The 83,300-nt window shown below is 73.2% G+C and carries 60 protein-coding genes; 26 read left to right on the forward strand and 34 right to left on the reverse strand.

What is annotated here, in order from left to right; translation table 11 throughout:
* From AB0N63_RS31545 to AB0N63_RS31595, 11 genes are all read right to left on the reverse strand, one after another.
* The coding region (locus tag AB0N63_RS31545; protein WP_365534398.1) for a condensation domain-containing protein at positions 1-3,466 on the reverse strand (3,466 nt) is incomplete at its 3' end.
* Positions 3,467-3,617: 151 nt separating this feature from the next.
* Positions 3,618-4,670, reverse strand: coding sequence for a methyltransferase (locus AB0N63_RS31550; RefSeq protein WP_365534401.1), 1,053 nt, complete (start codon positions 4,668-4,670; stop codon positions 3,618-3,620).
* Between the two features lie 216 nt (positions 4,671-4,886).
* Positions 4,887-6,149, reverse strand: coding sequence for a methyltransferase domain-containing protein (locus AB0N63_RS31555; protein WP_365534403.1), 1,263 nt, complete (start codon positions 6,147-6,149; stop codon positions 4,887-4,889).
* Positions 6,146-6,643 (reverse strand): pyridoxamine 5'-phosphate oxidase family protein, encoded by a 498-nt coding sequence (locus AB0N63_RS31560; RefSeq protein ID WP_365534405.1) that lies wholly within the window; start codon positions 6,641-6,643, stop codon positions 6,146-6,148. The genes AB0N63_RS31555 and AB0N63_RS31560 overlap by 4 nt, the downstream gene beginning before the upstream one ends.
* 106 nt (positions 6,644-6,749) lie before the next feature.
* Positions 6,750-7,220 (reverse strand): ester cyclase, encoded by a 471-nt coding sequence (locus tag AB0N63_RS31565; RefSeq protein WP_365534407.1) that lies wholly within the window; start codon positions 7,218-7,220, stop codon positions 6,750-6,752.
* Positions 7,221-7,334: 114 nt separating this feature from the next.
* Positions 7,335-7,787, reverse strand: coding sequence for a pyridoxamine 5'-phosphate oxidase family protein (locus AB0N63_RS31570; RefSeq protein ID WP_365534410.1), 453 nt, complete (start codon positions 7,785-7,787; stop codon positions 7,335-7,337).
* Positions 7,788-7,816: 29 nt separating this feature from the next.
* Positions 7,817-9,256 carry an FAD-binding oxidoreductase gene (locus AB0N63_RS31575; protein ID WP_365534412.1) on the reverse strand — a complete coding sequence of 480 codons (1,440 nt, stop codon included), beginning with the start codon at positions 9,254-9,256 and terminating at the stop codon, positions 7,817-7,819.
* A 175-nt stretch (positions 9,257-9,431) separates the two neighbouring features.
* Positions 9,432-10,904, reverse strand: coding sequence for an MFS transporter (locus tag AB0N63_RS31580; protein WP_365534415.1), 1,473 nt, complete (start codon positions 10,902-10,904; stop codon positions 9,432-9,434).
* Positions 10,905-10,911: 7 nt separating this feature from the next.
* Positions 10,912-12,441: an FAD-binding oxidoreductase gene (locus AB0N63_RS31585; RefSeq protein WP_365534418.1), complete on the reverse strand. Its 1,530-nt coding sequence runs from the start codon at positions 12,439-12,441 to the stop codon at positions 10,912-10,914.
* Positions 12,438-13,991 (reverse strand): FAD-dependent monooxygenase, encoded by a 1,554-nt coding sequence (locus AB0N63_RS31590; RefSeq protein WP_365534420.1) that lies wholly within the window; start codon positions 13,989-13,991, stop codon positions 12,438-12,440. Before AB0N63_RS31590 ends, AB0N63_RS31585 begins: the two co-directional genes overlap by 4 nt.
* Positions 13,988-15,397: a cytochrome P450 gene (locus AB0N63_RS31595; protein WP_365534423.1), complete on the reverse strand. Its 1,410-nt coding sequence runs from the start codon at positions 15,395-15,397 to the stop codon at positions 13,988-13,990. Before AB0N63_RS31595 ends, AB0N63_RS31590 begins: the two co-directional genes overlap by 4 nt.
* A 264-nt stretch (positions 15,398-15,661) precedes the next feature.
* On the opposite strand from AB0N63_RS31595, the gene AB0N63_RS31600 reads away from it, so the two are divergent.
* Positions 15,662-16,990, forward strand: coding sequence for an FAD-binding oxidoreductase (locus AB0N63_RS31600; protein WP_365534425.1), 1,329 nt, complete (start codon positions 15,662-15,664; stop codon positions 16,988-16,990).
* A 110-nt stretch (positions 16,991-17,100) separates the two neighbouring features.
* Here the strand turns inward: AB0N63_RS31600 and AB0N63_RS31605 are convergent, their stop codons facing one another.
* On the reverse strand, positions 17,101-20,322 hold the full coding sequence (locus AB0N63_RS31605) for a BTAD domain-containing putative transcriptional regulator (RefSeq protein ID WP_365534427.1): 3,222 nt from the start codon (positions 20,320-20,322) through the stop codon (positions 17,101-17,103).
* Between the two features lie 197 nt (positions 20,323-20,519).
* Between AB0N63_RS31605 and AB0N63_RS31610 the strand changes: the two genes are divergently transcribed.
* The 5 genes from AB0N63_RS31610 to AB0N63_RS31630 all read left to right on the forward strand — a co-directional run bounded on the left by AB0N63_RS31610 (position 20,520) and on the right by AB0N63_RS31630 (position 26,935).
* Positions 20,520-22,241, forward strand: a complete 1,722-nt coding sequence (locus AB0N63_RS31610) for an asparagine synthase-related protein (protein WP_365534429.1) — start codon at positions 20,520-20,522, stop codon at positions 22,239-22,241.
* A 105-nt stretch (positions 22,242-22,346) separates the two neighbouring features.
* Positions 22,347-22,913: a helix-turn-helix domain-containing protein gene (locus tag AB0N63_RS31615; protein ID WP_365534431.1), complete on the forward strand. Its 567-nt coding sequence runs from the start codon at positions 22,347-22,349 to the stop codon at positions 22,911-22,913.
* A 192-nt stretch (positions 22,914-23,105) separates the two neighbouring features.
* A complete protein-coding gene (locus AB0N63_RS31620; RefSeq protein WP_365534434.1) occupies positions 23,106-25,007 on the forward strand; it encodes an alkyl sulfatase dimerization domain-containing protein in 1,902 nt (633 codons plus the stop codon).
* A 319-nt stretch (positions 25,008-25,326) separates the two neighbouring features.
* Positions 25,327-26,466: a ferritin-like domain-containing protein gene (locus AB0N63_RS31625; RefSeq protein WP_365534436.1), complete on the forward strand. Its 1,140-nt coding sequence runs from the start codon at positions 25,327-25,329 to the stop codon at positions 26,464-26,466.
* Positions 26,467-26,554: 88 nt separating this feature from the next.
* On the forward strand, positions 26,555-26,935 hold the full coding sequence (locus AB0N63_RS31630; RefSeq protein WP_353605190.1) for a VOC family protein: 381 nt from the start codon (positions 26,555-26,557) through the stop codon (positions 26,933-26,935).
* Positions 26,936-27,009: 74 nt separating this feature from the next.
* Here AB0N63_RS31630 and AB0N63_RS31635 read toward each other — a convergent pair whose 3' ends face one another.
* On the reverse strand, positions 27,010-28,206 hold the full coding sequence (locus AB0N63_RS31635; RefSeq protein ID WP_365534438.1) for an NAD(P)/FAD-dependent oxidoreductase: 1,197 nt from the start codon (positions 28,204-28,206) through the stop codon (positions 27,010-27,012).
* A 444-nt stretch (positions 28,207-28,650) separates the two neighbouring features.
* Here AB0N63_RS31635 and AB0N63_RS31640 point away from each other — a divergent pair, with 444 nt between their 5' ends.
* Positions 28,651-29,160 (forward strand): helix-turn-helix domain-containing protein, encoded by a 510-nt coding sequence (locus AB0N63_RS31640; RefSeq protein WP_365534441.1) that lies wholly within the window; start codon positions 28,651-28,653, stop codon positions 29,158-29,160.
* A 55-nt stretch (positions 29,161-29,215) separates the two neighbouring features.
* Here AB0N63_RS31640 and AB0N63_RS31645 read toward each other — a convergent pair whose 3' ends face one another.
* The 4 genes from AB0N63_RS31645 to AB0N63_RS31660 all read right to left on the reverse strand — a co-directional run bounded on the left by AB0N63_RS31645 (position 29,216) and on the right by AB0N63_RS31660 (position 32,787).
* The gene (locus tag AB0N63_RS31645; RefSeq protein ID WP_365534444.1) at positions 29,216-29,935 is read right to left on the reverse strand and encodes a tryptophan 2,3-dioxygenase family protein; all 720 of its coding nucleotides are present in this window, start codon (positions 29,933-29,935) and stop codon (positions 29,216-29,218) included.
* Complete coding sequence (locus AB0N63_RS31650) at positions 29,932-31,173, reverse strand: pyridoxal phosphate-dependent aminotransferase (protein ID WP_365534446.1); 1,242 nt, start codon at positions 31,171-31,173, stop codon at positions 29,932-29,934. Before AB0N63_RS31650 ends, AB0N63_RS31645 begins: the two co-directional genes overlap by 4 nt.
* 73 nt (positions 31,174-31,246) lie before the next feature.
* Positions 31,247-32,005 carry an SDR family oxidoreductase gene (locus AB0N63_RS31655; RefSeq protein WP_365534448.1) on the reverse strand — a complete coding sequence of 253 codons (759 nt, stop codon included), beginning with the start codon at positions 32,003-32,005 and terminating at the stop codon, positions 31,247-31,249.
* Positions 32,002-32,787 (reverse strand): alpha/beta fold hydrolase, encoded by a 786-nt coding sequence (locus AB0N63_RS31660; RefSeq protein ID WP_365534450.1) that lies wholly within the window; start codon positions 32,785-32,787, stop codon positions 32,002-32,004. Before AB0N63_RS31660 ends, AB0N63_RS31655 begins: the two co-directional genes overlap by 4 nt.
* Before the next feature lie 208 nt (positions 32,788-32,995).
* Between AB0N63_RS31660 and AB0N63_RS31665 the strand changes: the two genes are divergently transcribed.
* The gene (locus AB0N63_RS31665; protein WP_365534453.1) at positions 32,996-34,237 is read left to right on the forward strand and encodes a cytochrome P450; all 1,242 of its coding nucleotides are present in this window, start codon (positions 32,996-32,998) and stop codon (positions 34,235-34,237) included.
* A 109-nt stretch (positions 34,238-34,346) separates the two neighbouring features.
* Here the strand turns inward: AB0N63_RS31665 and AB0N63_RS31670 are convergent, their stop codons facing one another.
* Positions 34,347-36,320 (reverse strand): amino acid adenylation domain-containing protein, encoded by a 1,974-nt coding sequence (locus AB0N63_RS31670; RefSeq protein WP_365534454.1) that lies wholly within the window; start codon positions 36,318-36,320, stop codon positions 34,347-34,349.
* Between the two features lie 192 nt (positions 36,321-36,512).
* Between AB0N63_RS31670 and AB0N63_RS31675 the strand changes: the two genes are divergently transcribed.
* Genes AB0N63_RS31675 through AB0N63_RS31705 form a run of 7 tightly spaced genes read left to right on the forward strand, consistent with a single transcriptional unit; the run spans position 36,513 to position 53,434 of the window.
* The gene (locus tag AB0N63_RS31675) at positions 36,513-37,817 is read left to right on the forward strand and encodes a condensation domain-containing protein (protein WP_365534457.1); all 1,305 of its coding nucleotides are present in this window, start codon (positions 36,513-36,515) and stop codon (positions 37,815-37,817) included.
* Positions 37,807-44,406, forward strand: coding sequence for an amino acid adenylation domain-containing protein (locus AB0N63_RS31680; RefSeq protein WP_365534459.1), 6,600 nt, complete (start codon positions 37,807-37,809; stop codon positions 44,404-44,406). Before AB0N63_RS31675 ends, AB0N63_RS31680 begins: the two co-directional genes overlap by 11 nt.
* Positions 44,403-49,799 (forward strand): amino acid adenylation domain-containing protein, encoded by a 5,397-nt coding sequence (locus AB0N63_RS31685; protein ID WP_365534462.1) that lies wholly within the window; start codon positions 44,403-44,405, stop codon positions 49,797-49,799. The genes AB0N63_RS31680 and AB0N63_RS31685 overlap by 4 nt, the downstream gene beginning before the upstream one ends.
* Positions 49,796-50,938 (forward strand): saccharopine dehydrogenase NADP-binding domain-containing protein, encoded by a 1,143-nt coding sequence (locus AB0N63_RS31690; protein WP_365534463.1) that lies wholly within the window; start codon positions 49,796-49,798, stop codon positions 50,936-50,938. The genes AB0N63_RS31685 and AB0N63_RS31690 overlap by 4 nt, the downstream gene beginning before the upstream one ends.
* Positions 50,935-52,011, forward strand: coding sequence for a Gfo/Idh/MocA family oxidoreductase (locus tag AB0N63_RS31695; protein ID WP_365534465.1), 1,077 nt, complete (start codon positions 50,935-50,937; stop codon positions 52,009-52,011). Before AB0N63_RS31690 ends, AB0N63_RS31695 begins: the two co-directional genes overlap by 4 nt.
* Positions 52,008-52,799, forward strand: a complete 792-nt coding sequence (locus AB0N63_RS31700) for an alpha/beta fold hydrolase (protein ID WP_365534468.1) — start codon at positions 52,008-52,010, stop codon at positions 52,797-52,799. The genes AB0N63_RS31695 and AB0N63_RS31700 overlap by 4 nt, the downstream gene beginning before the upstream one ends.
* Positions 52,796-53,434, forward strand: coding sequence for an O-methyltransferase (locus AB0N63_RS31705; protein WP_365534470.1), 639 nt, complete (start codon positions 52,796-52,798; stop codon positions 53,432-53,434). The genes AB0N63_RS31700 and AB0N63_RS31705 overlap by 4 nt, the downstream gene beginning before the upstream one ends.
* A 101-nt stretch (positions 53,435-53,535) precedes the next feature.
* Here AB0N63_RS31705 and AB0N63_RS31710 read toward each other — a convergent pair whose 3' ends face one another.
* Positions 53,536-54,915 (reverse strand): FAD-binding oxidoreductase, encoded by a 1,380-nt coding sequence (locus tag AB0N63_RS31710; protein ID WP_365534472.1) that lies wholly within the window; start codon positions 54,913-54,915, stop codon positions 53,536-53,538.
* 160 nt (positions 54,916-55,075) lie between these two features.
* Between AB0N63_RS31710 and AB0N63_RS31715 the strand changes: the two genes are divergently transcribed.
* Positions 55,076-55,426 (forward strand): VOC family protein, encoded by a 351-nt coding sequence (locus AB0N63_RS31715; RefSeq protein WP_365534475.1) that lies wholly within the window; start codon positions 55,076-55,078, stop codon positions 55,424-55,426.
* A gap of 5 nt (positions 55,427-55,431) precedes the next feature.
* Positions 55,432-56,604 carry a methyltransferase domain-containing protein gene (locus AB0N63_RS31720; protein ID WP_365534477.1) on the forward strand — a complete coding sequence of 391 codons (1,173 nt, stop codon included), beginning with the start codon at positions 55,432-55,434 and terminating at the stop codon, positions 56,602-56,604.
* Positions 56,605-56,666: 62 nt separating this feature from the next.
* Here the strand turns inward: AB0N63_RS31720 and AB0N63_RS31725 are convergent, their stop codons facing one another.
* The 7 genes from AB0N63_RS31725 to AB0N63_RS31755 are packed head-to-tail and all read right to left on the reverse strand — an operon-like array spanning position 56,667 to position 63,535.
* Positions 56,667-57,551: an alpha/beta hydrolase gene (locus AB0N63_RS31725; protein WP_365534479.1), complete on the reverse strand. Its 885-nt coding sequence runs from the start codon at positions 57,549-57,551 to the stop codon at positions 56,667-56,669.
* A gap of 21 nt (positions 57,552-57,572) precedes the next feature.
* Entirely contained in the window at positions 57,573-58,937 is a 1,365-nt protein-coding gene (locus AB0N63_RS31730; protein ID WP_365534481.1) for an FAD-dependent oxidoreductase, read from the reverse strand.
* A gap of 2 nt (positions 58,938-58,939) precedes the next feature.
* Complete coding sequence (locus tag AB0N63_RS31735; RefSeq protein WP_365534483.1) at positions 58,940-59,767, reverse strand: ABC transporter permease; 828 nt, start codon at positions 59,765-59,767, stop codon at positions 58,940-58,942.
* Positions 59,764-60,564, reverse strand: a complete 801-nt coding sequence (locus AB0N63_RS31740; RefSeq protein WP_365534485.1) for an ABC transporter permease — start codon at positions 60,562-60,564, stop codon at positions 59,764-59,766. Before AB0N63_RS31740 ends, AB0N63_RS31735 begins: the two co-directional genes overlap by 4 nt.
* The gene (locus AB0N63_RS31745; protein ID WP_365534488.1) at positions 60,561-61,499 is read right to left on the reverse strand and encodes an ATP-binding cassette domain-containing protein; all 939 of its coding nucleotides are present in this window, start codon (positions 61,497-61,499) and stop codon (positions 60,561-60,563) included. The genes AB0N63_RS31740 and AB0N63_RS31745 overlap by 4 nt, the downstream gene beginning before the upstream one ends.
* Positions 61,500-61,552: 53 nt before the next feature.
* On the reverse strand, positions 61,553-61,822 hold the full coding sequence (locus tag AB0N63_RS31750) for a hypothetical protein (protein WP_365534490.1): 270 nt from the start codon (positions 61,820-61,822) through the stop codon (positions 61,553-61,555).
* A 48-nt stretch (positions 61,823-61,870) separates the two neighbouring features.
* Positions 61,871-63,535, reverse strand: coding sequence for an AMP-binding protein (locus AB0N63_RS31755; protein ID WP_365534493.1), 1,665 nt, complete (start codon positions 63,533-63,535; stop codon positions 61,871-61,873).
* Between the two features lie 149 nt (positions 63,536-63,684).
* Here AB0N63_RS31755 and AB0N63_RS31760 point away from each other — a divergent pair, with 149 nt between their 5' ends.
* A complete protein-coding gene (locus AB0N63_RS31760) occupies positions 63,685-65,292 on the forward strand; it encodes an AMP-binding protein (RefSeq protein WP_365534496.1) in 1,608 nt (535 codons plus the stop codon).
* Positions 65,293-65,342: 50 nt separating this feature from the next.
* Positions 65,343-66,098 carry a 4'-phosphopantetheinyl transferase superfamily protein gene (locus tag AB0N63_RS31765; RefSeq protein WP_365534498.1) on the forward strand — a complete coding sequence of 252 codons (756 nt, stop codon included), beginning with the start codon at positions 65,343-65,345 and terminating at the stop codon, positions 66,096-66,098.
* Here AB0N63_RS31765 and AB0N63_RS31770 read toward each other — a convergent pair.
* Positions 66,053-67,267 (reverse strand): cytochrome P450, encoded by a 1,215-nt coding sequence (locus AB0N63_RS31770; protein WP_365534528.1) that lies wholly within the window; start codon positions 67,265-67,267, stop codon positions 66,053-66,055. The genes AB0N63_RS31765 and AB0N63_RS31770 overlap by 46 nt on opposite strands.
* Positions 67,268-67,468: 201 nt before the next feature.
* Here AB0N63_RS31770 and AB0N63_RS31775 point away from each other — a divergent pair, with 201 nt between their 5' ends.
* Positions 67,469-68,707 carry a cytochrome P450 gene (locus AB0N63_RS31775; RefSeq protein WP_365534500.1) on the forward strand — a complete coding sequence of 413 codons (1,239 nt, stop codon included), beginning with the start codon at positions 67,469-67,471 and terminating at the stop codon, positions 68,705-68,707.
* A gap of 298 nt (positions 68,708-69,005) precedes the next feature.
* Here the strand turns inward: AB0N63_RS31775 and AB0N63_RS31780 are convergent, their stop codons facing one another.
* Together AB0N63_RS31780 and AB0N63_RS31785 are read right to left on the reverse strand one after the other, a co-directional pair.
* The gene (locus AB0N63_RS31780; protein WP_365534502.1) at positions 69,006-71,270 is read right to left on the reverse strand and encodes a BTAD domain-containing putative transcriptional regulator; all 2,265 of its coding nucleotides are present in this window, start codon (positions 71,268-71,270) and stop codon (positions 69,006-69,008) included.
* A 1,022-nt stretch (positions 71,271-72,292) separates the two neighbouring features.
* On the reverse strand, positions 72,293-73,258 hold the full coding sequence (locus AB0N63_RS31785) for a pirin family protein (protein ID WP_365534504.1): 966 nt from the start codon (positions 73,256-73,258) through the stop codon (positions 72,293-72,295).
* A gap of 203 nt (positions 73,259-73,461) precedes the next feature.
* Between AB0N63_RS31785 and AB0N63_RS31790 the strand changes: the two genes are divergently transcribed.
* Positions 73,462-73,788 (forward strand): tetratricopeptide repeat protein, encoded by a 327-nt coding sequence (locus AB0N63_RS31790; RefSeq protein ID WP_365534530.1) that lies wholly within the window; start codon positions 73,462-73,464, stop codon positions 73,786-73,788.
* An 87-nt stretch (positions 73,789-73,875) separates the two neighbouring features.
* On the opposite strand, the gene AB0N63_RS31795 is transcribed toward AB0N63_RS31790, so the two are convergent.
* Both AB0N63_RS31795 and AB0N63_RS31800 read right to left on the reverse strand, forming a co-directional pair.
* On the reverse strand, positions 73,876-74,805 hold the full coding sequence (locus AB0N63_RS31795) for a M56 family metallopeptidase (RefSeq protein ID WP_365534507.1): 930 nt from the start codon (positions 74,803-74,805) through the stop codon (positions 73,876-73,878).
* 194 nt (positions 74,806-74,999) lie between these two features.
* A complete protein-coding gene (locus AB0N63_RS31800) occupies positions 75,000-75,509 on the reverse strand; it encodes a BlaI/MecI/CopY family transcriptional regulator (protein ID WP_365534509.1) in 510 nt (169 codons plus the stop codon).
* A 120-nt stretch (positions 75,510-75,629) separates the two neighbouring features.
* On the opposite strand from AB0N63_RS31800, the gene AB0N63_RS31805 reads away from it, so the two are divergent.
* The gene (locus tag AB0N63_RS31805; protein ID WP_365534511.1) at positions 75,630-76,331 is read left to right on the forward strand and encodes a peptide deformylase; all 702 of its coding nucleotides are present in this window, start codon (positions 75,630-75,632) and stop codon (positions 76,329-76,331) included.
* Here AB0N63_RS31805 and AB0N63_RS31810 read toward each other — a convergent pair.
* Complete coding sequence (locus AB0N63_RS31810) at positions 76,288-77,715, reverse strand: NAD(P)/FAD-dependent oxidoreductase (RefSeq protein ID WP_365534514.1); 1,428 nt, start codon at positions 77,713-77,715, stop codon at positions 76,288-76,290. The two genes, AB0N63_RS31805 and AB0N63_RS31810, sit on opposite strands and share 44 nt — an antisense overlap.
* 138 nt (positions 77,716-77,853) lie before the next feature.
* Between AB0N63_RS31810 and trxA the strand changes: the two genes are divergently transcribed.
* Positions 77,854-78,243 (forward strand): thioredoxin, encoded by a 390-nt coding sequence (gene trxA / locus AB0N63_RS31815; RefSeq protein ID WP_009191787.1) that lies wholly within the window; start codon positions 77,854-77,856, stop codon positions 78,241-78,243.
* Between the two features lie 165 nt (positions 78,244-78,408).
* Here the strand turns inward: trxA and AB0N63_RS31820 are convergent, their stop codons facing one another.
* Positions 78,409-79,443, reverse strand: coding sequence for a LacI family DNA-binding transcriptional regulator (locus AB0N63_RS31820; protein ID WP_365534516.1), 1,035 nt, complete (start codon positions 79,441-79,443; stop codon positions 78,409-78,411).
* Between the two features lie 219 nt (positions 79,444-79,662).
* On the opposite strand from AB0N63_RS31820, the gene AB0N63_RS31825 reads away from it, so the two are divergent.
* Both AB0N63_RS31825 and AB0N63_RS31830 read left to right on the forward strand, forming a co-directional pair.
* Entirely contained in the window at positions 79,663-80,352 is a 690-nt protein-coding gene (locus AB0N63_RS31825; protein ID WP_365534518.1) for a TetR/AcrR family transcriptional regulator, read from the forward strand.
* Positions 80,353-80,487: 135 nt separating this feature from the next.
* Positions 80,488-81,627: an NAD(P)/FAD-dependent oxidoreductase gene (locus AB0N63_RS31830; protein ID WP_365534520.1), complete on the forward strand. Its 1,140-nt coding sequence runs from the start codon at positions 80,488-80,490 to the stop codon at positions 81,625-81,627.
* Between the two features lie 109 nt (positions 81,628-81,736).
* Here the strand turns inward: AB0N63_RS31830 and AB0N63_RS31835 are convergent, their stop codons facing one another.
* The gene (locus tag AB0N63_RS31835) at positions 81,737-82,417 is read right to left on the reverse strand and encodes a helix-turn-helix domain-containing protein (protein WP_365534522.1); all 681 of its coding nucleotides are present in this window, start codon (positions 82,415-82,417) and stop codon (positions 81,737-81,739) included.
* A 140-nt stretch (positions 82,418-82,557) separates the two neighbouring features.
* Between AB0N63_RS31835 and AB0N63_RS31840 the strand changes: the two genes are divergently transcribed.
* Positions 82,558-83,121 carry an NAD(P)H-dependent oxidoreductase gene (locus AB0N63_RS31840; RefSeq protein WP_365534525.1) on the forward strand — a complete coding sequence of 188 codons (564 nt, stop codon included), beginning with the start codon at positions 82,558-82,560 and terminating at the stop codon, positions 83,119-83,121.
* Positions 83,122-83,300 lie beyond the last annotated feature (179 nt).

Consider the following 83,300-nt stretch of genomic DNA (forward strand, 5'->3'; position numbering starts at 1 on the left):
CCCCATGCACCGACACCCCACCCACCGGCACCACCACACCCCGACCACCAGCCACCACCACACCACTCTCCCCCCCACCCAGAAGGGACAGGTCGGATGTGCTGGAGTCGGGGGCGGCCACGGCGTGCCGGAGCAGGTGGGTGAACTGTTCGGCGAGGCGCGCCACGGTCGTGCGGGTCACCTGGGTGTGGTCGTAGGCGAACGTGCCGCGCAGGCGGTCGCCGACCTTGGCCATGGTGAGGGAGAGTCCGAACGGCGCCGGCGCGGGCGTCACGGGTACCGTCTCGGCGTCGTGATCCGCCCACGGGGTCAGCGGGCCGGGGACGTTGAGGGCTGCCGGGGCCAGGTCGGCGCCGGCGCGGCTGCCGCCGCGGTACATCCCGAAGGAGACCTGGACCAGCGGTGTGCGGCCCGGCCTGCGCTCGGGGGCGAGGCGTCCGACCATCAGGCCGAAGGGGAAGCGGTGGTGTTCCAGCGCCTCGGTCACCACGCCCGCGGTGCGCCGGAGCAGGGTGCGGAAGGAGGGGTCGTCCGCGAGGCCGACGCGCAGCGGGACGGTGTTGAGGCTGTAGCCGACGGCCGTGTCGGCGCCCGGCCAGGTGCGGTCGGCGACATGGGTGCCGACGACGAGGTCGTCCATGCCGGTGGTGCGGTGCAGGAGCGCGCAGAAGGCGGCGAGCAGGGTGGCGAAGACGGTCGCTCCGTGGTCGCGGGCGCATCGCTCGATGTCGGCGGTGAGGCGCGCGGGCAGCTCCACCTCGTGCACCGGGCCGGTGTCCGCCCTGCCGTCGGCGTCCGCGCGGTCCTCGGGCGCGGCTTCGGCCGGGAAGCGCAGTTCCGGCAGGGTGCCGGCCAGCTGCCGCCGCCAGTAGCCCCAGTCGTCCTCGGCGGCGGGGCTGTCGAGGTAGTCCCGCTCGTGCGCGGTGTGGCGGCTGTGCGGGGTGGCGGGGGCGAGGGCGGGTTCCCGGCCGTGGCGGGCGGCGGCCAGGAGTTCCGCCAGTTCGTCGGTGAGCAGGCTCAGCGACCAGTGGTCGGCGACGATGTGGTGCACCGCGATCAGCAGGACGCGGCTGTCGGGCGTCTCCTCGAACAGGGCGGCGCGCAGCAGCGGTCCGCGGGCCAGGTCGAAGGGGGCCGTGGTCTGCCGCTGCAGGAACCGGGCCTGTTCCCCGGGTCCGCCGGCAGCGGTCGTCCAGGCCAGGTCCTGGTGCGGGCGGACGACGCGTACCGGTTCGCCGTCGACCGTGTCGAACACGGTGCGCAGGGCCTCGTGGCGGTCGGTCAGCCGCTGGAGGGCGTGCCGTACGGCCTCCGGGTCGAGCGGACCGCGCAGCCGGACGGCGCGGGCGATGGTGTGGGCGGGGTCGCCGGGGTGGAGCCGGTCGAGCAGCCAGAGCGCGCGCTCGCCGTGGGTGACGGCGGCGGACGGGGGCCGCCCGGCCTCGGTGGCGTCGCCGGGGCGCGGCGCGCTGTCCGTCGCGGGTGTGCGTTCGGCGTTCTCCACCCGGTCCGCGAGGGTCTTGAGGCTGGTGCAGGCCATCAGGTCGCCGAGCGGGACGCGTACGCCGAGGTCGCTCTCCAGCCGTTGCCGGAAGGCGACGACGGCCAGCGAGTCGAGCCCGTGCTCGACCAGTCCGCCGTCCGCGTCCCCGGCGGGTGCGACCCCGCCGAGTTCGGTGATCAGCGCCGTCAGCCGGCCCCGCACGCCGTCCTCGGCGGGGCGGGGGCGGTCGGCCGCGGGCAGGAGCCGGGGCAGCGTGCCTTGCTCGTAGGCCTCCCGGGTGGCGCTGCGCTGGATCTTTCCGCTGGAGGTCTTGGGCACCGAGCCGCGCTCCACCAGGGCGACCTCGTCCAGGGCGAGTCCGCAGGCGGCGGTGACGGCCGCGCGGACGGCGTCGACGAGCGCCGGGGCGTCTGCGGGGGTGACCGCCGGGCGGACCTCGGCGACCAGGACGACACGGCCGTCCGCGGTCTGGACGGCGGCGCTGCAACCGGGACGCAGCCCGGGGTGGGCGGACTCGGCGCTCTGTTCGACCTCCTGCGGGAAGTGGTTGCGCCCGCGCACGATCAGGACGTCCTTGCGGCGGCCGGAGACGAACAGCTCCCCGTCCGAGCGGAAGCCCAGGTCGCCGGTGCGCAGCCAGCGCACACCCGGCCGGTCGGGCAGCGCGGCGCCGAAGGTGCGTTCGGTTGCCTCGGGGGCGTTCCAGTAGCCGCGGGCGACGCTGTCGCCGCTCACCCAGATCTCGCCCACCCGTCCGTCCGGCAGTGCGGCACCGGTCCCGGGGTCCACGACGGCCACGTCGAGTCCCGGCACCGGGGCGCCGACGCCGACCAGTTCGAGCGGTCCGGGGCCGCTCGCCGCCATCGGTTCCGGCTGAACCCTGACCGCCTCGTTCCCGGTCAGGGCGGCGCGGTCGAAGAGGGCCGGGGAGCGCTTCGCGCCCTGGGCGGGGCCCGCCACGATCAGGGTGCTCTCGGCCAGTCCGTAGCAGGGGTAGAAGGCGCTGCGGCGCAGGCCGGACGGTTCGAAGGCGCGGAGGAAGGCGTCGATGGTGCCGGGGCGGATGGGTTCGGCGCCGCAGAAGGCGAGTTCCCAGGTGCTGAGGTCCAGGTGCGCGCGCTGTTCGGGGGTGGTGCGGCGGACGCACAGCTCGTAGGCGAAGTTCGGACCGCCGCTGCACGTGGCCTGGGTGTCGGAGATCAGCTTCAGCCAGCTGACGGGGTCCTGGAGGAAGTCCTGCGGGGACATGAGGCCGACGGGGAAACCGCAGCGGACGGGAGCGAGGATGCCGCCGATGAGTCCCATGTCGTGGTACGGCGGCAGCCAGATCGCTCCGCGGCTGCCCGCGTGCAGGGCGAAGGCGTCGGCGATGGCGGCGGTGTTGTGGAGCAGGTTGGCGTGGGTCAGGACGACGCCCTTGGGGTCCGCGGTGGAGCCCGAGGTGTACTGGAGGAACGCCGGCTCGTCCGGCCGTACGTCCACCGGGGTCCAGGAGAGGTCCGGGGAGTTTTCGGCCTCGTCGGCGTCGGCGGTGCCCAGCCAGGACAGTTCCCGCAGCTCGGGGAAGTCCCGGCTGAGCGTGCGGACGTCGGCGACGAGGTCCCGGGTGGTCAGCGCCAGCCGGGCCCCGGAGTCCCGGGCGATGGCGCGGATCCGGCCGAGCGACCGCTCCCAGCGGGCGAGGTCCGGCGGGTAGACGGGCACCGCGAGCACCCCGGCGTACAGGCAGCCGAAGAAGGCGGCGACGTACTCGGGGCCGGGCGGGTAGAGGAGCAGGGCCCGTTCCCCGCGGGCGTCCCCGAGCTGCTGTGCGACCGCGCGCGCCGCCCGGTCGAGTCCGGCGTAGTCCGTCCGGTGTGCGTCCGGCTCGCCGGTGGCGCCGGCGGCCCGGTGGAAGGTGAACGCCTCGTCGGCCGGGCGGGTGCGCGCCCGCTCCTGCAGCAGTTCGGAGAACGTCAGCACGTCAACCTCTCAGGAACGTTCCAGTCGTTGTCCGTCACGGAGGACGGCGCGGCTCACCTGCCGGACGAGCGCGCCGGGCCGGATCAGCGGGAGCAGTCCCGGATGGCGGCTCGCGTACCGGAGGACCCGGCCGGCGAGCCGCGCCGCGGTCTCACGCCTGGTGGCCACGGCCGGCAGCGGAGTACCGGATCAGGTACATGTGGGAGTAGCCGGTGGGCGTGGTGGCGGTCAGGTCCAGGCCCGCCGCGCGCCCGAGCTCGCGGAACTCCTCGAGGGTGCGCTCCTTGCCGCCGAGCAGCAGCAGGATGCGCAGGTTGGCGTCGGCGACGTGGATCTGGTGCTGGTCCTCGGCGGAGAGGATGCGTTCGAGGACGAGGACGTCGCCGTCGGGGCCGGCGGCCTCGGCGCACCGGCGCAGGATGCGGATCGCGTCCTGCTGGTTCCAGTTGCGCAGGATGTTGGTGAGGACGTAGACGTCGCCGCCCTGCGGCATGGGGTCGAACAGGCTCTGCTGGACGAGGGTGCAGCGGTCGCCGATGGGGCCGAGGGAGCCGGCGGCCGAGATCGCGGTCTCGCGCGGGTCCTCGACCAGGATGCCGCGCATGTCGGGGACGTGCGTGAGGAGTTCGTGCAGCAGGGTGCCGGCTCCGGTGCCGCCGCCGACGTCCACGATGAGCTTGTGCGCGCCCCAGTCGAAGGAGTCGCGGATGTCGGGGCCGAACCAGCGGGTGTGGTCCGCCATGAGCGTGTTGAAGGACAGCTCGGGGTCGGGGTAGTCGTCCTGGTCCTCCCAGAACCGCCGGCCGAACACGTCCTCGTAGACGGTCCTCCCGGTGCGCACGCCCTGTTCCAGGCGGGCGGTGACGGCGTCCAGCTTGGCTCCGAAGCCGTTCTGGTCGAGGAAGCGACGCAGCTTCATGGGGTGGTCGTCGCGGAAGAACTCGCCCAGCTCGGTCACCTGGTACTCGCCGGGGGCCTCCTCGCGGAAGACGCCGAGCACGGAGAGGTAGCGCAGCAGGCGGCCGAGGACGTCGGGGTCGCTGCCGGTGAGCTGGGCGAGTTCGGACACCTTGGTGGTGCCGGCGGCGATGTGGTCCGGCAGCCGGAGGGTCGAGGCGACCCGGACGGCCCACGGCCCCATCAGGCTGGAGATCTTGGCGACCTCATTGGCCAGATCCTGGTCCACAGACTGCTGTTCCGTCATCCGCTGCCTCCAAATGTCGGGCCGTTCCCGAAGGGGCCGTTGCCTTTCTCCTGGAATGGTGGCGGGCAAAGCGGCGCCCGCGGGGAGCGCGGACAGAAAGGCGACCGATAATCCGCGGGAAATGGAAAGGAGGGCCCGTCACGGAAGTGACGGGCCCTCCCGGGGCAGCCGGCGAGAAAGCCGGCACGCCCGGCAGAACATCAACTGCGCGCCGGATCAGCGGGCTTTGCGGCCGGATATCAGCAGGAATCCCATCTCCTGGAGATCGTCGGCCTGTTCGGTGACCGCGATGACCTCGTCGAGTTCCTTCTCGCCCATGACGGGGGCGAGGGCGTCCCGCGACGCCCTGAGCAGCCGGGCGTAACGGGCCCGGGTGGGCCAGACGTGGGGGCTGATGTCCTCGGTGCCGGCCGGTTCGATGCCGGCCGCCCTCAGTTCCGCCAGGTAGGCGTCGAGGTCGGTGAGGGTCTCCACCAGGGCGATGCGGCGCAGGTCGGCCAGGATCGGTTCCTTGTGCCGGGGCACCGGCTCACGGAGATAGAAGTCGGAGCCCTCGAAGCGTCCGCCGGGTTTCAGCACCCGGCTGATCTCGCGCAGCGCGAGCGGCCGGTCCGGTATCTGGTAGAGGAACTCCATCGAGCAGACCGCGTCGAAGGAGTCGTCGGGGAAGGGCAGCGCCATGACGTTGCCGTAGCGGAAGGAGACCCGGTCGGCGAGGCCTTCGGCGGCCGCGGCGGCGTTGGCGAGCTCGATCTCCGACTCGGTGATGGACACCCCGACCACGGCCGCCCCGCTCGCCTTGGCCAGCCGGATGCCGGGGGCGCCGATCCCGCACCCGAGGTCGAGCACCCGCTCCCTGGGCCGGGCGCCGATCCGGCCGATGAGCAGGTCGGTCATCCGGTCGGCCGCCTCGGTGATCGGGGCGTTCGGCGGGAGGTCCTTCCAGTAGCCGTGGTGGAGGGTCGATTCCAGGGCCCGGGACACCTCGGTGTAGGAGCCGGCCCAGTCCTCGTCGCCGCCCTCGTCGCCGTCGCCGGTCCGCCTGCCGCCGGACAGGTCCCGTCGGACCTTGCGCGCGATGGGTTCGAGCGCGGGCCAGGGGAAGACGTCGGGCACGCTCAGGCCCCGGTCGGCGAGGTAGCGTGCGGCCGCCCGCTCCACCTCGGTCACGTCCCCGTGCATCCGGGAGATCACGCGGGCGGGGCGGAAAGCCCAGCCGTCGTCCTCGCTCACCAGGTCGCCGCTGACGGCCAGGGTGTGCTGGACGTCGAAGTTGTCGTCGTGGGTGTGCCAGAGCAGCCAGGCCGGTCCGGCGACGGCGGGCACGCCGTCGGGCATCCGGACGTGGAAGAGGTCGCGGGCGCGCTCCTGGCGGGCGTACGTCCGGATGCTGAAGGGGAATCCGTCCGGGTCCCGGAAGCTCAGCACCGGGCGGGCGAAGAGGTGCAGGTGTCCGTCGATCTCGTCCCACAGGTTCACCGGACTCGCTCCAGTCGCTGGTCGCCGTTCGGGTCGTGCCGCAGGGTGAAGACGCGTTCGGGGGTCACCGTGATCCGCACGCGCCACATGAAGGCCGGCGAGATCGACGCGTGGGCGTCAGGGCTGAGCGCCAGGGCTTCGATGGCGTAGGGCTTGCGCCGGAAGAACTCCTCCCAGAAGTCCTCCAGTCCGCTCACCCCCAGGACTTCCTCGCCGACCGTCGCGCGGCCCTGCACGAGGACCTCCGGGGGCGCGTGCAGTCCGCTGCCGGCGAATTCGGAGAAGAGCAGGGAGACCCGCTCGTCCCGCCGCATGTTGTAGATCTTCTTCGGCAGTCCGATCCCGGTGACGAGGTGGAACTCGGTGTTCTCCGGCCGCCACATGGCCATCACCGGGAAGGTGACCGGCCCGCCGTTCTTTCCGATGGTGGACAGTTCACAGGACAACGCTTTCTCGAATACGCGGGTGACTTCCTCGGGAAGACTGGCGGGCATGCGCTCTCCCAGGGCTGCGGACGGGCACGGGCGGTGGAGCGGGTGGGAGCCGGGGGGGGACCGGAAGGCGGCGCGGGAACGCCACCGCCGGCCCCGGAAGCCCGGATCAGGACCCGGCCGCGTTCTCCTGGAGGAACCACTGGCAGCCGTTGTAGCCGGCGGCCTCCAGCTGCTTGAGGCCCTCGACCTGGTCGGAGTTGGCCCACAGTTCGGCGACCTTGCCGTCCCGCAGGCGCAGGATGTCGGTGTGGTAGACCCGTATGAGCTTGCCGAGGGGAGCGCCGACGTCGGGCAGACCGCCGGCGTAGCGGCCGCTCATGAGCCAGCGCGCCGCGATCAGGTCGCCGTCGATGACGGGCCCCAGGACGAGGGTCGCCGTCAGGTCGTCGAAGAACGAGACGCCCTTGGTCCACCATTCGGTGAGTTCCTCGGCGCCGTTCACCTCGCGCTCGGGCCAGTGCCCGACGAAATCAGGGGTGACGAGTTCCTCGATCGATTTCCTGATGGTCGGGGCGTCCCCGCCCCACACGTCCTGGAGCCAGCGAAGGTAGAGCTCCTGTGCGACTTCCCGCGACATGCAGGATCCTCCTCGGGAACAGCAGGCAAGGGGGTTGCCCGATTCAAATCCAATCTAGCCAGCGGTAATTGCCGCTCCAAGGAATCGGTCGGAATTCTGTCGGTCTTTTCCGTATCACCTTCGGCGGCGGCGCAGTCCGCGGTCCGGGTGCCAGGTCTCCAGGACGAGATGGTCCTCGGTGGGGGCGATCGTGAGATACGTGATCTCGGTGACGGCGATACGGAACCGGTGACTTCCGCCGGGCCGGCCGGGGTCGGTGAACTCGTGGGCGACACCGGCGAGTTTGGCGTCACCGACCCATGCGCCCTGGTGGGTTTCGGGGATGTCGATGGTGCCGCAGTGCAGGGCCAGTCGCGGATCGCGGCGCAGGTCCTCGGCTTTCACGGAGCCGGCGATGCAGCCGAGCCAGAGTTCGTCCTCGGCGAAATCCAGCTCGGTGGCGCTGATCCGCGGGGCGCCGCTCTTTCTGATCGTCGCGAGCGTGCACTGCTTGGTCTTCTGGAAACGCTGACGGACCCGTGCCGCGAACTCCGGTTCCCGGGCCCTCACTTCGTGCCACCACATCATGCCGGGATCATGCCACAGCCGGGCGGGCGTCAGTCGCCGATGCTCTGCGGATACCGGAAGAAACGTTCCGGGTCGTAGCGGCGTCGCACGTCGCGCAGCCGCGGGTAATTCGAGCCGTAGTAGCTCCGGTGCGGGTCGGGCAGGTCCGGGTCGGGGAAATTCACATACGAATGGCCGTTTGAATGCGGGTCGATGACGGCGAATCCGCGGTGCACCCAGGCGAGTGCGGCGGCCGTCGTCTCGGCGGGGCTCGCGGAGTCGAGGAAGCCCGCCGCGTACCCGGCGTGGAAGAGGGCGTCGCGGTGCGGGTAGGCGGTGTCCTCGGGTGCGGGGACGTTGGCGGCGCCGCCCAGCGCCCGGAAGGTGAGGGCCCGGAAGAACCCCGGCGGGCTGTCCTCCTCCAGGACTTCCAGCGCCTCGCTCACCGCGCCGCCGGTCAGCGGGGCGACGAGCATCCGGCTGCGGTCCCGCGCGAAGGCGTGCCGGGGTATGGCCGCCTCCGGGTTGTGGCCGGTCAGATGGGCCTGTGCGGTCGTCCAGCCCTCGCAGCCGAACTGCCGCATCATCGCCGCCCGGTACGGCAGTTCCTCGTACGCCGTCGAGGCGGGCGGCCGTCCGGCCGCGGAGATCAGCGCGGCCAGCTCCCGCTCGAACTCCCCGACCGGCCCCAGATACCCGCCCTGCACCAGGAGTTGCGGCGGCCCGCCCTCCCCCGCGTCCAGTGACAGGGCCACCAGCGTGGACGCCAGCCGGTCCGGTCCGTGCACGGTCCACCGCTGCCAGGCCTCGACCACCCCGGCGGCATGCTCCCACGGCCAGGACAGCTCGTAACAGACGACGCGGGGAACCGGGTTGGGGCGTATCTCGAGTTCGGTGACGATCCCGAAGTTGCCCCCGCCGCCACCGCGCAGCGCCCAGAACAGGTCCGGGTGGGTGTCCGCGTCGCAGCGCAGCATCCGGCCGTCGGCGAGCACCACCTCGGCCGAGACCATCCGGTCGCTGCCGAGACCGAACGCGCGGGTCTGCCAGCCGGTCCCGCCGCCGAGGCAGTAGCCGGCCAGGCCGACCGAGGCGTCGGAGCCGGCCGCGATCTGGAGTCCGTGCGGGGCGAGTGCGGCGATGGCGTCGACGGCCTGGAGGCCCGGGCCGACGCGCACCGTGTCCGGGCCGATCCGCACGTGGTCGATCCGCGAGACGTCGACCACCAGTCCTTCGGTGGTCGACCAGCCCGCCAGGCTGTGGCCGCCGCTGCGCGGGGTGGCGTGGATGCCGTGCTCACGGGCGAACAGCAGGCAGGTGCGCACGTCGTCCACCGTCGCGCAGTGGGCGACGGCCGCCGGGCGGATGTGGTCGTACTGACCGAGGGCGACGCGGGCGGCCTGCCGGTAGCCCTCGTCGTGCGGCAGGACGAGACGGCCGGACAGATGCGAGCGCAGCCCCGTCCAAGCCCGCGACATCGTGGTGCGCACCCTGTTCCCCGCCCTTCGTCCGGCGCTCGCGGCGGCCGTTCCTCCGGCCGTCCTCGTACGGCACCCTAGGAACGGGCGGTGCGCCGCGGCGCGACTCCGACAGAAGACCGACAGGCGCCCGGGCGTGAAGGAACCGCCGGACCGGGTCCGGCGGTTGCCTGGAGGACGCCTCGGGTCAGGAGGAGGCCCCCTGCGCCTCGCCGATGTCCTCGGGCTCGGCCGGTGCGGTCTCGGCCGGCTTCCGGATGCGGACCGCCAGCGCCGCGACGGCGACGGACACCAGCGGCATGACGACCGCGCCCCGGTATCCGGCGTGGTAGCCGGACAGGAGGTCGGCACCCCCGGTGTGGCCGTCGCCGGTGACGGTGGCCGCGACCGTGACGAACGCCGCGAGTCCGAGGGTGATGCCCACCTGCTGGGAGGTGCTCACCAGACCGGAGGCCAGGCCCTGTTCGGACGGGTCGACCCCCGAGGTCGACACGATCATGGACGGGGCGAAGGCGGTGACCGAGCCGAGGCTGGTGAGGATGATGCCGGGCAGCACGTCGACGGCGTAACTGCCGTCCAGCGGCGCGCGGCTGAGCCACAGGGCGCCGATCGACGCGCTGATCCCGCCCGCGACCAGCAGGGCCTTCGGCCCGACCTTGTTCATCAACGGGCCGGTCTGCCGGGCCAGTACGGCGCTGAGCACGGTCACCGGCGCGAAGGACAGACCGGCCTGCCACGGGCTCAGCTCCAGGATGTTCTGGAGGTAGAGCGAGGTGAAGAAGATGACCGCCGCGGGCGAGGCCGCGTTGATGACGCTGATCACGTTGCCGGCGACGACGTTGCGGTTGCGGAAGATGCCGAGCCGGACGAGCGGGGCGCTCTGGCGGCGTTCCACGACCGTGAAGACGATCAGCAGGATCACACCCGCCGCCGCGACGAGCAGCGCCGGCCCGGTGCCGTTGGCTTTCGCCGAGGTGACGGCCAGGATGAGGAGGATCATGCCGGCGGTGAGGGTGACCGCGCCCGCGAGGTCCAGTCGCTGCCGCTCCGGCGGCCGCTGTTCCGGCGCCAGTCGGCGGGTCAGCACCAGGCAGACCACGCCGATCGGCACGTTCAGCAGGAAGGCCCAGCGCCAGCCGAGTGTGTCAGTGACGACTCCGCCGAGGGCGTAGCCGGTGACGGCGCCCAGTGAGGCGACCGACCCCCAGATCGCCATCGCGCGGTTGCGTTCGCGGCCCTCTGCGAAGGTGGTGGTGAGCAGGGCGAGCGAGGACGGGACGACCAGTGCCGCGCCGAGGCCCTGGAGGCCGCGCGCGGCGAACAGCTGCCAGCCGCTCTGCCCGGCCGCGCACAGCGCCGACGCCAGGGTGAACAGGGTGAGGCCGGCCAGGAAGATCCGCCGCTTGCCGAGGAGGTCCGCGGCGCGTCCGGCGAGCAGCAGGAAGCCGCCGAAGGCGACGGTGTAGGCGGTGGTCACCCATTGGAGCTGGACGGGGTCGATGTCCAGGCTGGCCTGGATGTGCGGGTAGGCGATGGTCACGACGGTGACGTCGACGGTCACCATCAGCTGGGTGATGCTCAGGACTAAGAGGGTCGCGCGCTGCCCGAGTCGTGCGGGTCCCGGCGCCTTCGTTGACACAGTGTTCTCCTTTCGGGTCACCGGTCTCTCACAGTTCGATGCTCTGCGGCCGGTGGAAGAAGGCATCGGGATCATAGTGGCGCTTGACCCTGCGCAGGCGCGGGTAGTTCGCGCCGTAGTAGGACGTCTGCCAGTTCGGCAGCTTCAGGTCGGGGAAGTTGATGTAGGCCGGCCCGCTGCGGTGCGGGTCGATGACGAGCATGCCGTCGTCGACCCAGCGCTCCGCCGCGGCACGGCCGGCCTGGAAGTCCTCGGCGTGCAGGAACCCGGCCGAGTATCCGGTGAAGAACCGGGCCGACCGGTGCACGAAGGCGGTCTCGTCGGGGCGCACCCGGCCAGCGGCGCCGCCGAGCGCGTACATGGACAGGTTGTGGAACTGGCCCGCGTGCCTGCCGCCCTCCAGCGCGGCGAGGGCTGCGTCGGTGTCGGTGGCGCCGAGGGGGTCCGCCAGCAGGCGGCCGGTGGCGACGATCACCTCGTGCCGTGGCACGGTGGCGGCGGGGTTGTCACCCTCCAGGTGGCATTCCGCGGCCGTGCCCGAGCAGCCCCACAGGCTCATCATCTCGGCCTGGTAGCTCTGTTCGCGGGTCTCGCGGGAGGTGGGGGCGGACCCGACGAGGGAGCAGAGCTGGTCCAGCAGGGTCTCCAGCTCGGTGCGCGGACCGGCCAGGAAGCCGCCGACGAGGGCGAGCGGCCGGACGCCCTCGGCGGCGTCGGTCAGGAGCAGGTCCAGGGTGCCGCCGAGGGCGTCCGGACCGTTCGCCGTCCACTCCTGCCAGGCGCGGGTGACGTCGGCGGCACGGTCCCAGGGCCAGGCGAGGTTGTACCCGGCGACCCGCTGGATGCGGGTGGGGCGCATCTCGAACTCGCTGACGATGCCGAAGTTCCCGCCGCCGCCTCCGCGCAGCGCCCAGAACAGTTCGCTGTGGCGGTCCTTCGAGCAGTGCACGACCGTCCCGTCGGCGAGCACGACCCGCGCGGACACCAGCCGGTCGGCGCCGAGTCCGCCCGCCCGTGTGGTCATGCCGATGCCGCCGCCGGTGACGAACCCGCCGGGGCAGACGGTGGCGCACAGTCCGGCCGGGATCTGCATGCCGTGCGGGGCGAGCGCTGCCAGGATGTCCACGGCCTGCGCGCCGGGTCCGACGCGGACGGTGTCGGCGCCGGGTGTCACATGGGCGATCCGGGAGAGGTCGATGACGAGGCCGGTGGTGGTCGACCAGCCCGCCAGGTTGTGGCCGCCGCTGCGCGGGGTCACCGGAAGGGCGTACCGGCGGGCGAAGAGGACGCACTCGCGGATGTCGTTCTCGGTCGCGCAGTAGGCGATGGCCTGCGGGCTGACCGCGTCGAACTGGAGCAGGGCCAGGTGTCTGGCCCGCGGGTAGTCGGGATCGGTGGGCAGCACCAGAGTGCCGCGCAGTCTGCACTCCAGCCGGTTCCACGGCACCCGGGCCACCCGGCCCGTCTCGGCCGCCCAGGACGGCGCGAGGGACAGTCCGACGGCCCCCGCGGACATCAGTCCCGCTCCGGCCCGGAGCACATTCCGCCGGCTGATCATGCTGTTTCCTCCATCGCGTCGTCCATGGTCCGTTCGGGAAGTCGGGGCGCGGGCCGCTGTGGCGCCTTCCCCACCCAGGTGTGCAGCGCGTCGCGCAGGCCTTCGGGGCGGGCGCCGTCGCCGGACCAGGCCACGTGGCCGTCCGGGCGCAGGAGCAGTGCGGTGGGCCAGCGGCGCCGTCCGCCGGCCAGGGCGCGTACCGCGCGGACGGGACCGGCCCAGTGTTCGGCGACGGCCGCGGCCCGGCCGTCGGGGCTCTGGTCGACCAGGAGGAAGCGCTGGTCGCGCAGTTGCTCGTACAGACGGGTGACGGAGGGCCCGGCGCCGTACAGGGGTGTGTCCGGCAGACGCCGTCCGGTCAGCCGGCCGGCCGGGGCCCCGGGTGCGGGCCGGTAGCGCAGGGTCAGTCCGGCGAGGTCGTCGATCAGGGGGCGTTGCAGGGGGCGGACGCGCATCAGGCGCATGCCGGCCCAGCGGGCGGCGTTGGCGAGGGCCGAGCGCGACGTCTCGAAGCGGAAGGCGCGGTCCGTCTGGCGCAGCACGCGCCGGGCGACGGGGGCGCGTTCGGCCTCGTAGGTGTCCAGCAGTCCGGCCGGGGCGCGGCCCTGGATCTCGGCGGCGAGTTTCCAGCCGAGGTTGAAGGCGTCCTGGATGCCCATCTGGAGGCCCTGACCGCCGGAGGGCAGATGGGTATGGGCGGCGTCTCCGGCGAGCAGGACGCGGCCCGCGCGGTAGCGGTCGGCGAGGCGCTGGTCGCTGCGGAAGCGGGAGGCCCACACCACCTCGCCGACGCCCAGGTCCTCCCCGAGGACGGCGAGCACACTGCCCGTCAGTTCATCGGGAGTGACCGGCTGTTCGAGCGGCAGCCGCATCCGGTCGCGGTCGAGGACGACCAGCCGGAAGACGCCGTCGTCCAGTGGGAAGACCGCGACCAGGCCGCGGGGGGCGATCCGCGCGTCCACCAGGCGGGCGGGCGGTGCGGTGAGGCGTACGTCGGCCACCACCAGCGACTCGCGGTAGGAGCGGCCGGTGAAGCCGATGCCGCTCAGCTCGCGGACGCCGCTGCGCACGCCGTCGCAGCCCACCACGTAGGCGGCCCGTTCGGTCCGGCGACCGCCGGGTGCCTGTACCTCCAGGGTGACGCCGGTGTCGTCCTGGGTGAGGCCGGTGAGTTCGGCGTCGCGGACGATCTGCGCGCCGAGTTCGACGGCCCGCTTCTCCAGGAGTTCCTCGGTGTGGTGCTGGGAGAGGATCAGCACGTAGGGGAAGGAGGTGTCGAGCAGTGCGTAGTCGAGGTGGTGTGTGCGGTCGCCGAGCGGCTGGAGCCGCCAGGGGCGGCCGCGGTCCACGAAGGCCTCCGCCATGCCGCGCATGTCGAACATCTCCAGGGTGCGCGGCTCCAGGCCCATCGCCCGCGACCAGGCGACGCGCCGGGGGCGTTTCTCCAGCACCCGGCAGTGGACGCCGGCGGCGGCCAGTTCGCAGGCCAGGGCGAGTCCGGTCGGCCCGGCGCCGATCACGGTGACGGTCGCGGCGGCGTCGGCGCTCATGCGAGCGTCACCGACTCGGTGATGTTCCCGCGTACGGGGACGGGCTCGGGGCGCGCGCCGACGGGGTGGAGCACCATGGGCATGCCGTGCTTGGGCACGAACGAGATCCGCATGGCGCGGTCGACACGTGTGCCGGGGGCGAGCGCGGGGCGGAACCGCTGGAGCAGGAGGGCGAGCACGGTCTTGATCTCCAGGAGGGCGAAGTGCTTGCCGAGGCAGTGGTGGGCGCCGGCGCCGAACGGCAGGTACTCGTAGACGGTCGGCTTCAGGTCCCGCCACCGGTCGGGGTCGAAGCGCAGCGGGTCGTCGTAGAGTCCGGGCAGCCGGTGCGTGACGTAGGGGCTGTAGAAGAGCAGGGCGCCGGAGGGCAGGCGGTAGGGGCCGAGGTCCGCCTCGCGGGCGGTGTACCTGAGGAGCATGGGGGCCGGGGGCAGCAGCCGCAGGACCTCCTTGACCACGGCGTCGAGGTAGTCGAGCCGGTCGAGGTCGTCGGCGGTCGGCGCGGCGCCGCCGAGGGTGTCGCTCAGTTCCGCGGTGAGCCGGTCCAGCACGTCGGGGTGGCGGTCGAGCAGGAAGAGGGTCCACGTCAGGGTGGAGATGTTGCTGTCGTGGCAGAAGGACGTGTAGGCCTCGGCGACCAGTTCCTCGTCCGACAGGGCCGTGCCGTTCTCGTCGCGGGCCGCGATCATCTCGGAGAGGACGTCGGAGCCGGCCGCGGTGCGCCTCTCGGCGATGAGCGCGCGCAGGCTCTCCTCGATCCGCTCGGACACGCGCAGCGCGGTGCGGAAGGTGGTGCCGGGCAGGTCGTGAGGGAACAGCAGGGTGGCGGGCGAGGCGGCGACGGCGAGGAGCCGGTCGATGAGGCCCTGGAGGCGGTCCGCCTCGGCGGGCGCGTCCACCCCGAGGATCGTGCGCATCGCCGTCCGGGTGACCAGCCGTCCCATGTCCTGGTCGATCCGGCGCGTCTGACCGGTGCGCCAGCCGGCGAGCAGCTGCTCGGTCAGCTCCGCCATGGTGTCCCGGTAGCGCACGACCCGGCGGGCGTGCAGGCCGTGCTGGACGACCCGGCGATGGCTGCGGTGCGCGTCCCCGTTGAGCCGCAGCAGGCCGTTGCTCAGCCGCAGGAAAGAGGAGTCGGCCGGCATGCGGACTTCCCGGAAGGCGTCCACGACGAACACCTCCGGTTCGGCGAAGAGCAGCCGGAGGTATTCCGGGGAGAAGACGAAGACGTGTCGGGGTCTGGTGGCGTCCCAGGCGCTTATCCCGCCGAATCTCCGGTACTGCCGCAGAAAGTATTCGGTCGGGTCCTGGAGCATCCGGAGCCCGCGGGCCTGCCACCCTCCCACCAGCGGGACGCGCGGTGGGGCGGGGAGGCGCTGTCCTGCTCCCACGCCGACTGCGGACATGGCCCCTCCCCTGGCACGAAATCGGTGAACCCGTCGCACGCTAAGGCCGGCCGACGGCCGGTGGCGCGGCTCTGACAGATCCCTGACCGCGTGCTTTCCAAGCCCTTCGGACGCTGCCATGTTGGAGACACTTCGACGGACGTCCGACGAGCGAGGGGTGGGGCCGTGCATTCGGCACATGTCGATTGGGACGCACTGCGACGCGGAATGGAAGGCGAAATCCTTCTCCCCGGCGATCACGGATACGACGGGGCCCGTGGTCTCGTGCTCAAGCAGTTCGACGACATCCGCCCCCGGGCGGTGGTGCGCTGCCGGAGTGTCGAGGACGTCGCCGGGGCCGTCGGCTTCGCGCGGTCCCACGGCATCCGGTGCGTGATCCGCAGCGGCGGCCACAGCTTCGCCGGCTACTCGACCGGCGCCGGCATGGTGATCGACGTGTCGGGACTGCACCGGATCGAGGTCGCCGGTGACGTGGTGCGCGCGGGGGCGGGTGTGCAGCTCGTGGACCTGTACGACGCGACACTGCGGCACGGGCTCGCGGTGCCGACCGGCTGGTGCCCGACGGTGGCGCTGGGCGGTCTGGCTCTCGGCGGCGGTATCGGGCTGGAGACCCGCAAGCACGGCTTCACCGTCGACCACGTGCTCTCCGCGACGCTGGTCCTGGCCGACGGCCGGACGGTGACCTGCGACGAGCACCATCACCCGGACCTGTACTGGGCGGTGCGCGGAGGCGGCGGCGGCAACTTCGGGATCGCCGTGGCGTTCGCCTTCCGGCCGGTTCCCGTGGGCGATCTGCTGGACTACCGGCTGACCTGGCCGTGGGAGGACGCGACAGCCGTGGTGGACGCGTGGCAGCGGTGGGCCCCGGATGCGCCCGACGACCTGGCCTCGGTGATCAACATCGGGGTCGAGGACGCTGGCGGCGGATCGGCGCCGGAGCTCACGGTGGCGGGCGTCTGGCACGGCGAACCGGACGCTGGCGAGCGGCTGTTGCGGGAACTGACGGACCGGGTGGGCCGTGAGCCCGCGTCGTGGTCGTCGGCCGTGCGCGACTACCGCGGCACGATCATGGACTGGTTCGACTGCGACGGATTCACCCCGGCCGAGGCCCATCTGGTGGGTCACAACCCGGCTGCGAAGATCGAGCGGTACGCCTTCTCGGTCAGCCGCGGAGGGTTCTTCGACTCCGTGGTGCCCGCGGCGGGGCTGAAGGAACTGCTGGCGGCGGTGACGGACCGTCCGTTCGCGGGCCAGCGGCGGGATTTGAACTTCATCGCGCTGGGCGGCGCGGGCAACCGGGTGGCCCCGGACGCGACGGCGTTCGTGCACCGCGGGTCCCGCTTCTACGCCGGGTACTCGGCGGACATGGACCCGGTCGTCCCCGAGCACGGACCGCAGGCGGCCCGTGCCTGGATCGACGGGGCGTTCGGCACCCTGTCCCGCTGGTGGTCGGGACGCAGCTACCAGAACTTCATGGACTCCCGGCTGGCCGACTGGAGGCAGGCGTACTACGGGGAGAACCTGGCGCGGCTCCAGCGGGTCAAGCAGCGGTACGACGCGGAGCGCTTCTTCGATTTCCCGCAGGCGATCTGACGCCCGACCTGCCCCCTTACCGTGCCGGGCGGTGCGCGGGAACGCGGCGGAACAGCCTCGGGAACACCCTTGGCCAGCATCGAACGCGTCGGTTCCGTTCACCGTTTCCGTCAGGAAGGCACCCCATGGTCAGGTTCACCGCCTTGGCGTTCGCTCTCGCCGGTCTCTTCCTCGCCGCGCCCCTCGCCGCCGGCCACGGTCTCGCCCCGCACCCCTCCGGCGGCGCCGCCGGTCACCGGGTGGTCGCCGGCGACCAGGGGCCCGGGCTGGTGGGGCACTGAGCCGCCGGGTTCCGCGCGCCGGGTCCCGTCCGGCGTGAGGCCCATCAGGGTGAACAGTTCCTCCGCCTGACGACGCCGCCGCGCCGCCCGCACGGGATCGCCCAGGGCCTCCTCGGCCTCGGCCATCCCGTGCAGGGCGCGGGCGGCCTCCATCCGGTACTCGATGGAGAGGGCGCGCTCACAGGCCCTTTCGTGCAGTTCCCGGGCACGCCGGTGGTCGCCGCGGTGGTGGTGGAACCGGCCCACGATGTTCTCCACGGCGGCCTGCCGCAGCACCGTCGCCTTGCACCCGACCAGCGACAGCGCCCGTTCGGCGTCCTGGCGGGCGCGTTCCCCGTCCCCGCAGCGCTGGCGGACGGCGGCCGAGAGGGCCAGCACCAGCGCGACGTTCTCCGGCATCCGGGATCCGTCGAGCAGCTCCTGCGCGCGCCGCAGGCAGTCCAGCGCGCCCGCCAGGTCGTCCAGGCCCATCCGGGCCACGGCCAGGTCGGTGTACGCGACGGCCTCGTGCTCCGGGATGTCCAGCTTCCGGTTGAGCCGGATCGCCTCCTCGGCCGACGCCGCCGCCTCCTCGTGGCAGCCCTGCCAGGACTGGACCGTGCTGAGGTTGCTCAGCGCCTCCGCCAACTGACGGTCGTAGCCGGTCGAGCGGTGCAGCCGGATACCCTGCTCGAGGTTCCGGCGCGCCTGCGCGAGATGGCCGAGCGCGCTGTGCAGCAACCCGAGCAGATCGAGGCAGAACCCCTCGCCGGCCGGGTCCCCGATCCGCCGCGCGATCTCCAGCCCCTCCTGCGCCATCCGGATGCCCTCGCCGAACCTGCCGAGTTTCCAGTCGGCGACGGCGAGGTTGCTCAGGCTGATCCGCAGGCCCCTCGGGTCCGCCAGGACGCGCGCCGAGGCGAGCGCGAGCGCCCCCATCCGGTGGAAGTCCGCGAAGTTGCCGCGCAGGTTGAGGTAGAAGCTGGTGTTGCGCGCCAGGTGGACGGTCTGGGGGTGGGCGCCGAGCCGGTGGCTGACGGCGACCGTCTCCAGGAGGGCGTGGTGCTCCTGGTCGAACCACGCCAGGGCGCGGTCGCAGTTCAGCAGCGCCGGCGTGCGGGCGTCCGTCCCCTCCCACGGGCCCGCGGGCAACGGGACCCGCCCGGGGAACAGCACTTCGCAGGCCTGGTCCGTGGCCACGCAGTAGTAGCCGACCAGACGCCGCAGCGCGGCGTGCCGCTCGTCCGGGGCCATGCCGCCCGGGGCGCCGGCCATCCGGCGGGCGAAGCTGCGCACCAGGTCGTGGAAGGCGTAGAAGCCGCAGTCGTGCGGCTGGAGCAGACGGGCGTCCACCAGCTGTTCCAGCACGGCCTCGGCCTGCCTGGGGCCCGTCCCGAGCAGCGCGGCGGCCGAGTGGACGTCGAAGTCGCGCGCCGGGTGCAGCCCCAGGGTCTGGAAGGCGAGCCGGGTGCCGGGAGCCAGGGCCCGGAAGGACAGGCTGAGCACCACCGCCACGCTGCGGTCGCCCGCGGTCAGCTCGTCCAGCCGGGCGTCCTCGTCCCGCAGCCGCTCGACCAGATCCCGCACCGCCCACAGCGGTCTTCGCCGCAGCCGCGCCCCGGCGATGCGCAGCGCCAGCGGAAGCCGCCCGCACAACTCGGCCAGCGCGGCCGTGGCCTCGGGTTCGGCGGTGGTGCGGCCCTTGCCGACGGTCTCGGCGAGCAGGGCGACGCCGTCCTCCAGGGACATCTCGCCGACGGCGGTCCACTCGGCGCCGTCGAGGTGGATCAGGACCCGGCTGGTGACCAGGGCCAGACAGCCCTGCGACGCGGGCAGCAGCGGGCGCACCTGGGCGGCGTCGGCGGCGTTGTCGAGGACGAGGAGCACCTCGCGCCCGGCGAGCAGCATCCGCCACAGGGCGACCCGTTCGTCCAGGCCGTCCGGTATCCGCTCGCCGGGGACGCCGAGGATGCGCAGCAGGGAGTCGAGCACCGTGCCGGGGCTGGACGGCTCTTCCTCGCAGCTGAAGCCGCGCAGGTCGACGTAGAGCTGGCCGTCGGGGTAGCGGTCGGCCAGGGCGTGCGCGGCGCGGACGGCCAGCGCCGTCTTGCCGGAACCGCCCATGCCCTCGATGGCCAGGACCGCGGCGGCCGTCCGGCCCACGGCCGCGCCCCGCTCCAGCAGCCAGGCGAGTTCGGCGTCGCGGCCGGTGAAGTCGGTCAGGTCGTTGGGCAGGGTGCACAGCGTCCCCCAGGCGGGGGCCGGGCCGCGGACGGCGGGCGCGGCGGCCGGGACGGGGCCGGACGCCGCGAGTTCGGCGCCGCCGCCCCGCAGGATGTTCTCGTACAGCCCGGTCAGGCGCGGCCCGGGATCGACGCCGAGTTCCTCGGCCAGCAGGGCGCGCGCGTGCGCGTACTCCTCCAGCGCCTCGGCCTGCCGGCCCGACTGGTGGAGGGCGAGCATCAGCAGGCCGCGCAGCGTCTCGCGCAGCGGATGGGCGGCGACGAGTTCCCTGAGGTCGCCGATGAGTTGGCCCGCCCGGCCGAGGCGCAGGCGGATCTCCAGGAGCTGTTCGGTGGCGGTGAGCCGGCGTTCCTCCAGGACCGCCGAGGCGGCCGCGACGGCCCGGCCGCCGTCGCCTCCCATGACCGGGCCGCGCCACAGGGCCAGGGCCGCGGTCAGCTCCTCGGCGGCCTGCTCGGCTCGCCCGTCGGCCAGGGCGGCCTGGGCGCGGCGCAGGCCCTGGAGGAAGAGTCCCAGGTCGGTCTGGGAGGGGCGGACGACGGCCCGGTACCCCGTCCCCTCGGTGACGATGAGCCGGTCGCCGCCCGGCAGGCAGCGGCGCAGCGCGGCCACGGACTTGCGGATCTGGTGCGCGGCGGTGGCCGGCGGGTCGTCGTGCCAGGCGGCGTCCACCAGCCGGGACACGGAGACCACGCTGTTCGCCTCGAGCAGCAGCATGACCAGGACCCGCTCCTGGATGGCACCGCCGAGCCGGATCCGCTTCCCGTCGTACCAGCATTCAAGAGAGCCGATCAGTCGTACGGAGACATGACTGGCATCGTCTTCCACGGTTACCCCCTCTTCCGCGCTGTGCTCCAGGTCACTTGGCGTGACATACGAGCACACGTTCCCGGGAACGCACCAGATGGCGTACCGGTCGTCGTGGAACGGCGCGCGGCGCCCGCCGGGAGCGGCGCGGGAACGGTTCGGGAACGCGTCGTGCCAGAGTGACGGGCGTTGGTACGAGCCACCTTCCCGGAGCATCGATGAGCCAGCTCGGCATCGCGGGGGGCGATCGCCTCCGAGGATCCTTCAGCACCCACGCCGACGGCCGGCCCGACCCCGCGGCGGACGACGTCGCCGTGTGGGTCGAGGGGCGGATCCACAACAGCGCGGAGCTGCGGGCGAGGCTCGCCGGGCGTGGTGGGGACGGCCGTCCCTCCTCCGGGCTGCGCTGTCTGCTGCGGTCGCTGTACCTCGCCTTCGGCGCGGACTTCGCGCGGGGGCTGGACGGCGACTTCGCGGTCGTCGTCGCCGACCGCCGGGGGCCGCGCAGGCTGGTGGCCTGTACCGACCGGTCCGGCGTACGGCGCCTCTACTACACCTGGCGGCCGGACGAGCGACGCGTCCGGTTCGCCACGGAGTTGCCCACGCTGCTCGGCATGGCCGGGGTGGACGTCGTGGAGCACGAGGACGCGCTGGACGCCTACCTCGCGGCGGGCGCGCAGCTCGGCGAGCACACCATGTTCCGGGGTGTGAAGGTCCTGCCGCCGGGGGCCGCCCTGCTGGTCTCGCCGGACGGGCCGCGGCTGCGGACGCGGACCGAGGAGGACACCGAGCCGGCCCGCGCCGACCTGACGCGGCGGCCGGCCGCCCGGCTGCGGGCCCTGCTGCACGAGCAGTTGCTCAGCCTGCCCGCCGCGGACCCGGTCGCCGTGATCACCTCCGGCCGGCCCGGCGCCGACCTGCTGGCGAGGGTCGCGGCGTCCTCGGGGCGGCCGTTCCACGTCTTCCACGGCGGATGGCCGTCCGCCACGAGGGGACCCGCCGGGGTGCCCCGGCCCGGCCGGACGCCCCGGACCACCCACCACTGGGTGGAGGTGCGGCCGGACACCGTCCCCGACCGGCTGTGGCGGCCGCTGGGGCAGCTCGGCCAGCCGCACGCCGACCCGGAGCTGCTGCTCACGCACGCCCTGTGCAGCGCGGCCCAGGAGGCGGGCAGCCGCACCATCGTCGCCGGCAGCGGGGGCGACGAGCTGTTCGCCGGACATCCGCGCGTGGTGGACGCGCTGAGCGCTCCGGCGGGCCTGTCCTGGGTGCCCCGCTATCTGGACCAGCTGGCCGCCGTACCGCGCGCGCTGCGGAGCCGGCTCTACACCGCCGAGTACGCGTCGTCCCTGCGCCGCCACGGGGCCGGCCTGCCCGCCGGCCTGACGGAGCTGCTCAACGACGGGGAGCACGGCCGGGGCCGCCGGGTCCTCGCCGCCGAACTGCGGTACGTGCTGCCCGCGCAGGGGCTGCGTGCCCTGCCCCCGCTCGCCCGTTCGGCCCCGCAGCTGCCGTACTGCCGCCCCTCTGTGGTCCGGCTGGCGACCGCGCTCGCGGACCGGGGCGCGACACCGCCGCGGCCCGCCCAGGTGCTCGCGGAGGCCGCGCGCGGCCTGCCGCTCCTCGGGCCGCCGCGCCCCGCGCCGGAGGTCTTCAGCCCGGAACTCACCCGCGCGCTGGTCCCCGGCCGGCCCCTCGGCGACCTGGCCCGCGACGTCCTGTCGGACGCGGACCTCAGGGCGGACGGCCGGCTCCGCCCGGACCGGGTCGCCGCCCTCTTCAGCAGGCAGCGCATGCAGCCGACCGCCCTGGTGGCGCGCACCCTGTGGGCCCTTCTGGTGCACCGGCTGTGGCGGCACCGCTTCTTCGGCCCGGCCCGCTACCCCCAGGACGCCGGTGAGGCGTCCGCCTCCGCCTCACCGCTCGCCCCCGGGTCCTAGAACCTCTCGCCCGTCGGAGCCGGGCTCGCGGGCCCCGACCCGGCCCGAACCGAACGGCACTCCCCGTCCCGCCCGATCCGCCCCGCGCAGAGAGGACGTACCGCCATGACCGCTGCTCCCAGCAGCGCGCCCGCCGAGACACAGCACCCCTCCCTGAAGAAGGACGTCAACATCCTGAGGTGGCCGGCCGAGAGGCAACTGCGCGAGCAGTGCCGCAGGCTCGGTCTGCTGCGCCTCCTCGTGGTCGAGCGCAACCACGAGCCGCCCACCTGTTCGGACGTGCGCGAGGACTGGATCCGGATGCCGGCCACCTCCAAGGACTTCCAGGCCCGCATCACCGCCCTCCAACTGCGCGGTGTGTCCCACACCGTCCCCCATCTCGACCAGGACGGCATCCTGCGCATGGGAACGGCCGCCGTCGCGGTCTCGCCCCGGGAGGCGCAGCTGCTCCAGGTGCTGATCCAGCGCTTCGGCCGGACCGCCGCCCGCGAGGAGTTGCGCGCCCATCTGTCCGAGGACGGCAAGGAGGCCAGCCGCAACGCCCTCGACCTGCACATCAAACGCCTCCGCCGCCGGGTGCGCCCGCTCGGCCTGGCCATCCGCACGGCCTGGGGGCGCGGGTACGTCCTGGAGTACGACACGCCGAACCAGGCACGCGGCGCGGACATCTGAGCCATCGCCCACCGGCGCTTCACCTCCGCGCTCCACCGGCTGCGGCCCGTGGCGCCGGCAGCGCCACGAAGGGGCGGCCGAGGCCCGGGAGCCGTCCCCTGAACGGTCGGGTGCGGTCGCTCGCGTCGCGGCCTTCGGGAAGGGTGGCAGGTGCCGAGATCCGTGCGTCCGCCACAGTGAGGGAGATCCACCATGGCCGAGACCGGCGGCCCGGGAGCCGCGGAACCCAGCATCGCGGCGGGCCACGCCGAGGTCCACGAGCGGTGTCCCTTCGACGACACACGGGACTTCGAGGACGCGGAGCGCGGGTTCCTCGGCACGGCCGAGGAACCCGTGGTGCGCGGCGGCGACGGCGCGGCCGTGTGGGACCTGGCCGCCTACGCGTTCCTCGACCAGGACTGCCCCGACACCGCCAGCCCGAGCCTGTGGCGGCAGAGCCGGCTGGTGGCCCGGCACGGCCTGTTCGAGGTGGCCGGGGGCGTCTACCAGGTCCGCGGCTTCGACCTGTCGAACATGACGATCGTCGAGGGCGACCGCGGCGTCCTCGTGATCGATCCCCTCATCAGCGCGGAGACGGCCGCGGCGGCCCTCGCGCTGTACCGGCGGCACCGGGGGGACCGGCCGGTGTCCGGCGTGCTGTACACGCACAGCCACGTCGACCACTTCGGCGGCGTCAAAGGCGTGATCGGGCAGGAGGACGCCGACGGCGGGGTGCCGGTCATCGCCCCCGACGGCTTCCTCGCCCACGCGGTCAGCGAGAACGTCTACGCCGGTACGGCCATGGGCCGCCGTGCCGCCTACATGTACGGGGCCGCCCTGCCCGCCGGCGCACGCGGCCGGATCGGCGCCGGGCTCGGCCAGACCACGTCCACCGGCACCACCGGCCTGATCCCGCCCACCCTGGACGTGACGCGCACCGGGCAGAGCGAGACGGTCGACGGCATCCGCATGGTCTTCCAGCTCACCCCCGGCACCGAGGCGCCGGCCGAACTCAACATCCACTTCCCCGACCGCGCGGCGCTGTGCATGGCCGAGAACGCCACGCACACCCTCCACAACCTGCTCACCCTGCGCGGCGCCCAGGTCCGCGACCCGCATGTGTGGGCCCACCACCTCACCGAGGCCATCCAGCTGTTCGGCGACGCCACCGACGTGGTCTTCGCCTCCCACCACTGGCCGACGTGGGGCCGCGAACGCGTCCTCGCCTTCCTCGCCGAGCAGCGGGACCTGTACGCCTACCTGCACGACCAGACCCTGCGCATGCTGAACGAGGGGATGACGTCCCTGGAGATCGCCGAGGCCCTGCTGATGCCGCCGGCCCTGGAACGCGCCTGGCACACCCACGGCTACTACGGCTCGGTCAACCACGACGTCAAGGCGGTCTACCAGCACTACCTCGGCTGGTTCGACGGCAACCCCGCCCACCTCTGGGAGCACCCGCCGGCCGAAGCCGCCGCCCGCTACGTCGAGTTCATGGGCGGCGCCGACGCCGTCCTGCGCCGCGCCCGCGACTCCTACGCGGCCGGCGACTTCCGCTGGGTCGCCCAGGTCGTCAACCACGTGGTCTTCGCCGACCCCGGCAACGCGGAGGCGCGGACCCTGCAAGCCGACGCCCTCGAACAGCTCGGCTACGGCAGCGAGAACGGCACCTGGCGCAACTTCTACCTCACCGGCGCCCTGGAACTGCGCGACGGCCCGGTCGGCACCCCGACCGTGGCGGCCTCCCCGGACATCATGCGCGCCCTCACCCTCGACCAGCTCCTCGACGCCCTCGCCATCCGCGTCGACGGTCCCCGCAGCTGGGACGCCGACCTCGCGATCCGCTTCCGGGTGCGTGACGCGGAACCGATCGACCTGCGGCTGCGCAACGGCGTCCTGATCCACACCACCGGGACGACACCGGGCACACGCGCCCCCGACACGGAGATCGCCCTGGCGGAGGCCGATCTGAGGGCCGTTCTCCTCGGCGACGCCGACCTCGCCGACCTGGCAGCCCAGGGCCGCGCCGAGATCTCCGGCGCCCCCGACACCTTCGCGACCCTCCTCGGCCATCTCACCACCCCCGACCCGGACTTCACCATCGTCACCCCGTGACCCACCGCAGCCTGCCGAACGGGAGGCTCACGAGAGCAGGTCCGAGGGCTCGCCGGCCTTCACGCTGACTTGACGGGCGCGGAGTACGCCTCAGCCGGCTGCGCCGCTACGGGGCCTGGCAGGACGGGCTGGCGGATGCGCTGCGCCTGTCGGAGGCCATGAGGTACAAGGCCGCGGTGGCCGGTCCGGACTTCGGCGGCGGCAAGAGCGTGATCGCCCTCGGCAAGGACACCGAACACGGTCCACCGCGCCCGCTGGGCCGCCCGGTCTCAGGTCAGGGGGTGACCACGCGGTGCCTGTGTGTGAGAGTCTGCCGGGTATGCCGACCTTCGACATGTACGCCGACGGCCCGGACGCCCCGCACTGGGAAGTGCCCGCCTCCGGCGCCGCCCGGTTCAGCTGGGAGTACGACGACGGACGCGAACGGCTCCTCGCCCTCTACCAGAAGGGCAAGGACAAGCAGTGGGACGGGGCCAGGCGCATCGACTGGGGCCTGGAGGTCGATCCGTACGACGCGCTCGGTACGCCGGACGAGGCCATGTCCGTGTACGGCAGCCGCTACTGGGCGATGATGTCCGAGCGCGACCGGGCCGAGCTGCGCCGGCACTACGCCTCCTGGCAGTTCAGCCAGTTCCTGCACGGCGAGCAGGGCGCCATGGTCTGCGCGGCACGGATCGTGGAGTCGGCGCCGGACCTGGACGCGAAGTTCTTCTCCGCCACCCAGACCATGGACGAGGCCCGGCACGCCGAGATCTACGGCCGCTTCCTGCACGAGAAGATCGGGCTGGTCTACCCGGTCGACGACACCTTGCAGGCGCTTCTGGGCGACACGCTGCGCGACAGTCGGTGGGACATGCCGTACCTGGGGATGCAGGTGCTCGTCGAAGGGCTCGCGCTGGCCGCCTTCGGTCTGATCCGGGACACCACGGACAAGCCGCTGCCCCGGCAGATACTCGCGTACGTGATGCAGGACGAGGCGCGGCACGTCGCCTTCGGGCGGATGGCACTGCGCGACTACTACCGGCAGCTCACCGACGCCGAACTGCGCGAGCGCGAGGAGTTCGTCGTCGAGGGCTGCCATCTGATGCGCGACCGGCTGCGCGGGACCCAGGTGCTGGAGAACTTCGGCATCCCGAGGGCCGAGACGGAACGGCTCAGTGAGGAGTCCGGGGGGCTGCGGCTGTTCCGCAAGCTGCTGTTCAGCCGGATCGTGCCGTGCGTGAAGGACATCGGGCTGTGGGGCAGACGACTGCAGCAAGCGTATGTCGACCTGGGCGTGCTGGAGTTGGGGGACTCCGACCTGGACCTGCTCATGAACCAGGACGAGGAGATCGCCGAACGCCTCGACGCCGAGCGGTTCGCGGCGGAGGAGCGGGAACGGATGGCCGAGATACACGCGACCGTGCGGGAGGGAGCAGCCGGAGACGTCCAGGCGGACGGGGAGGACCGGGCGCGGTAGCCGGAGGCGGCCAGGGGCCGCGGGACGTGGCGTGAACTGTTCGCGTCGGATCCTGCGGGTCTCCACAGGGGGCATATAGGGTCAACGCATGAGTCTGACGCCACGGTTGATCGTCCCTGACCCCGACACCGCCGCGACCTACTACCAGAAGGCCATGGGCGCCAAGGAGGTCTTCCGCGCCGAGGACGACAGCGGCCGCGTGATGGTCGTCGTCCTGCAGATCGGCGGTTCCCCGCTCTCCCTGTCCCCCGCCGTGTCCGAGTGGGGCTGGCTCTCGCCCGACGACGTCGGCGGCTCCCCGGTCCTCCTGGAGGCGGAATTCACGGATCAGGACGCCGTCGCCGAGCGGATGGTCGCCGGCGGCGGCACCGTGGTCGTACCGGTGGAGAACCGGCCGTACGGCAAGCGGGAGGGACGCCTGCGCGACCCGTTCGGTCACCTGTGGATCGTCACCGGTCCCCTGCGCTGAGACACCGGCCCCTCCTCGCGGGGTCGATACCCGCGAGGAGCCGGCAGCAGGAGGTCTCGTGATCCGCGATCGTCTCAGACGGCTCGCACGGGCCACGGCGAAGGCCGGTAGGAATAGGCCTCGGTGCCCTTGCGCACCCCTTGCCTGACGGCCATAGGCAGCATCAGGTCGCGTATCACGCGGGTGATCCACCGGTCGGGGGTCATCACCGCCCCCGTCTGCCGGGCCTGCTTCGCCATCGCGGCGACCCGCTCCCGCCGGGGCTTCTCGAACGCGGCGAACGCACGCGGCGCGGACGAGTGTTCGTGCAGTGCCAGGGCGAGTTCGTAGGCGTCCTCCAGGCCGAGCGCGGCGCCGGCCCCCAGGTGCGGGGCCACCGCGTGCGCCGCGTCCCCCAGCACCGCGGCGCTCCCCCGGTGCCAGGTGTCCAGGGGCGGCACCTCGTGAACCGGCCACCGGCCGACCGGTCCGGCGGCGGCCTTCAGGACGCGCCGGATCACGGCGGGGTCGGGGCGGTGTCGGTCGGCCAGCCCCGCCACCCACCGCGCGTCGTCGATCTCGGCGAGTTCGGCGAAGGTGCGTTCACGGGACTCCTGGTGGTTCTCGAACCACCACACGACGCCGGGCGACACCACCTGGTACCCGAAGAATCCGCGCAGACCGAAGACCATGTGGAACCGGCCGTCCACGGGCAGTTCCGCGGCGTCGATCTCGGACCTGCCCCCTGAGCCGACCACCTCGGTATAGGTGGGCCGGGGCGCGTCGGGGAGCAGCAGCCGGCGCGTGGCGGAGTTCACGCCGTCGCAGCCCAGCACGATGTCGGCCTCGGCGTGCGTGCCGTCCTCAAAGCCGATGCGCCAGCGGCCGTCGCCGTTCTCGTCCAGTGCGACGAGGCGCTTGGCGGTATGCAGCTTCGCCCCGTTGTCGGTGGCCGCCTCGCGCAGGGCGCCGCTGAGTTCGCCACGCATGATGTTGGTGGTGCGTTCCGGGTTCCAGGAGAGTTCCCGGCCTCTGTGGTTGGTGAAGTCGATGGACGTCGCCACGACGCCCTGGTCGAGGATCCGGTCGGCCAGCCCCAGACGCTCCAGTACGGCCCGCCCGTTCGGGGCGAGGTTGAGGAACGAGCCGACGTCCTGCGCCCGGCGCACGTGTGCCTCGTACAGGTTCACCTCGAAACCCAGCCTGGCCAGGCACAGGGACAGCAGTGGCCCGGTGATGCCGGCGCCGACGACGGCGACCCGGTGGCTCGGTGTGGTGTTCTCGTTCGTCATCGTGTGCTCCTGATCGTGACCGTGGTCAGTGGCCGGGGCGGCCGCTTCCACTCCGGCATGCCTTGCCGATCACCGGGCGGCCCCACACGAACGTGTCGCGGTTCTTTCGGCGTCCCCGCCGCGTTCGTCGCGGTGGAGCACGCGCCACGCCCAGAGCCGGAATCCGGTCCCCGCCGAGGCGGAATCCACCCGGCATCGGCCTGGAATCGAGACGCGGCAGGATCGGGCACACGGGGGCCGGTGACGAAGTCACACGGGAATCCGGCGTCGGAGCCAGCCAGTCGAACCTCACGCACGCGTCCAAGCGTCCTCCCGGACCGGTTCCGGGAGCACCGTCGGCCGTCCTTCCGGCGGCGGTGCCGCGGGGACGCGCGCATGCCCCGACGCCGCCGCCGGACCTCGGCCACGAGTTGTCGCTCGTCACGGGAGAACGGGGGCAGGACCATGGCCACGCTGACTCACAAGAAGGAAGTCAGGTTCCTTCGCTGGCCGGTGCAGAGCCACGAACGCGACCAGCTGCGCGAGGCGGGACTGCCGTGCCTGCTGGTCCTGGAGGGTCAGACGGCGCCGCCGAGCGACATCTCCCCCATCGAGGACTGGGTGCGCCCGCCGGTGGACCGGCTCGACCTGGCGGCTCGCGTCCACACGCTTCAGCGGCGCACCGGAACCGAATTCGTACCGGCGCTGGATCCCACCGGGATTCTCTACTACGGCAGTCAGTCGGTGCCCATGTCCGAGGCGCAGAGCGAGATGATGCGGTGCTTCCTGGCCGACTTCGGCCATCTCGTCCGCCGGGACACGCTGAAGGACGCCTTGGGCCGGATCAGGAACGAGACGGTCACCAGCAACGCGGTGGACCTGCACATCATGCGGCTGCGTCAGCGGCTGGACGGCGTACGGCTGAGTCTGCGCACCGTGTGGGGGCGGGGCTACATCCTCGAGACCGCCACCTGATCCGGCCGGGCCCCGGAACGCGCGCCTGCACGTTCCGGGGTGCTGCTCGGCGCGGTCAGCCCGCCTGAGGGCGCCAGCGCTCGTGCACTTTGCCACGCAGTTCGTGGAGTTCGGTGAACGGCATCGTGGCGCGGCCCATGAGGTGCGCTGCCCCTGAGGTGCCGGCGGTGCCTGGCTGTTCGCCGAGCATCTTCATGACCAGGCCCACATGACCGATCTTCCACTGGAAGAAGCCGTTGCCGACCCTGAGCATCGCCTCGACGACCCGGTGGAGCGAGCCCGCCTCGACCCCCGCGGTGACGATCTCCTCCAGGTCGGCGCCGATCCGCTCCAGCCCGGAGCGGAAGGCGAGGAACAGGGAACCGGACCGGGTGGCGCTGCCGAGAACCCTCTCCAGTTGGTGGGACTGGCTGGACTGGGCGCCGCTGGCCCTGCCGAGGTACTTACGGAACTGGGCGAAGTCCTCCGCCGGCAGTCGTTCGAGCGCCATGAGCTGCTCGTGCAGCAGGCGCAGCAGCTCGCTGCACCGGTAGAGCAGGTCGACGGACCGCTCCAGGTCCACGGTGGTCATCGTCAGGAAGTGGCCCTCTACGGCGGCGAGGTCGCCCAGGATCTGCTTCAGCCACAGCTCGCAGGTCTGGTGGCTGACGATGAAGAACTGTTCGGAGAGCAGCGTGGCGAGGTCCGCGTCGTCCTGCGGGGTGCGGGGCTGCTGGAGCGTCAGCAGCTCGTCGAGCTTCAGGTAGGAGGCGTAGGTCACCTCGGTGGGCGTCACCGCTGCCTCTTCTCACGGACGAGGGCGACCAGGCGTTCCACTCCGGTGATGAGCTGTTCCCGCTCGACGCAGAACGCGATCCGGACCAGGCCGGATGCGACACCGCCGGGCTTCAGCGGTCGCATCGTGCCGTCCGCGGCGAATTCGGGCCGTGCGGAGAACCCGCTGCCGGGGACCACCACGACGTCGTGGCGGAGCATGAGTTCGGCGCTGAACTCCTCGCCGGTCAGACCGGTGCAGGAGATGTCGGCCATGGCGTACCAGCCGCCGCCGGGCAGTGCGGGCAGCAGTCCTTCCTCGACCAGCGGGGCGAGCGCGGCGTCCCGGTTCCCTCGGACGAAGTCGTGGTTGTGGGCGAGGGCTCCAGAGGCGTCCAGGGCGGCCAGTCCGGCGTACTGGACGGGCGCGTTGGGGGCGATGATGCAGGATTCCTGGACGCTGCGCATGGCGGCGGCCGTCTCCGGCCGCGACACCGCGACGTAGCCGAGCCGGTAGCCGGTCATCGCCGGCCCCTTGGAGAAGGTGAAGACGCTGTTGACGATGCGCTGCGTCGCGGGACGGTCGCGCTCCAGGGCGGCGATGGACAGGTGGGGGCCGGAGAACGCGAAGTCCTCGTAGGCCTCGTCGCTGATGATCTGCCAGCCCCGCTCGTCGGCGATCTCGTACAGGGTCTGTTGCAGCGGGAGGCCGGCGACCGCACCGGTGGGATTGGCGGGGGTGTTGAGCAGCAGCGCCCGGGTCGCGGAAGTGGCCGCCTGCCGGATCGACTCGGGGTCGGGCGCGAAGTGCTCGTCGAGCTTGTAGAACACCGGACGGAATCCGGCGAGGAGGGCCTGTTGCAGGTGCACGGGCCAGTGGATCTCCGGCATCAGGATCTCCGCGCCCGAGTCGGCGAGGCAGCGCATCAGGGCGCTGAGCCCCTGACACGACCCGGGGGTGAGGAAGAGCCGGGCGGGTTCGGTGTCGACGCGGTTGACGGTGTCGAGCTTGTCCGCGAGACGCTCACGGAGTTCCGGGAGCCCCTGTACGTCTATGTAGCGGGCCCGGCCCTCCTGGGCGGCGGCGGCGAACTCCTTGGCGACGGAGTCCGGCGGGCCGAAAGCCGGCTCGCCCACGTGCAGCTTGATCTGGCCGGGGTGCTCCCGCTCGCGCTCGTTGGCGATCCGGAAGGACTCGTACAGCCAGGAGGAGGGGATCGCCGAGGCCGGGGCGAAATACGGTGAAACGGTCTGCGTCATCTGAGTCTTGCCTTTCCGCTGAGTGCAGGGCCGGCCGGATCAGGCAGGCCGGGTGGTACTGCTGAGCCGTGGCTCAGGCCGTGCGCCCGCCGTCCACGGACACCAGGGAACCGGTGACCCAGGACGAGGTCTCGGGGTCGACCAGGTGGCACACCCAAGCCGCCACCTCCGGCGCCAGGCCGAAACGCCTCAAGGGGGTGCCGGCCACGATGCTCTCGCGCAGGGTGTCGGCGTCCCCGCCCGCCGCCAGGTCCCACAGACCCGTGTCGACCGGGCCGGGCAGTACGGCGTTCACCCGGACCTCGGGCGCCAGCTCCACGGCGAGCGACCTGGTCAGGGAGTTCAGGGCGGCCTTGCTCGCCCCGTAGAACGACCGGTTCGGCATCGCGAGAACGCCGCCGACGGAGGACACGTTGACCACACAGCCCCGGCTGGCGCGCAGCAGGGGCAGCAGCGCCCGGATCAGCAGGGCGGGAGCCACCAGGTTGGTGTCGATCATCTCCCGCAGGTCCGCCTCGGCGGCGTCCTCCAGGCGGTCGAAGACCGCGTGCCCGGCGTTGTTGACCAGGGCGTCGACGCCGCCGAGCACCTCCACGGCGCGTTCCGCGATCCGCGCGGCGGCGTCGGGGGCGGTGATGTCCACGGCGTACGGCACCGCGGTGCCCGCGCCTTCGGCCCGTGCCTTCGCCGTCACCTCCGTGAGCCGGTCGGCCCGTCGTCCGACCGCCAGGACGTCGGCGCCCAGCCCGGCCGCGCGCGTGACCACGGCGGCGCCGATGCCCGAACCGCCGCCGGTGACGACCAGCCGAAGGCCTGCCCAGGGACTGCTCATGTGCCGAACCGCCTCCTTCTCGTATGGACGGGAATCCGCCGCGCCAGGTCCTCCAGCACCGGCGCGGGATCGTCGAAGACGTGGAAGTGGCCTCCGTGTCCGATGGCGAGGCTCGTGTTCCCGGTGGTGAGCCGGCCCCAGTGGCGGCCGGCCAGGACGGGTACGAGGGGGTCTCCCCGGGCGATGCAGACGTGCACGTCGCAGTGGAGCCGCACCGGGTCCTGGCAGGAGAGGTAGCGCTCGTGCGCGGCGATGTCCGCCCGCATCGCGGGGAGCAGCAGGTCGCGCAGCTCGGTCTGCGACGCGATGTCGGGGTCGATGCCCCCGAGGGCGACGAGGTGTTCCCACAACTCCTCGTCGGGTAGGAGGTGTTCGTCGCGAGGGGGCCGGGCCGGGTCCCCGGGGGCCCAGGCGCCGGACGCGACGAGAAGGGCCACGTCGAGGCCTGCCCCGGGGCACCTGCGGGCCACCTCGCAGGCGACGGCCGAACCGAAGCTGTGGCCGAAGAGCAGCAGGTCCGCCGGTGGAAGCCGGGTCAGGTCGGCGACGATCTCCTCGGCGATCGCGCCGATGTCCTCCGCCGGCGGCTCCCCCAGCCGGTCGCCGTGCCCGGGGTACTGCGCGGCGCACAGCTCGACGCTACCGGGGAACGCGGCGGGGAGCGCGGCTCGCCAGCCGGCGAAGTTCTCCGCGCGGCCGCCGGAGTGCGGCAGCCCGAGCAGCCGGAGCCCGGGGCGTTCCGAGTGCGCCACCCTGCGCACGGATCCGCGGTGCACGCCCATGGCCGATTCCCCCTTCGCCGTCTCGGATGTGAGAGTCGCACGCACGCCCGGGACCGCCGCGGAAACCTTCATCATTCATTCAGCGCGGCCCGGGGCGCGGGCGCGAAGGGTGAGGATCGAGACCGGAAACGAGCACCCCCGTAGTGGCCCGGTGTCCACGCCGAGCCCTTCGCGAAGGCCCGGTGTCCGGGCCGAAAGGAGTCTCCTGGTGGTCTCCTCCCCCAGCGGCGCCGTTGGCGACGGCCCGGACGACGACACCTCCGGGGCGGATCTCGACCTCACCGACCCGACGGCGTTCGTCGAGCACGACCCGTACGCGTACTGGGACCGGATGCGGCGCAGTGATCCGGTGCGCTGGCATCCCCCCGCGGACGGCCGCCCCGGGTTCTGGGCGGTGGCCCGGCACCGTGACGTCCAGACCTGTTACAAGGACGCGGCCCGGCTGAGCTCGGCCCGGGGGACGGTGCTGGACGTCCTGCTGGGCGGCGGCGACTCGGCCGGCGGGCGGATGCTGGCGGTGATGGACCAGCCCCGCCACCGCGAGCTGCGCCAGGCGATGCTGCGCGCCTTCTCGCCACGGGTGCTCCGGCGCGTCGAGCAGGCGGTGCGGCAGCGGGCCGACACCCTGGTGGCCGCCGTGGTCGGTACGGGCGAGGCCGACGCCGCTCGGGACGTCGCGGAGCATCTGCCGCTCAACACCATCTGCGACCTGCTGGAACTGCCCGCCGCCGACCGGCCCTCGCTGCTGGCCTGGAACAAGCGCGCGCTGTCGTCGGAGAGCGCCGAGGACGACCCCTTCGACGCGCTGGAGGCCCGCAACGAGATCCTGTCGTACTTCGTGGACGTGGTCCGCGAGCGTCGACGGCGCCCCGGCGAGGACGTGATCAGCATGCTCGCCGGCGCCCGGGTGGAGGGCGAGCCGATGGCGGAGGACGATCTCGCCCTCAACTGCTACAGCCTCATCCTGGGCGGCGACGAGTCCACGCGGGTGACCACGATCGGGGCCCTGCACGCGCTGGGCGCCCACGAGGAGCAGTGGCACCGGCTGCGCGCCGGAGAGGTGGCGGTGCGGTCGGCGGTGGAGGAGGTGCTGCGCTGGGTGACCCCGGCCATGCATTTCGCCCGTACGGCCACCGTCGACCTGCGGATCGGGGCTGCCGAGGTGTCGGCGGGCGACATCGTCACCCTGTGGAACACCTCGGCCAACAACGATCCCGAGGTCTTCGCCTGGCCCCGCGTCTTCGACGTCGGCAGGGCTCACAACCCGCACCTCGCCCTCGGGCACGGCCCTCACTTCTGCCTGGGCGCCTTCCTCGGCCGGCTGGAGCTGTCCGCCGTACTGGACTCGCTGGTGCGCCGGGTGAAGCGGATCGAGATCCTGGCGGAACCGCCGCGTGTCTACTCCACCTTCCTGTTCGGCCACAGCGCCCTGCGTCTGCGGCTCGACTGAGCCGCGTCCGCCTTGCGTTCGGACGTCCCCCGGGGCCGGCGTGGGCCACGCGGGCCCGTCCCCGTCTGGACCGCGGCCCGCGCCGTTTGCGAGCCGTGCTCCGCCGGGTTCAGTCCGCGGTCAGCAGGGCGGCCAGCTCCACCATGGTGGACCGCTCGAAGACGGCCCGCACCGGCAGGGTCATCCCCCATTCGTCCCGCACCGCCTTGGCGAGCCGCACCGCCAGCACCGAATGTCCGCCCCGGTCGAAGAAGTTGTCGTCCGGCGCGACCACGGACACCCCGAGCACCCGGGAGGTCAGCGCGCACAGCGCGGCCACCCGGTCAAAGGGGGCGACGGTGACGGCCGGCCCACCGGGCGGCGTGGCGGCACTGACGGCCGCCCGTCGCTGCAGGTCGCGCCGGTCGATCTTGCCGTTGCTGGTCATCGGCAGGGATCCCGCCACCTCGACGCGAGAGGGCACCATGTGCGCGGGCAACCGTGCCGCGAGCCGCCCGCGCAGGTCCTCCGCGAGGTCGTCGGCCGGGTCCGCGCCGGGCACCACGAAGGCGACGAGGCGCGCCGAGTCCACCTCGCCGACCACGACCACCGCGGCGAGCCGGACTCCGTCGCAGGTTTCCAACGCCGCCTCGACCTCGCCCAGTTCAACCCGGAAGCCGCGCAGCTTGACCTGGCGGTCGGCGCGGCCCGTGAAGTAGAGCGTGCCGTCCTTGTCCCGGTGGCCGAGGTCGCCGGAGCGGTACATCCGGCTCCCGGGGCGGCCGTACGGGTCCGCGACGAAGCGCTCCGCGGTCAGGGCGGGCCGGTTGAGGTAGCCGAGGGCCTCACCCTCGCCCACCAGGTAGAGCTCGCCGTCCTCGCCGGGCTGGCAGGGCTTGAGGTCGACGTCGAGCACCCGGACCTCGTTGCCCGGCCACGGCTCGCCGATGCTGACCGGTTCGCCCGGCCGCACCGGGCCCGCCATGGTCACTCCGACGGTCATCTCGGTGGGCCCGTACCCGTTGAACATGCGCCTGCCGGGCGCCCACCTGGCCACCAGCGCCCGAGTGCAGGAGTCGCCGGTGGAGAGCACCACCCCGCCGGGCAGGACACCGTCCGGGTCGGTGGCGGTCAGCGCGACCGGAGGCAGCACCGCGTGGCTGATCCGCCGGTCGATCAGGGTGCGGCGCAGCTCCTCTCCGGGCAGCACCGCGCGATCGTCGGTGAGCACCAGGGTCGCCCCCGACAGCAGGGCCAGCGTGAGGTCCCAGAAGCCGGCGTCGAAGTTGAACGAGGCCCACTGGAGCACCCGGTCTCCGGGGCCGGGGCCTATCCAGCGCCGCTGCGTCTCGGCGAGCGCCGCCATGCCCGCGTGGGGGATCACCACGCCCTTGGGCGTCCCGGTGGAGCCAGAGGTGTAGATGACATACGCGGTGTCCTCGGCCTGCAGCGGCCGCCGCCGCTCGTCGTCGGTGACCGGCCGGTCCGGACAGGGAGCAGGGTCGGGGGCGGCCAGGTCGAGGGTTTCCAGTCCGGTGACGCGTACCGGCGGGTGGCCGGTGTGCAGCAGGGTCCGCAGCCCCGAGTCGGCGAACATGTGGTGCAGCAGCGCGGCGGGATAACCGGGGTCCAGGGGGACGTAGCCCGCCCCGGCGGTCGTCACGGCGAGGGCCGCCGTCACCTGGTCGATGCCGCGGGGTACACAGATCCCGACGAGGTCACCGGGGCCGAGGCCGTTCGCGATCAGCCGCCGGGCCAGCCGGTTCACCCGGGCCGCGAGTTCGCCGTACGTCAGCGTGGTGCTCTCGCTCTCGACCGCCGGCCGGTCGCGGTGCTCGGCCACCACCCGTTCGAAGAGCACGGGAAGGGTTTCGGCCGCGCAGGTGCCGGGGGCGGTGGACACGTCCGCCGCGGACGGGTGGAGGCGCACGTCCGGCCAGACGCGTTCGACGTGGGCGCGGGCGCGGTCCAGGGAGGTCGCGGGCAGTTCCACCCGCCAGCCGGCGGGGGCCGGCAGCCGGGCGGGCCACAGGGACCGCTGGCCGCGCCGGTTGCACAGGACCAGGTAGCTCTCGTCACGGTCTTCGAAAGGGTTGGCTGGCATCGAGCGACCTCCTGTGTGACGGTGCCGCCGGATGGGTCCGGCGCCCCACGAGGGCGCCGCGCGCGACACAGGTACCCCACCCTGACGCGGGCGGGCGGCGGGGCCCGCGCGGCCGGAAAGGAACCTGAAGGTCCTCTCAGCTTTCTTTCAGCGGCGGCCGCGCGGGCGACGACCGTCGTTACGTTGCCGGACGTGACAGCCACCGAGATCCGCCCGTCCGTGGGCCAGACGCTGCTGTGGTTCCTCGACCGCTACCGGGGCGAGGAGGGCGCTCTCAACTGCCCAGTGCTGTGCCGGCTGCGCGGTCCGCTCGACCGCGACCGGCTCCGGGAGGCGATCGGTCACGTGATCTCCCGGCACGAGGCGCTGCGCAGCACCTTCACCGGCGGGGGCCGCCGCCTCAGGGCGTTGGTGCACCCGGAGGTGTCACCACGGATCCGCGAGGTGGACCTGACCGGCGAGCCGGATCCCGGGGCGTGCGCCGACCGGGAGGCGGCCAGGGAACTGGGCACCCGGATCGACGCCACCGAAAGCGCCGTGCGCATCACCCTGTGGCGGCTCGCCGAGGACCATCACGTGCTCTGCTTCAACATGCACCACATGGTGACCGACTCGTGGTCCTGCAACGTGATCTTCGAGGACCTGTGCGCCGCGCTGGAGGGCAGGCCCTGCGGCGACGCCCCCGCGTACTCACGGTTCGCCGAGGAGCAGCGCGAGACCCTGGCAGGTCCTTCCGGGCAGCGGCTGAAGGCCTTCTGGAGCGAGCGCCTGAAGGACGTGACGCTGCCCCCGCTGCCGATCCGCCCGGCCACCGCGGGCGCGCCGCGCGACACCAGGCTCGTGCAGCACGTCCTGGACGCGCCGACGGTGGCCGCGCTGGACGCGTTGGCCAAGCGGGAGCGGTCGACGTTGTTCGTGGCCCTGCTCACCGCCTACTACCGGGCCCTGCAGTCGGTCAGCGGCGCCGAGGACCTGGCGGTGGCGACCCTGTTCGCCAATCGCAGCGCCGAACACCGGCGCACCGTGGGGTTCCTGGCCAACATGGTGCTGCTGCGGACCCGGCTGACCGGCGGCGACTTCACCGCGCACCTGCGGGCCACACACGGCACGGTGATGGAGGCGTTCGTCCACCAGGCGCTGCCGTTCCAGATGCTGCCGATCAATCCGGGCGGCACCGACCGCCGGCTCGACGACGTGGTGTTCCAGATGATGGCGGACCCGGTGTACTCGACCCGGGCCGGCGGGCTCGACATCGAGGTCCTGGTGCCCGACGGCGTCGCCACCCGATTCGAGCTGGAGCTGGTCGCCGTGCCCGACCGGGACACGGTGCGGGTGCTGCTGTTCTACAACCCCGACCGTTTCGACCCGGAGTTCGCCGAGTCGCTGCTCGCCGTGTACGTCGACATCTGCACGACCGCCGCCCGCAGCGCGGCGCCCCACACCGACCAGGCCGGGGCGCGCCCCCGGCAGCGCACGGGAGGCCACGATGACCAGTGAGGTGACGGCGGGACGCGCGCTGTCCGCCGGGGAGATCCGCGACACCGTCGCCGCGCGGCTGGAGCTCCCGGCCACGGAGATCGGCTTGGACGAGGACCTCGTCACGCTCGGCCTGGACTCCCTCGGGATGATGGACCTGGCGGCCTCCTGGCAGGAGGCCGGTGTGCGCGTGTCCTTCGGCGACCTGGTGGAGGAACCCACCGTGCGCGCCTGGGCCGCGCTGCTGTCCGGGACCGACGACGGCACTGGCCCGCGCCCGGAGGCGGAGCGGGACACGGCCGCCGGGACGGACGAGTTCCCGCTGGCCCCGATGCAGCACGCCTACTGGTCGGGCCGTCAGCCGGGCATGCCGCTGAACACCGGGTCGCACTTCTATTTCGAGTTCGACGTCACCGCCGACGTCGCGCGCTGGGACGGCGCGGTGGCCGCGGTGCGGCGCAGGCACCCCATGCTGCGGGCGGCCCTCAGCGAGGGGGGCCAGCGGATCCTGCCGCGGTGCCGGGGGCTGGACGAGGTCGTCGACCTGCGGGGTCTGGAGCACCCCGAACGCGAACAGCGTCTCGCGCGGCTGCGCGGGACCCTGTCGCACCAGACGCTGCCGCTCGACGAGGGGGGCGGGCTCGACGTGCGGCTGGCGCTGCTGCCGGCCGGGAAGGGCCGGCTCTTCCTCGACATCGACATGGCCGTCTGCGACGCGTCGAGCTTCCGGATCGTCGTCGGCGACCTGGCCCGCTCCTACGAGGACCCGGCCGGCGCGCCCGCGCAGCCCGCCCTGACCTTCCCCGAATACCGCCGCCTGGTCGCCGAGCACGGCCGGGAGCCCCGCCCGGAGGACGTCTCCTACTGGCGCGACCGTGCCGAGGACCTGCCCGAGGCGCCCCGGCTGCCGCTGGCCGCGCCGCCGGAGCGGATCGAGCGGGTGGACACGGTCCGGCGGCACGCCTGGCTGGCCCCGGAGACGTACGAACGGTTCTCCCAGCACGCGCGCAGCAACGGCCTGACGGTGTCCATGGCCGTCGCCGCCGCCTACGCGGACGTCCTCGCGACCTGGAGCGAGGAGTCGGAGTTCCTGCTCAACCTTCCGGTGCTGAACCGGATCCCGGTGCACCCGGAGGTCGGCCGGATCGTCGGGGACTTCACCGACCTGCTGCTGCTCCAGGTGGCGCCCGACATGCGCCGCACCTTCGTCGAGCGCGCCCACACGCTGCAGGAGCAGTACCGGCACGATGCCGCGCACACGGCGTACGGCGGCACTTCGGTACTGCGCGACCTCGCCAGGACCACCGCCGGGGCGAACCGGCGGGCGGGCGTCGTGTTCACCAGCGCGCTCAGCCTCGGTGAGCTGTTCGACGGGGCGACCCGTGCGGTGCTCGGCACCCCGGTGTGGATGAGTTCGCAGACGTCGGGCGTGTGGATCGACCTCCAGTTGATCGAGCACGACAGCGGCATGCTGATCAACTGGGAGACCGCCGAGAACCTCTTCGAGGCCGGTGTTCCCGAGGCGATGTTCGAGGCCTTCGTCAACCGGGTGCGGCTGCTCGCCTCGCAGCCCAGCGCCTGGTGGGAGAGCCTGCCGGTGCGACCGCCCGCACCGCAGCTCCAGGCCCGCCGCAGCGCCAACGACACCCGCGCGGACCTGCCCCGTCGGGCGCTGCACGAGGAGTTCTTCCGGCAGGCGGCCGAGCGTGGTGGGGCACCGGCGGCGCTCTGGGGCGACGGCCGGATGCTGACCTACGGGGAACTCGCCCAGCGGGCCCTGCGGCTGGCCCACGTCCTGCGCACCGCCGGTGTCGCCGCAGGCGACCGGGTCGTGATCACCCTGCCCAAGGGCGTCGAACAGGTGGTCGCGGTGCTGGCGGTGCACGCGCTGGGCGCGGCGTACGTGCCGGTGGGGACGGAACAGCCGGAGGCACGGCGGCGCGCCGTGGAGTCGCTGTCCGGCGCCCGCTGCGCGGTGACCGCGGGCCCGGCCCGGGACGCGGCCGACGGCCGGATCCCGCACATCGACGTACGGTGCGGCACCGACCGTGAACTGCCGCCGCTCGAGCGTCGGGCGGACGTTTCGCCGGACGCCCCCGCCTACGTGATCTTCACGTCCGGCTCGACCGGGGAACCCAAGGGCGTGGAGCTGACCCATGCGGCGGCCCACAACACCGTGGCCGCCCTGAACGAGCGCTACCGGATGGGCCCCGCCGACCGCACCCTGTGCCTGTCGGCGCTCGACTTCGACCTCTCCGTCTACGACATCTTCGGCCCCCTCACCTGCGGCGGCGCGCTGGTCCTGGTCGACGACGAGGAGCGGCGTTCCCCCGAGACGTGGCTGCGCAGGGCGGCCCAGCACCGGGCCACCGTCCTCAACTGCGTGCCCGCGCTGCTCGACATGGCGCTGGCCACGGCCTCGTCGCGGCCGGAGCCGGGCGGCTGGCCGTTCCGGCTCCAGCTCCTCGGCGGTGACTGGGCGGGGCTCGACCTGCCGGGCCGGGTGCACGCGCTGCGCCCGGACAGCGTGTTCGTGGTCCTGGGCGGCACCACGGAGACCGCGATCCACTCGACCGTCCAGGAGGTCACGGAGGTGGATCCCTCCTGGACCTCGATCCCGTACAACGTGCCGCTGCCGAATCAGTGCTGCCGGATCGTCGACGAGCACGGCGGCGACCGCCCCGACTGGGTGGCCGGGGAGCTGTGGATCGGCGGGGCCGGGGTGGCCCGGGGGTACGTGGGCGCACCGGAGCTGACCGCCGCGAAGTTCGTGGAGGCGGACGGCGCGCGCTGGTACCGCACCGGCGACCGGGCCCGCTACCGGCCCGGGGCCGTGATCGAGTTCCTCGGCCGCGCCGACCTCCAGGTCAAGGTGAACGGCTACCGCATCGAACCCGGCGAGGTCGAACGGGCGTTGAGCCTGCATCCCGGGGTGCGCGACGCCGTGGTGACGCCGGTCGCCGGGCACGGCGGCGCGCTGTACGCCCTGGTCGCCCCGGGCACGGCCGACGCCGAGGGAGCGCTGGTCACTGCCGCCCGGCAGGTGCCCCCGTACATGGTCCCCGCCCGCGCGGTGGCCGTCGACGAGCTGCCGCTGAGCCGCAACGGCAAGGTCGATCGCGCCGAGGCGGGGCGGCTGCTGGCCGCGATGGTGAGCGAGCGGATGTCCGGCGAAGCGTCGCACGCCCCGCGCGGTGCGGCGGAGGAGACGGTCGCCGCGCTGTGGGCGGACCTGCTCGGGTGCGGGCCCCTCGGCCGGAACACCAACTTCTTCCACATCGGCGGCGACAGCCTGCAGGCCGCCCGCCTGCTCGCCGCCCTGCGCCGGCAAGGGTACGAGGCCAGGCTCGGCGACCTGTTCACCCGTCCCACGGTGGGTGGTTTCGCCCAGACGCTGACGCGCACCGAGGCGCAGGCCCCCGGCACGGTCCCGGCCGACCCGGAGCACCGGTACGAGCCCTTCCCGCTCACCGACGTGCAGCGCGCCTACTGGCTCGGCCGCGACCCCGACTTCGTCCTCGGGGGCGTCGCCTCGTACTGGTACTGGGAGTTCGAGAGCGACCGGGTCGACCTGGACCGGCTGGAAGCCGCCTGGAACACGCTGGTGCGGCGGCACGAGATGCTGCGCGCCGTGCTGGACGGCGAGGGCGGCCAGCGCATCCTGCCCGAGGTGCCGCACTACCGGTTCGCGGTCACCCGCACCACCGCATCCGACCACGAGGAGGCGGTCGCCGCGCTGGGGGACATGGCGCAGCAGGTGCTCGACGTGACCTCATGGCCGCTGTTCGACGTGCGCGCCGTGCAACGGGACGACGGGCGCACGGTGTTCGGCGTGGGCTTCGACTACGTGGTGCTCGACGCGCTGTCGATCATGACCATCTTCACCGAGCTGAACGCGCTCTACGCCGACCCCCGCCGGGAACTCCCGGCACTGGAGCTGTCCTTCCGCGACTATCTGCTCGCCCGGCGCACCGATCCCGCCACGAAGGCGCGGGACGAGGAGTACTGGCTGAAGGCGATCGAGGAGCTGCCCCCGGCTCCGGCACTGCCCACGGCCCTGGACCCCGAGCGCGTCGACCGGCCGCGGTTCGTGCGGGACGAGTTCCGCATCGACTCGGCGACCTGGGCGAACCTCCGCCGGCGCACGGCCGACGAGGGGCTGACCGCGTCGACGGTCGTGGCGGCCGCCTTCGCCGAGGTGCTGGCGATGTGGAGCGCCGAGACCTCGCTGACGCTCAACCTGACGGTCTTCGACCGGCAGGACGTGCATCCCCAGGTGAACCAGGTGGTCGGCGACTTCACCTCGCTGCTGCTGCTCGGTCACCACAGCCGTCCCGGGGGTTCCTGGGCCGATACCGTGCGCCGGTTGCAGGAGCAGGTCTGGAAGGGCATCGAGCACCGCAACGTCTCCACCACCTGGGTGCTCCAGCAACTCGCCCGGCGCTCCGGGGGCGGGCAGATGCTGATGCCGGTGGTGTTCACCTCCACCCTCGGGGTGAGCGCGGACTTCAAGGACCTCTCCTTCGGGTTCGGTGAGCTGCGCCGCGGACTCTCCCAGAGCCCGCAGGTCGCCCTGGACTGCCAGGTGGTGGAGCGCGACGGCGGACTCGCCGTCAACTGGGACCATGTCGAGGGCCTCTACAGTCCCGGGGTGGTCCCGGCGGCCCTGGAGGCGATGCGCCGTCTGCTGGTGGCGCTCGCCGACAGCGACTGGTCCCGCCCGGCTCCGCCGATCGCCCTTCCCGAGGCGCAGGCGAAGGTCCGCGCCGAGGCGAACGCCACCGCCGTGGCCCGCCCCGCCCGTACGCTGCACGAGCCGGTCCTCGACGTCGCCCGCCGCACCCCCCTTGCCGTCGCCGTACGCACCCCGGCCGGCGGGACCCTGACCTACGCCGAGCTGGCCGGCCGGGTGCTCGGCGTCGCCGGACACCTGGTGTCGCTCGGGGCGCGGCCCGGCGAGACCGTGGTCGTCTCGCTGCCGAAGGGGCCCGACCAGGTGGTCGCGGTGCTCGGCGTGCTGGCCGCGGGCTGCGCGTACGTACCGGTGGGACTGGGCCAGCCGGCCGCGCGCCGCAACCGGATCGTGCGGTCCTCCGGGGCGCGCCTGGCCCTGGTCGCGGACGGCCCGGAGTCCGGCGGGGACTGGGACGAGGCGGTGCGGCTGGTGCCGGTGGCCGAGGCCTCGGCGGCCGCACCGCTCGCGGAGCCGGTGCCGGTCGACCCGGGACAGCTCGCGTACGTCATCTACACCTCGGGCTCCACCGGCGAGCCCAAGGGGGTGGAGATCACCCACGCGGCCGCCGCCAACACCATCGACGACGTCAACGCCCGCTACGGCGTGGGGCCCGCCGACGTGGTCCTCCAGGTCTCGGCGCTCGACTTCGACCTGTCCGTCTACGACCTGTTCGGACTGCTCGCGGTGGGCGGCACCGTGGTGACCCTCACCGAGGACGTCCGGCGGGAGGCGGTCGTCTGGGCCCGTCTCGCCGCCGAACACGGGGTCACCGTCTGGAACACGGTGCCCACCCTGCTCGACATGCTGCTGGTGGCCTGCGAGTCGGGCGCGAGCCTGCCGGGGCTGCGCGTGGCGATCGTCTCCGGCGACTGGATCGGGCTGGACCTCTGCGACCGGCTGCGGGCGAGCGCCCCGAACGCCCTGCTCGTCGCCATGGGCGGTGCCACCGAGGCGTCGATCTGGTCGAACGCCCACGAGGTGACCGCCGTCGATCCCGCGTGGGTGTCGATCCCGTACGGGCGTCCACTGGCCAACCAGCGCTTCCGCGTGGTCGACGCACACGGCCGGGACCGGCCCGACTTCGTGCCCGGCGAGCTGTGGATCGGGGGCTCCGGTGTGGCGCTCGGCTACCGCGCGGACCCGGACCGCACAGCGGCCTCGTTCGTCGCGGCCGGGGGCGAGAGGTGGTACCGCACCGGCGACCTGGGCCGCTACCACCCCTCGGGGATCCTGGAGTTCCTGGGCCGGCGCGACCACCAGGTGAAGGTGCGCGGGCACCGGATCGAACTCGGCGAGATCGAGACCGGGCTGCGCGAACTGCCCGGTGTGGCCGGCGCGGTGGCATGGGTCGACGTCAGCGCCGGGGTGCGCCGCCTGGCCGCGGTCGTCACCCCGGAGCAGGGCGCGGATCCCGCACCGTCGGCGGCGAAGGTGCTGGCGGCGCTGGCCGCGCACCTGCCCGCCCACATGCTTCCCGAACACCTCACCGTCGTCGAGCGACTGCCCCTGAACGCGAACGCCAAGGTCGACCGCGCCGCCGTCGCGCGGACCTACGGGCTGCGGCACACGGCGCAGGAGCCCGCGGCGGACGACCGTCCGCGGGGGGACACCGAACGCGCCGTGGCCGAGGTGTGGGCCGATCTGCTGGAGGCCCCGAGGGTGGGCCGCAGCGCCAACTTCTTCGGCCTCGGCGGTGACAGCCTCGTCGCCACCCGGATCATCCAGCAGTTCGCCAAGCGCTTCGGCGTGGAGCTCTCGCTGCGCCAGCTCTTCAACCACCCGACCATCGCCGGGATCGCCGCCGTCCTCGACGCCGAGATCTCCGGCAGCCACCCGCGCCAAGCCTCCGTCCGACTGGAAGAAGGTGTCCTGTGACCGCCGCCGACATCATCAGCGAACTCGAACAGGCTGGACTGCACCTGTGGGAGGACGAGGGCAGACTCCGGTTCCGGGGCCCCGAGGGGACCATGACCCCCGAGCGCCGGGCCCTGCTTTCCGGCTGCCGGGAGGACGTGCTCCGGGCGCTGCGCGAGCGCGGCCCGCAGCAGGTGCGGCCCGATCCCGACGCCGCCCATGAGCCGTTCCCGCTCACCGAGGTCCAGTCGGCCTACCTGCTGGGCCGCCGGGGCGCCTTCGAGTACGGCTCGGTGCCCTGTCACGCCTACGGGGAGCTGGAGTTCCCCGCGCTGGAGCGGGACCGGCTGCTGCGGGCCTGGCAGCAGGTGGTCGACCGGCACGAGATGCTGCGCGTGGTCATCGACTACGACGGCTACCAGCGGGTGCTGAAGGATCCGCCCGCCCCCGTCATCGGCTGGCACGACGCGACCGCGCTGCCCGCGGCGGCGGGCGAGGAGATCCTCCGCGAGGTCCGCGGCCGGCTCTCCGCGGAGTCCAAGGACGTCACCACGTGCCCGCTGTACTCACTGGAGGTCACCGAGTTCGCCGACCGGGCCGTCCTGCACTTCTCCATCGACTTCCTGATCGCCGACTACGTGAGCATCTACCGGCTGCTGGACGAGTTCGGCACGTTCTACGAGGACCCCGACGCCGCTCTCGCGGCCCCCGGGATCTCGTTCCGTGACTATCTGCGGGCGGAACGGGCCGTGCGCCAGGGGCCCGCGTACGAGCGCGACCGCGACTACTGGACAACGCGCCTGGACAGGCTGCCGCCCGCCCCCGAACTGCCGTTGGCCGACCGGCCCAGCCGACAGGGTGCGGCCGGTTTCACCCGGCGCGAGCTGCGACTCGAGCCCGCGCAGTGGTCGGCGCTCAAGACGCGTGCCGGGAAACAGCAGGTCTCCGCCTCGACGGCCGTCATGGCCGCGTACGCCGAGGTGATCGGCCGCTGGAGCCGCAGCCCCCGGTTCACGCTCGACGTGACGGTGCTCAGCCGACTGCCGCTGCACCCGGACGTGGGCGCCGTCGTGGGCGACTTCACCTCCGTCGAGCTGCTGGCCATCGACGGCGGCTGCGCCGACACCTTCGCCGGACGTGCCCGCAGGGCGGGCGAGCAGCTCTTCGAGGATCTCGACCACCGGCTGTTCTCGGGCGTGGAGGTGCTGCGCGAGCTGACCCGCCGCCGGGGCCAGCAGGGTTCGATGATGCCGGTGGTGTTCACCAGCGCCATCGGACTCTCCGACGGTCTCGCCCCCCAGGGCATGATGCGCTCCCAGATCCGCAACGGCATCAGTCAGACGCCGCAGGTCTGGGTGGACTGCCAGGCGATGGAGGCCGCGGGGGCGCTGCTCGTCAACTGGGACGTGCGCGACGACACCGTGCCCCAGCCGGTCCTCGATGACATGTTCGCCGCGTTCCGGGACCTCCTGCACCGGCTCGCCGACGGGGACGAGGCGTGGGAGGGCGACCCGCTCACCCTGCCCGCCCACCAGGCGCGGCGACGCGCGGCGGTCAACGCCACGGCCCGGCCCGTGAGCGACGCGCTGCTGCACCGGGCGCTGCTCGACACGGCACGCCGGTGCCCGGACGCGACGGCGGTGATCGACCACCGCGGAAGGGTCGACTACGCGACGCTGACCGGCCGGGCCGCCGCCGTGGCCGCCGCGCTCACCGCGCGGGGCCACCGGCCGCACCAGCGGGTCGCGGTGGTGATGGAGAAGGGCTGGGAGCAGGTCGCCGGGGCGCTCGGGGTGCTGCTGGCCGGGGGCACGTACGTGCCGGTCGAGGCGGGCCAGCCCGACGCCCGGCGGGACAGGATCATCGAGTCCGCCGGGATCGGCCTGGTGATCGCGCACAGCACGGTCGGCGGCGAACTGCCCGCAGGGGTCGGACGTGTCGACGTGGACCGCCTGTCCACGGCCGCTCTCGACGAGGTCGCGGTCTCCCCGGACGACTCGGCGTACGTCATCTTCACCTCCGGCTCGACCGGCGAGCCGAAGGGCGTGGAGATCAGTCACCGTGCTGCCGTCAACACCCTGGACGACGTGTGCCGAAGGTTCGGGATCGGCCGTGACGACGTCGCGCTGGGGCTGTCGGGCCTGGGCTTCGACCTGTCGGTCTTCGACGTCTTCGGAGTCCTCGGCCGGGGTGGCACCCTGGTGCTTCCCGACGCGGAGCGGCGCAGCGACCCCTCGCACTGGGCCGAGCTGATCACCGGGCACGGCGTGACGGTGCTGAACACGGTGCCCGCCCAGATGATGCTGCTGGAGGAGTACCTGCGCGGCGACGGCCGCGACTGCGCAAGCGTGCGCCTCGGCATGATGTCGGGCGACTGGATACCCGTGACGCTCCCTGACGCCGTACGCGCACGGCTCCCGCAGGTGGAGCTGTACAGCCTCGGCGGCGCCACCGAAGCGTCGATCTGGTCGGTCTTCCACCCGATCGGCGAGGTCGACACGGCCGCTCCGAGCATCCCGTACGGCACTCCGCTGGAGAACCAGCGCTTCCACGTGCTCGACGCGTTCCTGCGGCCCTGCCCCGACCTCGTCGTGGGCGACCTGTACATCGCCGGCACCGGCCTCGCCAAGGGCTACCTGGGCGACCCGGAGAAGACCGCGGCGAGCTTCTTCGCGCTGCCGGACGGCGAGCGGGTGTACCGCACCGGCGACCTCGCCCGCTATCTGCCCGACGGCACCCTGGAGTTCATCGGCCGCGACGACCGGCAGGTCAAGATCCGCGGCCACCGCATCGAACTGGCCGAGGTGGAGGCGGCCCTGGCCGCCGACCCGCAGGTCGACGCGGTGGCGGTGACCACGCAGGGGGAGCGCAACGACCGCAGACTGGTCGCCTTCGTCTCGCCCTCGCCCGCCGACCCGGCCGACCACGCCGTGGACGCGGCCCTCGTGCCCGAGGTGCTCGCGGCGGCCGAGGAGATCCGCGACGGGGTGGACGTCGCGAAGGTGGTCGAGTTCGCTGCCGTGCTCGACGACGCGGCGCTGCGCCGCATGGTCGACGTCCTGCGTCAGGAAGGCATGTGGCCGAACGCCGCCACGCGTCACAGCACCTCCGAGATCATGCGGCTGGCCAGGGTGGCCCCCCGGCACGAGCGGCTGGTGCGTCGCTGGCTGGCCGCCTGCGTGGAGAACGGCTACCTGGACCGGGCCGCGGACGGCACGATCGGCTGTCTGCGCCCGGTCACCCCCGAGGACGTCGAGCAGGCGTGGGCCGAGGTCGACCGGCTGCTGCCCAAGGCCAACGACCGTCCCGAGCTGGTGAACTACTTCAAGCTCGCCGCCACCCACCTGCCGGAGCTGATGCGCGACGAGCGGGACCCGTTGCGCATGCTGTTCCCCGAGGGCGACCTGGGCATCCACGAGGCCGCCTACATGGAGGGCTTCCTCTCCCGCTACCTCAACCGGCTGGCCACCTCCACCGTGCTGGGCGTGGCCCGGCGCAACACCTCCGGCCGTCCGCTGCGGGTGCTGGAGGTCGGCGCGGGCGTAGGCGGCACCAGTGCCGACACCATTCCGGCGCTCGACGGCGAGAACGTCCGTTACACCTTCAGCGACGTGTCGCAGTTCTTCCTGAACAAGGCCGGTGAGAGGTTCGCCGAACACCCCTGGGTGGACTACGCGCTGTTCGACTTCAACGAGCCGTACCGCGAACAGGGCGTCAGACCGAACTCGGTGGACGTGATCCTGTGCGGCAACGTCATGCACTACGCGAAGGACGCCCGCGCCGTCCTGCGCCGGATGCGCGAGGCGCTGGTGCCCGGCGGATGGCTGGTCTTCATCGAGACCACCCGCGACAACTACCAGATCCTCACCTCGATGGAGTTCCTCTTCGACGCCACCGCAGGGGACTTCCAGGACGTGCGCCACGGCAAGGACCAGACTTTCATCGGTCGCGGACAGTGGTTCGACCTGCTGGCCGAGGCCGGGGCCGACCTGGAGCTGTGCGTCCCGGCACCGGAGGACGAGCTGGCCCGCATCGGGATGCACGTCTTCGCGGCCCGGTTCAAGACCGACCGCGAGCCGCTCGACACCGAGGAGCTGACCCGGCGGCTCGCCGAGCGGCTCCCGGCGGAGATGATCCCGTCGCGCTTCGAGGTGCTGGACGCGCTGCCGCTGACCGACAACGGCAAGGTCGACCGCGCCACCCTGGCCCGGTGGGCCGAAGAGCAGCGCGCGGCGGGCGCCGCGGTCGCCGGGGAGAGCGTGCGCGAGGCCGGCGAACTGGAGTTGGCTGTCGCCGCGGTCTACGCGGAGGTCCTGCGCGCGCCGGAGGTGCCGCTCGACACCAACTTCTACGCGCTGGGCGGGGATTCGCTGCTCGCCGCGCAGCTCGTCACGGCGCTGCGCGAGCAGGTGCCGGCTGCGGCCGAGGTCTTCTTCGACGAGTTGCTGCGCGAACTGCTGGGCGGCGCGTCGGTGCGCGAGCTGTCCGCGTTCCTCCAGCAGGGGCAGGACGTGTCCGAGGAGAGCGGGGCCGGCGACGAGCTGGTGCTGACCGGAACGGCGGACGCTCTCGGCAACCCGGTGCACGTCCTGGTCGGCGACGGTCTGGGCGGCCAGGTGGAGCGGCTCGCCGCCGGCCTCGGGACGCTCGACCCGGTGGTGGTGGTGCCGCCGGTGCGGGTGGCCGAGGGGCAGAGCCTGGACGACGTGGCGCAGGAGATCGTAGCGCGGGTACGGGCGTTGAGCCCGGGTCCGTTCCACTTGGTCGGCGCGCACAGCGGGGGCGTGCTGGCGCTCGCCGTCGCCCGGCAACTGGCCGAGCTCGGCAGCCCGGTGTGCGGGCTGACCGTGCTGAGCAGCTACCCGCTGCCCGCCACCGTCCGCGACGACGTCCTGGAAGAGGCGCTGTTCTGCCTGGACCGCGGGCAGGACCCGGCCGCCCTGGGCTACCCCGGGGTCCCCGCGCTCGGGTCGGCGCTCGCCGCGCTCGCCCCCGCCGGTGACATTCCGCCCGGTGCGCTGGCCGCACTGGCGGGCCGGAGCGAGCCGGAGCTGCGAACCGTGGGCGAGACGGCCGCCGCACTCGGCGCGCTCTCGCGCGAGGACCGGCTGGCCGCGCTCGCCGGGGCGCTGGGGCTCGGCGCGGACGAACTCGCCGAACGCCTCGCACGCGGACGGGCGCTGGCGGGCTGCGTCGTCGCCCACGACCCCGGTCTGTACACCGGGGAGGCCCGGCTGCTGGTGCACGAAGAGGAGTCCCCGCTCTGGCCCACGATGGCCGCCGACATGACCGCGCTGTGGGAGTCGGTCTGCGTGGGCGGACTCCTGCGACAGAGCGTCCCGGGCGACCATTTCACCTGCCGTGAGCTGGTCACCTCCGATGTGATCGACCTGCCCGACGAGGAGAACGCGTGAGCGAGCACAGCACCCCGTCGGTCGCGGTGGTCGGCGCCTACGGCGCCGTCGGCGCGGCCGCCGTACGGGCCATCGCCGACCGCCGTCCCGACGCCGTCGTACGGCTCGGCGGGCGCGACCGCAGCCAGGCCGAGACCCTGCTGGCCAAGTCGGGTCTGCGCGGCGAGGCGGTCGAGGTGGACCTGTACGACGGCCGGTCGCTGGCCCGGTTCTGCCGCGGCGCGCGTGTCGTCCTCAACTGCGCGGGCCCGTCCTACCAGGTCCTCGACCGGGTGGCCTGGGCCGCGGCCGCGGCCGGCGCCGACTATGTCGACCCGGGCGGTGACGAACCGCTGCTGGAAGCACTGACCCGGCCGGGCACCTTCACCGGTACCGCCGTCATCACGGCGGGCATGCAGCCCGGCCTGACCGGTCTGCTCCCCCGCCACCTGTGCTCCACCATGAGCCGGCCGCGACGGCTGACGGCCTACGTCGGCACGATGGACCGGCTCACCCCGGCCGGAGCCGCCGACTACCTGCTGTCCATGGGCGGCGCGTACGGTGAGGCCCGCAGCGCGATCAGGGGCGGCATCCGCGTGGAGCGCGAGCTGGAGCCCCGGACCGGCGTCGAGCTGCCCTACGCGCACAACCGGGTGGACGTCTACCCGTACCTGAGTTTCGAGTCCGCGCGGCTCCCCGAAATCACCGGGCTCACGGAGATCGACTGGTACAACGTCTTCGACGGCGGCGCGCACATGATGAACTGCCTCAGCAGACTCCAGGGAGCGATGCGCGGCGAGTCCGCTCTCGCCGAGGCGGCCGAGGACCTCACTCGTGCCGCGGCACTCGACCTGTTCGGCAGGGATCCGTTCCAGCTCATGCTGTTCGAGGTCACCGGCACCGACGACACCGGACGCCCGGCCACCCGCAGCCTGGCCCTGCGCGCCGGCGACACCTACGCCCTGACCGGCCTCGCCAGTGCGCTGGCCGTGCTGGCGGTGCTCGACGGCAGGACAGGCCCGGGGGTGCACTTCGGCTCCGACGTGCTCGACGCCGAGACCGTGCTCGCCGCTCTGCGGGCGGAGCCCGCGGTCGGGCTGCTGGAGGTCGTCGGCCGGCCGATCCTGGCGGCCCGCGCCATGGAAGAGGGCGAACTGTGACCCGCCCGCGTGTCCTGGTGGCCGGTACCGGCTTCGGCCGCGCCTACCTGGCGGCGTTCGAGCGGGCCGACTTCGGCTTCGAGCTGGCCGGGATCCTCGCGTCCGGCAGCGCCCGCAGCCGCGCCTGCGCCGCGCACCACGGTGTACCGCTGTGGTCCACGGTCGAGGAGGTGCCCGACGACGTCGACCTGGCCTGTGTGGTCGTCGGCGGGGTGATGAACGGCGGCCCCGGGCCCCGGCTCTCCCAGGCGCTGATGCGCCGCGGCGTGCACGTCCTGCAGGAACACCCCCTGCATCCGGATGAGTTGGTGGCGTGCCTGCGCGCCGCCACCGAGTCCGGGGTGGTGTTCCGGCTGAACACCCACTATCCGCACGTGGAGCCGGTGCGCCGGTTCATCGGCGCCGCCCGCGACCTGGTGGCCCGGCAGCAGCCGCTGTTCCTCGACGTGACCTGTGCGTTCCAGGTGCTCTACACGGTCTTCGACATCCTGGGCCAAGCGCTGGGGTCGATCCGCCCGCACAGCGTCGACGGGGCGCTCGCGGAGGCGCCGGAGGCGCCGTACCGGAGTCTCACCGGCCGCTTCGCCGGTGTCCCGATGTCCTTCCGGCTCCAGAACGAGCTGGTGCCCTCCGACCCGGACAACTACAGCCATCTCTTCCACCGCATCAGCCTGGGCACGGACGGGGGGCACCTCACCCTGGTCAACACACACGGTCCGGTGCAGTGGAGCATGCGTCCCCACATGCCGGACGACATGAGGGAACTGGTGCGCCTCGGCGACTCCGCCGCCCCCCACCTCATGGTGCCGAGCGTGGAGCACCTGGGTCCGCCGCAGGGCGCCTCGTACAGCGAGGTGCTGCGCGAACTGTGGCCGCAGGCCACGGCACGGGCCATCACCGCAACCTGGGACGAGGTCCGGTCGGGCGCCGACAGCCGGGGGCACGTCCAGTACCACGTGGCCCTGGCGAAGCTGGCGATGCGCCTGAGCGAGGCCTGCGGGCCGGTACGGCTGCGCCACCCGAAGGCGCCGCCGGAACTCCTCGCCGCCGCCGACCTGCTGGACGTCCCATGAGCACCGATGTCCCGAGCCCGTGGCTGCGCTGCTACTTTCCCCGGCCCGGGGCCGTGCGGCGCCTCGTGTTCTTCCCGCACGGCGGCGGGGCCGCGAGCTTCTACCGCCCGCTGGTGCGCGACCTGCCCGAGGGCGTCGAGGGCATGGTGGTGCAGTACCCCGGCCGGGAGGACCGCCTCGGCGAGCCCTGCTGCACCGACATGCCCGGCCTCGTGGAGCCGCTGGCCAAGGCACTGACCCGACTGGACGACAAGCCCGTGTGGTTCTTCGGGCACAGCATGGGCGCCTCCGTCGCGCACGAGGTCACCCGGCTCCTCGGCACGGCGGGCGAGGCGCTCCCGGAGCGGCTGATCGTCTCCGGCCGTCCGGGACCGGCTTGGCAGCGCCCGGACGACAAGCACCTGGACGACGAGCAGCTGTGGGCCGACGTGTGCCGGCTCGGCGGCACCGACGGACGGCTGCTCCGGCTGCCGGGCCTGCGCGAGATGACGCTGCCGATGCTCCGCGCGGACTACCGGCTGGTGGGCACCTACCGTCCCGGGACCGGACGCGACCTGTCGGTGCCGGTGAGCGTCTGTTACGGCACCGAGGACCCCGAGGTCGACGCGGCGGACGCGGCGGCCTGGGCGGAGGCCAGTTCGGCGCAGACGGAGCTGGCCTCGTTCCCGGGCGGCCATTTCTATCTGCGGGGGCCCGCCCGCGAGGAGTTGACGCACTGGCTGGCCCAACGGCTGGCCGGCCACCCCCGGCACTCCCACACCGACCCCGCGGGAAGGAACCGAGGATGATCGTACGACCCGTCGTGGAGAAGTACGCCGAGGAGGTCTCCTCCCCCGCGCCGCCCTGGCTGGCCGCCCTGGTCGCCGACACCGAGGCCGAGACGGACCTGCCGGCCATGATGGTGGGGAGTCTGGAGGGGGAGTTCCTGGCTTCTCTGGTGTTCGCCCTGCGGCCCCGCCGCATCCTGGAGATCGGCACCTTCACCGGCTACTCCGCGCTCTGCATGGCCCAGGCGATGCCGGAGGGCGCCGAGCTCCACACCTGTGAACTGAATCCGCTGCACGCCTCGATCGCGCGCAAGCACTTCGCGGCCTCACCCTGGGCGGAGCGCATACACCTCTGGGAGGGCCCGGCCCTCACGTCGGTCGGGGACCTGCCCGGCCCCTTCGACCTGGTCTTCGTCGACGCCGACAAGCCCGGGTACATCGACTACTACGAGGCCGTGCTGCCGAAGCTGTCCCCGCACGGTCTGCTCCTGGCCGACAACGTCCTCCAGTTCGGCGGCGTCGCCAACGAGCGGGACCAGCAGCCCGACACCGTCGCGATGCGCGCGTTCAACGCGCATGTCGCGGCCGACGCCCGGGTGCGGCAGAGCGTGCTCACCGTGCGTGAGGGCGTGAGTGTCATCCGGCGGGTCGGCTGACCGGACCCGCGTGCACGTGACGGCGCCCGGACCTCGCGCGGGGTCCGGGCGCCGTGGTGCGCACCGGGCCCGCCCGCGGTCCGCGGGCGGGCCCGCCGGGCTCAGCTCGCCGGCTTGATGTTGTTGTTCGTGTGGAAGAAGTTCTCGGGGTCGTAGACCGCCTTGATCCGGGTCAGCCGCTCGTAGTTGGAGCCGTAGGCGTCCTCGATGCGCTCGGCGGAGTCCGCGCCCAGGTGGTTGGCGTAGACCGCGCCGGTGGTGTACGGCAGGAGTTCGGCGTACACCTTCTCGGTCCACTCGACGGCCTCCTCGTCCTTGGCCGGGTCGGTCCAGGAGGTGAGGATGCTGGTCAGGTAACCCTCGCGGTGCAGGAAGGGGGTCTCGGACGCCGGTACGTTCGACATGACACCGCCCATCAGGCCGCCGCCCACCAGGCTCCGTTCGGACGGGGCGTTGACGAACCCGTCGGCGAGGATCTGCAGCGGCTCGTCCCGCAGTTCGGGCAGCAGGAACGAGCGCGGGTAGTACCGGTGCCCGGCGACGGTGTTCTCGTCGAGCATCCGCTGCACGGCCACGTACGGCATCAGGCCGCAGTGGTCGAGGAGCGCGCCGGTGCCGAGGCCGCGCATCCGGCCGATCAGGTCCTCGGTGGAGTCGTCGGGGGCCGCGTGCACGAAGCCCAGGCCGATCGCCGGTGCACCGCCAGGGGCGGTGAGGAAGGCGAAGGAGGTGGTCAGCTCGTCGGGGGCGGTCCGGTTGAACTCGTCGAGCCGCCGGGCCACGTCCACCGTCTGGTCGATGGGAAAGGCGAGCAGCCCCGCCATGCAGTCGCCCTGCGGGTGCAGGTCGAACTCGAAGCGGGTGGCCACGCCGAAGTTCCCGCCGCCACCCCGGATCGCCCAGAACAGGTCGGGGTGGTCCTGCGCGGTGGTGGTCACCAGCTCGCCGCCGGCCAGCACGATGTCGGCGGAGACCAGGTTGTCCACGAGCAGACCCCGGTAGCGGGCGAGCCAGCCGAGGCCGCCGCCCAGGGTGAGGCCGCCGATGCCGATGTACGACTCCTGGGAACCGGTGACGGCGAGCCCGAAGCTGGTGGTCTCGGCGTCGACGTCGCCCTGCTCCAGGCCGGGCTGGACGACCAGACGGCGCTTGGCCGGGTCGACCCGTATGCCGCGCAGCCGGGAGGTGTCGAGGAGCAGTCCGCCCTCGACGGTGCCGGTGCCGGCGAAGCAGTGGCCGCCGCCCTTGACGGCCAGCTCGATGTCGTTCTCACGCGCGAAGTTGACGACCTTGACGACGTCGGATGCGCCGTCCGCCTGGACGATCGCCCCGGGGCTTTTCTGGAAGTAGCCGTTCCAGATCTGCCTGCGCTCGTCGTAGTCGGCGTCCTGCGCGGTGATGATCCGGCCCCTGATCGCCTCACCCAGCTCCGCGAGCCTGGATTCCGGGATGGCCGTACCGGTCGCGGTGACGAGTCCCACGTCAGTCCTCCTTCGGGATTGGCGAGTTCGGCCCGCGCGCCCTCGCGCAAGGAGGCCGATGCGAGGAGAACGTATGGCCGCCGCAGGGCCCGCGACACGGGGGTGAAAGAGGGTGGAAAGGCCCCCGGGGCGGCGGGGTGCGCTGGTTACGCTGGCGCACATGTCTGCACTCCGCGCGATGCCGCTGCTCACGGTGAGCGATCTCGATTCCGCAGTGGAAGCCCACATCCGGGTCACCGGGATGGAAGTGATCATGAATCACGGCTGGATCGTCACCCTCGCTCCGCCGACCGACCACTCCGTGCAGGTCAGCCTGATCACCAAGGACCCCACCGGGCCGGTGAACCCGTCGGCCTCCGTCGAGGTGGAGGACCTCGACGCGGCTCTCGCGGGGGCCCGCGCCGCCGGCCTGGAGATCCTTTACGGACCCGAGAACGAGGAATGGGGCGTACGGCGCTTCTTCTACCGGGACCACGACGGCAACGTCGTCAACGTCCTCGCCCACCTCTGACCGCCATGGCGCCCGCCTTCCGCGACCCCTCCCCCGCCCGTCCCGGCCGCGGCGTGCCGCCCGCCCGGCGGGGGAAGCCGCCCGCGCCCGCGGCGGACTCCGCGCAGGCCTTCTCCTTGCGGCTCTTCGGAGCCGGGCTGGCCTCGGCCGAACTGATGACCTGTTACCTGGGCCTGGAACTGGGCCTGTACGAAGCCCTGCGCCGCACCGGCCCCGCCACCGCCGCACAGGTGGCGAAGGAGAGGGACCTCGACGCCCGAATGGTGCGGGAGTGGCTGGAACAGCAGACCTGTGCCGGTGTGCTGACCGTCGACGCACCGGAAGCGCTGCCGGAGAACCGGCGTTTCACGCTGCCGCCCGCCCACGCGGAAGCGCTGCTCGACGCCGGCAGCCCGAACTGGATCGCCCCGCTGGTCGTGATGCCCATCGGCGGCATGGCGGCCGTGCTGCCGCAGCTGATGGACGCCTACCGCGGTCGCCGGGGCCTTCCGTACGCGGCCTACGGCGAGGCCCTGCGCGGGGGGCAGGCGGGCCTGAACCGCGGTGTATTCGAGCACCACCTTTCCGGCTGGATCAGCCGTCACCTGCCCGACATCGACGCCCGGCTGCGGGTACCGGGGAGCAGCATCGCCGACGTGGCGTGCGGTTCCGGCCTCTCCACGCTGGCGCTGGCCCGGATGTTTCCCGACGCCGAGGTGCACGGGCTGGACCTGGACGATGCGTCGATCAGGGACGCCGAGGCGAACCTCGCCGCCGCCGATCCTGCGGAGGGGCTGAGCGAACGGGTCCGCTTCCGCGCCGCCGACGCCGGGGACGCCGGGTCGGCGGGACACACCCTGGTCTGCGTGTTCGACGCCCTGCACGACATGTCGGCGCCGGTGGAGGTGCTCCGGGCCTGCCGCCGGCTGATGGCGCCCGGGGGTGCGGTGCTGCTGATGGAGCCGTCCGTCGGCGAGCGGTTCACCCCGGCGGCGCCGGACAGCGAGCGCTTCCACTACGCGGTCAGCGTGCTGCACTGTCTGCCGGTCGGCATGAGCCGGACGCCGAGCGCGGCCACGGGCACGGTGATGCGCCCGGAGACCGTGCGCCGGTACGCCGCCGAGGCGGGCCTGGACACCCGGGTGATCGACGTGGGGCACCCCTTCCACCGGCTGTACCGGCTCACGGCCCGGCCCTAGGGTGGTACGACAACGGCTCCCGGTCTCTCGCGGAGGCCGGGAGCCGTCGCGTTGCGGGAGCGTCAGCTCTCTTCCGTACGGGTCTCCTGCGTACGGTCCTCGGAGCGCCGGCGCGAGCCGCGCGGGGTGCCGACCTTGCCCGAGCGCAGGTAGTCGGCGACCAGCGCGTTGACCTCGGTGGGCTTCTCCAGCAGTGAGGCGTGCCCGCAGTTGCGTATCTCGGTGTACTCGGCGGTGGGGATCAGGTCCGCCAGCTCCCGCGACAGGTGCCGGGGCGCGACGATGTCGTGCTCCATGCCCACGACGAGCAGCGGCACCCGCACCGCGGCCACCTCCTCGTCGCTGGGGCGGAAGGCGGTGCTCGCCTCGGCGTGTCCGATGGCGCCGTGCCCGCCCGACTCCGCGAGGCCCGCCAGCCCGTCCAGGTAGGGCGCGATGAACTGGTCGCGGTTGAGCGCCCGCGGCCCGAACAGGTACATCGCCCGGAAGGCTCCCTCCAGCAGGGCAGGCACCTTGTGCCCGTTCTTGAGCCGGTCCACCGCCTCGGCCTGAATGGCCTGCTGCAGCTTGCCGGGCTTCCACGGGACCCCGATGAGCGCGGCGCGCTCGATCAGCTCGGGGCGCTTCATCGCCAGTTCCAGCAGGATCATCGCGCCCACCGAGTAGCCGATGTAGGTGCAGGGGCCCAGCTCCAACGCCTCGTTGAGTGCGGCCAGGTCCTGCCCGAGCAGTTCCACCGTGTACGGCGGAGGGGTCTCCTCCGAGGGGTGCACCCCGCGCAGGTCGAAGGTGACGACGCGGTATCCGGCCTTCGTGAGCTGCGGCACCTGCATGGTCTCGAACAGGGACGCCTGGTGCTGTCCGGGCACGAGTACGACCACGGGGCCGTCCTCGGGGCCGTAGATGTCGTAGCTCAGCGTGACGTCCGTGGGCAGGGTGACTTTCATGGTGTTCCCTTCTGAGGGCGCTCAGCCGGTGACCAGGCGCTCGAAGTCCTGACGGTTGGGTCCGACGTGTTCGCGCCGGAGATCGGGGTGCTCGCGCAGGAACGCGAGCACCCGGCGGGCCACCTTGCGGTCCCGCATCAGCTCGGCCGGGGTGAGCAGCATGTGGTAGACGCGTTCGGCGGCGACGCGTACGTGCGCGTCCTCCTCGCGCAGAACGGCGAGGGCGGTGAGGACGCGGGCGGCCAGCGAGTCGTCGTGCGCCGCGCCCGCGAGTTCGGCGAGCCGGGCGGCGTCGGTGGCGACCTGCTGCTCGAACCACGGCCCCAGGCACTGTTCGGTGGCCTCGTGCGTCTCCACGGCCCAGTCGTGCGGGTCCTGGTCGAGACGGCCGATCTTGTCCGCGACGGTCCTCGCGTGCGCCAGGGCGAGGGACACACCGCGTCCGAAGGTGGGGTTGGTCTGCACGCAGGCGTCGCCCACCAGCGCGTAACCGGTGACCAGCGGCGCCCCGTCCACGACCAGTGACCGGCGGCGGTTCTCCAGACCGGCCATCGGCATCGGGTCGCCGACCGGCGTCGCCCCGTCGAGCCAGTCGCGCACCCGGGCCACACTGGCCAGGAACCGCAGGTAGACCGGGCGTTCCAGCAGCCGGGTCCGTACGGGGTCGTGGGAGGAAATGGTGGTCGACAGGTGGAAGCGGCCGTTGTCGCCGGGGAAGGCCAGCACCGTGGCGAAGTCGAGTTCGTGCACCACCGGCGCCCGCAGGGACGGGAACCGGCCGCCCGGGTCCAGCGCGAACTCCTGGGCGATGTAGGAGAACCCGCACGACTGAGCCGTCTCCCGGGGCGGGGCGCCGCCGATCGCGGTGAGCCAGGCGGCCACCGCGGACCTGCGGCCGGTGGCGTCCAGCACCACGTCGGCGGCCAGGTCGCCGCCCTCCGCGAGGCGCACCCCGTGCACATGGGGACCACCGTGCGGCGTCCCGGCGCTCAGCAGGCCGGCGACCCTGTCGTGCAGCAGTGTGACCGAGGGGTCGGCGGCGGCACGGCGGCGCAGCGCGGCCTCGAAGACCAGCCGACGGCTGAGCAGGCCGAGGTCGTCACCGCCCGTCTCCAGGGGCACGGCGACCGCGCCCCGGCCGGTCAGCTCCGCCAGCACCTCGGGGCACTCCTCGCGCAGCACCGCGATGCCCAGCCCCAGCAGGGCGTGCCCCTGGCGGGCGTGCGGCACGCCGCGCCGTTCCCAGTCGGCCACCTCGGTGTGGGCCCCGCCCTCGGGGGGCGGGCCGTCCCGTTCGACGAGCGTCACCCGGTGTCCGCGGCCGGCGGCGAAGGCCGCGAGCCCGAGACCGGCCACTCCCGCGCCCAGTACGACGATGTCCGCCACGGTCAGCCGCGTTTCACGAGCAGCGCGAAGCGGCGCGTGGCGACGGCCGTGCACACCGCCGTGACGCCCACGGTCCAGGCGGCGGTCCCGAGCACCGGTGCGGTCAGCGCGCCCTGCTGGGAGAGCCCGGCCAGCGCGTCGGCCGCCAGGGAGACGGGGTTGACGCTCACCGCCGGCCGGATCCAGCCCGGGAACGCCTCCAGTGGTACGTAACCGCTGGACATCAGCGTCAGCACGAGCGTGGGCATCTGCACGTAGCGCACGATGATGCCGGGGTGCTGGGCGACGAGGGCGACGGCGACGGCCAGCGCGCTGCACATCATTCCGAACAGCGCCACGATCCCGAAGAAGCCGAGCACCGCCAGCGGTCCCCGGGAGAACCGGAAGCCGACCGTGTGGGCGACGAGCGTGACCAGGACGGCCACCCCCATGATCCGTACGAAGTCGCCGCCGATCCGCCCGATGACGTACGCCCGCATGTCCAGCGGCATCGCCCGCAGCCGGTTGAACACCCCGCTGCGGATGTCGCTCCACAGGGCGATCGCCGTGGTGAGGACCGAGGAGAAAGCCGTGGTGAGCACGATCAGCGGGGCGAGCCGCCGCACGTAGTCGACGTCCTGCGTGTCGCGCACCAGCACGTTGAAGGCGGCCAGCAGCATGAAGAGCTGAAGCAGCGGAAAGGCGATGGTGACGATGATCATCATCCGGTTCCGGACGAACTGGCGCAGCACCCGTCCGGCGATGACGACGGAGGCTCCGGCCAGAGTGGCCGGGTCGGGCGAGGAGGACGGCACCGACGGCGCTGCCGTCCCCGGCGACTGCACGGTCATCGGATGGCCACCTTCCTGAAGGCGACGGTCGTGGTCCACGAGAACAGGGCGAGGAGGCCCACCACCCACGCAAGGCCGGGCAGCGTCGCGCCCCAGGTGAGTTCGGTGGTCGACAGGGCGCGCAGCGCGTCGATCACCCCGGACACCGGGGAGGCCGTGACGGCCGGCCGGAGCCAGCCGGGGAAGAGGTCCGCCTCGACGAAGCCGGTGGAGAGCACCAGCAGCGGCAGGTACGGCAGGTGGAGCACCGCGCTGAGCGCCTCCAGGTTGCGAAGGCGCAGCGCGATGGTGGCCGTGGCCAGCGACAGGGCCACGGCGAACGCCACGGCGAACAGCACGAAGCCCAGTGCGGCGAGCACTCCGTGGTCGAAGCGGAAGCCCGCCAGATGCCCGGCGAGCACGATGGCGACACTGGACAGGAGACCTTGCAGCGCCACCACTGCCAGATGCGCCAGGCTCATCGCGCGCATGTCGACCGGGCTGGTCAGCAGGCGGGAGAAGACGCCGCTGGAGCGGTCGGCGGCCAGGTCGGTGGCGCTGCCGATGGCCACGAACATCAGGGCCTGGACCAGGACGGTGGGAGTGACGAAGCGGCCGAAGTCGATGCCGCGATCGTCCAGCATTCCGGCGAAGGTGCAGTAGAAGATGGCGAAGAAGAGCAGCGGCTGCACCACGGTGGCCACCAGGCCGCCCCGGGAGAACGAGCGAACCCGCAACCGGTCGAAGAGCACCTGGAAGTCGTGCCGCCAGCCGGCCGGGCGGCCCAAGGGAGCCGCGGCGCCGGGCGTGGCGCTCATCGGGTGGCCTCCTTCTCCATCGGCTCGGTGAGGGCGAAGAAGACCTCGTCGAGCGTCGGCTTGGTCACCTCGATGTCGGTGATCCGCAGCCCCTTGCCGTCCAGCCGGCCGAGCACCGCGCCGACGTCCTCGGGACGCGCCACGGGCACGGCGACCTTGTCGTCCTCGGCCGTCACGCCGGGGAGGTCGCCGAGGGCCTGACGGGCCGCCGCGGTGTCGGCGGCGCCGGTCAGGGTGAGGCGGCACATGAGGCCGCCCACGTCGAGCTTGAGCTCGTCCGAGGAGCCGTCCGCGAGGACCCGGCCCTTGTCGATGACGACGATGCGGTCGGCGAGCTGGTCGGCCTCCTCCAGGTACTGCGTGGTGAGCAGGACGGCCACGCCCCGCGCGGCCTCGGCCCTGACCATGTCCCACAGGAGTTTGCGGCTGCGCGGGTCCAGGCCGGTGGTCGGTTCGTCCAGCACCAGCACCGGCCGCGGAACCACCAGGCTCACCGCGAGGTCGAGGCGGCGGCGCATGCCGCCGGAGAGGTACCCGACGGGAGTGTACGCCGCTTCGCCGAGCTCGAACCGCTCCAGCATCTCCCCCGCCCGCCGCCGGGCCTCGCCCTTGCCGAGGCCGAGGAGCCTGCCGAAGAACACCAGGTTCTCGCGCGGGCTGATCTGTTCGTCGAGGGCGGCGAACTGCCCGGTGACGGCGATGTTGGCGCGCACCAGGGACGGGTCGGTCCCCGGGTCGTGGCCCAGGACGCGGATGGTGCCGCCGTCGGGCTGCAGCAGCGTGGTCAGGCAGTTGATGAGGGTGGTCTTGCCCGCTCCGTTGGGACCGAGCAGGCCCACCACGGTTCCGGCCGGTATCCGCAGCGACACCCGGTCGAGTGCGGTCTGCTCGCCGAATCGCTTGGTGAGGTCCGAGAGGAGGATCGCCTCGGTCATCGTGGCTCCTTCAGTTCTTCATGACGTCGTCGTGCCCGGGTCGTCGGTGGCGATCACGACGACGTCCCGACCTCGACCTGGCCCAGGACGTAGCTGACGACCTGTTCGGTGGTCCGGATGGCACGTCCGGTCTGCTCGTCGATCGGCGGCAGATCGAAGTCGTCCTCGATGGCGAACGCCATCTCCAGCAGGGCCAGGGAGTGGAAGCCCAGGTCCTCGACCAGACGCATGTCTTTGCCCGCCTCGAAACGCTCCCGCTCGGGGGCGAGCTGCTCGATGATCGCGAGCACGGTCTCACGCACCTCTGCGCTGGAGTAGGACATGTGGTCTCCTGTTCTGGGGCCGGTCGGGCGGTGGTGTGCGGGGGCCGGTCAGGCGGGGCCTTCGGTCGCGGCGGGCACCACGTCGAAGACGTGCTCGTGGCTGAGCCGCTCCCACAGCTGACGGCGGCGGCTCTTGCCGCTGCTGGTACGGGGGATCGCGCCGCGCGGCACCCGGGCCACGTGCCGGCGGGTGCCGGGGCAGGCCGTGGCGAGCACGTCCTCCGCCACCTCGGCGGCCCGGGTGTCGAGTCCCTCCAGCACGGCCACGGCGTGCGGGCGTCCGTCCGCCTCGCCGAGCACGACGCAGACCCTGCTCAGGTTGAGTCCCGCCCTGCCCAGCATCAGCTCGACGTCCTCGGCGAAGAGCGAGCGGGCATGGACCTTGACACTGTCGCCGAGCCTGCCCAGCACGTAGAACTCACCGGCCTGCTGGAAGGCGACGTCACGGGTGAGGAGCCGCCCGTCCGCGAAGACGGTGCCCTCGGCGGAGCCTTCCGAGAGGTAGCCGTCGGCCAACGAGGAGCCGGAGACGGCCAGTTCGCCGACGTGGCCCTCGGGCAGCGGCTCTCCGTCCTCGCCGACGACCTGTACCGTCAGGCCGTCCAGTGCGCGGCCGCAGCTCATCACCTGGGCCGTCGCCCGGTCCGTGGGCCCGTCCGCCAGGCTCACCTTCGCTCCGACCCGCAGCTCGTCGCGGTGCACGAGGACGGCGCGCGGAACCTCCTCGACGGGCACTCCGGTGACGGCGAGGGTGCTCTCGGCCAGCCCGTAGGCCGGGGTGAGAGTGTGCGGGGACAGGCCGTGCGGGCGCATCAGCTCCGTGAAGCGGGTCACCAGGGCGGGGTCGATGCGTTCGGCCCCCACGATCACCGCCCGGGTGCGGGAGAGGTCGGCGCCCTCCAGGTCGGCGTGGCCGACCTTGTCCACGATGCGTTGCAGGCCGAACGCCGGGGTGGCGGTGATCGTGGCGGGCTGCTCGACCCGGTTGGCGTCGAAGCGGATGACGTACGACAGCGGATGGCGCAGGAAGGTCTCGGGCCTGCACACCGCCAGCCGGTTGTTGCCCGAGACGGGCACCACCAGGCAGCCGATGAGCCCCATGTCGTGGTGCATCGGAAGCCAGGAGCACCAGGAGTCGTCGCGCCCCGCACGCTCCCAGGCGCGGATCGCGGCGGTGTTGGCGTCGAGTGCGGCGTGGCTGATCCGCACTCCCCGCGGGCGGCCCGAGCTGCCCGACGTGAACTGGACAAGGGCCTGTTCGGCGGGGTCCCGCCGGCCGGGATCGCCCGCGACGAGCTCCTCCAGGGGCAGGACGCGGGTATCCCGCCCGGTCTCGGCGAGGACCTCCACGGCGTAGTCGTGGTGGGCGGCGTCGACCAGCACGGCGCCGGCGTCCACCGCGGTGACGACGGCGCGGACGTGGGCGCGGGCCGCCTCGCCCGACATCCGGGTGGGGGGCGCCAGCACGCTCACCACGCACCCGGCGGCCTGCACCCCGTAGAAGGCGGCGACGAGGTCGGGTCCGGTCGAGCACAGCAGCGGCACGACCGCCCCGCCCGGCACACCCCGAGCGATCAGCCCGCCCGCGATCCGGAGCGCCGCGTCGGCGAGTTCGGTGTAGGGCCGGTAGGTGTGGGAGGCCTCGTCGAACATCTCCACACCGCTGTCGTCGCGAGGTGCGTCGAGCCAGTTCAGCGTACGGGGGCGACTCATCCATCACTCCTAGGCGGGGTGTCCCGGGGGCCGGGGTCTCGTCGGCGACGCTGGTGACGATAGGAGCGATCGCGGTGGCGCCCTTCGTCTCTTTCACGGCTCTGTTCGTCCCGGTCGGCGCGGCCTGGCGGCCCGGAACACTGGCTGTCATGGATGAGTTCACGCCGTGGAGCGACGAGGACGCCGCCCGCTACCGGGCAGCCGGGATCTGGCGAGGGGTGCCGCTGGGCGAGGCGCTGACGAAGACGGCACTGGCCTTCCCCGACCGGACAGCGGCCGTGGACCGCGAGCGCCGCATCACGCACGGCGAGGTGCGCGCGGAGGCCGACGACATCGCGCGCGGTCTGCTGGCCCGGGGGGTGAACCCCGGGGACCGGGTCATGGTCCAGCTGCCGAACGTCGTCGAGTTCCTCACCGTCACGGTGGGCCTGTTCCGGGCCGGAGTCATCCCGGTGTACGCGCTGCCGGGACACCGGGAGAGCGAGGTACGGCACCTGATCGAGTCCTCCGGGGCGGTCGGTTACGTCACCACCGGCCGTTTCCAGGGCTTCGACTACCGCACCCTCGCCCGGTACGCCGCGTCCCTCCCCGGCGTCCGCACGGTGATCGTGGCGGGCGACAGCGAGGACCTCACTCCGTTGTCCCGGGTCCGCGCCCAGGGCGCCGGCGGCGGGCCGCTGCCCGAGGTCGATCCCTCAGGTGTGGCGTTGCTGCTGCTCAGCGGCGGCAGCACCGGCAGGCCCAAGCTGATACCCCGGACGCACGACGACTACCTCTACAACATCGCCGCGTGCGCACAGGCCCTGGAGTTCGACGCGGAGAGCGTGTACCTGGCGGCGAACCCGGCGGCGCACAACGCCGCCCTGGGATGCCCGGGAGTGCTCGGCGCGCTGCTGGTGGGCGGCAAGGCGGTACTGGCCGCGAGCCCCTCCCCTGACGAGGTGTTCCCGCTGATCGAACGGGAGGGCGTCACCCATACCACCGTCGTGCCCGCACTCGCGGCGCTGTGGTCCAAGGTCGCCGCGAAGCGACCGGTGGACATGAAGGGGGTCGTACTCCAGGTAGGCAGCTCCAAGTTCGACGAGCAGGCCGCCGGGCGCACGCAGTCCGCGCTCGGCTGCCGCATCACGAACTGGTTCGGCATCGGCGAGGGCCTGCTCACGTACACGCGCCTGGACGACCCGGAGGAGGTGGTGCACGGAACCGAGGGCCGCCCGCTGTCCGAGTTCGACGAACTGCGCCTTGTCGACGAGGAGTTGCGCGAGGTCCCGACGGGCGCTGTGGGCGAGCTGGTCACCCGCGGCCCGTACACGATCAACGGCTACTGGAACGCGCCGGAGGCGAACCGCACCTCGTTCACCCCCGACGGCTTCTTCCGCACCGGCGACCTCGCCCGGCTCACCCCCGAGGGCAACCTGGTGATCGTCGGCCGTGCCAAGGACGTGATCAACCGGGGCGGCGAGAAGGTGTCGGCCGACGAGATCGAGGGCCACCTGCGCGGCCACGAGGCCGTCGACGACGCCGCCGTGGTGGCCAAGCCGGACGCCGGGCTCGGCGAGGCCGTCCTCGCGTTCGTGGTTCCGAGCGGGGGGCCGGGGCAGGCGCCTTCGCTGAGGGAGATCAAGCGGTACCTGGCGGGCAGGGGACTGGCCGCGTTCAAGCTGCCCGACGAGGTGCGCGAGCTGCCGGTGCTGCCGCGCACCCCGGTCGGCAAGATCGACAAGGTGGCGCTGCGGGCGACGGCGGCATCCGGTTGACCAGCGGGACGCCGCACTTCGGTACGGCCCGGACGACTGCCGTCCCTGGTGTGATCCGGACGCTGCTGCCCGCGTATGCGGCGGCCCTGGAGAGCACCCGGGAGCTGACCGGCCCCGCGCTCTTCGAAGCGGAACGGCGGCAGGTGGCCGACGTGCTGCCCGCGCGCCGCGCGGAGTACGCCACCGTCCGGCGGGTGGCGCGCGCCTGTCTGGCAGAACTGGGCGTCTCGCCGGCCGCCCTGGTGCGCGGCACCGAGGGAGCGCCCCGGTGGCCGGCCGGGACGGTCGGCTCCCTGACGCACTGCCGGGGCTACCGGGCGGCGGCGGTGGCGCGGACCCGGGACGCCGACGGTGTGGGCATCGACGCCGAGCCGTGCACGCCGCTGCCCTCCCGGGTGCTGCCTCAGGTGACCTCGGCGGCCGAGCGGGCCCACCTCGCCGAACTGGGCGCCGCCTGGCCCGGCGTGCCGTGGTGCCGGGTCCTCTTCAGCGCCAAGGAGGCGTACTACAAGGTCTGGTATCCCGCGACGGGATGCTGGCTGGGCTTCGACGACGCCGAAGTCGTCCTCGGACCCGGTCGCGACCACGGCACGTTCACGGTGCGGCCGGTATCGGGCGGCGCCCGCCGGGCCCGCCGCGCGGACGCCGCCTTCGACCCCGTCGCCACCGGCTTCCCGGCCCTGCGCGGACGGTGGGCCGCCGGTGCGCGCCTCGTCGTGACCGCGATCACCGCACCAGCGGGCTCCCTCCCGGGCCGGGCTCAGGCGGGCCGGACCGCCACCGGCACGCTGCGGTGCGCCCAGTAGGGGAACCGGAAGCCGCCCGTGCTGGGCTCCCACTCGCCCTCGCCCGCCGACTCGATGTCCGCGAACCGGGCGACCAGCCGCTCGAAGACCACCGCCCCCTCCACCCTGGCCAGCGCCGCGCCGAGACAGTGGTGCACTCCCCCGCCGAAACTCAGGTGCGGGTTGGGCGACCTGGTCAGGTCGGCCCGGTCCGGGTCGTGGAACACCCGCTCGTCGTGGTTGGCGGAGGCGAGCAGCAGCACCACCACGCGTCCTTTGCGGACCGTCAGTCCCGCGATCTCGATCGGCTCCAGGGCCATCCGGGTGGTGGCGTGGATGGGCGCGTCGTAGCGCATGAACTCCTCCAGCGCGCTGCCGACGATGCCCGGGTCCCCCCGCAACTGCCGCTGGGTGTGCGGCTGCCGCACGAGGAGGTCGCCGCCGGTGGCGATGGCGTTGGTGGTCGTCTCGAAGCCCGCGTAGTAGACGAACAGCGCGTTGTCGATGATCTCCTCGTCGCTCAGCGGCTCCTCGCCGTCCTTGACCGCGGCGAGCATCCGCGACAGCAGGTCCTCGCCGGGGCGGCGTCTGCGCTCGCGGACCAGCTGGGCCATGTAGTCGCGCAGCTCGACCACGGCCCCGTGCGCCTCGCGTTGCTTCTCCGGCGGGATGAACACCGCGAAGGCCTGGGCGAGCGAGTTGGAGAGGCGCGCGATGTCGGCCCGGTCGGGGTGGGGGACGTCCAGCAGCTCGCTCATCACCGTCATCGGTACGGGCACGGCCAGGTCGGTGACGAGGTCGAGGCGGCGCTCGTCGGCGAACCGGTCCAGCATGCCGTCGACGAGCCGGGCGATGGGTTCGCGCAGCCCGCGCACCATCGCCGGACTGAGCGACTTCACGAGCAGCCGGCGCAGCCGGGTGTGGCCGGGCGGATCCCGGTCGACGATGATGCGCCGCAGGTAGTCGTTGGCCGGCCCCTCGCCCACCGACACCGCCTGGTACTCCTCGGGGAACTCCCGGCCCAGCCGAGGGTCGCGGAGCAGCGCTGAGACCTCCTCGTGCCGCGGGAAGACCCACTGTCCCGGGCCTCCCCGGCAGACCGGGCCGTACCCGCGCAGGCGGCGGTAGACCGGGTAGGGGTCACGCATGGCGCGCGCGTCGTCCAGCAGGAAGCGCGGCATGTTCAGCACGGTGTTCAACGCTGCGTCACCTCCCGGCACCCTCGGGTGCGCGGCTCGGGTCCGGTGGTTGCCTCACCCGCCCAGTCTGCGAGCCCGGTGCGGGGCGCCGTACGGCGGTGAAGGACTGACGACAGGTTCCCCCGCCCCCGCCCCCGGGCTGTCAGGCTCCTCACCGGACACCACGCGTAAGTCACAGGAGGTGCCGGCCGTATGCGAGAGCTGCCCGTCAGGTTCGACTCCCGGGATCCCGCCGTGGTCGCGGACCCCTACCCGGTGTACGCCGCTCTGCGTGCGGCCGGACGCCTGGCCCGCGGCGCGGCCGGCCAGTGGGTGGTGTCGCACCACCAGGACGTCAGCCGGCTGCTCAAGGACCGTCGGCTCGGGCACGAGTACCCGCCGGAGTACCACGAGTTCTCCACCGGGGCCGGGCCCGCGAACGAGTTCCTGAAGCGGATCGTGCTGGACCAGGACGCGCCCGCGCACACCTTCCTGCGGGGCATCATGCAGCGTTCGTTCAGCCCGGGGCTGATGCGCAGGCTGGAGGACTACGTCGCCGCCCAGGTGGACCGGCTGATGGCCGAGGCCCAGGACCGGGCGGGCCGGGGCGGGGTGCTGGACGCGGTCGGCGACCTGGCCTTCCCGTTGCCGGTCACCGTGGTCTGCGAGCTGATCGGCATTCCGGACGTGGACCGGGACGCGGTTCGGCCGCACGCGGTGGAGCTGGCCAAGGCGTTCGCCCTGTACGTGCCCGTGGGGGAGCGGGCGGCGGCGCACGCCGCAGTGACCTGGTTGCGCGACTATGTCTCGGCGCTGGTCGACGAACGGGCGAAGCGGCCCGCCGACGACCTGATCAGCAACCTGCTGGCAGCGCGGCGCACGCATGCCGGCTTCGACCGGGAGACACTGGTCGACAACGTGGTGTTCCTGTTCTTCGCGGGCTTCGAGACCACCACCAACCTGATCTCCACGATCTTCTCCGGGCTGCTGCGACACCCGGGACAGTTGGCCCTGTTGCGGGAGCGGCCCGAGCTGGCGGTCCCCGCCGTCGAGGAGTTCCTGCGCTACGACGCGCCGATCCAGGCCACCGCGCGCTATGTGAGGGAGGCGGTGGAGATCGAGGGCCGCACCGTGCGCGCCGGCCGCATCCTGGTGCTGCTGCTGGGGTCCGCCAACCATGACCCGGCCCGGTTCGCCGACCCCGAGCGGCTCGACATCACACGTGACCCCAATCCGCACGTGAGTTTCGGTGGCGGTGCACATCACTGCCTGGGCGCGGCACTGGCCCAGGTGGAGGGACGGGCCGTGCTGCGGTGGCTGGCGCACGCACCGGCCACACCGGCCACGGCGGGCCCCGTGGAGCGGCGGCCCAGCGTCACCTTCCGGGCCTACCGGAGCATCCCGGTGAGGCTGGAGGCCGCCGAACGGCCACGGCCGGCGCCCGCGCCCTGACCCCGCCCGCCCCGCGGCGGCGCAGTGCCCCGGCCCGTCCCCCTCCGTGGCGGGGGCGACGCATCGGGCTCCACCGGACCTGCGGCCACGGGACGCGGCGAAGCGCTGGCCCCGCCCCTCCTGCCGCGGCCGCGGGCGGTGACGCACCGGACCCCGGCCGCTTTCGGGCTCTGCCGCCTCCGACCGCGCCGCCCCTGCAGCCGCACCATGCCTTCACGGGGCCGGCCTCGGAGGTGCCCGGCCCCCGCACAGGCCCGGAAGACGCCGCGCCGCTCCCGCGCGGACCCGACGGGCCCGGCTACGGCACGCGCTCCGCGGGACGGGCGCACCGGGTCTCGGCCGAACGCGTCGCCGCGGCGGTCAGCCGCGTGCCCTGCTCCAGCAGACCGACGCCCCGGCAGGCGGCCGCCAGCCCGAGCAGCGCCCCGCGGTACGCCTCGATCTCCCTGGAACCGGCGCCCCCGCTCTCGTCCTCCGCGCTACCGGCCGCCTCCCGGCCTCCGCCCTCCGGGGCCAGGACGAAGCGCAGGTTGTGTGCGAGCTGCGCGGCCGCGACGAAGAACTCCTCCTGTCCGGAGGCGCACAGCGTCTCCACCACCGCGGGCAGCCCCCGCTCGCAGAGCTCCGTCGCCTCTTTGCGGCTGTTGATCTCGGGGAGGTGGGGAAGCGCGTCGGCACCGGCGCCGGCCCCGTCGTCCGGCCGCCCGTGCAGGAGGCAGCTTCGTGAGGTGACCGCCAGGTGGTGGGCGAGCAGCCGGCGGAGCGCGGAGCGCCGGCCGCCGCCGCGCAGGAGCCGCTCGAACTCGTCCGTGCCCGTCGTGACACCGGCCATGAGCCCGTGCAGGGTGTAGCGGCCGATGTGGGGCTGTTCGAGGAGGTTCACGTCGAGCAGGCTTTCCAACAGCAGCTCGGCTTCGGCTGGATCGGTGTCGAGCAGGGCCGCCGCCTCGTACACGCCCATGCCCGCGTCGGGCACCATGGCCAGCACGCACAAGGCATGGCGCTGCGCGCCGGTCAGCGCGTCGAAGGAGAGCTGGAGCACCGACCGGACGCTCCGGTCGCCCACCTGGAGTTCGGCAAGCCGACGCCGCATGTCGCCCAGGCGCTCCACCAGATGGGGCAGTGTCCAGGCGGGGCGGCTGCGCAGCTTGGCGGCGGCCAGGCGCAGTGCCAGCGGGAGTCCCCCGCAGTACGCGACGAGCAGTTCCGCTGCCTGGGGCTCCAGTCCGCCCCCGAGCAGCCGCTCAAGCAGTTCTCGGGAGTCGCCCGCACTCATCCGGGAGGCCGGGCAGGGCTCGGTGCCGTCGAGGCCGTAGAGGCGGCGGCGGCTGGTGATCAGAACCAGGGAACCGTTGCCCGGCGGCAGCAGCGGCACGATCTGCGCCTCGCTCGCGGCGTTGTCGAGCAGCAGCATCATCTTGGAGTCGGCCAGCCGGGCGCGCCACATGGCCACCTGGCTGTCGAGGTCCGCCGGGATGCGCTGCGCCTTGATCCCCAGTGAGCGGAGGAGCACCTGAAGGACCTCGGCGGGTTCGCGGGGTCGCCCGCAGGGGCTGAAGGCGTGCAGGTCGACGTAGAACTGACCGTCCGGAAAGTCCTGCGCCAGCCGATGGGCCGTGTGCAGGGCGAGCGCCGTCTTGCCGACGCCGCCCATGCCGTCGACGCAGATGAGCAGCGGCCCCGGGCCCCGGGAGCCCGCCCTGGCGGTCCGCAGCAGGGTGTCCACCTCCTCCCGGCGGCCGACGAAGTCGGTCGGCCCGTGGGGCAGGGTGCAGGTGGCCCGGTCGGGCGTCTTGCGGACCCGTGGTGCCATGTGCTGTCTACCCGCGTCGAGTTCGGTGGTCACGGGCTGTTCGTAGTCGCGGGGCGAGGCCCCGCGCAGGTAGGTGTGCGCGTCACCGCACAGCACCGCTTCATGCACCTGGGCCAGCGAGTGGTCGGGGTCGATGCCCAGTTCGTCGCGGAGCAGGGTGCGGATCTCGGCGTACTCGGCGAGCGCGTCGGCCTGCCTGCCGGAGAGGGACAGCGCGAGCATGAGCTGTGCGCGCAGGTCCTCCGCGAGCGGGTGCTGCGCCACGAGGTCCCGCAGGTCCTCTATCACCAGCGCCGGTGGCGACGAGCGCAGCCGCAGCGAGATCAGTTCCTTCTGGACGGCGAGCCGCCGCTCCTCCACCACCCGGGCGGCGGCGCGGATCGGGCCGCTCTCCACATCGTCGCCGTCGACGATGCCGGCCGCCACCTGTCCACGGAAGAGGGACAGGGCCATCTGCAGTTCCTGGATGCGCTGCGCCTCGCCCACTCCGCTCTGCGCGAGTTTGCGGACCCGCAGGCGGCGCTGGTTGAACTCCACCAGGTCGGACTCGACCGCGCTGACGTTCAGCCGGTAGTTCGGGCCGTCGGTGAGCAGGTGCGCGCCCGCGCCCGGTATGGAGTGGCGGAGTTGGGCCACCGCCTTGCGCACCTGGTTGGAAGCGGTCGCCGGGCAGCACGAGCCCCAGACCGCCTTGGCGAGACGAGGGGTGCTGAGCACTTCGCCGGGGGACAGCATCAGCAAGGTGAGCACGCGGCGTGCCACGGTGCCGGGCAGACGGACCGGTGCGTCCCCGCACCGCACGGCGACCGACCCCAGCACCTGAAAGCGCAGCCCCGCTTCCCGCGCGGTCATACGGCCGGCTCGCGGTGCGCGGGCCGTGCCGTCGGGCGTGCCTCCTCAGGGGTGACGGACCTCGGACATCGATGACGAGCGAGCGGCGCCCGACCGCAGTGCCGCAGCCGCGAACCCCCCGCCGCGCCCACGTGCTCGTGGCGACACCCATCTTGTTCCAGCACCACGCCATCCCCTAAACCGGCTGAGCTACGAACGAAGAACTGCCCCGCCTTCTGGTCGAAAGGAGGGGAAACCAAGGGAAGACAGACAAGTGACCCACTGTGGCCACTAAGATTTCGCAATCTGACACGATGAACACATAGTGGCGCAGGCGCTACCCACGAACACCCATCGCAAACGCACCCGAATCAGTCCCGTCACATCCCAGGGACAAAAATGACTATAATCGCGCGATTCGCAGGTCTCGGCGTCCGGAATATTGCATTCTGCCACGCGTCGTCGATGTCAAATCGACCGAAAGTGCGCAGCTCGCCAAGCACCACAGCCACTGACCCGCGGTGCCCGGTGCCGACCCGTACGAGTAGCTGATCCGAGCCGCGATCCTGCCTGCTGCGGCCCGCCGCCCGTCAGGGAATGAGCCCGGCCGTCCCGGGGCCGTCGAGCAGCAGAACGCGCCTTTCACGCCCGGAGGGCTGGACGGACCCACCCGGAGAGGACCATGTCCCTTCGGTGGCGCCAGCCCGCGGCGGCAGAGCGCAAGGGTCTCTCCATCACGACTGACGGCACGTCAGCGAAGTCGGCATCGGGTCGGCAAGTGTCCTGCCACAGCTGCCCGCAGACAGCCACACCGCGGCATCGCCCATCACCGCGGACTGAGGCCGGCGAGCGTCCGGCCGTTTTCCGGCAGGCGGGCGGGAGGCAGTGAAAATCACTGACCGCCTGCGCCCAGCGGTCGGCAACCGCCGCACTACCGCAGGTCAGCGCACCCTCCCCCGCGGTTTCAGCGGCGCCGTCGGCAGCGTCGGCGCAGGCAGCGGAGCCCCGTCGTACCCCTTCACCTCGCCGAACCGCGTCCCCTCCGTCCAGTCCCGACGGGCCTGCGCGATCTCCTCCTGGGAGCGCCCGATCCAGTTCCAGAACATGATCAGTTCCTCCTCGAACGGCTCGCCGCCCAGGAGCATCACGGACGCGTCCGCGTCGGCGCGCAGGGGGAGTTCGGTGCGGCCGCAGCCGAGGTAGAGCATCGAGCCGGGCAGGACCGGGACACCGTCGACGTGGGCCTCGCCGGACATGGACAGGACGGCGTACTCGAAGTCCGGGTCCAGGGGCAGGCGTACGTCCGCGCCCCGGGACAGCGCGAGGTCGGCGCCCACGATCGGGGTGTACGCCGTGCCCGGCGACCTCGCGCCGTCGAGGTCGCCGAGGATCAGCGTGGCCCTCAGGCCCGGCGCCGTGACGGTCGGCAGGTCGGCGTGGTGTTCGAAGTTCGGGTCGGTGTGCCGGTCGGCGTCCGGCAAGGCGACCCACAGTTGCGCGCCGTGCAGGAAACGGGCGTGCGGCCGGGGACTCTCCTCGGAGTGGCTGATGGCCCGGCCGGAGGTCATCAGGCCCAGTTCGCCGGGGCGGATCGTCTGGAGGCTGCCGGTCGAGTCGCGGTGCAGCACCTCGCCCTCCTTCAGCCAGCTCACCGTCTGCAGACCCATGTGCGGATGCGGGGGCACCTGCATGCCCGGCTCGTCGGCGACGTCGTCGGGACCGTAGTGGTCGACGAAGCACCAGGCGCCGATCATGCGGCGGCCCAGGTTGGGCAGCAGCCTGCGGACCTCGGTGGACTCGCCGAGCCGGACCCGGCGCGGGCTGAGGAGCTCGCGTACGGGCTCCGCCACCACGAACCCACGGCCGCCGCACACCGCCGGCACCGCCTGGCGATCAAGGTTGCTCATGGGGCCCAACCTAGACCCGCGCGAGCCGTCGCGTCAGCGCGCCGGGCGCGCCGAGGAACGGCGTCCGGGCCGCCGCCCCCGCTCCAGAGGTAGTGGAATATTCAACTAAAGGGCCCGGTTGTGGGCGTCGAAGGAGGTCGGAAGTGAAGACGACGACGTACTACGACCACGGAACCGCGGCCGAGCGCTGGGAGCGGGCCCGGATGTTCTTCGACGCCCGGGACTACGCCGGTGCGGCGAGGGTCCTGGACGGGCTGGTCGAGGAGGTGCCCGAGCAGACCGGGCCCCGGCTGCTGCTGGCGCGCGCCTACTACCACTCCGCCCAACTGCACCGCGCTGAGGCCGAGTTGCGCATCATCGTGGAGCGCGACCCGGTGGAGGCCTATGCCCGGCTGATGCTCGGCCGCACACTCCAGCGGCAGGGGCGGCACGAGGAGGCCGCCACCCATCTGCGGATCGCCTCCGCACTCGCGGGCGAGTTCGAGGAGGGGCAGGTCCCGGGAGCGCGCGCACGTCGCGGGCGCGGGTAGGTCCGCGGGGACGCGCAGGGCGCTCCGGGGGCTCCTCGGTCGCGTAGGCGCACGTAGGTTCTGGGGGTGGGTGAGCCCCCGGGAGCGTCACAGGGGCGTCGCGGCGTACAGGGTGAGGAACAGGGTGACCGCGGAGTTCGCCGAGGACATCGCGGAGACCGCCGCACCGGCCGCGGCGCCCCACGCGGCGGCGCCGACCGCCGTGCACACCGGTGGCCAGCGCCGTACGACGGGCGCGGGCGCCAGCAGGGCCGCGACGCGGCGCGGGACCGGTCCGGCGGCGGCCAGCGCGGGGAGGGTGGGCGCGGGCGCGGCGGGTGTCAGCAGCGCCGCCTTGCCGATCGCCCGGGCCACCGCGCGCCGGTCGCCGGTCGCCTGCGCGGCCGCCTCGTCGGCCCAGCGCTCGGCGGTGTAGAGGACGGCGGAGCGCAGCGGGCGCAGGAACGGGTTGGCGCGGGCCGCCAGGTGCACGGCGAGCAGGTGGCGGTGGTGCCGGGCGGCCAGGTGCGCGCGTTCGTGCGCGAACAGGGCGCGCCGTTCGGCGGGCCGGAGGCCCGCGAGCAGGGCGGCGGTGACGACGATCCTGCCCGGGCCGCCGGGCAGCGCGTACGCGTACGGCGTGTCGTCGGGCAGTACGACGACACGCCGGCCGGGAAGCCCGCTCAGCGCTCGCCGGGCGCGCCGGGTGACCCGCCGGTGCCGCCACAGGGTGCGGCCGCAGACCGCCGCGACCGCGGCCAGGGCGGGGATCGCCGCGCGGCCGGCGATCCCGTCGCAGGGGACGGCCGCCCGCACCTCGGGGTCGGACCAGCCGTCCGGCAGCGGGTTGCCCGGAAGTTGCGCGGTGCCGACGACCATGAGCAGCGCGAGGCACAGCGTGCTGCACACGGACATGACCACCGCCACCGCGGTCAGCAGCCGGGTGGCGGTGCGCGGATGCAGATGCAGCTCGGCAAGCCGGGCCACCGGCCAGGCGGTCAGCGGCAGCACCAGCGGCAGGAAGACGAAGATCCCCATACCGCCTCAGGCCTCCGGGGTGCCGCCTGCGGCGGGGGCGGCCCGCACGAGCGGGCTGCCCGGCGCGGGGGTGGTGGCCGATGCGGAGGTGGCGCTCGCCGCGGGGCAGTCGGTGGGCGCGGGAGCGGCATCCGGTGCGGCCGCAGTCCCCGGCGTGGCCGCCGCCCCCGCCGCTCGCCGGGCCGACCCGCCGGTCACCGGCGCTCCTCACCGCGGCCGCCCGGCCCGGCCCGGCGGGCCGCACCGGCACTCGCCTGGCCCGCCGCCCCGCTGCTCCCCTGGTCCTCCGGTGCGGGCAGCGGCACCGGCAGCACCTCCGCCGTCGGTTCGGTCGCCGTGTCGAGCAGGGCACGCAGTACCTGTTCGTCACCCGGGGGCAGGGCGGTGACGAAGCTGGCGAGGACGGCCTCGCGGTCGCGTTCGCCGTCCAGCAGGCGGCGCATCCGCAGCGCCGCGAGCCGGGCGACGTCCGCGGTCGGCGTCCATACGAAGGAGCGGCCCCGGCGCTCGCGGGAGACCACGTCCTTGGCGAGCAGCCGGGTGAGGATGGTGACGACGGTGGTGTAGGCGAGGTCGCCGCCCAGACGTTGCTGCACCCAGGCCGCGGTGACCGGGCCGTCCGCCTCGCGCAGCGCGCCGAGGACCTGGCCCTCCAGCTGGCCCTGGCCGCGCCGGGCGGCTCCCCGCCGGTGCTGCGCCACCATGTCCGTGTCTCCCTCCGGCGTCGGCGTATCGCACCACGCTACTGCACGCCGCCGGGCACGCCGCCGGGCGTTCACGCGGGCGTCGGCGGGCCGGGCGGCGGTCCGTGGCATGCTGGCGCGATGGCTTCCCCGAGTGCGCGTACGCCCCTTGCCGAGCAGGTCGAGGAACTCCTCGCCGCAGACGGCCCGTTGCCCATCGTCTCCGCCGGCGACCCCGTGCTGCGCCGCCCCGCCGAGCCGTACGACGGGCAGTTGGCGCCTGAGCTGCTGGCCCGGTTCGTGCAGGCGCTGCGGGTCACCATGCGCTCGGCGCCGGGTGTGGGCCTGGCCGCCGTGCAGGTGGGCGTGGGGCTGCGGATCGCGGTGATCGAGGACCCGGCGCCGGTGCCCGAGGAGGTGCGGGTCGCCCGCGAGCGGGTGCCGCAGCCGTTCCGGGTGCTGGTCAACCCGTCGTACGAAGCGGTCGGCACGCGCCGGGCCGCGTTCTTCGAGGGCTGTCTGAGCGTGCCGGGCTGGCAGGCGGTGGTCGCGCGCCACGCCGAGGTGCGGTTGCGCGCGCGGGACGAGCACGGCCGTGCGGTGGACGAGGTGTTCACCGGCTGGCCGGCCCGTATCGTGCAGCACGAGACCGACCACCTCGACGGCGTCCTCTACGTCGACCGCGCCGAGCCGCGCTCGCTCGCCTCGAACGAGGCCATGGCCGCCCGCTGGGCGCAGCCGACCCCGGAGGCGGCCGCCCGCGCCCTCGGCTTCGAACTCCCGGGCCGAGCAGGCGGGTTCAGCCCCGGTACGCCTCCAGCAGGCGCAGCCACACCTCGCTGATGGTCGGATAGGACGGGACCGCGTGCCACAGCCGGTCGACCGGGATCTGCCCGGCGACGGCTACGGACGCCGAGTGCAGCAGTTCGCCGACGCCGGGGCCGACGAACGTCACGCCGCGCAGGATTCCCTCGTCCAGGTCCACGACCATGCGGGCGCGGCCGCGGTAGCCCTCGCCGTACAGCCCCGCCCCGGCGACCGAGGACATCTCCACGTCGACGGCGCGGACCCGGTGGCCGGCCTGTTCCGCCTCGGCCAGCGACAGGCCGACGGCGGCGGCCTCCGGGTCGGTGAAGACGACCTGCGGGACGGCGTGGTGGTCGGCGGTGGCCGCGTGGGCGCCCCACGGGTCCGTCCTCAGCGGGGCGCCGGCGGCGCGGGCGCCGATGGCGTCGCCCGCGATCCGGGCCTGGTACTTGCCCTGGTGGGTGAGGAGCGCCCGGTGGTTGACGTCGCCGCACGCGTACAGCCAGTCGGTGTCCTCGACGCGCAGCGTGTCGTCCACGGGCAGCCAGGAGCCGGGCTCCAGGCCGACGGTGTCCAGGCCGATGTCGTCGGTGCGCGGGGCGCGTCCGGTGGCGAAGAGGATCTCGTCGGCCTCGATCCGGTCGCCGGAGCCGGTGACGGCCACGACGGCGCCGTTCTCACGGCCGACCGACTCCACGGACGTGCCGGTGCGGATGTCGGCGCCCGCCTCGCCGAGGGCGTCGGCGACCAGTTCCCCGGCGAAGGGCTCCATGCGCGCCAGCAGTCCCTTGCCCCGGACCAGGACGGTGACTCGCGAGCCGAGGCCCTGGAAGACGGTGGCCATCTCGGCGGCCACCACGCCGCCCCCGACCACGATCAGCCGTCCCGGCACTTCCTCGGCGCTGGTCGCCTCGCGGCTGGTCCACGGCTGGACGTCCTCGATGCCGGGCAGGTCGGGCAGCAGGGCGCGGGTGCCGGTGCACACGGCGACGGCGTGCCGGGCGGTCAGCGTGCGGACCGTGCCGTCCGGCGCGGTGACCGTGACCACGCGGGGGCCGGCCAGTCGGCCGTGCCCGCGGTACAGGTCGGCGCCGATGCCCTCCAGCCAGCCGACCTGGCCGTCGTCGTGCCAGTGGGAGGTGTACTCGTCGCGGCGGGCGAGGACGGCCGCGGTGTCCAGGGGGCCGCGCACCGCCTCGCTCAGGCCGGGCAGGCGGCGGGCGTCGGCGCGGGCGATGATGGGCCGTAGCAGTGCCTTGCTGGGCATGCACGCCCAGTACGAGCATTCGCCGCCCACCAGTTCGCTCTCCACGATGGCCGTGGACAGGCCGGCCGCGCGGGTGCGGTCGGCGACGTTCTCCCCCACGGGTCCGGCGCCGAGCACCACCACGTCGTAGGCGATGTTTTCCGTTTCCGTCATGGGGTCAGTCTGGAGGGTGGTGTGCGCGGTGGCCACACGGGTACGCGCGCGGGACAGCGCTTTGCGCGCACGGAATAGTCCGTGGGGTCGGCCGTGTTGTGCCGACGGCTCACCCGACATCAGGAAGAGGATCACGCCATGAGCAGCACCGTGGAGCTCACCAAGGAGAACTTCGACCAGACGGTCACGGACAACGAGTTCGTGCTCATCGACTTCTGGGCGTCCTGGTGCGGGCCGTGCCGTTCGTTCGCCCCGGTCTACGAGAAGGCCGCCGCGGACAACCCGGACCTGGTGTTCGGCAAGGTGGACACCGAGGCGCAGCCGGAGCTGGCGGCGGCCTTCGGCATCCAGTCCATTCCGACGCTGATGATCGTCCGGGACCAGGTGGCCGTGTTCGCGCAGCCGGGCGCGCTGCCCGAGGCCGCCCTGGCGGATGTGATCGGGCAGGCCCGCAAGCTGGACATGGACGAGGTCCGCAAGGCGGTCGCCGAGCAGCAGGCGCAGGCGGGGCAGCAGGGCGGCGAGTGAGCCGCACCGGCCGTCCGGCACGCTGAACGGGCGCGTCGTGGTGAACGAACGGGCGCGTCGTGGTGAACGGGGCCCCTCCCGTGTCGGGAGGGGCCCGTTCCGCGTTCCGGGGGCCGGGGCGTGGGGGCACGGAGACCGAGAGCCCGCGGCCGGCGCGGGTGCGGGTCAGCTGGAGTCGCGGTGGACCAGCGTCGCGCCGAGCACCGGGTGGCGTTCCGGCGCTGCGGCGGGGTCGCGTACGGCACGGTCGACCAGCTCGGCCAGGTTGCGACCGGCCGGCAGGTCGACGTGCACGGTGCTCAGCCGGGGCCGCAGCAGCCGGCCGAGCATCAGGTCGTCGGCGCCGACCACGGCGGTGTCCTCGGGGATGCGGACGCCCTCGTCCTGAAGGGCGCGCATCAGCAGCATGGCGTACTCGTCGTTGTAGGCGAACACCGCGTCCAGGCCGAGGCCGCGCCAGCGGGCGGCGAGCCGGGCCGCGGCGGCCTCGTCGTAGCCGAGCGGCAGTTCCACTACGGTTCCGTCGGTGCCGTCCAGGGCGCGCCGCACCCCCGCCAGCCGGGGCCGGGAGAACAGCTCCAGGCCGCGTTCGGCGGGCATCACCACGCCGATCCGGCGCCGCCCCCGGGCGTAGAGGTGGGCGCCGGCCCGGTGGCCGACGCTCTCGTGGTCCATGAGCAGGGCGTGGGCGCCCTCGACGGCCACGGGGCCGAGGGTGACGACGGCGCGGGCGCCGGAGCGCCGCAGCACCGCGACCCCTTCGGGGCCGATCGCGGAGCCGGGCACCAGGACCGCGACGGGCCGCAGCTCGGCCCAGGCGCGGGCGGCCTCGTCGCCGTGCAGGCCCACGCTGCCGTGCTGGACGACGGTGTAGTCCAGCCTGCCCAGCGCCCACTGGAGATCGTTGATGAACCTGCCGTACAGCGGGCCCACCGGGACGGTCGGGGCGGGCATCAGGACGATCCGGCTGTGTCCCGCCCTGAGACTGCGCGCGGCGGCGTGCGGCACGTATCCGAGTTCTTCGGCGGCCTCGCGGACCCGGCGGCGGGTCGGCTCGCTGATGCGTACGGCATCGGTGTTGTTCAGGACGTAGGAGACGGTCGCGCGGGAGACGCCCGCCAGGCGGGCCACATCGGCACTCGTGGGGACGGAGTGCGGTGCGGCCGACGCGGGCGCGGCGGGTTTCGGAATCTGCACCATGACGTACCGCATCTTGGCAGAAGCCCGCGGGGGCGGGACGGGCGGGTCGGGGCGCCCCGATCGGCGGCTCGCGGACCAACTCCCCCACGGCTTGGAGGTGGTGAGGTGGGTCCGGGGCGTCCGGCCGACCTCCGTCCGGACGCGGCGACGAGCGCAGAGCCGACGAACACGTTCGCTACGAACTTGTTCGTAGCGAACGTGTTCGTTATGCTCGGCGGCATGACAGGACGCCCCAGCACCCCGCGCGGCCGCCGTGAGCGGCCGGCGAAACCCGCCTTGACCAGGGAGGGCATCGTCGCCGCCGCCGTCGCCGTACTGCGCGCCGAAGGCCTGGACAAGGTGACCATGCGCCGCCTGGCCCAGGAACTCGACACCGGCCCCGCCTCCTTGTACGTGTACGTCCGCAACACCGCCGAGCTGCACGCGGCCGTCCTGGACGAGCTGCTCGGCACGGTCGGGGCCGGGCCCTCGGACGGGGACCCGCGCGAGGAGCTGGAGCGGGTGCTCATCGCGTACACGACGATGCTCATGGAGCATCCGAGCCTGGCCCGGTCCGCGCTCACCGCCCGGCCCAGCGGACCGCACTACCTGAACCTGATCGAGACACTGCTCGGGCTGCTCGACGCGTGCGGCGTCGCCCCGGCGCAGGCGGCGTGGGGCGTGGACCTGCTGCTGCAGTTCGCCACCGCGACGGCCGCCGAGCACGCCGGCCGCGACACGGCCCCGCCCGCCGGGGGCGGCGAGGAGTGGGACGCGCTCGCGCACGCCCTCCACACCGCCTCGGACCGCACCCACCCGCACATCGCCGCCCTGGCCGGTGCCCTGCTCTCCGGAGGGCCCGGGGAGCGCATGTCCTGGGGGCTGCGCGCCCTGATCAACGGCATCGAGCGGACCCCCCTGCCCGACTGAGGTGCACCGCGCGCCCGGCACGCCGCGCCGCTCCGTCCGGCGGCGCGGGCCTGCGGACCAAGACGGCGTACCGAGGACGTGCGCCCGTCCCCTCTCCCACGCCCCGTCTCTCGACCGATCCCGAGGAGGATCCCCATGACCACCGCGACGCACCACCCCATAGCCGTGATCGGCGCCGGGCTGGGCGGCCTCACTCTCGCCCGGGTGCTGCACGTCCACGGCATCGAGGCGGCCGTCTTCGACCTCGACGCCTCCCCCGCCGCCCGAGCCCAGGGCGGCATGCTCGACATCCACGAGGACTCCGGACAGGAGGCGCTGCGGGCCGCGGCACTGCACGACCGGTTCCTGAAGCTGATCCACGAGGGCGGCCAGGCAACGCGGGTGCTCGACAAGGACGCCGTGGTCCACCTGGACGAGCCGGACGACGGCACCGGCGGGCGGCCCGAGGTCGACCGCGGCGAGCTGCGCGACCTGCTCCTCGGCTCGCTGCCCGAGGGCGCCGTTCGCTGGGGCACGAAGGTCACCGGGGCGCGCCCGCTCGGCGGCGGGCGGCACGAGGTGAGCCTCGCGGACGGCTCCGTCTTCACCACGGATCTGCTGGTCGGCGCGGACGGCGCCTGGTCGCGGATCCGCCCGCTGGTCTCGGCGGCGCGGCCCGCCTACACCGGGGTGTCGTTCGTGGAGGTGGACCTGCCGGCGGCCGACGTACGCCATCCGGCCGCCGCCGAGGTGGTGGGCGGCGGGTTCTTCTTCGCGCTCGGCGCGGGCCGCGGCTTCCTCGCGCACCGCGAGCCGGACGGCAGCCTGCATGTGTACGTGGCGCTGCGGGCGCCCGAGGACTGGCTGGACGGCATCGACTTCGCCGACGCGGGCACGGCCAGGAAGCGGGTCCTGGAGCACTTCGCCGACTGGGACGAGAGCCTGCGGTCGCTGATCGCCGAGGGCGAAGGGGCGCTGGTGCCGCGGCGGATCCACGCCCTGCCGGCCGGTCACCGCTGGGAGCGGGTGCCCGGCGTGACGCTGCTGGGGGACGCCGCCCATCTGATGTCGCCGTTCGCGGGCGAGGGCGCCAACCTCGCCATGCTCGACGGCGCCGAGCTGGCGGGCTTCCTCGCCGCCCGGCCGGACGACGCGGAGGCCGCGCTGGCGGCGTACGAGGAGCGGCTGTTCCCGCGCAGCGAGGCCTCGGCGGCGGACTCGGCGCGCAGCGCCGAGCTGCTGTTCCGGGACGACGCGCCGCGGGGGCTGCTGGAGATGTTCGCCGGCCACGAGTGAGCCGGGCAGGACCGCTCTCCGGGGACCGGCCCGAGACGGCTGGGCGGCCGGCCGCTCTCCCGGGGGCGGACCTTCAACGGGTACCGGGACGGGGCCGCCCGGGAGGCCCTCAGCAGGCCGTGCCGGTGGCGGTGGCGGTGGCGGTCAGGCGTTCGACCAGGTCGTGCCAGCCGGCCTGGAGCCGCTCCATCGGCATGTGGCACTGCCGGGTGAGGTGGTGGATCAGGGCGGGTTCCAGGTAGCCCATCAGCGTCTGGGCGAGGAGTTCGGCGTCGGCGTCCGGGACGGCCTGCCGGAGCAGGAGCACCACGTGCCCGTACCGGACGCGGCGGGCCGGCACGATGAACCGGCGGTCCGGGCACGGTTCCGCGGCGAGCTGGAGCTCCAGGTCGGCGTCGGCGCGGCGCAGCGCGGCGCAGCCGAACGCGCGCAGCCGCTCCACCGGGGGCGCGCCGGGGCCGAGCGGGGCCGGTCCGGTGAGGAAGGAGGCCTGGAACTTCTTCTCGGAGTGGTCCAGCAGCGCCGTCAGCAGGCCGGTGCGATCGCCGAAGCGGCGGAAGACCGTACCCTTGCCGACCTGGGCCGCGGCGGCCACCGCCTCCATCGTGACCGCGGCGGCGCCGTGCTCGGCGACCAGGCGGGCGGCCGCGTCCAGCAGTCGGGCGCGATTGCGCGCGGCGTCCGCGCGCAGGCATGGTTCGGCGGAGTCGGCGGCCCCGAGCTGAACCACCACCGGCGTCTTCTCTGCGGGCCCCTGGGGAGTGGGAAAGGGCGGCAGGGTGCTGGACATGAACACAGCGTAAAGCATCGGGACTAAACTGGACCGCGGTCCGGTTGTGATGGTAGAAAATTAAACGGACCTCGGTCCGCATCGCGAGTCCGGCAGCGTCGCCGCGCTGTCTGTCCCCATTTCACTTTTGGGAGTCCCCCATGTCTGTTCGTATCCTCGCCCTCGTCGGCAGCCTTCGCGCCGGTTCCCACAACCGCCAGCTCGCCGAGGCCGCGGTGAAGCTCGCCCCCGAGGGCGCCGAGGTGGAGGTCTTCGAGGGCCTGGGCGACGTGCCGTTCTACAACGAGGACATCGACGTCGAGGGCAGCGTGCCCGAGTCCGCCGCCCGCCTGCGCGCCGCCGCCCAGGCCGCCGACGGCTTCCTCCTCTTCTCGCCCGAGTACAACGGCACCATCCCGGCCGTGCTGAAGAACGCCATCGACTGGCTGTCCCGCCCCTACGGCGCCGGCGCCTTCGGCGGCAAGCCCGTCGTCGTCGTGGGCACCGCCTTCGGCCAGTACGGCGGCGTCTGGGCGCAGGACGACACCCGCAAGGCCGTGGGCATCGCGGGCGGCAAGGTGATCGAGGACATCAAGCTGTCCATCCCCGGTTCCCTGACCCGCTTCGCCGAGACCCACCCGGTCGACGACGCCGAGGTCGCCGCGCAGCTGACCGAGGTCGTCGCCCGGCTGCACGGCCACGCCGGCGAGACCGTCGCAGCCTGAGCCTGACCGGCCACGTCGGCCGCCCCCCTGCCGGTTCGGCGGCGCGGGGGCGGTGACAGCCGCGCGAAGGGGCCGGAGCCTTGGGGCGGTTTCTAGCGGTCGTTGCAACACGCGGTTGTGTTGATCAGGCCGTGAGCAGTTTATGCAGGCGCTCGGCTGGGGTTTCCCAGCCGAGCGTT

It is taken from the genome of Streptomyces sp. NPDC093260 (assembly GCF_040683715.1).
In the GTDB taxonomy this organism is placed as follows: domain Bacteria; phylum Actinomycetota; class Actinomycetes; order Streptomycetales; family Streptomycetaceae; genus Streptomyces; species Streptomyces sennicomposti.

What these genes read in the sequence shown, in the direction of transcription:
- AB0N63_RS31680 (WP_365534459.1), top strand. Translation starts at nt 37,807, where the DNA reads ATGACCAGTGAGGTGACGGCGGGACGCGCGCTGTCCGCCGGGGAGATC.
- AB0N63_RS31700 (WP_365534468.1), top strand. Translation starts at nt 52,008, where the DNA reads ATGAGCACCGATGTCCCGAGCCCGTGGCTGCGCTGCTACTTTCCCCGG.
- AB0N63_RS31660 (WP_365534450.1), bottom strand. Translation starts at nt 32,787, where the DNA reads ATGGGCGTGCACCGCGGATCCGTGCGCAGGGTGGCGCACTCGGAACGC.
- AB0N63_RS31775 (WP_365534500.1), top strand. Translation starts at nt 67,469, where the DNA reads ATGCGAGAGCTGCCCGTCAGGTTCGACTCCCGGGATCCCGCCGTGGTC.
- AB0N63_RS31745 (WP_365534488.1), bottom strand. Translation starts at nt 61,499, where the DNA reads ATGACCGAGGCGATCCTCCTCTCGGACCTCACCAAGCGATTCGGCGAG.
- AB0N63_RS31790 (WP_365534530.1), top strand. Translation starts at nt 73,462, where the DNA reads ATGTTCTTCGACGCCCGGGACTACGCCGGTGCGGCGAGGGTCCTGGAC.
- AB0N63_RS31620 (WP_365534434.1), top strand. Translation starts at nt 23,106, where the DNA reads ATGGCCGAGACCGGCGGCCCGGGAGCCGCGGAACCCAGCATCGCGGCG.
- AB0N63_RS31630 (WP_353605190.1), top strand. Translation starts at nt 26,555, where the DNA reads ATGAGTCTGACGCCACGGTTGATCGTCCCTGACCCCGACACCGCCGCG.
- trxA (WP_009191787.1), top strand. Translation starts at nt 77,854, where the DNA reads ATGAGCAGCACCGTGGAGCTCACCAAGGAGAACTTCGACCAGACGGTC.
- AB0N63_RS31655 (WP_365534448.1), bottom strand. Translation starts at nt 32,005, where the DNA reads ATGAGCAGTCCCTGGGCAGGCCTTCGGCTGGTCGTCACCGGCGGCGGT.
- AB0N63_RS31560 (WP_365534405.1), bottom strand. Translation starts at nt 6,643, where the DNA reads ATGCCCGCCAGTCTTCCCGAGGAAGTCACCCGCGTATTCGAGAAAGCG.
- AB0N63_RS31705 (WP_365534470.1), top strand. Translation starts at nt 52,796, where the DNA reads ATGATCGTACGACCCGTCGTGGAGAAGTACGCCGAGGAGGTCTCCTCC.
- AB0N63_RS31635 (WP_365534438.1), bottom strand. Translation starts at nt 28,206, where the DNA reads ATGACGAACGAGAACACCACACCGAGCCACCGGGTCGCCGTCGTCGGC.
- AB0N63_RS31610 (WP_365534429.1), top strand. Translation starts at nt 20,520, where the DNA reads ATGAGCCAGCTCGGCATCGCGGGGGGCGATCGCCTCCGAGGATCCTTC.
- AB0N63_RS31550 (WP_365534401.1), bottom strand. Translation starts at nt 4,670, where the DNA reads ATGACGGAACAGCAGTCTGTGGACCAGGATCTGGCCAATGAGGTCGCC.
- AB0N63_RS31725 (WP_365534479.1), bottom strand. Translation starts at nt 57,551, where the DNA reads ATGAAAGTCACCCTGCCCACGGACGTCACGCTGAGCTACGACATCTAC.
- AB0N63_RS31795 (WP_365534507.1), bottom strand. Translation starts at nt 74,805, where the DNA reads ATGGGGATCTTCGTCTTCCTGCCGCTGGTGCTGCCGCTGACCGCCTGG.
- AB0N63_RS31750 (WP_365534490.1), bottom strand. Translation starts at nt 61,822, where the DNA reads ATGTCCTACTCCAGCGCAGAGGTGCGTGAGACCGTGCTCGCGATCATC.
- AB0N63_RS31570 (WP_365534410.1), bottom strand. Translation starts at nt 7,787, where the DNA reads ATGATGTGGTGGCACGAAGTGAGGGCCCGGGAACCGGAGTTCGCGGCA.
- AB0N63_RS31785 (WP_365534504.1), bottom strand. Translation starts at nt 73,258, where the DNA reads ATGAGCAACCTTGATCGCCAGGCGGTGCCGGCGGTGTGCGGCGGCCGT.
- AB0N63_RS31760 (WP_365534496.1), top strand. Translation starts at nt 63,685, where the DNA reads ATGGATGAGTTCACGCCGTGGAGCGACGAGGACGCCGCCCGCTACCGG.
- AB0N63_RS31840 (WP_365534525.1), top strand. Translation starts at nt 82,558, where the DNA reads ATGTCTGTTCGTATCCTCGCCCTCGTCGGCAGCCTTCGCGCCGGTTCC.
- AB0N63_RS31565 (WP_365534407.1), bottom strand. Translation starts at nt 7,220, where the DNA reads ATGTCGCGGGAAGTCGCACAGGAGCTCTACCTTCGCTGGCTCCAGGAC.
- AB0N63_RS31720 (WP_365534477.1), top strand. Translation starts at nt 55,432, where the DNA reads ATGGCGCCCGCCTTCCGCGACCCCTCCCCCGCCCGTCCCGGCCGCGGC.
- AB0N63_RS31715 (WP_365534475.1), top strand. Translation starts at nt 55,076, where the DNA reads ATGTCTGCACTCCGCGCGATGCCGCTGCTCACGGTGAGCGATCTCGAT.
- AB0N63_RS31615 (WP_365534431.1), top strand. Translation starts at nt 22,347, where the DNA reads ATGACCGCTGCTCCCAGCAGCGCGCCCGCCGAGACACAGCACCCCTCC.
- AB0N63_RS31800 (WP_365534509.1), bottom strand. Translation starts at nt 75,509, where the DNA reads ATGGTGGCGCAGCACCGGCGGGGAGCCGCCCGGCGCGGCCAGGGCCAG.
- AB0N63_RS31640 (WP_365534441.1), top strand. Translation starts at nt 28,651, where the DNA reads ATGGCCACGCTGACTCACAAGAAGGAAGTCAGGTTCCTTCGCTGGCCG.
- AB0N63_RS31740 (WP_365534485.1), bottom strand. Translation starts at nt 60,564, where the DNA reads ATGAGCGCCACGCCCGGCGCCGCGGCTCCCTTGGGCCGCCCGGCCGGC.
- AB0N63_RS31625 (WP_365534436.1), top strand. Translation starts at nt 25,327, where the DNA reads ATGCCGACCTTCGACATGTACGCCGACGGCCCGGACGCCCCGCACTGG.
- AB0N63_RS31735 (WP_365534483.1), bottom strand. Translation starts at nt 59,767, where the DNA reads ATGACCGTGCAGTCGCCGGGGACGGCAGCGCCGTCGGTGCCGTCCTCC.
- AB0N63_RS31650 (WP_365534446.1), bottom strand. Translation starts at nt 31,173, where the DNA reads ATGACGCAGACCGTTTCACCGTATTTCGCCCCGGCCTCGGCGATCCCC.
- AB0N63_RS31590 (WP_365534420.1), bottom strand. Translation starts at nt 13,991, where the DNA reads ATGAGCGCCGACGCCGCCGCGACCGTCACCGTGATCGGCGCCGGGCCG.
- AB0N63_RS31835 (WP_365534522.1), bottom strand. Translation starts at nt 82,417, where the DNA reads ATGTCCAGCACCCTGCCGCCCTTTCCCACTCCCCAGGGGCCCGCAGAG.
- AB0N63_RS31825 (WP_365534518.1), top strand. Translation starts at nt 79,663, where the DNA reads ATGACAGGACGCCCCAGCACCCCGCGCGGCCGCCGTGAGCGGCCGGCG.
- AB0N63_RS31595 (WP_365534423.1), bottom strand. Translation starts at nt 15,397, where the DNA reads ATGTCCGCAGTCGGCGTGGGAGCAGGACAGCGCCTCCCCGCCCCACCG.
- AB0N63_RS31810 (WP_365534514.1), bottom strand. Translation starts at nt 77,715, where the DNA reads ATGACGGAAACGGAAAACATCGCCTACGACGTGGTGGTGCTCGGCGCC.
- AB0N63_RS31820 (WP_365534516.1), bottom strand. Translation starts at nt 79,443, where the DNA reads ATGGTGCAGATTCCGAAACCCGCCGCGCCCGCGTCGGCCGCACCGCAC.
- AB0N63_RS31805 (WP_365534511.1), top strand. Translation starts at nt 75,630, where the DNA reads ATGGCTTCCCCGAGTGCGCGTACGCCCCTTGCCGAGCAGGTCGAGGAA.
- AB0N63_RS31585 (WP_365534418.1), bottom strand. Translation starts at nt 12,441, where the DNA reads ATGATCAGCCGGCGGAATGTGCTCCGGGCCGGAGCGGGACTGATGTCC.
- AB0N63_RS31670 (WP_365534454.1), bottom strand. Translation starts at nt 36,320, where the DNA reads ATGCCAGCCAACCCTTTCGAAGACCGTGACGAGAGCTACCTGGTCCTG.
- AB0N63_RS31755 (WP_365534493.1), bottom strand. Translation starts at nt 63,535, where the DNA reads ATGAGTCGCCCCCGTACGCTGAACTGGCTCGACGCACCTCGCGACGAC.
- AB0N63_RS31830 (WP_365534520.1), top strand. Translation starts at nt 80,488, where the DNA reads ATGACCACCGCGACGCACCACCCCATAGCCGTGATCGGCGCCGGGCTG.